The following is a 114,199-nucleotide window of genomic DNA, read 5'->3' as shown; positions in this document are numbered from 1 at the left end:
GCGGCGGGTGCCCTTCCCCCCGTACAGCGCCTTGCTGCCGTCGGAGGGCTTCGTCTGGGCAGCCGAAAGCTGCGTCATGGCAACGGCTCCTTCGTCATCTCGAGGCGCCCTGACGGCGTCCCCGGACCACCTCCATGGTGGCACCTCGTGCCACGCGCGGCCAGAGCGGGGCACGGGACATCGCTCACGCCTCGAGCGACGTAGGCCTGAGGTCCTAGGGCTGTTCTTAAGGTCTCCGTAAAAGATTCCGATACGAGACGGTGCCGTATCGAAAAGGGGCTACGCTCGACCCCATGACTTCTCCTGCCGACCCGGCCCTCGCCGGCCCCCGTATCCCGGAAGCCGTGCACCGGCGCCGCTGGGCGATCCTCGGCGTGCTGATGCTCAGCCTGCTGATCGTGGTGCTCGACAACTCGATCCTGAACGTCGCGATCAAGACGATCTCCACCCCCGCCCCGACCGGTCTGGGCGCCACCCAGAGCGAGCTGGAGTGGGCGATCAACTCCTACACGCTCGTCTTCGCGGGACTGCTCTTCAGCGCCGGGCTCCTCGGCGACCGGCTCGGGCGCAAGAAGGTGCTGCTCGGCGGGCTCGTCCTGTTCGGCATCGGCTCCGCCCTCGCCGCCAGCGCCGGATCGCCGACCGAGCTGATCGCGTTCCGTGCGGTGATGGGATTCGGCGCGGCCTTCGTGATGCCCGCCACCCTCGCCGTGCTGATGAACGTCTTCGAGCGCGAGGAGCAGCCCAAGGCCATCGGCATCTGGGCCGGCGGCGTCGGACTCGCCATCGCCATAGGCCCGATCACCGGAGGCGTGCTCCTCGACCACTTCTGGTGGGGGTCCGTCTTCCTCATCAACGTCCCGATCGTGCTGCTCGCCCTCGCCCTGATGCTGTGGCTGGTCCCGGACTCGCGCGACCCGAACCCCGGCCGCGTCGACCCGATCGGTGTCGTGCTGTCCGTCGTCGGCCTGGTCCTGCTGGTCTACGGCATCATCAAGGGCGGCCAGCTCGCCGACTTCACGGACGCCACCGTGCTCTCCACGATCGGCGCCGGTCTCGCCGTGCTCGTCGCCTTCGTCGTCTTCGAGAAGCGCACCGACCACCCCTCGATCGACGTCACCTACTTCCAGAACAAGGTGTTCTCCGCCGCGATCGCCGCCATCGCGCTGGTCTTCTTCGCGCTGATGGGCGTGACGTTCTTCTCCGTCTTCTACACCCAGAGCGTGCGCGGGTACTCGCCGCTGGAGACGGGTCTGCTGATGCTGCCGCTGGCCGCCGCGCAGATGGTGTTCGCGCCCCGGGCCCGGCTCGTCGTCGACCGGTTCGGCAACAAGGCCACCACCACCGCCGGACTGCTCGTCATCGCCGCGACCCTCGCCGCGTTCGCCGGGTTCGAGGCGGACACCCCGATCTGGATCCTCGAGGTCGTCTTCTTCCTCATGGGTGCCGGCATGGCGCACATCATGACCCCGGTCAGCGTCGTCATCATGCAGGCCCTGCCCCGCGAGAAGGCCGGCTCCGCCTCCGCGCTCAGCAACACCTTCCGCCAGGTCGGCGGCGCCCTCGGCATCGCCGTGCTCGGCTCGGTGCTGTCCACGGCCTACCGCAACGGCATCGAGGACAAGCTCGGCACGCTGCCGCAGAACCTGCGCCACACCGCGGGCGAGTCCATCGAGGCCACCCTCGGCGTCGCCGCGAAGCTCGGCCCCGACGGCCGCGCGCTCGTCGGCCCCGCCCACGACGCGTTCCTGCACGCCATGCACGTCACCGCGCTGTGGGGAGCGGGCGTCGCGGTCGTCGGCGCCGTCGTGGTGGCGCTGTTCCTGCCGGGCAAGCCGCCGGCCGTCCAGAAGGACGAGGAGGGACGGAAGTTGGTCGCGGCGGAGTAGAGGCGGCCTGCGGGTGGGACCGCGCCCGGGGGACAATCGTCCGAGGAGACAGAAGGGATCCAGCGACGTGAGCAGCCTCGCCGAAGGCCACCCCCGGCAAGCGGCCCCCGTGCGGGGCCGCCCCCGCAGCGAGGCCGTGGAGCGCGCCATCGTCGAGGGCGTGCTGAAGCTCCTGGAGGAGGGCGTGCCGCTCGCGGAGCTGTCCATCGAGCGCATCGCCCGGACCGCGGGCGTCGGCAAGGCCACCATCTACCGGCGCTGGAGCGGCAAGGAGGAACTCTTCGTCGACGTCGTCCGCGCCACCGAGCCGCCCGACCCCGACCTCCCGGGCACCTCCATGCGCGACGACCTCGTCGCGATCCTGGAGCAGTTGCGCCAACGCGGCCTGATGACCCGGTCGTCGGCGCTGCTGCGCAGTGTCTTCGCCCAGATGAAGAGCAGCCCCAAGCTCTGGGAGGCCTACCACGCGATCGTCGTCACCCCGCGCCGGCAGAAGCAGTACGCCATCCTGCGCCGCGGTCAGGTCAACGGCGAACTCCGCACCGACCTCGACGTCGAACTCCTCAACGACCTGCTGGTCGGGCCCATGCTGTTCCGCACGATCATGCAGCCCGACGCCGACCTGCCCGAGGGGCTCTCCGAACTGGTCGTCGACAGCGTGCTCCAGGGGCTACGGCCCGTCAGCTCACCGTCCGTCAGTTCGCCCACGCCGTAGCGGCCGTGTGCGCGTTTCGTCACAGAGGGCGCTTTCTGCACCCGACGCCGGAACTGCGGGCGCCGACTTGTTCGTGCTCGTAGGGGTACGGCCGTCATGGGACGGCGGGATCGGAACCGATCATCCCCTAGGGTCTTGTGCGGGGGGACGGACGGATGCACGGCAGGCAGTGAGGCGATCGCGGTATGGCGCAGCAGGCGTACATGGAGGAGACGGACAACGGCGGCTCGGACCCCGAGCGTCGGGGCTCCAGGCTCCGGCGCCTGATCGACCGGGTCGTCGGCGGCTGGCGGGGCGACGCGAGAATCTGGCGCCGCGGTCTCGTCCTCGCGGCGCTGGCGGGGCTCCTGGCGCTGGTGATGCTGGTCCACTCGCGCATCCCCAACCGCATCGGCAACCTCGGCAGTCTCACCGAGACCTTCCTGCCCTGGCTGGGCGTGGCCGTGCCGGTGCTGCTGGTCCTCGCCGTCGTACGCAAGTCGGCGACCGCCCTGATCGCCGTGGTGCTCCCGGCGGTCGTGTGGCTCAACCTCTTCGGCGGGCTGGTCACCGACAAGACCGGCTCCGGCGGTGACCTCACGGTGGCCACGCACAACGTCAACGCCGACAACCCCGACCCGGCCGGCACCGCCCGGGACGTGGCCGCGTCCGGGGCGGACGTGGTGGCGCTGGAGGAGCTGACCTCGGCGGCGGTGCCGACGTACGAGAAGGCGCTGGCGGGGACGTACCGGTACCACTCGGTGCAGGGCACCGTCGGGCTGTGGAGCAGGTACCCGCTGTCCGGCGTGCAGCCCGTCGACATCAAGCTGGGCTGGACGCGTGCGATGCGGGCCACCGTGGCGACGCCGGAGGGGCAGGTCGCGGTCTACGTCGCCCACCTGCCCTCGGTGCGGGTCAAGATGAAGGCCGGGTTCACCGCCCGGCAGCGCGACAAGAGCGCCGACGCGCTCGGCGAGGCCATCGCCGACGAGTCGCTGTCGCGGGTGGTGCTGCTCGGCGACCTCAACGGCACGATGAACGACCGCGCGCTCAACGCCGTGACCGCGCAGATGCGCTCCACGCAGGGGGCGGCGGGCAGCGGGTTCGGGTTCAGCTGGCCGGCGTCGTTCCCGATGGCGCGGATCGATCAGATCCTGGTGAAGGGGATCGAGCCGGAGAGCTCGTGGACCCTGCCGGAGACGGGGAGCGACCACCTTCCGGTGGCGGCCCGTGTGAAGGTCGACACGTCGTCCTGACCGGATGGAATACGGGGCCCGATGGGCTTTGTTCCGCAGATGAACATATGCTGTGGAACCCGCTCTGGAAAGGCCCCTTTTTCATGCCCCTGGCCCTGCTGGCGCTCGCCGTCGGCGCCTTCGGTATCGGCACCACCGAGTTCGTGATGATGGGGCTGCTGCCCGATGTCGCGGACGACCTGCACGTCTCGATACCCACCGCCGGTCACCTGGTCTCCGCGTACGCCCTGGGCGTCGTCATCGGCGCCCCGCTGCTCGCCGCCGTCACCGCCCGCATGTCCCGCCGGACCGTTCTGATCGGACTGATGGCACTGTTCGTCGCGGGCAACGCGGCCTCCGCCTTCGCGCCCGACTACGACTGGCTGCTGGCGGCCCGCTTCGTGAGCGGTCTGCCGCACGGCGCGTTCTTCGGGGTCGGCGCGGTCGTCGCCACCGGCATGGTCGCGCCGGAGCGCAGGGCCCGCTCGGTCTCCCTGATGTTCCTCGGACTGACCGTCGCCAACATCGCGGGGGTGCCGGTCGCCACGCTCATGGGACAGCAGTGGGGGTGGCGGGCGACCTTCCTCGGCGTCAGCGCGATCGGCCTCGCCGCGATCGGGTCCCTCGCGTCGCTGATTCCGCACGACAAGGCGGCGGCGGCTTCCGGCGGCGGTCTGCGCGGTGAGCTGGCGGCCCTGAGGTCCCTTCCCGTCTGGCTCGCCCTCGGCACGACCGTCGCCGGGTTCGGCGCGCTCTTCGCCGCGTACAGCTACATCACGCCGATGCTGACGGACTCCGCCGGTTTCGCCGGGGGGAGTGTGACGCTGCTGCTCGCGCTGTTCGGCGTCGGCGCGACGATCGGCAACCTGCTGGGCGGACGGCTGGCCGACCACGCGATGCGCGGCACGCTGTTCGCGGGACTGGCCTCGCTGGCCCTGGTCCTGGCCCTGTTCCCGGTGCTCATGACGACGGCGTGGAGCGCGGCCCTGGCGGTCGTCCTGCTCGGCACGGCCGCCTTCGTCACGGGCTCCCCGCTCCAGCTGATGGTCATGGAGAAGGCGTCCAGCGCCCCCTCCCTCGCCTCCTCCGCCAACCAGGCCGCCTTCAACCTGGCCAACGCCGGCGGCGCCTGGATCGGCGGCCTGACCCTGGCCGCGGGCTTCGGCGCCACGTCCCCGGCCCTGGCGGGCGCGGCCCTGGCCGTCCTCGGCCTGGGCGTCGCGGCGACGGCGTACGCCGTGGACCGACGCGGGCCCGCGCGAGGGTCTGGCGGCGGACGGCTGGTCGCGGTGCACAGCCCGCGGGTCGCGGAGAGGGTGGAGCACTGAGGGGAGCGGGGCGGGCCGGTGCGCCGGTCTGGCGGTGGACGGGCGATGGCCTGCGCTACCGCCCGTCCGCGCGCCCCTAGCCCGAGGGTGAGGCACCCCGGCCCCCCGAGGGCCGTCCACCGAGCCCTCGGTAGCGTAGGCCGCCGCCATTCCGCCCCCTCGCCCGAAGGTGAGGCACCCCGGCCCCCGAGGCCCAGGCGGAACCCCCAGCAGGGGCAGGCCCCGCGCGCTCAGTCGAACCGTTCGAGATCCCGTAGCCACGCTGCCGCCGAGCTGTCCGACGGGGCCCGCCAGTCGCCCCGTGGGGACAGGGAACCGCCCGCCGACACCTTCGGCCCGTTCGGCATGGCCGATCGCTTGAACTGCGCGAACGCGAAGAAGCGGCGGCAGAACACCTCCAGCCACCGCCGGATCTCCGGCAGGTCGTAGGTCACCCGCTTGGCCTCGGGGAAGTTCGGCGGCCAGTCGCCGGACTTCTCGTCGTGCCAGGCGTGCCAGGCCAGGAAGGCGATCTTCGAGGGCCGGAAGCCGTAGCGCAGGACGTGGAAGAGCGTGAAGTCGTGCAGCGCGTACGGGCCGATCTTCGACTCGGTGGACTGCATCTCCTCGCCCGGTACGAGTTCCGGGCTGATCTCGGTGTCGAGGATCGCGGCGAGGATGTCACCGGTCTCCTCGTCGAACTGCTCGCTGCTGATGACCCACCGGATCAGGTGCTGCATCAGCGTCTTCGGCACGCCCGAGTTGACGTTGTAGTGGCTCATCTGGTCGCCCACGCCGTACGTGGACCAGCCGAGCGCCAGCTCGGAGAGGTCACCGGTGCCGAGCACGATGCCGCCGCGCTGGTTGGCGAGGCGGAACAGGTAGTCGGTGCGCAGGCCTGCCTGGACGTTCTCGAAGGTGACGTCGTAGACCGGCTCGCCGGAGGCGAAGGGGTGGCCCATCTCCTTCAGCATCAGCCGGGCGGTCGGGGTGATGTCCAGCTCGGCCGCGGTGACGCCGAGGGCCCGCATCAGGCGGTGGGCGTTGTCCTTGGTGTGGTCGCTGGTGGCGAAGCCGGGCAGCGTCCAGGCGAGGATGTCGCTGCGCGGACGCCCCGCCCGGTCCATCGCGCGGGCGGCCACGATCAGCGCGTGGGTGGAGTCCAGACCGCCGGAGACGCCGATGACCACCTTCGGGCCGCCGATCGCCGCGAGCCGCTGCTGGAGGCCGGCGACCTGGATGTTGTAGGCCTCGTAGCAGTCCTGGGCGAGCCGGTCGGCGTCGGCCGGGACGAACGGGAAGCGCTCCAGACGGCGCCTCAGGCCCAGGTCGCCCGCGGGCGGGTCGAGTTCGAACGACACCGTCCGGAAGTCCCCGGCCCGCGTCCGATGGGTGCGCCGGTTCTCGTCGAACGAGCCCATCCGCATCCGCTCCTGCCGCAGCAGGTCCAGGTCCACGTCGGCCACCGCGTACTCGTCGCCCAGCGGGAACCGCTCGGTCTCGGCCAGCAGCACACCGTTCTCGTAGACCATGGCCTGGCCGTCCCAGGACAGGTCGGTCGTCGACTCACCGAGTCCGGCCGCCGCGTACACGTACGCGGCGAGGCAGCGGGAGGACGCCGAGCGGCACAGCAGCTTGCGGTCCTCGGCCCGGCCGACCGTGATGGGGCTGCCGGAGAGGTTGACCAGGACGGTGGCTCCGGCGAGAGCGGCCTCCGCGCTGGGTGGCACCGGCACCCACATGTCCTCGCAGATCTCCGCGTGCAGCACCAGACCGGGGACGTCGGCGGCCTCGAACAGCAGGTCCACGCCGAACGGGACGACCGAACCGCCCAGGCGGATCGACCCGCCGCGCTCGTCGGCGCCGTCGCCGATCTGCCGACGCTCGTAGAACTCCCGGTAGTTGGGCGGGTACGACTTCGGCACGACCCCGAGGACCCGGCCGCGGTGCACGATCACCGCGCAGTTGTAGACCCGGTTGCGGTAGCGCAGCGGGGCGCCGACGACCAGCACCGGGAGCAGGTCGGCCGACCCGGCGACCACCTCCGCGAGCGCCGTGTCGACCTCGTCGAGCAGCGCGTCCTGGAGGAGCAGGTCCTCGATGGAGTAGCCGCACAGCCCCAACTCGGGGAAGACGGCGACCGCGACCCCCTCCTCGGAGCACCGGCGCGCGTGTCGCAGTACCGCTTCGGCGTTGGCGGGCGGGTCCGCGAGGACGGTGTGCCCCGTGCACGCGGCGACGCGTGCGAACCCGTGCTGATAGATGGACCAGAAGTTCGAGGCAGTCACGGGATCAGTGTAATCGTCAGAGCGACGCGATGGGCTGGGGGTGGACGGGGCTCTTACCCTCGCCCCTTACTCCCGCCCTCTACCCTCCCCCTGGACGAGCGCCATGAGCGGCATGAGCGCCACGACCGGGGGCGGGGCGAGCGGCATGAGCGATGACGGTCCGAGCCGTACGGCGGGATGGGGCTGGTTCCTGGCCTGGCTCCTCGTGGGAGCGTGCGCCGGCGTCGGTCTCGCGGCGATCCTGACGGTGGGCGCGGCCTTCGTCGTACTCGCCGCGTCGGCCGCGGTGGCTCTGCTGCGCACCGGGCCCGCACGCGCTGTCGTGGGCGCCGTCTCGGGGCTGTCCCTGCCGCTGTTCCACCTCGCCCACCTGAACCGGGGCGGCCCGGGAGAGGTGTGCCACGCGCTGCCGGGCGGGCAGAGCTGCACCGAGGAGTACGCGCCGCTGCCGTTCCTCGTCGCCGGGGTTGTGCTGCTGGTCGCGGGTGTCGTGAGCCACGTGATGATCGGCCGCCGTGAGCGGACGGATCCCGGGTCGCGACGGTAGGCGGGGCGTGCGTGAGGGCCCGGTCCCGAAGGTGCTCGCCTTCGGGACCGGGCCCTCACGGACGTACGTCGTCCGGGTCAGTGCCGCCTGAACGACTGCACGTAACCGTTCGCGGGCGTACCCACGCCGGTGACGTCGTCGTAGCCCTTGACCGCGGACAGCGAGCTGTCCTTGCCGAGGCTGCGGACCGAGGTGCTCAGCCCGTCGCCGGCGTCGAAGCCGTTGGTGTAGTCGACGCGCGCCACCGCGAGTCCGGAGCCCGTCGGGTTGTCCGTGACGTCGTGGAAGGCCTTCGAGCCGTACTTCGCGTAGATCGACGGGTTCGCGAACCCGATCGCCTTGCCGCCCCGCGCCTGCTGGGCGAGCGCCTGCACGGCCGCGATCACCGGCGAGGCCAGCGAGGTGCCGCCGATGCGGTACTCGCTGTACCGCTGCGAGCCGTCCGGGAAGGTCTGCGTCTGGCCCACCAGGAAACCGGTGTTCGGGTCGGCGACCGCCGCGATGTCCGGCACGACACGGTTGCCGGCGGCGTTGTTGGCCGTCGCGAGCGCGTCCGGGACGACCCCCTTCTGGTAGAAGGGCTCGGCGACCGTCTTGCTGGTGCCGCCGCCCGCGCCCGAGGTGAACGCGCCGGGGAAGTCGGTCCAGCTCTTGCCGTCCGCGGACAGCGTGGCCTTCTCGGTGCCCCAGCCGGTCTCCCACTGGTACTTGTCGCCCTTGCCGACGGCGAGGGAGGTACCGCCGACCGCCGTCACCCACGCCGAGTTGGCCGGGGTGTCGACCTGCTTCGTCCCGGTGTTGGCGACCTCGTCACCGTTGTCGCCGGAGGAGAAGTAGAAGCCGATGCCCTCGACCGCGCCGAACTGGAAGACCTGGTCGTAGGCGGCCGCGAGGTCCGGCGTCTGGTTGGCCTCGATGTCGCCCCAGGAGTTGGAGACGATGTCGGCCAGGTGGTCGTCGACGACCTTGCTGAGCGAGTCGAGCAGGTCGTCGTCGTAGCAGGACGCGGCACCCACGTACGTGATGTTCGCGTCCGGCGCGACCGCGTGCACGGCCTCGACGTCGAGGGTCTCCTCGCCGTACCAGCCGGCCGCCCCGCACTCCTCGGTCCTGGTGTAGTTCTTCGGCAGGACCTGCTTGAGCTGGCTGCTCTTGTAGGCCGCGTCGCCGTTCTTCTTCGCGTAGGTGGCCGCGTCGAAGGCGATGGTCGGGGAGGCGTAGGCGTCGGTGATGGCGACGCGAACCCCCTTGCCGGTGTACGTGCCCGCGCCGTAGGCGGCGCGCAGCTGCTTGCCCGTGTAGCCCTTGACGGCGTACGGGATCTTCGAGCCGTAGGCCTCGGGCAGGGTGCTCGCGATCTTCGAGCCGTAGTACGAGGAGAACGGCCCGGCGTTCTTGAACACGGCGTCCGGCGGCGGCAGTTGGTCCTTGCTGCTCGCCTTGTGCGGCGCGTTGTCCAGGCCGGTGACGGTCAGGACGGCACCGTTCAGGCTCCCCGGCGCGGAGGCCGCCTTCGCGGGCGCGCGGTAAGTCTTCGATCCCTTGGCGTAGTTGTGCAGCTGGGTCCCGAACGCCTTCTCGGCGGCGGCCACGTCACCGGAGACGGAGACGTAGTGCCGCGTGACGCCGGTGACCTTCAGACCCGCCGACGTCAGCCAGGACCTCACCGCCGCCACCTGGGCCTTCGTCGCGCCGAAGCGGGCCTGCGCCTGCCGCGCGCTCAGGTGCTTGCCGTACGACGCCGAGGACGGGTCGGAGACGGCCTTCGCGTACGCGGCGAGGCCGGCCGCGTCCCGGCCGGCGAGATAGACCCGGGCGGAGACCTGGGAGGTGTCCGCCGTGGCGCCCTTGTCGGCCTTGGCCGTGGCCCACGCGGGCCTGGTCCCGGCCAGCGTGTCCCGGGCGGGGCCGTCCGCGGCGTGCGCCGCGGGTATGCCGAGCGCGAGCGCGCCGACGATCATGGGCAGTGTCGCTGCCATGCTCACACCGGCGCGCGTCGCGACACGGTTGGATCTCATGGAACCCCCTGGGTGCGGTTCGTCTCGAGTGGATCACTCGACGGTGGTCACTCTTTCGACGAACCGTTCATGTCAGGGGAATACGAGCCCCAAGAGGAGCCCAATTAACCTAATGACCACGCCATTTGAGGGTTGGGACACGGCTCGGACCGAGGGTTAACCCTCTATGGGCGGGCCTTCGCGCCCCGCTCCCGGAGCATGTCCGCCATCAACTGGATCTCCGATTCCTGCCCGTTGACCATGCCCTGCGCGATCTGCTTCTCCACCTTCACCGTGCAGCGCTCGACACAGGCCTCGGCCATGTGGATACCGCCCTTGTGATGGTCGGTCATCAACTGGAGATAGAAGACCTCGGCCTGCTTGCCGCTGAGCTTGCGCAGCTTCGCCATCTCGGTGTTGGTCGCCATCCCCGGCATCAGCGCGCCGTCCTCGCCGGAGGCCATGCCGCCCATGTCCATCCAGGTCATCGGCGGGTCCGAGGACACCTTCGGCAACTCCCACAGGTCCAGCCAGCCCAGCAGCATGCCGCGCTGGTTGGCCTGGGTCTGCGCGATGTCGTACGCGAGCAGCCGCACGTCCTCGTTCTTCGTGCGGTCGCGGACGATGAACGACATCTCCACCGCCTGCTGGTGGTGCACCGCCATGTCGCGGGCGAACCCGGCGTCCGCGGAGTCCGCGGTCGGGGTGTCGCCGGAGCCGCCGTCCTCGGCGACGGCGTAGGTGATCCCGCCGGCCGCGACGAGTACCGCCGCCGCGGCCGAGGCGATCCAGCCGGCCTTGCGCACTACGACAGACCGCCCGTGCACGCCGCACCCTTCTCCGGTGTCTGCTCACCCTGGACGAACTTCTCGAAGAACTTCGCCATGTTCGGGTCGTCGGCGCTCGTCACCGTCCGCTGGTGGCCCCACGCCGTCAGCATGATCGGGGCCGCCTGCTTCTCGTACGGGCTCATCAGCGTGTACGGCGTCTTCTTCACCTTCGCCGCCAGCGCGTCCACGTCGGCCTTCTTGGCCTTGGAGGTGTACGTCACCCAGACCGAGCCGTGCTCCAGCGAGTGCACGGCGTTCATGTCGTTGAGTTCCTTGGTGTAGACGTCGCCGTTGCAGTTCATCCAGCGGGCGTCGTGGTCACCGCCGGCCGGGGGCGTCATCGGGTACTTCACGGTCTTGGTGACATGGGTCTGGCTGAGCTTCGCCGACCAGGTCTTCACGCCGTCCTTGCCCGTGGTCCAGTGCCCCGGGTTGCTGGAGTCGGCCACCGAGCCGCCGTCGTCGTCCTGCGACTGCACGAGCACGACACCGCCCACGACGAGACCGGTGACGACGACCACGCTCGCCGCGATCGTCAGGAGCCGGTTGCGGCGCTCGCGGGCCTGTTCGGCACGCCGCATCTCCGCTATTCGCGCCTTGCGCTCGGCGGAGTTCTTGTTCTTGGCGGAGCCCATGGGAGGTGTCCTTCTGGGTAAGGAGGGCCGATCGGGTCCGCTGATGGTAATGGGGAAGGGGGTGCTCTTAGAAAGGGAGGGCGCAGAATGGCCGAAGAGCCGGTGATCACCGCGCGGCAGGTTCCGGCCCGTCCGGCATTACGGATGGGGGTGCGAGCAGGCAAGATGGGCGGCGGAACAGTACACCTGCCGTACGTGGGGCGTTCGCTCAGGGGTCGGCCCGCCGATCATGGTCCGCAACACGGATGAAATGGTGTTGTGGTGGGATGCTCAGGTGTCCGGTCCGTCTCGCACGGGACCCGAGACAGGCGGCCTGACCAGCAAGGATGGGGAAGCTAGATGGACAAGCAGCAGGAGTTCGTGCTCCGTACGTTGGAGGAGCGGGACATCCGGTTCGTACGCCTGTGGTTCACGGACGTGCTGGGCTTCCTCAAATCCGTCGCCGTGGCGCCGGCCGAGCTGGAACAGGCTTTCGACGAGGGCATCGGCTTCGACGGCTCCGCGATCGAGGGCTTCGCCCGGGTCTACGAGTCCGACATGATCGCCAAGCCGGACCCCTCGACCTTCCAGGTCCTGCCGTGGCGCGCGGAGGCTCCCGGCACCGCCCGGATGTTCTGCGACATCCTGATGCCGGACGGCTCCCCGTCCTTCGCCGACCCGCGGTACGTGCTCAAGCGCGCCCTGGCCCGCACCTCCGACCTGGGCTTCACCTTCTACACCCACCCGGAGATCGAGTTCTTCCTGCTGAAGGACCGCCCGCTGGACGGCTCGCGCCCCACCCCGGCCGACAACTCCGGCTACTTCGACCACACCCCGCAGAACATCGGCATGGACTTCCGCCGCCAGGCGATCACCATGCTGGAGTCGATGGGCATCTCGGTCGAGTTCTCCCACCACGAGGGCGCCCCCGGCCAGCAGGAGATCGACCTGCGCTACGCCGACGCGCTCTCCACGGCCGACAACATCATGACGTTCCGCCTGGTGATGAAGCAGGTGGCGCTGGAGCAGGGCGTCCAGGCGACCTTCATGCCGAAGCCGTTCTCGGAGCACCCCGGCTCGGGCATGCACACCCACCTCTCCCTCTTCGAGGGCGACCGCAACGCGTTCTACGAGTCGGGCTCGGAGTACCAGCTCTCCAAGGTCGGCCGCTCCTTCATCGCGGGCCTGCTCAAGCACGCGGCGGAGATCTCCGCGGTCACCAACCAGTGGGTCAACTCCTACAAGCGCATCTGGGGCGGCACCGAGCGCACCGCCGGCGCCGGCGGCGAGGCCCCCTCCTACATCTGCTGGGGCCACAACAACCGCTCGGCCCTGGTCCGCGTCCCGATGTACAAGCCCGGCAAGACCGGCTCGGCCCGCATCGAGGTCCGCTCCCTCGACTCCGGCGCCAACCCGTACCTCGCCTACGCCCTCCTGCTGGCCGCCGGTCTCAAGGGCGTCGAGGAGGGCTACGAGCTTCCGCCGGGCGCCGAGGACGACGTCTGGGCCCTGTCGAACGCCGAGCGCCGCGCCATGGGCATCGAGCCCCTGCCCCAGAACCTGGGCGAGGCCCTGACCCTGATGGAGCGCAGCGACCTGGTCGCCGAGACGCTGGGCGAGCACGTCTTCGACTTCTTCCTGCGCAACAAGCGGCAGGAGTGGGAGGAGTACCGGTCCGAGGTGACCGCGTTCGAGCTGCGGAAGAACCTGCCGGTGCTGTAGCGCGCGCGGTACGAAGGGGCCGGCGGTCGTGGACCGCCGGCCCCTTCGGCGTACGGGGGGAGCCCGCGGACTACTGGCCCGCCGGCCTGGCCAGCACCTGGTGCAGCGGTTCCGTCAGCCGGCGCTTGTACTCCTGGATCGCCCAGCCGTTGCCGTCCGGGTCCCGGAAGTACATGAACGTGGCGCCGTCGTCGGGGGTGTACTGGACCGGCTCGGACACCTCCAGACCGCGCTCGGTGAGCTCCGCGTGCGCCGCCTTGATGTCGCTCACGCACAGTTGCAGGCCCTGATAGGAGCCGGGGGCCGGGCGGGGGCCGTCCATGGTCTCCCAGATGCTGTCACCGAGCGCGATCGAACAGCCCGAGCCCGGGGGCGTGAGCTGGACGATCCGCATGCCCGGCATGACCTCCTGGTCGATGTCGACGTGGAAGCCGACCTTGTCCCGGTAGAAGTCCCGAGCCCGGTCGATGTCGCTCACGGGCAGCGGAATCACTTCGAGCGTGAAGTCCATCGCTAGTCCTCCTGGAGAATCGCCGCGGGTCTGGCCGAACGGCTCCCCTTACCGAAGCCGAAAACGGTGCGCGGCGCCACCGAGAACACGAAAGCACCCCGTACGGCGGTCCCGCCGGCCATGGACGCCCGAGCGCTCCGGCGCCCCGTACAGAGCCGCGTTCACCGGCCGCTGGACGATCGAGGCTCGCGGTGCCGGTGCCGGTGCCGGTGCCGGTGCCTGTGGCGTGGCGCGGACCCGTCACCCCGCTCCCTCCGCCCCGGCGCTTCTCACCCCCTGTCCGGTTAGGCTCGGGCAGGTACGACCTTGATCGGAGGAGGCCGAGGATGACGGCGCCGGGGCGCAGGAGCAGTACCTTCAGCCGGCTGCTGCGGCACGGGTTCACCGATCCCTCGGCGGCCGAGCGGCTGCTGGAGAGCGGGGAGCTGTCCGCCGTACGCAACGACCCGGTGCTGCTGGAGGCCCTCGGGGCCACCGCCGACCCCGACCTCGCGCTGCACGGTCTCGTACGGCTCCTGGAGGCCCAGCCCGACCGTGAGCTGCTGGACACGGTGATAGCGGCCAAGCCCCTGCGGGACCGGCTGCTGGGAGTGCTGGGCGCGTCCTCCGCGCTCGCCGAGCATCTGGCCCGGCACGCGGGCGACTGGCAGGCGCTGGTGATGTACGAGCCGCGCGATCTGCACCCGGGGGTGGAGGAGTTCGAGCGGGGACTGGCCGAGGCCACGGACCCCGTCGCCCTGCGGGTCGCCTACCGGCGCTGTCTGCTGTCCATCGCCGCCCGTGACGTGTGCGGCACCACCGACGTCGCCCAGACCGCCGCCGAGCTCGCCGACCTCGCCACCGCGACCCTGCGCGCCGCCCTCGCCATCGCCCGCGCCGCCGCCCCCGAGGACGCCGCGCTGTGCCGGCTCGCGGTCGTCGCCATGGGCAAGTGCGGTGGCCACGAACTGAATTACGTCTCCGACGTGGACGTCATCTTCGTCGGCGAGGCGGTGGAGGGCGCCGACGAGGGCAAGGCCCTGCGCTCCGCCACCAAGCTCGCCTCGCACATGATGCGGATCTGCTCCGAGACCACCGTGGAGGGGTCGATCTGGCCGGTCGACGCCAACCTCCGCCCCGAGGGCCGCAACGGCCCTCTCGTGCGCACGCTCGCCAGTCACCTCGCCTACTACCAGCGCTGGGCCAAGACCTGGGAGTTCCAGGCCCTTCTCAAGGCCCGCCCGGTCGCCGGTGACATCGAACTCGGCGAGCAGTACGTCGCCGCCCTCGAACCCCTGGTCTGGAAGGCCGCCGAGCGCGAGAACTTCGTCGCCGACGTGCAGAAGATGCGGCGCCGGGTCGTCGAGAACATCCCCCTGGCGGAGGTCGACCGCGAGCTGAAGCTCGGGCCCGGCGGCCTCAGGGACGTCGAATTCGCCGTACAGCTCCTGCAGTTGGTGCACGGCCGCGCCGACGCCTCGCTGCGCAGCGGCACCACCCTCGACGCGCTCCAGGCGCTCGCCGCCGGCGGCTATGTCGGTCGCGACGACGCCGTCCAGCTCGACGACGCCTACCGCTTCCTGCGCACCATGGAGCACCGCATCCAGCTCTACCGGCTGCGCCGCACCCACCTCGTCCCCGAGGACGAGGCCGACCAGCGCCGCATCGGCCGCTCCCTCGGCCTGCGCACCGACCCGGTCGCCGAGCTGAACCGCGAGTGGAAGCGGCACAGCAGTGTCGTACGACGGCTGCACGAGAAGCTCTTCTACCGGCCGCTGCTCGACGCCGTCGCCCAACTCGCCCCCGGCGAGTCCCGGTTGAGCCCGGAAGCGGCCCGGGAACGGCTCGTCGCCCTCGGGTACGGTGACCCGGCCGCGGCCCTGCGCCACCTGGAGGCCCTCGCCTCCGGCGTCACCCGCAAGGCGGCCATCCAGCGCACCCTCCTGCCCGTCCTGCTGGGCTGGTTCGCCGACTCCGCCGACCCGGACGCCGGTCTGCTCAACTTCCGCAAGGTGTCGGACGCGTTGGGCAAGACACCCTGGTACCTGCGGTTGCTGCGCGACGAGGGCGCCGCCGCCGAGAACCTCGCCCGGGTCCTGTCCGCCGGGCGCCTCGCCCCCGACCTGCTGATGCGCGCCCCGGAAGCGGTGGCGCTGCTCGGCGACAGCGACGGCACCGGCGGCGGGCTCGCCCCGCGTGGCCGGGCCGCCCTCGAACAGGAGATCCTCGCCGCGGTCCGGCGCGCGGACGGCGCCGAGCAGGCGGTCACCGCGGCCCGCGGAGTACGCCGCCGCGAGCTGTTCCGTACCGCGGCCGCGGACATCGTCGGCTCCTACGGCACCGAGACCCGGCCCGTCGAGGCCGACCAGGGCGCCCTGGTGGACCGGGTCGGCGCCGCCGTCTCCGACCTCACCGCGGCCACCCTCGCGGGCACCCTGCGCGCGGTCGTGCGGGACACCTGGGGCGACACCCTGCCGACCCGGTTCGCCGTCATCGGCATGGGCCGCTTCGGCGGCCACGAACTCGGCTACGGCTCCGACGCGGACGTCCTGTTCGTCCACGAGCCCCGCAACGGCGTACCCGAGCGGTCCGCGTCCGACGCGGCCAACAAGGTCGTCTCCGAGATGCGCCGCCTGCTCCAGATCCCGAGCGCCGACCCGCCGCTGCTGATCGACGCCGACCTGCGCCCGGAGGGCAAGTCCGGGCCGCTGGTCAGGACGTTGAAGTCGTACGAGGCGTACTACCGCCGGTGGTCCCTGGGTTGGGAGTCCCAGGCGCTGCTGCGCGCCGAAGTCGTCGCGGGCGACGAGGATCTGGGCCGCCGCTTCATCGAGCTGATCGATCCGCTGCGGTACCCGGAGCGAGGGCTCGGGGAGGACGCCGTACGGGAGATCCGGCGGCTGAAGGCACGCATGGAGTCCGAGCGGCTGCCTCGCGGCGCCGACCCCAAGCTGCACACCAAGCTCGGGCCGGGCGGGCTGTCCGACGTCGAATGGGTCGTGCAGCTCATGCAGTTGCGGCACGCGCACTCCGAGCCCGGCCTGCGCACCACCCGCACCCGGGAGGGGCTCGCGGCGGCCCGCGCGGCCGGACTCGTCTCCGGGGAGGACGCCGAGACCCTCGACGAGGCGTGGGTGCTGGCCACGCGGGTGCGCAACGCGGTGATGCTGGTGCGCGGGCGGGCCGGGGACACCTTCCCCTCCGACCCGCGTGAACTGGCCGCGGTGGGGCGGTACTTGGGGTACGGCCCCGGGCATGTGGGCGACATGCTGGACGACTACCGGCGCACCACGCGCAAGGCGCGGGGGGTCGTGGAGACGTTGTTCTACGGGGCGTAGGCCTTCTTCGGCCCCGGCACCGGCACCGCCGCGGTGGCCCGCGCGGCGGTGACCGCGGGCTCGATACGGCCCGGCGCCGCCGTGGTGGCCTGCGCGGCGGTGGCTGCGGACCCGGCACGGCCCGGCGCTGCCGTGGTGGCCGCGGGCTCGATTCGGCCCGGCGCCGCCGTGGTGGCCTGCGCGGTGGTGGCTGCGGACTCGGCACGGCCCGGCGCTGCCGTGGTGGCCCGCGCGGCGGTGGTCACGGGCTCGATACGGCCCGGCGTCGCCGTGGTCGCCTGCGCGGCGTTGGCCGCGGACTAGGCACGCCCCGGCGCCGCCGCACTGGCCCGCGCGGCGCTGGCCGCGGACCCGGCACGGCCCCGCGCCGCCCCGCTGGCCCCCGCCGCGCTGGCCGCGGACCCCGCACCGCCCCGCGTCGCCCTGGGGCGCGTCATGGCGACGCCCGTCAGGACGATCGCCATGCCTGCCAGCACCCGGACCCCGACCTGCTCACCCAGGACCAGCGCGCCCAGGGCCACCGAGACCACCGGCAGGAGGTAGCCGACCGTCGCCGCCGACGTCGGGCCCTCGTCGGCGATCAGGCGGTAGTTGAGGTAGAAGGTCACGCCGGTGCCCAGGACGCCCAGGGCGGCGACCGCGAGGAGCGCGGTGAGGTCCGCCTCGACCGGGCCGGCGACCGGCAGGGACAGGGTGGTCCAGCCGGTCGCGACCATCAGCTGGGCGGCGGACATCGCCATCGGGGCCCGCTTGTCGGTGAGCTTGCGGGCCATGTACGCGAACGCCACGGCGTAGCTCGCGGCCGCGCCCAGGAGGGCCAGCGCGCTCCAGCTCAGCAGGCCGGAGCGCTGCCACGGGGCGAAGATCAGCACCGTGCCGGCGAAGCCGAGGAGCAGCCCGGCCAGGCGCAGGGGGCGCAGCCCGCGGTCGGTGCCCAGCAGGACGCCGATCAGCAGCGACCACAGGGGGGTCGTGGCGTTGAGGACCCCCGCGATGCCCGAGTCCAGGCGCTGCTCACCCACCGCGAACAGGGCGAACGGGATCGCGTTGCAGAACAGCGCGGCCACGACCAGGTGGCCCCAGGTGGCCCGGGAGCGGGGCAGCCGCTGACCGGCCGCGCGGGCCAGCGCCAGCAGGGTCGCGGTGCCCAGCGCGCACCGGACGATGGTGATCTGTGCGGGGGACAGGCCGTGGTCGAGAGCGAGCTTGATCCAGAGGAACCCCGAGCCCCACAGGAGGGCGAGGACGGCCATGCGGAGCGTGGAGGCGGGAGACATGGCTCTACCGTCCGCGACAGAACGCGTGAGGACAAGTGAAGAGTTCTGGATGAGTCGTTAAGCTGTCCTACATGTTGGATGTGCGTCGGATGCAGATGCTGCGGGCCGTGGTGAGCAGCGGGTCGGTGACGGGGGCGGCGACGCTGCTCGGCTACACGCCCTCGGCGGTGAGCCAGCAGATCGCCGCGCTGGAGAAGGAGACCGGCACGGACCTGCTGGAACGGGTCGGGCGCGGGGTACGCCCCACGGCCGCGGGGCTGCTCCTGACCGAGTACGCGGACACCATCAGCCGCCAGGTCGCCGAGGCGGAGACGGCCCTCGCCGATCTGCTGGCGGGGCGCACGGGCCGGCTGTCGGTGCGGTACTTCGCCACGGCGGGCGCCTCACTGGTCGCCCCCGCGGTGGCCCGGCTGCGGACGGAACACCCCGGCGTCCAGATCGAGCTGAAGCTGATCGACCCCGACGACCCGCTGCCGGACGTCCGGGAGGGCCGCGCGGATCTCGCGCTGGTGGTGGGCCCGCGGACCTCGGCTCCCGACGGCGTGCGCCTGCTGCACCTGCTGGATGACCCGTACCTCGCGGTGCTGCCCGAGGGGCACCGCCTTGCGGACGCCTCCGTGCTGGAGATGTCCGACCTCGCCGAGGAGGCCTGGGTCGGCAGCGAGTGGCCCGGCCCCTGCCTCGACGCCCAGCTCACCGCCTGCGAGGCGGCCGGCTTCCGCCCCCGGTTCGTGGTCGACAGCGAGGACTACGTCACCGCGCAGGGCTTCGTCGCGGCCGGGCTGGGCGTGAGCATGATCCCCAGACTGGGGCTCGGCGTGGGCCTCCGGCCGGGTGTGGTCGTACGACAGCTGCGGGGGCCGCGGCCGACGCGCTCGATCCACGCGGCCGTGCGGGAGACGGCACCGCCGCAGCCGGCGCTGCGGGCGTTCATCGCGGCCATGCGGGAGGCGGCCGGAGCGGAGCCGGTCGGCCCCTCCGGGCGGCAGGACGGCCGGTAGGCTCCCGCTCATGGGTGCGTTACTGCCGTTTCTGTTCCTGCTCGGCGGCCTGGCCGCGGTCCTGGGCCTGCTCACCTGGCTCGCGGCGCGCATCCGCCGCCGGGGGCTGGCGGGCGGGGCCGTGAGCGCGGCCCTGGCCTCCTACGAGGAGGCGTTCCGCGTCACCGCGCACGAGTCGCATGTGGAGATCCGCGCGCAGGCGGAGCGCAAGGCGCCGCTGCTGTCGCCGGACGACCACTGGCAGCGCGACCCCGGTGCCGCGGCCGCGACGGGACCCCGGCGGCCGGTGCGGTCGGGGCCGCGGCGGGCCCGACGCAGGCTCGGGCGCTGGGTGGGGCGCCTGCGGTCCGGACGCTGAAGCCCGGGCGCGTGAAGCCCGGACGCTGAGGCTTGGCGCCCCGCTAGGAGCGGGAGCCCGCCCGTGAGGCCGGCACGCGCCTCGTCGGTACCAGTCGCGGCAGGGAGTACGGCAGGGCCCCGTACCAGAGGCGGGCCACCGTGAAGCCGAAGGCGAGGCAGAGAGCGCCGCCGACCGCGTCGAGCCAGAAGTGGTTGGCGGTGGCGACGATGACGACCAGGGTGGCCGCCGGGTAGAGCAGGCCCAGGACCTTCACCCACGGCACCGACGCCAGCGCGAAGAGGGTCAGGCCGCACCACAGGGACCAGCCGATGTGCATGGACGGCATCGCGGCGTACTGGTTCGACATGTTCTTCAGGTCGCCGGACGCCATCGACCCCCAGGTCTGGTGCACCACGACCGTGTCGACGAAGTCGCCGCCGTTCATCAGCCGGGGCGGGGCCAGCGGGTACAGGTAGTAACCGACGAGGGCCACGCCGGTCGTCGCGAACAGCACCGTGCGCGTCGCCGCGTAACGGCCGGGGTGACCGCGGAAGAGCCACACCAGCACACCCAGCGTCACCACGAAGTGCAGCGTCGCGTAGTAGTAGTTCATGCCCACGATCAGCCAAGTCACCGAGTTCACGGCGTGGTTGACCGACTGCTCGACCGCGATCCCCTGGTCGTGCTCGACCCGCCAGATCCAGTCGGCGTTGCGCAGCGCCTCGGCCTTCTGCTCCGGGACCGCGTTGCGGATCAGTGAGTACGTCCAGTAACTCACCGCGATCAGCAGGATCTCGAACCAGAGGCGGGGGCGGCGCGGGGTGCGCAGCCGGTGCCGGAAGCCCGGCCTCGTGTCGGCCGCGACAGGCTGGGACACGGCCTCTTCGCGGCCTTCCAGTGTCGTCACGGTCGAATCACCCATGGACACAGAGTCTGCCAGAAAAGCCCTTGCCCCCAGATCATCCCCCGGTCGGGTCCAGGACGCATGTCCTACGGCGAGACGAGCCCTCGAGCTCCTCCCCGCGGATGCCCCCGCAACCCCGGTTCCTCCGCCCTAAGGACGATTCCGGTCCCCAGGAGCCGAAGCGGTCGAACCGCGCACCACCAGCTCCGGCATGAACACGAACTCGCTGTGCGGCGCGGGCGTTCCGCCGATCTCCTCGAGCAGCGTGCGCACCGCGGCCTGACCCATCGCGGGCACCGGCTTGCGGACCGTGGTGAGCGGCGGGTCGGTGAAGGCGATCAGCGGGGAGTCGTCGAAGCCGACCACCGAGATGTCCTTCGGCACGTCCAGGCCGAGCTGCCGGGCGGTCCGTATCGCCCCCAGCGCCATCATGTCGCTCGCGCAGACCACCGCCGTGCAGTCGCGGGCGATCAGCGCCGCGGCGGCCGCCTGGCCGCCCTCCAGGGTGTAGAGCGAGTGCTGGACCAGCTCCGTCTCGATCGTCTGCGCGGGCAGCCCCAGCTGGTCCTGCATCGCGCGCACGAAGCCCTCGATCTTGCGCTGCACGGGCACGAACCGCTTCGGCCCCAGCGCCAGGCCGATCCTGGTGTGCCCGAGCGAGGCCAGGTGCGTCACCGCCAGCGTCATCGCCGCCCGGTCGTCGGGGGAGATGAACGGCGCCTGCACCTTCGGCGAGAAACCGTCCACGAGCACGAACGGCACGCCCTGGCCGCGCAACTGCTCGTAGCGCTGCATGTCGGCGGAGGTGTCCGCGTGCAGCCCGGAGACGAAGATGATGCCGGCCACGCCCCGGTCGACGAGCATCTCGGTGAGCTCGTCCTCGGTGGAGCCGCCCGGGGTCTGGGTGGCGAGGACCGGTGTGTAGCCCTGCCGCGTCAGCGCCTGCCCGATGACCTGGGCCAGCGCCGGGAATATGGGGTTCTCCAGCTCCGGGGTTATCAGGCCCACCAGGCCCTCGCTGCGCTGGCGCAGCCGCACGGGACGTTCGTAGCCGAGCACGTCCAGTGCGGCCAGCACGGACTGGCGGGTGGTGGCGGCGACGCCCGGCTTCCCGTTGAGGACCCGGCTGACCGTCGCTTCGCTCACCCCCGCTTGCGCGGCGATGTCCGCAAGCCGTGTGGTCACAGGGGTGGACTGTACCGGCCGGGTCTGCCCTTGCCCACCAATGGGGCGCCGCGGCCGACCTGTTGGCCGGGTGGCTCCGGGTTGCTGCGTCATCGCGCTCCCTCATGAAAGTGATGGCAAGAGCTTGCAGAGTCTTGCACAACCCGTCGTGTGCCGCCCCACCGTTGGAAACAAGGGTCTCACGGCAGTTGCCCCCAGGTCACGTGCGGATAACTTCGCCGACGTCTTGCACTTTTTTGCTGCAAGGTCTTTCGCAACGCTTGCAGCGCTGTTACGTTCGGCCACGCCCGGCGGCGGCAACGGCGCAGTCGGCACGACGGCAGGGAGAGCGGTCGGGACCGCACCCCCTGCACCAGCAGGGACGGCAGACGGGGCCACCCCTGCACCACACGGGCTTTCACCCTCAAGGAGAACTCATGCGGCGTGGCATAGCGGCCACCGCACTGGTGGCGTCCCTCGCCCTCGCGGCGACGGCCTGCAACGGCGACAGCGACAGTGGCGGCGACTCGAGCGGTCCGGTGACCATCACCTGGTGGGACACCTCCAACGCCACCAATGAGGCACCGACGTACAAGGCCCTCATCAAGGACTTCGAGGCCGCCAACAAGGACGTCAAGGTCAAGTACGTCAACGTCCCCTTCGACCAGGCGCAGAACAAGTTCGACACCGCCGCCGGCGCCTCGGGCGCCCCGGACGTGCTGCGCTCCGAGGTCGGCTGGACCCCGGCCTTCGCCAAGAAGGGCTACCTCCTGCCGCTGGACGGCACCGAGGCCCTCGCCGACCAGGGCAAGTTCAAGCCGAACCTGATCGAGCAGGCCAAGTACGAGGGCAAGACCTACGGTGTCCCGCTGGTCACCGACACCCTCGCCCTCGTCTACAACAAGGCCCTCCTGAAGAAGGCCGGCGTCGAGGCCCCCAAGACCTGGGACGACCTGAAGAAGGCCGCCGCCACGATCAAGGACAAGACCGGCGTCGACGGCTACTGGGGCTCCACCCAGGCCTACTACGCCCAGTCCTTCCTCTACGGCGAGGGCACCGACACCGTCGACGCCGACGCCCAGAAGGTCACGGTGAACTCCGCCGCCGCGAAGAAGGCGTACGGCACCTGGCTGAGCCTGTTCTCCGGCAAGGGCCTGCACAAGGCCGACACCACCGCCGACGCCTACGCCCACATCCAGGACGCGTTCGTCAACGGCAAGGTCGCCGCGATCATCCAGGGCCCGTGGGAGATCACCAACTTCTACAAGGGCGCCGCGTTCAAGGACAGGGACAACCTCGGCATCGCCACCGTCCCGGCCGGCTCCACCGGCAAGGCGGGCGCCCCGACCGGCGGTCACAACCTGTCCGTCTACGCCGGCTCCGACGAGGCCCACCAGAAGGCCGCGCTGAAGTTCGTCAACTTCATGACCTCCGCGAAGTCCCAGTCGGCCATCGCGCTGAAGAACTCCACGCTGCCCACCCGTGACGACGCCTACACCACCGAGGTCAAGGCCGACCCGGGCATCGCCGGCTACGGCACGGTCCTGTCCGCCGCCCAGCCGCGCCCGGCGCTGCCCGAGTACAGCTCCCTGTGGGGCCCGCTGGACACCGAGCTGCCCAAGATCGCCGGTGGCAAGGAGTCCCTGGACAAGGGGCTGAGCAACGCCGAGACCGCGATCGCCAAGCTGGTCCCGGACTTCAGCAAGTAAGCCCCGAGCGGCCGCCGGATCCCCGGACCACGGGGGAGGGATCCGGCGGCCATCGGCCTGTGAGCCGTACACCCCTTGAACTCCCAGAAGGTGTCGAACCATGACAGTCGCCATCGACCGCGCGACCGGCAAGCGCCGCGGTGACCGCGGGCCGGGCCCCGGGCTGGGCCAGCGCCTGAAGAACCGCTACCACAAGCACTGGTACGCGTACGCGATGATCGCCCCCGTGGTGGTCGTGCTCGGCGTCCTCGTGCTGTACCCGCTGGTGTACGGCCTCTACCTGACGCTCACCGACGCCAACAGCCTGAACACCGCGCGGACGATCGGCGTCAACCACATCGACGCCACCTACAAGTTCATCGGCCTGGACAACTACGCCGACATCCTGTGGGGCGACACCGCCTACGACCGCTTCTGGTCGCACTTCATCTGGACGATCGTGTGGACGGCCGCCTGTGTGGCCCTGCACTACGGCATCGGACTCGCCCTCGCCCTGCTGCTCAACCAGAAGCTGCGCGGCCGCGTCTTCTACCGGCTGATCCTGGTCCTGCCGTGGGCCGTGCCGACCTTCGTCACCGTCTTCGGCTGGCGGTTCATGCTCGCCGACGGCGGCATCGTCAACAGCTTCCTGGAGACCCTCCACCTGCCCACCCCGCTGTGGCTGGAGGACACCTTCTGGCAGCGGTTCGCCGCGATCATGGTCAACACCTGGTGCGGTGTGCCGTTCATGATGGTCTCGCTGCTCGGCGGACTGCAGTCCATCGACGCCTCGCTGTACGAGGCCGCCGAGATGGACGGCGCCAGTGCCTGGCAGCGGTTCCGCTACGTCACCCTGCCGGGGCTCAGGTCCGTCAGCTCCACCGTGGTCCTGCTCGGCATCATCTGGACCTTCAACCAGTTCGCCATCATCTTCCTGCTGTTCGGCGACACCGCCCCCGACGCCCAGATCCTGGTCACCTGGGCGTACTACCTCGGCTTCGGACAGCAGCCGCGTGACTTCGCCCAGTCGGCCGCCTACGGCATGCTGCTGCTGGCCATCCTGATCGTCTTCACCTCCTTCTACCGCCGCTGGCTGAACCGCAATGACCAGCAGCTCGCGATCTGAGGCAGGAGCCCACATGAGTACGACCACAGTCGAGACCTCCGCCGCGGTGTCCAAGGCCGGCCCCGCACCGGCCCCCCGCCGGATCCGCCGCGGTGAGCAGAGCCGCGCCGGCTCCCTCGTCTCGCACGGCATCCTGATCGTCGCGAGCCTCGTCGCGCTCTTCCCGATCGCCTGGCTGGTCTTCCTGTCCCTCGGCCCGGACAAGGACGACTACCTCCACCCGGGCGGCATCTGGAAGAAGATGACGTTCGACAACTACTCGTTCGTCCTCCAGCACACCGAGTTCTTCAGCTGGCTCAAGAGCTCGCTGATCGTCTCGCTGGGCACCACGGTGATCGGTGTGCTGCTGGCCGCGACCACCGGGTACGCCGTGTCCCGGATGCGCTTTCCGGGCTACCGCAAGTTCATGTGGGTGCTCCTGGTCACGCAGATGTTCCCGGTGGCCGTTCTCATGGTGCCGATGTACCAGATGCTCTCGGACCTCCAGCTCATCAACAGCTACCTCGGGCTCGTCCTCGTGTACTGCACCACGGCGGTGCCGTACTGCGCCTGGCTGCTCAAGGGGTACTTCGACACCATCCCGTTCGAGATCGACGAGGCCGGACGCGTCGACGGGCTGACCCCCTTCGGGACGTTCGCGCGGCTGATCCTGCCGCTCGCCAAGCCCGGACTCGCGGTCGCCGCGTTCTACAGCTTCCTCACCGCCTTCGGCGAGGTCGCGTTCGCCTCGACGTTCATGCTGTCCGACACCAAGTACACGTTCGCCGTCGGCCTGCAGAGCTTTGTGAGCGAGCACGACGCCCAGCGGAACCTGATGGCCGCGACGGCCGTGCTGATCGCGATACCGGTCTCGGCGTTCTTCTACCTCGTGCAGAAGAACCTCGTCACGGGCCTGACCGCGGGCGGTACCAAGGGCTGAGCGCCCTCCCGTTGCCCGGGGCGGCCGTGGTCCCCATCCGACCCCGCTGTGACCACGGTCGCCCCGTCACCCTCCTGCCTTTGACCTGATGAACCCGTTACCCACCAAGGACGCCATGAGCCAGCAGCACTCCGCCCTCGCCCCGGCCCCCCACCCCGCCGAAGCCAAGCGCGGCGACTGGTGGCGGGACGCGGTGATCTACCAGGTGTATCCGCGCAGCTTCGCCGACAGCAACGGCGACGGCATGGGCGACCTGGAAGGCGTACGCTCCCGACTCCCGTACCTGCGCGACCTCGGCGTGGACGCCGTGTGGCTCAGCCCCTTCTACGCCTCCCCGCAGGCCGACGCCGGCTACGACGTCGCCGACTACCGTGCCGTGGACCCGATGTTCGGCAATCTGCTCGACGCCGACGCACTGATCCGCGACGCGCACGAACTGGGCCTGCGGATCATCGTCGACCTGGTCCCGAACCACTCCTCGGACCAGCACGAGTGGTTCAAGCGGGCGCTGCGCGAGGGTCCCGGCTCGCCCCTGCGGGACCGCTACCACTTCCGCCCCGGCAAGGGCGCCGACGGTGAACTCCCGCCCAACGACTGGGAGTCGATCTTCGGCGGCCCGGCGTGGACGCGGGTGACGGAACCGGACGGCACCCCGGGCGAGTGGTACCTGCACCTCTTCGCCCCGGAGCAGCCGGACCTCAACTGGGAACACCCGGCCGTCGGCGACGAGTTCCGCTCCATCCTGCGCTTCTGGCTGGACATGGGCGTCGACGGGTTCCGGATCGACGTGGCCCACGGCATGGTGAAGGCGGAGGGCCTGCCGGACATCGGCGGCGCCGGCGATCAGCTGAAACTGCTGGGCAACGATGTCATGCCGTTCTTCGACCAGGACGGCGTGCACGAGATCTACCGCCAGTGGCGCGTCATCCTCGACGAGTACCCCGGCGAGCGCATCTTCGTCGCCGAGGCCTGGACCCCTACGGTCGAGCGCACCGCGAACTACGTCCGTCCCGACGAACTGCACCAGGCCTTCAACTTCCAGTACCTGAGCACGGCCTGGGAGGCGGTGGAGCTGCGCCAGGTGATCGACCGCACGCTGGAGGCGATGCGCCCGGTGGGGGCTCCGGCCACGTGGGTGCTGTCCAACCACGACGTCACCCGCCACGCGACCCGTTTCGCCAACCCGCCCGGCCTCGGCACCCAGATCCGTGAGGCCGGCGACCGGGAGCTGGGTCTGCGCCGCGCCCGGGCGGCCACGCTCCTGATGCTGGCCCTGCCCGGCTCGGCCTACGTCTACCAGGGCGAGGAGCTGGGTCTGCCGGACGTCGTCGACCTCCCCGACGAGGTCCGCCAGGACCCGGCCTACTTCCGCGGCGAGGGCCAGGACGGCTTCCGCGACGGCTGCCGGGTGCCGATCCCGTGGACCCGCGAGGGCTCCTCGTACGGCTTCGGCTCGGGCGGCAGCTGGCTGCCCCAGCCGGCGAGCTGGGCGGAGCTGAGCGTGGAGGCCCAGACGGGCACCCCGGGCTCGACGCTGGAGCTGTACCGCACCGCACTGGAGATCCGCCGCACCCAGCCGGACCTCGGCGCCGGCGACGCGGTGGAGTGGCTGCGCGCACCCGAGGGCGTCCTCGCCTTCCGCCGCGGCGAGTTCGTGTGCGTGGCGAACACCAGCGGCGAGTCGGTGGCGACCCCCTCGTACGGCCGCGTCCTGCTGACGAACGGTGAGCTCACGGAGGCGGACGGCGAGACGAAGGTGCCCTCGGACACCACGGTGTGGTGGACGACGGCCTGACCGACCCGCGGCCTCCCAGGGCCCGTCGCCCCGACAGGCGGCGGGCCCTGGCCTGTTGCCGCCCGGATGCCTTCACGTAACCTCGCCGACCGTGGAGATCGCACGGATGATCCGGGGCCGCTCGCGGGAGTCGGCCGCCGTGGACCGCCTCGTCGGGCTCTGGCAGGACGGCGCGTACGAGGAGCTGGAGGCCGGAGCGAGGGAGCTTCAGGCGCAGGCGGGACGGCTGCGCGGGCGCGAACGGCGCCTCGTGTGGGAGCAGTGTGCCAGGGCCATGGCGACCGGGGCCGCGTGCGCCCTGGGGCGGGGCGCGCGGGTGCTCCCCGAACTGGAGTCCCTCGCCGCGGAGTTGCGCGAGACGCCCGGGACGTCGGCGCAGCAGCTGTTGCTGATGGTGCGGAGCAACCGCATGGTGGTCCTCGCGGAGGCGGGGCGCCACGCCGAGGCCGAGGCGGAAGGCCTGGACATCCTGCGCGGCGTGACCCGGCTCAAGCATCTGGCCTCGGTGTGGGACATCGAGCTGTCCGTGCTGGACAACCTGGTCGCCGTGCTGTGCGGACAGGGCCGCCACGAGGAGGCCGAGGCCATCGCCCGCGGGAACCTGCCCCGGGCCGAGGGCACCTCCCTCGCCGCCCTCCACTGCGGCCTGGTGCGCAGCCTGAGCGGTCAGGGACGGTACGAGGAGGCCCTGGCCGAGGCCCGCCGGTACACCCCGCCCCGGGTACGGGCCCACAGCGGGGGCCTGGACCTGGCCACGGCCGAGGCCCTGCACGGTCTGGGCCGGCGGGGCGAGGCGGAGACGGCCGCGCGGCGGGCGCTGGGCGACTGCGAGCGGTTCCTGCACCCGGAGCATCCCCGGATCCGCAGGGCCCGCGCCCTGCTGGCGGAGATCACCGGGGAGGACCCGGAGAGTCCGTGAAAGTTCTTGCCATCGGTTTCAAGCCTCTTGCTGTAAACCTTTCGTCGGCGGTACGTTCACGCCGACGTCGGGCAAGGGTGCCCGCCCGTCCGCAAGGAGCCCCCCGTGATATCGAGATGGTCCGCCAGCGCCTCCCTGACCGCGCTCGCCGCAGCCGCGGCCCTCCTCACCCCCGCCGGGACCGCCCACGCCTCCCCGCCCGGCACCAAGGATGTCACCGCGGTGATGTTCGAGTGGAACTTCGCCTCCGTCGCCAGGGAGTGCACCCGCACCCTCGGCCCCGCCGGTTACGGCTACGTCCAGGTCTCCCCGCCCGCCGAGCACATCCAGGGCTCGCAGTGGTGGACGTCGTACCAGCCCGTCAGTTACCGCATCGCCGGGCGCCTCGGCGACGCCACCGCCTTCAAGAGCATGGTGGACACGTGTCACGCGGCCGGTGTGAAGGTCGTCGTCGACACCGTGATCAACCACATGTCCGCGGGCAGCGGCACCGGCACCGGCGGCTCGTCGTACACCAAGTACGCCTACCCGGGCCTGTACTCCTCCTACGACTTCGACGACTGCACGTCCACCATCACCGACTACACCAACCGCGCCAACGTCCAGAACTGCGAACTCGTCGGCCTCGCCGACCTGGACACCGGCGAGCAGTACGTCCGCGCCACCATCGCCGGATACCTGAACTCCCTGCTCGGCTACGGGGTGGACGGCTTCCGTATCGACGCGGCCAAGCACATCCCGGCGGCCGACCTCGCCAACATCAGGTCGCGGCTGTCCAACACCTCCGTGTACTGGAAGCAGGAGGCCATCTTCGGCAGCGGAGAGGCCGTCCAGCCCACCGAGTACACGGGCAACGGCGATGTGCAGGAGTTCCGTTACGCCTTCGACCTCAAGCGTGTCTTCACCAACGAGAACCTCGCCTATCTGAAGAACTACGGCGAGGGCTGGGGGTACATGAGCAGCTCGGTCGCCGGTGTCTTCGTCGACAACCACGACACCGAGCGCAACGGCTCCACCCTGACCTACAAGGACGGCGCCACCTACACGCTGGCCAACGTCTTCATGCTCGCCCACCCGTACGGGGCCCCGGACGTCAACTCCGGTTACGAGTGGTCCTCCACCGACGCCGGGCCGCCCAACAACGGCTCGGTCAACGCCTGTTGGCAGGACGGCTGGAAGTGCCAGCACGCCTGGCCGGAGATCCTGCGCATGGTCGCCTTCCGCAACGCCACCCGCGGCCAGGCCGTCACCGACTGGTGGGACAACGGGGGCGACGCCATCGCCTTCGGACGCGGCAGCAAGGGGTACGTGGCGATCAACCACGAGTCGGGCAGCCTGAGCCGCACCTACCAGACCTCCCTCGCCGCCGGTACGTACTGCAACGTGCAGAACAACACCACGGTCAGCGTGAACGCCGCCGGCCAGTTCACCGCGACGCTGGGCGCCCACACCGCCCTCGCGATCTACGCCGGCAAGTCCAGCTGCTGAGCCGCTCCCTGAAAGTTCTTACCGTTGCTTTCAAGACTCTTGCTGTAAGCGTTGCGGCGGCGATACGGTCGCGCGGGGTCGGACCCACGTAGAGCCGCCGCAATCGCAAGGAGTCCATCCGTGATACCGAGATGGCCGACGCCGTCGAGGCGCCGCACCGCCCACGCCGGACGGATCGCCGCGGTCACCGTCACCGCGCTGGCCGCAGCGCTCGTCCAACCCCTCGCGGCGCGGGCCGACACCCCGCCTCCGCCACCGTCCGACGCCAAGCTCGCCGCCGAGCCCGCCCGGCACGACGCCACCCGCGAGCAGTTCTACTTCGTCCTGCCGGACCGTTTCGCCAACGGCGACACCCGCAACGACAAGGGCGGCCTGACCGGCACCCGCCTCACCACCGGCTACGACCCCACCGACAAGGGCTTCTACCAGGGCGGCGACCTCAAGGGCCTGACGCGGAAGCTCGACTACATCAAGGGCCTGGGCACCACCGCCATCTGGATGGCCCCCCTCTTCAAGAACCAGCCCGTCCAGGGGACCGGCAGCGACGCCTCCGCCGGCTACCACGGCTACTGGATCACCGACTTCACCCAGGTCGACCCGCACTTCGGGACGAACCAGGACCTGGAGAACCTGATCTCCAAGGCCCACGCCAAGGGCATGAAGGTCTTCTTCGACGTCATCACCAACCACACCGCCGACGTCGTCGACTACGAGGAGAAGTCCTACAACTACCTCTCCAAGGGCGCCTTCCCGTACCTGACCGAGGACGGCGAGCCCTTCGACGACTCCGACTACGCGGACGGCGAGCGGGACTTCCCCGACGTCGGCACCGACTCCTTCCCGCGCACGCCGACCGTCGCCGCCGCGAGAAAGAACGTCAAGGTGCCGTCGTGGCTCAACGACCCCACGATGTACCACAACCGCGGCGACTCCACCTTCGCCGGTGAGAGCTCCGACCAGGGCGACTTCTCCGGCCTCGACGACCTGTGGACCGAGCGTCCCGAGGTCGTCAGCGGCATGGAGAAGATCTACGAGAAGTGGGTGCGGGACTTCCGGGTCGACGGCTTCCGGATCGACACCGTGAAGCACGTCAACACCGAGTTCTGGACCCAGTGGGCCACCGCCCTCGACGCCTACGCCGCCAAGAGGGGGCGCGAGGACTTCTTCATGTTCGGCGAGGTCTACTCCGCCGACACGAGCGTCACCTCGCCCTACGTCACCCAGGGCCGCCTCGACGCCACGCTCGACTTCCCCTTCCAGGAGGCGGCCCGGCAGTACGCCTCCCAGGGCGGCAGCGCCCAGCGGCTGGCCGCGGTCTTCGGCGACGACTACAAGTACACGACCGACAAGGCCAACGCGTACGAGCAGGTCACCTTCCTCGGCAACCACGACATGGGCCGCATCGGGGCCTTCCTGAAACAGGACAACCCCAAGGCGACCGACGCCGAGCTGCTCGCCAAGGACAGGCTCGCCAACGAGCTGATGTTCCTCAGCCGCGGCAACCCGGTCGTCTACTACGGCGACGAGCAGGGCTTCACGGGCGCCGGCGGCGACAAGGACGCCCGCCAGACGATGTTCGCCTCGAAGACCGCCGACTACCTCGACGACGACGAGATCGGCACCGACCGCACCCACGCGAGCGACGCGTACGACACGGGCACGCCGCTCTACCGGCAGATCGCCGCACTCGCCGAGCTGCGCAGGGCCAACCCGGCCCTCACCGACGGCGTCCAGACCGAGCGCTACGCGGCCGACGGCCCCGGCGTCTACGCCGTCTCCCGCACCGACGCGAAGAACGGCACCGAGTACGTCGTCGCCTTCAACAACGCCGGTGAGACCAGGTCGGCGACCTTCGCGACCGGTTCGGCCGGGATGGCGTTCAAGGGGATCTACGGCGGTGACGCCTCCCTCAGGAGCGGCGCCGACAAGAAGATCACCGTGACCGTCCCCGCCGGCTCCGCGATCGTCCTCAAGGCGGCCGGCAGGCCTGCCAGGCCCGCCACCGCGCCGACGCTCACCCTCAAGGCCCCGGCCGCCGGCGCCACCGGCACGGTGGAGATCTCCGCCGACGTCGATGGCGGCGGGCTCAACCGGGTCGTCTTCGCCGCGCAGGTCGCGGGCGGCAAGTGGAGGACGCTCGGCTCCGCCGACCATGCCCCGTACAAGGTCACGCAGGTCCTCGGGAAGGACGTGCCGGCCGGAACGCCGCTGCGCTACAAGGCCGTTGTCATCGACTCGGCAGGCCGCACCGCGAGCGCCACGGCGGCCTCCACCACCGGCACCCCGCCCGCCGAGGAGACCCCCACCGCCTCCTCCCGCGACTACGCGATCGTGCACTACAAGCGCACCGACGGCGACTACGCGAACTGGGGCCTGTACGCCTGGGGCGACATCGCCGACGGCGAGGCCACGAACTGGCCGGACAGCCATCCCTTCATCGGCCGTGACGCCTACGGGGCCTTCGCCTACGTCAAGTTGAAGCCGGGCGCCTCCAGCGTCGGTTTCCTCGTCATCGACAAGGACGGCAACAAGGACGTCTCCGCCGACCGTACGATCGACGTCACCAGGACCGGCGAGGTCTGGATCGAGCAGGGCAAGGCGGACGTCGTCACCGAAAGGCCCGACTACCCCGCGCAGGACAGGACCAAGGCGGTCCTGCACTACCACCGGGCCGACGGGAACTACGACGGCTGGGGACTGCACGTCTGGACGGGCGCCGCGAACCCCACGGACTGGTCGAAGCCCCTCGAGCCGGTGAAGACTGACGCCTATGGCGCGGTCTACGAGGTACCGCTCACCGAGGGTGCCACCAGTGTCAGTTACATCCTCCACAAGGGCGACGAGAAGGACCTGCCCAGCGACCAGTCGCTGGACCTCACGGCGAACGGCCATGAGGTGTGGCTGGTGAACGGTCAGGAGAAGTACCTGCTCCCGCAGCCCGCGGGCGCCGCGGCCGCCCTCGACCTGACCACCGCCAAGGCGGTCTGGATCAACCGTGACACGGTCGCCTGGAACGGCGGCGAGACGGCCGCCTCCACCCAGCTGCTCTACAGCCGCAGCGGCTCGATCGCGGCCCGGGGCGGCGCACTGACCAGCGACGACGAGCGCTGGCTGCGACTGTCGAAGACCAGTCTCACCGACGCCCAGAAGAAGAGGTTCCCGCACCTGAAGGGCTACACCGCCTGGACGGTCGACCCGCGTGACCGCGACCGGGTGCGCGAGGCACTGAGGGGCCAGGTCGTCGCCTCCCAGCGGGCCGTGAACGGCGCCGTGCTCGCGGCGACCGGGGTGCAGCTCGCGGGCGTGCTCGACGATCTGTACCCGGGCGCGGCCAAGGCGGAGTTGGGCCCGACGTTCGACAGGAGCGGCCGTCCGAGGCTGGCCGTCTGGGCGCCGACCGCGCAGAACGTCGGCCTGGAACTCGACGGCTCCACGGTCAAGATGAAGCGCGACGCCGCCACCGGCGTCTGGTCCGTCACCGGCCCCAAGTCCTGGAAGGGCAAGGCCTACCGGTACGTGGTGAAGGTCTGGGCGCCCAGCGTCCGCAAGGTCGTCACCAACAAGGTCACCGACCCCTACTCGGTCGCCCTGACCACCGACTCCGAGCGCAGCCTCGTCGTCGACCTGGACGACAAGTCCCTCGCCCCGCGCGGCTGGTCGACGTACACCAAGCCGAAGGCCGTCCCGCTCAAGGACGCCCAGATCCAGGAGCTGCACGTCCGGGACTTCTCCGTCGCGGACAGGACGGCCGGTGACCCGGGTACGTACCTCGCCTTCACCGACAAGGACAGCGACGGCTCCAAGCACCTGAAGGCGCTCGCGAGGTCGGGCACCTCCTACGTCCATCTCCTCCCGGTCTTCGACATCGCCACCATCCCCGAGCGCCGCGCGGACCAGGCGACCCCGGACTGCGACCTGGCCTCCTACGCGGCCGACTCCGACAAGCAGCAGGAGTGCGTGGCGAAGGCGGCGGCCAAGGACGCCTACAACTGGGGCTACGACCCGTACCACTACACGGTCCCCGAGGGCTCCTACGCCACCGATCCCGAAGGCACCGCCCGTACCGTCGAGTTCCGCGAGATGGTCAAGTCCCTGAACGAGGGCGGCCTGCGGGTCGTCATGGACGTCGTCTACAACCACACCGCCGCCAGTGGCCAGGCCGACACCAGCGTCCTCGACAAGGTCGTCCCCGGCTACTACCAGCGACTGCTCGCCGACGGTTCGGTCGCCAACAGCACCTGCTGCTCCAACACGGCCACCGAGAACGCCATGATGGGCAAGCTGGTCGTCGACTCGATCGTCACCTGGGCCAAGGAGTACAAGGTCGACGGCTTCCGCTTCGACCTGATGGGCCACCACCCGAAGGCCAACGTCCTGGCGGTCCGCAAGGCCCTGGACGCGCTGACCCTCGCCAAGGACGGCGTCGACGGCAAGAAGATCATCCTGTACGGCGAGGGCTGGAACTTCGGCGAGGTCGCCGACGACGCCCGCTTCGTCCAGGCCACCCAGAAGAACATGGCCGGAACCGGCATCGCCACCTTCTCCGACCGGGCCCGCGACGCGGTGCGCGGCGGCGGCCCCTTCGACGAGGACCCGGGTGTCCAGGGCTTCGCCTCCGGCCTGTACACCGACCCCAACTCCTCCACCGGCAACGGCACCTCGGCCGAGCAGCGGTCCCGCCTGCTGCACTACCAGGACCTCATCAAGGTCGGCCTCTCCGGCAACCTGAGCGCGTACACCTTCACCGACACCAGCGGCAAGGAGGTCAAGGGCTCCGAGGTCGACTACAACGGCGCCCCCGCCGGTTACGCGGACGCACCCGGCGACGCCCTCGCCTACGCCGACGCGCACGACAACGAGTCACTGTTCGACGCGCTGACGTACAAACTGCCCGCCACCACCAGCGCCGACGACCGCGCCCGGATGCAGGTCCTCGCCATGGCGACCGTGACCCTCTCGCAGGGCCCGTCGCTCTCCCAGGCGGGCACCGACCTGCTGCGCTCCAAGTCCCTGGACCGCAACTCCTACGACAGCGGCGACTGGTTCAACGCCATCCACTGGAACTGCCAGGACGGCAACGGCTTCGGACGCGGACTGCCGATGGCGGCCGACAACGCGTCCAAGTGGACCTACGCCAAGCCCCTGTTGGGCTCGGTCAAGGTCGGCTGCCCGCAGATCGAGGGCGCCTCGGCGGCGTACCAGGACCTGCTGCGGATCCGTGCGACGGAGAGCCTGTTCTCCCTCGGCACCGCCGCGCAGGTGCAGTCGAAGCTCTCCTTCCCGCTCTCGGGGAAGGAGGAGACGCCGGGTGTGATCACCATGGCACTCGGCGACCGCAGTGATCTGGTCGTGGTGTTCAACGCGACGCCGCGAGCGCAGGAGCAGCGGGTGGCCGCGCTGGCCGGTACGGGGTACGCGCTGCACGAGGTGCAGGCGGCGGGCACGGACTCCACCGTCAAGAGGTCGTCCTACGAACGGGTTTCGGGCACCTTCGCCGTTCCCGGGCGGACCGTGGCCGTATTCTCCCGCGATTCCTGACCAGGGCATTACCGTGGTGGGGCAGGCCCGTCCGGGTCTGCCCCACCGTGTTGTCCAAGGGCTGAACACATGGACGTCAAAGGAAACCCGACCGGCACGACCGTGATGCTCGTGGACGACGCGGAGGCGAGCCGGCACGCCCTGGGCACCCTGCTGAGCCGGGCGGGCCACCGGGTCGTCCCGGTCGCCACCGGCGCCGAGGCGCTCGCCGAACTCGACGCACGGCTGCGCAAGGGCACCCTGCCCGACGTGGCCCTCGTCGACGTGGGCCTGCCGGACATGAGCGGCTTCGACCTGTGCCGCCTCTTCAGACAGCGGCCCCACACGGCCGCACTGCCCGTCGTGCACTTCTCGGCCGCCCCGGTGGCCCCGGTCAACTACTGCGAGGGCCTCGGCGCGGGATTCGAGGCGTATCTGAAGGTGCCCGCCGATCCTCTGGAGATCGAGGCCGTGGTCCGAGCCGCCGTGCGCCACGCACAGGTGCGGGCCGGCGACCGGGCCCTCGTACGGCGGCTGACCCAGCTGTCGGAGACGATCGTCACCATTCAGGCGGCACGCTCCCTGCCGGAACTCGCCGACGCGGCGGCCGAGGGCACCGCCCGGCTCACGGGCACCCCCGCCGCCGCCTTCGTCCTGGACCAGGGCGACCGCCTGTACCGCGGCCTGTCCCGGGACCGCATCCCCGTCGCCCTTCCCGACGACGCGGCCAACCGGGCGGTGGCCACCCTGCTCCAGCGGCTCGTCCGGGGGCAGTCCGCCATGCAGCTCACGACGGTGCCCGCGCCGATGTGGCCGGCCGGGTACTTCCGGCCCGGCGTGGAGCACGACGCCCGGCTGGCACTCGTCCCCACCCAGGACGGCAGGGCGGCGGTGTGCCTGGCGGCTCCCGCCCGCGGGATGCGCCGCATGGGCGGCGAGAGCGACACCCTGCTGGCCCGACTGGCCCAGGCCACCGCGTTCGCCGCCCATCCGCTGCTCATGTACCAGGTGGAGCGGCATGTCGCCCTCACGCTCCAGCACAGCTTCCTGCCCCAGCCGCACCGGCTGCCGGAGCTGCCGGGCGTGGACGTCGTGGTCCGCTATGTGCCCGCGTCCCAGGAGACCGAGATCGGCGGCGACTTCTACGCGGTGCTGCGGACCGACGAGGGCGTGCTCACCGCGGTCGGCGACGTCGTCGGGCACTCGCTGGACGCGGCCACCGTCATGGTGGAGATCCGGCACGCGCTGCGCGCCTACGCCGTCGAGGACAGCGACCCGGCCGCGCTCGCCGAGCGCCTCGACCGGATGCTCCGGCGCTACCACCCCGACCTCACGGCCACCGTCTGCCTGGCCCTGATCGACCCCGGCACCGGGCGGACGCGCCTGGCCAACGCGGGCCACATCCCGCCGCTGATCGTCCGGGACACCGGCGACGCCGACTACGTCAAGGCGGCCGGCCCGCTGCTCGGCATCGGCCTGCCCCATCCGCCGGCCACCGAGTTCTTCCTCGAACCCACCGACCGGCTCCTCATGGTCACCGACGGCCTGATCGAGACCCGCGGCATCGACCTCTCGGCCTCGATGGAGCACCTCCGCGCGGCCGCGGCCGGCTCCCTGCCGGGCCTGGACGCCCTGTGCGACACCCTCCTGGCCTCCTTCGGCCATGACCGGGAGGACGACATCGCGATGCTCGCGCTGCGCCTGGGATGAGACGGCCCTGCCGGGCCCGCACGGGGCGGTTAGGGTGACCTGGTTGACCTAGAACAGGAGTGCCCATGCCGCAGATCACGGTCGAACGTTCGGCGTATCTCGACCACGTCGACTGGGAGGAGTTCGCCCTCGCGCTGCACCCGGTGGTCGTCGAGACGGCGGCCGCGAAGCTGGAGGCGTGCAAGACCCGGGTGCTGCGCGCCGAGGACGAGGCGGTCGGCGGCGAGAAGGACGGCCACGCCATCGTGAACGTCACGCTCGCCCTGCTCGCCGGACGGACCGAGGAGACCAAGGCGAAGCTCACCGAGGCCGTGGTGGAGCTGCTGCGCAAGCACGTCGGGCCCCAGGACGGCGTCACCGTGCACCTCTCCGCGGAGGTGCGCGACCTGGACGCCTCCTACACCAAGGCCGTCCTGTAGGACCTGGTGCGGTCCTAGGAGGCCAGCGCGATCAGCCGGGCCGCCAGGTCGGTGAACGGCCCGTCGCCCGGCTCGTCCCGCAGTATCCGGGACAGCAGCGCGCGCATCTCGTCGTCGTGGGCCGCGCTCACCGCGGCCAGCGCGGCGAAGTCCTGCACGAGCTGCTTCTCCAGCTCGGCGCGCGGGATGCGCCGGCCGTCCAGCCAGATCAGCGCTGTCGACTCGGCGAGGGAGATCCAGGAGCGGATGACCAGCTCCAGCCGCGGCGGCGGATCCTCCACCCGCAGATGCGAAAGGATCTGGTCATAGGCGGCCTGCCGTACGGCGTCGATGAGCGCGTTCGTCGCCGAGGAACCGACCGCCGGGCCGCCCCGCATCAGCGCCGAGAAACCGGGTCCGTGGTCGTCGACGAAGTCGAAGTAGCGCCGCATCACCCGCAGCAGACGGGAGCCCAGAGGCCCTTGCCGCGGCTCGACGAACCGGCTCGACAAATCGTCCGCCGCACGCTTCAACGCGGCCTCGTACAGGCTGAGTTTGCCGGGAAAGTAGTGGTAGACCAGCGGGCGCGAGATGCCGGCCGCGGTCGCTATCTCGTCGATGGAGACGTCGTCGGGCGAGCGTTGGCTGAACAGTTCGAGGGCGACGCCGATCAGCTGCTGCCGCCGCTCCTCGACTCCCATTCTTCGCCGTACCCCGGTAGTCATGCGAACACCTTACCGATCGGATCCGGCCCGGAACGGCCCGGTCCGGTCACGTGTGTTCACAGAACCAGCACAAGCCGATCACTTCGCGGGGACCGGCGACGGGGCGGCCGGACTACCGGAGCCCGTTGATCGTCCGCCCGTCCTCCAGCGTCCCCTTCAGCCCGGCCCGCGCGCCCTCCTTGGTCCTCACGGCCAGCAGGTTCCCCCGCGCGGAGCCGCTGACCGCACCCGTCGTACGGATCGACGCCGTGTTCGCGCTGCCCGCGGCCAGCAGGTACCAGGACCCCGTCTGCGACTTCCACAGCACACCCGCCAGCACATGCGGGTCCCGCGGCCCGCACGCCGGGACGTTCTCGCCCTGTGCCGCGACCGCCCCGTAGGCCCCGCCCGGGGTGTGGAACTGCGCCAGCGCCCGGGTGCCGCCACCGCGCCACGTCTCGGCGCGCGTGCACACCCAGTCCGCCGCCCCGCCCGCGTCGGGCAGCGGCTGCTCGGCGTACGCCCACGCGTTCACCGTCCGCACCCCCGCCGAGCGCATCGCCGACAGGGAACAGGCGAACGGCGCCCAGGTGCGCAGCGCCTGGGCGCCCGAGGCCTCGTGGAGCGCGCCCGGGCGGCCGGTGGTGAGCCGGGCCGGGACCAGTTCGCCGAGGTCGGTCAGGAGCCGGGTGCCGTCGCGGTCCGTCAGCTGCAGGACGTTCCAGGACGTGCAGCCGCCGTTGCTCTGGGCCGGGCCGGACAGCGGCGAGGTCACCCCGTCGGTGAGCGGCAGGGCCATCGCGCCCGAGGAGGGCTTCAGCAGATCCCGCTCGGCGGCTTTCTTCACCCAAGGGGCCATCAGATAGCGGACGTTGCCGTCCGACCGGCCCAGCACGACCGCGCTCGCCTCGGCGGAGGTCGCGCCGTCGACCCGGGCGAAGTCGAGGGCCGCGCCCCGGGTGCCGTCCTTCGGCTCGGCGTAGCGGGCGATGCGCAGACCGTCGTAGAGGATCACCACGCGCGCGTTGTCGACGGTGCCCGCGTACAGGAGCTGGGGCGGTCCGGCGGGGCCGCCGGACGGGGTGCCGGGGGTCGCGGAGACGTGGACGGTCTCGCCGGGGCGGGCCCACACCGCGAGGGCGCGGCGCAGGAGCGCGGAGTCGTCGGTGAGGTCGCCGCGGGCGGGCCAGACGGAGAAGTCGTTGCGGGAGGCGGCCTGCCAGGCGAGGGCCGGGACGCGGACCAGCCGGCCCGGGTCGAGGGCGGCCTGCGCGGCGGGGTTCTGCGCGTACGACGGCGCGGCGGCACCGTCCGGCGCCCAGCCGTCGCCCGGCAGCCCGAGCAGGGCCCCGCACACGGCGAGCGCGGCGGCGGTGGCGAGCCCGGCCTTCATGTGCTGGCGCCGCCGCATGAGGTCGGTGGGCCGGGCCTGGAGGGAGCAGGGGTCGAACTCGGGGGAGTCGAGGAGCGGGTACCGCTCGGCCGGGACGGTGTCGGCCTCCTCCAGCGCCGCGTCCGTCCGCGTCACCCCGGCCGCGGTGAGCACCCGCCGCACGTCTCCGTCGGGGAGCCGCTCCAGGCCGCGCAGGACGTAGGCGGCACGGCCCGGGGCCGACAGCGTGGACAGCTTCTGGTCCAGGGCGAGTTCGTCGGCGCCGCCCGAGCGCGGGAAGAGCCGCAGGCCCCACACCTGGGGGAGCAGCGGCGGCAGCTGGGAGCGCTTCGGCCACGCCTTGCGGCTCAGCGGCCGGCCCGCCTCCAGCGCCGTACGCAGCACCTGGAGGCGGACGAACGCGTACCCCGGGTCGCCGTCGCGGCCGGTCGACTGGGCCGGGATGACCGGTGTCTCGGCCCGGCCGCGGGGCAGGGCGCGCTGGGTGAGGGCGTGCGCCGTCAGGACCCGCCGGTTGCGGCCGAGGCTCGGCGGCAGCACCAGATAGGCGAGCCGGACGAGCCGGGGGTAGTGCTCGACGAGCGCGGCCTCGGCCTGTTCGACGTCGACGAACGGCTCGTGGGCGGGTGCGGGGCGCGGGGCGACATCCTGTGACTGCACGTTCAGCAGAACGAGCGAATCGTGGGTTGGTCACCGCCGCCCGGGTGAGTCAGGCCTCCGGCTCCACCAGAGCACGCGCGTAGTTGGCCATCGACCGCTGGTAGCGCGGCAGATGGGGGGCCAGCGCGCCGAGGACGAGCGAGAGGCCCTCACGGTCCCGGCCCAGGCTGGACAGACACAGCGCGAGTGTCGCTCGTACGGCGTCGTCCAACTCGTCGGAGGGGGCGTCCAGTTCGGGCGTCAGCAGCTTGACGCCCTCCTCGGCCTGCCCGATGTTCCGCAGCGAACTGGACATTTGGATCTTGGCTCGGCGGCCCTTGTAGCCGGCCAGGCCCAGCGCCAGAGCCTCCCGGTACAGCGGGACGGCTTGGTCGGAGTGGCCGGTGGAGTCCCAGGCGCAGGCCCGCTCGAAGGGTGCGTCCGGACTGCCGTCGGGGAGTTCGGCGACGAGGGCGTCGATCACCGCGCGGAAGTCGGCCGCTCGGTCCTCGGGGTAGTCGTCGAAAGTGGCCCAGGCGGCCGTGACCCGCTTTTCCCAGTCGTCGTTCACCGGCACACTCTCGCACGGGTGTGCGCACCGGGACAGCGAATTTGAGCAGACCCGGGCCGGTGGCCGTATGGAAGGGGACGGGCGCCCAGGCCCACGGGAAGGTTCCGGAGGAACAGATGAGGTTGACCCGACCGATGCTCGCGGCCGCCGCGGCGGCCCTCGTGCTGAGCGGCTGCGGATCCGGCGGCGACGACGACACGGCCGCCGTGCCGCGGACGGCCACCGGCAGCCTGGAGCATCTGGCCGCCGAGGTGGGCTGCGAGCCGACGATCCAGATCGACGCCGACGAGATCCGCCAGGGCTCCTGCCGCAAGAGCGACGCCGACGGCAAGTTCATCCTCGCCACCTTCGCCACCGACCGCGGCCAGCGCGAGTGGATCAACGGGGCCAAGGACTACGGCGGTCACTACCTGGTCGGCCGCAAGTGGATCGCCGTCGGCGGGACGAAGACCGTGACCGCGCTGCGCGCCACGCTCGGCGGTGACATCGAGGAGGGCCAGGACCACTCGGCCCACACGGGAAGCCACTTGGGCGGTCACTGAGCATCGGGGCATACGAGAACCGGCGGTGGGAGATCCCACCGCCGGTTCTCTGTGGGGCTAGCCCCGGGTCACTGGCACTTCTGGCCGGTGTTGATGCACTTGACCATCTTGTTCATCGTGTTCGCCGAGAAGAAGTTGATGAAGTCGTTGTGGTCGGTGATCGGCTTGTGCAGGTTCTCCGGGAAGGTGTCCACCGCGTAGGGCTTCACGACCTGTCCGTTCTGGATGGTCGGGGCCGGAACGTTGTAGACCAGCCGGACCTGCAGCTGCGGGATCGCCTTGAAGCCGTTGGCGCAGGTGCCGTCGGCCTGGACGAACGCCACGTGGGTGCGGTGGTTGGCGCTGTCGATGTTCTTGCCGTCCCAGCAGCTCTGGAAGTTGGTCGTACGGACCACCTGGCTGCCCTGCGGGCAGATCGGGTACTTGTCCTTGAGCTGGACCTTGTTCTCGAAGCCCGTGCAGCTCCAGTTCACGTTGGCGTTGGCGTTGCCGTTGACGAAGGCCTTGGCGTCACCGGTGATGATGCGCAGCGCGGTCGGCATGGCGACGACGTTGCCCCGCTTGTTGCCGACGAACTTCAGCTGCGCCTGGGCGGGCTGGAGGATCTTGCCCACGTTGCCCTCGGTGCCACCGCCGGCCGCGTTCTGGTCGAAGTCCTGCGAACCGTCCTGCAAGCGCAGCACCGGCCAGAAGTACGACGACTTGTCGCCCTGGTTCTGGCAGGTGGTCTGGGCCCCCGCCAGCTCCTGGTCGCTCGCGAACGCGTCGTTGCTCTGGTTGCCGACGTAGTCGTGCAGGTGGTGGGCGCCGTTGGAGACACCCGGGGCGACGATCACGTTGTCCGTGTTGTGGTTGTCGTTCCCGTTGGTGCCGCACTTGGTGGTGAAGGTGCCTCGCGAACCCGAACGGCCGTTGGCCGGCAGTCCGTTGGCGCCGACACCGAGCTGGGCGTTGGCCTGGACCTTCGTGATGTCCACGAAGTCGGCGGCCGTCGGACCGTTGCCGCCCTGGCCGTTCTGCTGACCGCCCTGCTGCTGGCCGCCGCCCTGTTGACCACCTTGCTGCTGGCCGCCGCCCTGCTGACCGCCTTGCTGCTGGCCGCCGTTCTGCTGCTGGCCGCCGTTCTGGCCGGCCGCGCCGTCGTTGGTCTGCGGCTGCTCGGCCGGGACACCCGTGCATCCGGCGAGCTGACCCAGGTTGGCCACCTGTCCGCCCGCCCGCTGGATGTTGATCCGGATCCGGTCCAGGGCGGCGGCCCGCTTGTCCTTCAGCGGGCCGAGGATGGCGTTCTGCACGAACCCCGCGTCCTTCGTCTGCGCCTGGCGGGTGGAGGCGAGCCGTGCGTAGGCCTCGGTGATCTGCTTGTCCAGATTCGCCAGCTCCGTACTCACGCCGTTCCGGGCGCCGTTCGGGACGTTCGTCAGCTTCTGGCCGACGTCCGGGCACTGGATCGTGGCGATCTGCGCCCCGGCGGCCTTCACCTGGTTCCGTCCCGCGTTCGACTCATGAGCCGATGCGTAGAAGTTCGCCCAGACAAGCCCGCCCCCACCGAGCGCTAGGGCTGCCGACCCCGCCACGACCTTGGTGGTCATCGACGTACGGCGTTTGCGATTGTTGCGTCCCATGGAACTCCTCTGACTTCCTTGCGGGGGCTATCGAGGCGCCCGACAGGAGTGAAGCGGCGCACTTCCATACGGACGCCGTCCCAGGGGTGTTCAGCCGTCCCACAAACAAATCAGAGGATTACTCGGCCAGCTGGCCCCAACAGTGGCCTGAGCAGCGGAGGTTACGCAGAATCAGTGACCTGTCACCGGCCCCGGTCCAGATAGGCGAGGACCGCCAGAACGCGTCGATTGTCGTCGTCCGACACCTCGAGGCCCAGTTTGGTGAAGATGTTGGAGGTGTGCTTGGCAATGGCCCGTTCTGTGACGACGAGCTGGTCCGCGATCGCCGCGTTGGTACGGCCCTGCGCCATCAGCTCCAGCACCTCCAGCTCCCGGGGGGTCAGCCGCCCGAGCGGCTGGTCGGCGGCCGCCCGCCGGGTCAGCAGCTGCTGGATCACCTGCGGGTCCATGGCCGTCCCGCCCGCCGCCACCCGGCGCACCGCGTCCACGAACTGCGCCGCGTCGAACACCCGGTCCTTCAGCAGGTACCCCACCCCGCCGGTGCCGTCCGCCAGCAGCTCCCGCGCGTACAGCTGCTCCACGTGCTGCGACAGCACCAGCACCGGCAGCCCGGGCCGCGCCCGCCGTGCCTGGAGCGCGCACTGGAGGCCCTCGTCGGTGTGCGTGGGCGGCAGCCGTACGTCGACCACGGCGACGTCCGGCTCCAGCTCGGCCAGCGCGCGGGCGAGCTCCGGGCCGGACTCGACGGCCGCGGCGATCTCGAAGTCGTGGGCCTGAAGCAGCCGGACCAGTCCGTCCCGCAGCAGGAACAGGTCTTCGGCTAGGACAACGCGCAAGGGATCTCCATGGTGACCATGGTGGGACCGCCCGCGGGAGAGCTGACGGCCAGGACGCCGTCGAATGTACCCAGCCGGCGCTCGACCCCGGCCAGCCCCGACCCCGCCGCGATCGCCGCGCCGCCCCTGCCGTCGTCGGTGACGGTGATCCGCAGCATGCCCTCGGTGTGGTGCAGGTCCACCCACAGCCGGTCGGCGCCCGAGTGCTTCACGGCGTTGGTGAGCACCTCGCTGACCGCGAAGTACGCCGCCGCCTCCACCGGCTCCTCGACCCGCCCGGGCAGTTCCACCGTCACCTCGGAGGGCAGCGGCAGCCGCAGCGCCAACGCCCGTACGGCGTCCCCGAGTCCGCGCTCGGCGAGCACCGGCGGATGGATGCCGCGCACCAGGTCGCGCAGCTCGGCGAGGGCGTCCACGGACGACCTGCGGGCCTGCGCGAGCAACTCCCTGGCTTTCTCCGGGTCCTTGTCCAGGAGCATCTCGATGGTGCCCAGGTCCATGCCCATCGCGACCAGCCGGGCCTGCGCCCCGTCGTGCAGATCCCGTTCGATGCGCCGCAGTTCGGCGGCGGAGGTGTCCACCGCGTCACGGCGTGTCTCGGTCAGCACCCGTACCCGCTCGGCGAGTTCACCCTGGCCGGCGCCGAGGACGGCCCGGGTGAGCCGGAAGTGGGCCTGGAGCGCCCGGGGCGTGAAGAAGTGGGCGAAGAGGAGGATCACGAGCCCGAGGGCGCCGGCGAGCAGCGCCGTACCCTGCCCGGTGACCGGCACGAATCCGTACCAGTACCCGTCGGGGAACACCCGCCACAGCCCCGCCGCCACCGCGAGCCCCTCCAGCGGATAGAGCACGAGCACGGCCGGGAGCAGCGCGGTGAGGAACCCCGCCGTCATGTCGACCGGCAGCCACCGCAGGTCCCGCCGGGTCGCCGGGTCACGCAGCATGCCGAAGGTGCGGGCCCAGGGGTTGGCGTCCGCGGGGATCGGCCGGTACGCCGACGGGATCCGCACCCCGCCCCACTCGGCGGCCAGCACCCGCCGCCAGTCGGCGAACGCCCGCACCCCGGTGAGCACCCACGGTGTGGTGACGATCCCGACGCCGATCGGGATGAGCGCGACGGACAGCACCGACAGCGTGAAACAGAGCACGGCCCCCGGCAGCGCCACCAGCGCCAGCCCCAACCCCCGAACCGCCGCCCGCGCCATGCCCTTTGGCCCCGTTCGGCCGCTGCCGTCCCGCGTCTCGATGTCCATGGCAGCAGTCTCGCCGAGGACAGTGGGCGGTGGCACGGGGCCTGGCCACCGGGTCGGGGGGTGGTGCCAGGTACACCCCCGGGGACGCGATGCCCCCGGTCACGCCCCGTCCAGGCCCAGCACCTTCGCCTCCAGCGCCGGGTCCAGCCCCACCGCGGGCCGGTCGGGCCGCCGCGGCGCGCTGCCGCCGATCTCCCGCAGCCAGTCCCAGGTGTCGGCCACCGTCTCCGCGACCGGCCGGCAGCGCAGCCCCGCCCCGATCGCCCGTGACACGTCCGCCCCGTGCAGCGCGTCATGCAGGTCGCTGCCCGGCGGCACCCACACCGGCAGCTGGGTCCACGGCTCGATCCCGGCGCCCAGCACCACCTCCGGGTCGGTCCACCGCAGCGCGGCGGCGCCCCCGGTCACCCGCGCGCAGGCGTCGAGGAGGGCGCCCATGGTGGTGTGCCCCCGCTCGCTCATCAGGTTGTACGGTCCGCTCAGCTCCCGCTCCACCCCGTCCAGCACCCACGCGGCGAGGTCCCGTACGTCGACGTACTGGAGCGGCAGTTCGCGCGGCCCCGGCGCCAGGACCGGGCCGCCCCGCGCCATCCGGTCCAGCCACCACGGCAGCCGCCCGATGTTCTCGTACGGTCCGATCAGCAGCCCCGACCGGACGAGCAGCGAGCGGTCCGCGCCGAAGGCCTCGGCAGCGGCCAGCTCGCCGCCCCGCTTGTCACGGGCGTAGTCGCTCTGCCCGGCGTCGGCACGGGCGCCCTCCACCAGGGGAGCGTCCTCGGTGTACCCGGCGGGCGGTGCCCAGGCGTACACCGAGCAGCTCGACACGTACACGTACCGCCCGGCGCGCTCCCGCAGCAGTCGGGCCGCGTCCCGCACCGCGGACGGCGCCGCCGACCAGGTGTCGACCACGGCGTCCCAGGTGTCCTCGGTCCCGGTGAGCGCGGCGAGCCCGTCGGGCGCGGTGCGGTCGCCGCGCAGGGCCCGCACACCGGCCACGGGAGCGTGCCGTCCCCGGTGGAGGACGGTCACGTCCCAGCCCCGCCCGAGGGCCGCCTCGACGACGGCCCGTCCCGCGAACTCCGTACCACCCAGCACCAGAAGTCTCATGACACGGACTCTGTACGGTCGCACGGCCGAAGGGAACGCCTGTCTGCCCTCAGCAGACGGGCCCGGTCACCGCCCGGCCGGTGGGGCGTACTTGTAGCCCACCCGGCGGATCGTCTGGATGACCTGCCGGTGCTCGGCGCCCAGCTTGCGGCGCAGCCGGGCGATGTGGACGTCGACGGTACGGCCGTCGCCCACGTGTCCGTACCCCCACACCGTGGTGACCAGCTGGTCGCGGGTGTGCACCCGGTGCGGGTTGGCCACGAGATGGGCGAGGAGCTCGAACTCCAGGTAGGTGAGGTCGAGTTCGGCGCCGTTCACCGTGGCGGTGCGCTGCACGGTGTCGATGCGGACGAGCGGGTCGGCACCGGCCGCGCCGACCGCCTCCGCGGCCACGGGCGGCTGCTGGTCGGCCGGGACGAGCACCAGGTAGCCGATCATCGGCGGCCGGCCCGGCAGGACGGGCAGGGTGTGCGGGGGAGCGGGCAGCAGGGTGGCACCCGGCGGCAGGTGGTCCGCGAGGTCGGGGACGTCGTCGGGGCCCACGGCCCGGAGCCGGTGCCGCGTGCCGCTCTCGGCGGGGGCGGGCAGGGCGGCGGTCAGGGAACGGGAACGAGTGGTCGCCATGAGAGGTCAGCTCTTTTCGCGCGAGAAGGTGCGTCGGTGGACGTACGTCGACTGCGCGCAGGCCGAAGGCCGAAGGGGTGTACGGCGTTAGAGGGCCGGCGCGTTCATCGCGCGGCAACACACCCGGTCGAAGTCATGGTGCTGACGGGAAGGCCAGAACGGCTCGAGGTCATGGCGACCTGTCGCGCGGGGGTTCTGGAAGCCGGTCATGCGCTCATTGAAGCAGACGAAGTCCCGTGACAGCAGCCTCCTCTCACAGCTTGGACGCTCCCTCGACCCGAGCGGGCGCCTTGCACGCCGCAGGGGCGCCCACCGGGAAGGTGGACGCCCCCGAAGGACCCGGCGCACGGCTCAGACCTGGCCGGCCTTCTCCAGCGCGGAGCAGCAGGTGTCGACGAGCAGCCGCGTCACGACGTACGGGTCGACGTTGGCGTTCGGGCGACGGTCCTCGATGTAGCCCTTGCCGTCCTTCTCGACCTGCCACGGGATACGGACCGAGGCGCCGCGGTTGGAGACGCCGTAGGAGTACTCGTTCCACGGGGCGGTCTCGTGCAGGCCGGTCAGGCGGTCGTCGATGCCGGCGCCGTAGTTCTTGACGTGGTCGAGCGGCTTGGAGCCCTCGCCCAGCGACTCGGCGGCGGTGATGATCGCGTCGTAGCCCTCGCGCATCGCCTTGGTGGAGAAGTTGGTGTGCGCGCCCGCGCCGTTCCAGTCGCCCTTGACCGGCTTCGGGTCCAGGGTCGCGGCGACGCCGAAGTCCTCGGCGGTGCGGTAGAGCAGCCAGCGCGCGACCCACAGGTGGTCGGAGACCTCCAGCGGGGCGACCGGGCCGACCTGGAACTCCCACTGGCCCGGCATGACCTCGGCGTTGATGCCGGAGATCGCCAGGCCCGCCTTGAGGCAGTTGTCCAGGTGCGCCTCGACGACGTCACGGCCGAAGATCTCGTCCGCGCCGACACCGCAGTAGTAGCCGCCCTGGGGGGCCGGGAAGCCGCCCTTGGGGAAGCCGAGCGGGTAGCCGTCCTTGAAGAAGGTGTACTCCTGCTCGATGCCGAAGATCGGCTCCTGCGCGGCGAACTTCTCGGCGACCTCGGCCAGCGCGGCGCGGGTGTTGGAGGAGTGCGGCGTGAAGTCGATGTTGAGGACCTCGCACAGGACCAGGATGTCGTCGCCGCCGCGGATCGGGTCCGGGCAGGAGAAGACCGGCTTCAGCACACGGTCGGAGGAGTGACCTTCGGCCTGGTTCGTGGAGGACCCGTCGAAGCCCCAGATCGGCAGCTCGTCACCCTTGGCGGAGTCGGCCAGTATCTTGGTCTTCGAACGAAGCTTGGCCGTCGGCTCGGTGCCGTCGATCCAGATGTACTCAGCCTTGAAGGTCACGGGCCACATCCTTCGGGGGTGGGTCTCTAGGCGCTTGTGCGGGTGCTGCGGCGCTGCGGCACTGAAACGCCGCGCTTGCTGCCCGGCAGCCTGTCAACAGGCGATTTCCCGATCATTGCTCGAATGTGAACCCCGTGTTACCGGGCGATTCTGTCGCCGGTGCCACGGCGTGAGGCCGCCCGACGTGCGCGGACGGCTCGTATGCGATGCGGCCGACGCGGGCGTACGCCGGTCACTCCCCGTCGGCCGCGGCCTCCCGCACCCCCTCCAGGAACCCCCGGATCGCCGCCCGCTCTCGCTCGTCGTACCGCTGGAGCAGCTCCACGGCCTGCCCGATCAGCGGCCCGAAGAAGGCCTGCCCGAGCTCGACGGCGCTCTCGCTCACCTCGATCACGACCGTGCGCCGGTCGGTCTCCCCGCGCACCCGCCGCACGTGCCCGGCCCGTTCCAGCCGGTCGGCCAGCGCGGTCGTCCCGGCCGAGTTCAGCCCGAGCCCGGCACCGAGGCGCCCGGCCGTCATCTCCTCGCCCGCGCGGGAGGCGTCCATGAGGGCGATCAGCGCGCGCACGTCGGTGGGGTGCATGCCGTTGCGGCTCGCGAAGCGGGCGCTGTGCAGGCCGAGTTCCACGGTGACCGCGCGCAGGAGGTGGACGATCTCCATCTCGGGACCCTGGGTCGGCATACGGCTCCTCGGCTACTATCTCGCTCATCGAATATCTCGCTCGACGAGATAATACGGGAGGGTCGATGAGCACGTACGACGCCGCCGCTTTCGAGGCGGCCTACGACAAGGTCATGGCCAAGTGGCCCCCGGAACGGGACGAGGTCCGTGTGCCCACGCCGTTCGGCACCACCCACGTCCACCTCTGCGGCCCGGCCGACGCGCCCCCGCTGGTCCTGCTGCCGGGCGGCGGCGCGACCGCCGCGTCCTGGTACGCCCAGGCCGCCGACCTCGCGCGCACCCACCGCGTCCACGCGGCCGACCTGTTCGGGGTCGCCGGCCGCAACACCGAGGACGGCGACCGCCACCCCCGTACGGTCGAGGACCTCGTCGCATGGCTGACCGCGGTCCTCGACGGCCTCGGCATCGAGCGGACGGACCTGGCCGGGCACTCCTACGGAGCCTGGATCGCTGTGCAGTACGCCCTGCACGCGCGCGTGCGGGTCCGCCGCCTCGCTCTGCTCGACCCCACCCGGTGCTTCGCCGGACACCGGCCGGCCTATCTCCTGCGGGCCCTGCCGATGCTGCTGCGCCCCACGCCCCGCCGGGTCCGGGCCTTCCTGGAGTGGGAGACCGGGGGAGCGGACCTCGACCCCGACTGGCTGCGCCTTCAGGAGGCGGCCGCCGGCTTCCCCTCCGTGTCGAAGCCGGTGGCCGGTCCGCGTCCGGCGCCCGAGGCGCTGCGTGGGCTGGACGTGCCGGTCCTGCTGCTCGTGGCCGCGAACAGCAGGACCCATGACACGTACAAGGTGACGTCGAGGGCGGGCGAACTGCTCCCGCGCGTGGAGACGGCCGTGGTCCCGGACGTCTCCCATCACGCGCTGCCGCAGTCCGCACCCGCCGAACTCGGCCGCCGCCTCAGCGAGTTCCTACGCCGTTAGCCTCACCCCACCTTCTCGATCACGGCCCGCCGGATCAGGAACTTCCCGGGCTCGCGGACCTGCTCGAAGGCGGCGTTGTTCAACAGGACACAGCTGCCGGAGACCGAGGTGACCTCCACGGTCGTCGACTTGTTGTTGTCCAGGTTGGTGACCTTCAGCCTCGTCCCCGCCGGGAACTGGTTGCTGGAGGCGGCGGGTGCCCCTCCCTCACCGGAGAGGGTGACGGTCGACCCGTTGCAGACCTGCTGCCCCGAGGCCGCGCCCCCGCCGGCGGCCGGAGCGCCAGGCGCGGCGCTCGGCGCGGCACTCGGCACCGCGCTCGGCGTCGCCGGCCGCCCCGTCTGGGAGTCCTGAGCCGACTCCCCGACGGCGCACCCGGACGCCTGCTGCTGCACCTTGATCTGCGCGATGACCGCCTCACGGTTGGCGATCCGCGCATCGGACTGCGCGTCCGGGTTCGCCCGCTGGCCGTCGATGAACTTCTGGTTGTTGCCCAGGGCGGTGGCGAGCCCCTGACAGACGGCCGAGTCCGCCTTGGTCCTAGCCGCCTGCGCCGACTGCGAGGCGTTCGAGGTGCTCGCCATGACGAAGGCCCCACCGCCCGCCATCGCCGCCGCGCCGACCAGCAGCGCGACCTTCTTGCCCGGACCGAGTGTTCTCCTGCGCGACATGCGCGCCTCCTGAACAGGTAGGGGAGCGTACGCCGCTATGTACGAGATACCGAACGAAGCTGCTCAGTGAGGGACAGGAGTCACTGAAGTAACCTGCGTCACACGGTACTTGGGTCCTCGTACGCGGCCACGTTGTCGTGGGCGTACCGAAGAACGTCCTCGGTCTGCCGGGTGAGCGCGGCCTCCTCGGCCTGCGCCCCGTCCCCCCACTGTCCGTTGGCGAACACCACGGACCGCACGGTCATCGACCGCCGGAACACCCCGGCCGACCCCGGCGGCACGGTCGGCAGCCCCGACCGCGGCGGCGGATCCAGTGACACGACCTGATAGGCCACCGGGTCCATGGAGGCCATCGCGAACACGGTCGAGGCGTCCTCCACCCGCCGGAAGCTCAGCACGGTCACCGTCACCTGGGAGCGGCGCTCGGCGTCGGTGAACAGCGCCGCGGTCAACCGCTCGCAGCCCTGCCCCCGTTCGACCAGCGCGGCCAGCTCCGGTGCCATGCCCGCGGAGCAGTCGGTGGTGGTGGCCAGGTCGACGCGCTCGTACCGGGAACCGTCGTCCAGTCGCACGCTCGTGGCGGGGAAGGCCTGCTCGGGGCGGATCACGGGACGGGAGAGCAGTGAGGGGAGGGAGGAGGGGGCGTCGGAGGGGAGCGCACCGGTGACCGAGGGGGCGGGCGGCGCGGTCGACGACGCGGAGGCGGCCGTCCCGCCCTCGTCCGTGCCGTCGTCACCCGCGTACAGCACCGCCCCCGCGGTGAGCGCCGCGACGAGCACGCCCCCCGCCCCCGCGACCACCGCACGCCGGGTGCGTCGGCGCCGGCGTATCCGCTCCTGCTCGACCACCCACCGGGTGTACGGGTCCGTGGCCCCGTACGGCGTCCCCTGATCACCGAAGCTCATGGCGGCGGAGGGTAACAGCGCCGGGGCCCCGAACTCCCGTCGCCGGACAATCGGTTGACTACCGGGACAGGGCGTCCCGTACCGCCGCGTCGGAGCGGCCGACGACCGCCGTGCCGTCGTCCGCGGTGATGATCGGACGCTGGATCAGCTTCGGGTGCTCGGCCAGCGCCTTGACCCACCGCTCCCGCGTCGAGTCGTCCCGCGCCCACTCCTTCACCCCGAGCTCCTTGGCGGCGGGCTCCTGGGTGCGGGTGATGTCCCACGGTTCGAGGCCGAGACGGTCGAGCACGTCCTTGATCTCGGCCTCGCTCGGCACGTCCTCCAGGTAGCGGCGGACGGTGTACTCGGCGCCCTCGGCGTCGAGCAGGGTGAGGGCGCTGCGGCACTTGGAACAGGCCGGGTTGATCCAGATCTCCATGGCGCCCACGGTACGCGAAAACCCGTTCTCCACCTGCGTCACAGCACCCCCTAAAGCCCTTGTGGCCAGGGGCTTTTGTCAGTGGGGGCGGGTAGAATAGAAGCAGTGTTCGAGGGTGTTGCCGGGGGCGCCGAGGCCTTCGGCGGACGCCCTGTCCGCGACAGGAGGATGCCTGTGCCCGCTGCCGCACTGAAGCCGTTGCCCACCCAGTCGACCGCCCAGCACCCGGTGCTGCTGGACCTGCCGTACACACCCGTGGAGAAGCGCCCGCTGCCGTCGGGACGACCGCGCGAGTGGTACATCACGCACAACCGCCGCCTCAAGGCGATGCGGCTCGCCATCGCCCTGCTCGACTCGGGCGTCTACCTCCCCAACCAGGCACGCGACGAGACCATACGCACCACGGCGGAGACGATCGGCGTCCACCCGCCGTCGGACACGACGTGCCACATGGTGCGCGCGCTGATGCGTTACTCCCGGTGAGCCGCGCCGCCGGGGCGCCCCGTCCGGGGCGCCCCGGCGGTACCCGTGTCCGGGGCGCCGGGTGGCACCCGTATCCCGGGCGCCCGGCGGCACCCCCCGCCAGGCCTCGCCCGGCGTCTCAGACGCGCCGCCCGCTCCGGCACCGCCCTGCCTGTCGCTCTCCGGCCGGCGGTGGCGTGGCTGCCCCCTACCCGGCCAACTCCCGCTCCAGCGGCGTCCGGAAGCGGGGTGTCACGCGGGTCGTCCCCAGCCAGCCCCGTAGCCGGTCGGCCTCGGCCGCGATCATCGCCTGCGCCTCGCGCCCCACGCCGTCCTCCGCCGGCAGGCGCCAGACGATCTCCCCGTCGGCACGCTGGGCCCAACCCCCCACCACCCGCCCGTTCCACCACACCGTCGGCCCCACGTTGCCGCTGCGGTCGAAGAGCGAGGGCCGCAGGTCCGGGGCCAGATACCAGTCCCGCCGGAACCAGCCCATCGCCGTCGGGTCCAGTCCGGGCAGCAGCGCGGCCCAGGGCTCGTCCGGACCGGTCACCGGCTCGGCGTCCCCGGCCACGACCCACGCCCCGCCCTCGTCGACGGTCACCGCCTCCGCCCCGATCGCCGCCAGCGCCCGCCGGACCTCCGTCACCTTCCACCCGGTCCACCACTTGAGGTCGTCCTCGGTGGCCGGCCCGCACGCCGCGAGCCAGCGGCCCAGCAGCGTCGCCTGCGCCCCGGCGACGTCGAGCTCGGGGTGCGCGGGTGCCGGCGCCCAGCGGAACTGCGAGGACGTCCAGGACCCGAGCGGCCGCCCCCGTACGACTTTCCCCTCGGTGCCCAGCACCTTCAGCAACCGGGTGGAGACCGTGTGGACCCCCTCGTAGCTCTTCCCGGCCGCGTACACGAACTGCTCCCGCAACCGGGGCTCGTCCCGGGCGAGTTCGGCCGCCGTCGCCTGCCCGCGCCGGGCGAGCGCGGCGAGCGCCGACGCCTCGACCTCCGCCAGCCACGCGGCGTCCGGCGCCCCGGCCCTCGCCATGTCCTTCAGCAGCGCGGCCCGCTCCCGCGCGGCGACGACGAGCCCGGTGGAGGCGTGCACGACCGCGGTCAGCTCGGTCGGGAACACGAACACCGTCCGCCGCATGCCGTGCATCCGCACCAGCGTGCCGTCCTCGTACAGCGCCCGCTCGGTCTCCGCCACCGCCTTCGCCGCCTCCGCCAGCCGCGCCCCGACGGCCAGGTACACGGTCGCCGGGTCGGTCCCGTGCAACGCCACGAGCGACGCCGCGACGTCCTCGGGCCGTACCGCCCGCGCCGCCCCGGTCAGCCGATGCCGCACGCCGAGCCGGGCCCGCCGCTCCTCCACGCCGACGTGCCGCAGCTTCCCCACGCTCATCCCGCCTCCGTCCGTCCGGCCGTCCGTGGGGGCATCCTCCCCGACGGCACTGACAACCGGGGGCGCCACCGCGGTGCCGTCCGCAGGGCCCGGACCGTCACCCGATCGCCGTACCCCGGCATGCGCGACCCCCCGACCCGGGCTTCCCTGCGATCAGGAGCGGTGGCGGATCAGGGAGGCACGATGTGCGGGCAGGGTGGGGGATGACCACCCCCGGTACCCCCGAGGAGCGCGCAGCCCGTGGCCGCGCGGCCCGCAAGCGGGTCGCCCGTTCCGCGCACGCCGCCTGGATCCCGCCCGTCGACCGCCAGGACCCCGTCGCCGTGCTGGAGCGGCAGGGCAGGGACCGGCTGCCGGAGCTGCTGCCCATCCGCTACGGCCGGATGAGCGCCTCCCCGTTCGCCTTCCTGCGCGGCGCCGCCGCCGTGATGGCGGCCGACCTCGCCACCCAGCCGCACACCGGACTGACCGTCCAGCTGTGCGGTGACGCGCATCTGCTCAACTTCGGGCTCTACGCCTCCCCCGAGCGCTCCCTGCTCTTCGACCTCAACGACTTCGACGAGACGTTCCCCGGCCCGTTCGAGTGGGACGTCAAACGGCTCGCCGCGAGCGTCGTCGTGGCCGCCCGGGAGAACGGCCACAGCGAGACCAAGGCGCACCGCGCCGCCCTGGAGGCGACGGCCGCGTACCGCACCGCCGTCCACCGGCTCGCCGGGCTCGGCGAACTCGCCGTCTGGTACGAGCGCATCGACGCCGACAGCCTGCTGCCACTGGTCCGTTCCGCCCGGCACCGCGGGCGCGTGGAGGCGAGCCTGACCCGGGCCCGCCGCCGGACCAGCCTGCACGCCCTGGGCAAGCTGACGCAGGTCGTCGACGGCCACCGCCGCATCATCCACGACCCACCGCTGCTGGAACCCGCGGGCGCCCCGGACACGGCCGCGCTGCGCAAGATCTTCAGCGACTACCGCTCCACCCTCACCGAGGAGCGCCGCCTGCTGCTCGACCGCTACCGTTTCGTCGACGCGGCCCGCAAGGTCGTCGGCGTCGGCAGCGTCGGCACCCGCTGTTTCATCGTGCTGCTCACCGGACGGGACGCCGACGACCCGCTGTTCCTCCAGATCAAGGAGGCGCGCAAGTCCGTACTGGAGGAACACCTGCCGCACGGGCCGTACCTCCACCCCGGGCACCGGGTGGTGTCCGGGCAGCGGCTGCTCCAGGCGGCCGGCGACATCTTCCTGGGGTGGATGACCGGGCCGCAGGGACGGGCCTTCTACTGGCGCCAGCTGCGCGACATGAAGGGCTCGGCCGACGTCGCCGGCATGACCCCGGGCGAACTCACCGCGTACGCCCGCCTGTGCGGCACCGCCCTGGCCCGCGCCCACGCCCGCTCCGGGGACCGGATCGCCATCGCCGCCTATCTGGGCCACTCCGACACCTTCGACCACGCCGTCGCCGAGTTCGCCCGCGCCTACGCCGCCCGGACCGCCGACGACCACGCCCTGCTGGGCGCCGCGGTCGCGGCGGGCGTGGTGACGGCGACGCCGGGGGTGTGACGGCGCGACGTCGACGAGCCCCCCGCGCGGCGCCGAGCCGGCCGTCAGCAGCCCTCGCCACAGTCCCCGCAGCCGTCAGGCGTACCGCTCCAACAGCCCCTCCACATAAGCCTCCAGGCGCCCGCCCAGCACCTCCGGCGTCAGGTCGGTCCGGCCCAGCTCGCGCCACGGGCCCGCCAGCCTCGCCGCGTCGGGCGCGTAGGCGAGCGAGTCGAGCAGCCGCCAGTACAGGTGCTCCCGCCCGTCGGCGAGCCGGTGCCCGCCGTGGGCCTCGTACCGGTCCCGGAACGCCAGCCCGTGCTCGGGCCCGTGGAGCAGCGCCAGCGCCGTCGAACAGTGCGCGACATCCAGGTCGGCGGGGCCCCAGGAGGTCTCCACCCAGTCGACGACCCCGCTGACCCGCAGATCGTCGTCGTACAGCACGTTCCCGGGGTGGAAGTCCCGGTGCAGGAAGACCCCGTCGTACGGCGGCGGATCGCGCCGGATGACGTCCACGGCCCGCTCCCACAGCGCACCGCGCGGGGGCCGCACCCGCTCGGGGGAGGTCCACGCCTGGTAGGCGCGCGGCCGCTCCCTCGGTACGACCCCGTGGGTCCGCGCCAGTTGCGCCGCCAGCGGGTCCAGACGCCGCCCGAGGCCCTCCTCGTCGACCCGCACCCGCCCCGGCAGCCGGGTCATCAACAGGCCGGGACGGTCGGCGTGTTCGCCGGTCGCGTCCACGGCGACCAGCTCCGGGGCCGGGATGCCGTCCTCCTCGGCGAGCAGGGTGAGGATCGCCGCCTCGCGGTTCAGCAGGCCCGGCGCATGGTGGCGGAAGAAGGGTTTCACGAAGGACCGCAGCACCAGCTCCGTGCCGTCGTCGAGGGTCAGGCCGCGCATCTGCGCGCTCCAACCTCCGGACAGGAAGCGGGTGGTGGCCACCGTACGGCCCGCCGGGAGCCGCTTGGCCAGCCAGGCGCGAGTCGCCGCTCAGCCCTCGGCCAGCAGGGCGTCGACGAACTCCCGCCGGTCCTCGGGGTGATCGCGGAGCCGGAGGCCCAGAAAGTGGTCGGCGTCGGGCAGTTCGAGGCGCGTGAACCGCGACCGCGCGGCCAGCGCGCCCTGCACCGCCTCCGTCACGGCGGCCGGGATCACCGCGTCCCGTCCCGGCACCACCAGCACCGCCCGCCCCTCGTACCCCCGCAGGCCGTCCAGCGCCGGCGAGTCGCGCCAACTGTCCGGCGTACGGAGGATCTCGCTGAACCGGCCCTCGCCGTCCCCGAACGGCAGCTCCCACGCCTCGGCCGCGTACACCCCGGGCGCGCACAGCCCGACCGCCGTCACGCGCTCCCCGTAGTGCCGTACGAGATCCGCCACCGTCTGCCCGCTCATGCTGAACCCGACCAGGATCAGCGGCCGGTCCGCGGGCACCCGGGCGTCGATCACCGCGACGGCCTGCTCGAAGCGGCGGCGCAGGCTCAACTCGCGCAGCTCGCCGGAGGATTCGCCGTGCCCGGAGAAGTCCAGGGCGAGCCCGCCGCGGCCACGGGAGACGAACTCCTCGAGCAGCGGGAGCAGCCGCTCCTTGCTGCCGTTGCCCGCTCCGTGCAGCAGAACGGCGGTGGCCTGGCGTTGTCCGCCGCCGCCGTACACCCCGCTGAGCCGTTCCCCGCCGTGGTCGCACGTGAAGTTGGAGAGCATGCCGTCATTCGATCACGGCGGTGCCCGACCCTGGGGCGCGGGAAAAGGGGATGCACGCCGAGTAACCGGCTCCTTACGCTGGACACGCATAACGGAGTTGCTCCCTACCGCCTACCGCACGACCGGTTTCACCACGCGGACTCGGGGCTACTCTGCTGCTCACCCACACACGTACACGGAGGCCCGTGATGGGCACCATCGTCCTGGCCGGGGCCGCGGTCCTGGTCGTCCTAGGTTTCGGAAACAGCGTCTACTGGCTCGCCGCCGCCGCGGTGCTCTTCCTCTACATGCAGTACGGCAGGGGCCCGTCCTCGCCGTCCTCGTCGCGCGGCGGTTCCTCGTCCGGGGTCGTGCCCGGCGACTACCGCGCGTACCGCGACCGCCGGGACAAGCAGGCCAAGTGGGAGCGCCGGTACCGCCGGGAGCGCCCCTTCGAGTCCCGCCGCCAGGAGCGCGAGAAGAAGGGGCGGTGAGTCCCGCCGGGGTGGTGAGCCCCGCCAGGATGGTGAGTCCCGCCTGGGTGGTGAGCCCCGCCGGGGTGGCCCTCGGTCCTCACAGGCCGGGGGCGCCCCACACCGGGAACCAGCGGCTCAGATCCTGCTCGATCCGCAGTTCGCCCCCGAGGGCCGCCCTGACCCGCAGTTCCAGCGCGTTGTCGCGTCGCTGCCCCGCCCCGGGCAGCGGCGCGAAGGGGAACCAGGTGCCGCGCCTGTAGAGGTGGACCAGCGCGAGCGCCCGGCCCTCGGTGTCGCCGAAGCCCGCCAGCGAGCACAGCAGTTGGGGGCCGAAGCCGTTGACCTCCATCGAGGCGTTCACGGCGTGCAGGTCGTCGACCAGCAGCGGCAGCTCGTCGGGGGTGCGCTCGGACACCAGCCAGGAGTAGCCGTACGCGTCGCGCCGCAGCTGCACCGGCGGACCGTCGCGGTCGGTGTCCGCGTCGAGGAGCGCCTGCACCTCGCGGTGCGTCTGCTCGAACGCGGCACCCCCGACCGTCGCGAAGCACACCGCGCCGCTGCCGGTCGGGACGAACCCCGTGGCCGCCTCCAGGGCCACCGTCGCGGGCGCCAGCGCGAAGAGCTGGTCGAGATCGGGCGCGACCGGCCTGGTCCGCCCGAGCAGGATGTCCAGCAGCCCCATGTCTTCTCAGTCCGCCTTTCCCAGGGCCGCGGGCTCGCCCCACCCGGTCGAGATCCGGCCCAGTTGATCCAGTCGCCGGTCCAGGCCCGGGTGGCCGGCCAGTACGGCGCGCCCAGCATCCCCGCGGCGACTCACCCGACGTACAGCCGTCCGGGCAGGAAGAGCGCGACCGCCATCCGCACGGTCAGCCGCCGATCGCTCCGCAGACGGCTCCGGATCCGCATCACCCCGCGGTCAGGCACTCGCCCCACCGCCAGTGTGCACGCGGCCCCACCATGAAGCGGTCGCGATCACCTCTAGGCCCAGCAAAGGTTCGGGCCGCCGGATCACCGGTGCCGGCGGCCCGTGCCGCCGCGCCCGCGTCCAACCCGTGTCTAGTACGGCGCCCGGAAGTTCGCGTACCCCAGCAGCACGATGACCGCGGCCACGCAGCCGAAGACGAAGGCCGTCGACGTCCAGGGCGACCGAGGCCGGCGCACCCGCTCCGGGTCCGCGCGGAACGGCTGGGCGGGCGGCGGGTTGTCCTTCCAGCGCGCGGCGAGCATCCGGGCCCGCGCCGACGGCTCCTTGTGCTCGGCACCGTCGGCCCACCTGATGTCGAACTCCCGCTCGGAGTCGTCCTGTTCGGTCATCCCCACAACCCCCCGATCGCACGTCTGTTCCCGAAACCATACGACGGCGCCCCCGCCCTGAGAAGCCAGGACGGGGGCGCCGGGACAGCCGGGAGAACCGGCCGCGGTCCGATCACACGTCGAAGTACAGCTCGAACTCGTGCGGGTGCGGACGCAGCTGGAGCGGGGCGATCTCGTTCGTCCGCTTGAAGTCGATCCACGTCTCGATCAGGTCCGGGGTGAACACGTCGCCCTGGAGCAGGAACTCGTGGTCGGCCTCGAGGGAGTCGAGGACGGCCGGCAGCGAGGTCGGGACCTGGGCGACGTTCGCGTGCTCCTCGGGAGCCAGCTCGTACAGGTCCTTGTCGATCGGCTCGGCCGGCTCGATCTTGTTCTTGATGCCGTCGAGGCCCGCGAGCAGCAGGGCCGAGAAGGCCAGGTACGGGTTGCCGGAGGAGTCGGGCGCGCGGAACTCGACGCGCTTGGCCTTCGGGTTGGAGCCCGTGATCGGGATACGCATGGCCGCGGAGCGGTTGCGCTGCGAGTACACCAGGTTGATCGGCGCCTCGAAGCCCGGGACCAGACGGTGGTAGGAGTTCACCGTCGGGTTGGTGAAGGCCAGCAGCGAGGGGGCGTGCTTGAGGATGCCGCCGATGTAGTAGCGGGCGGTGTCCGACAGGCCCGCGTAGCCGGCCTCGTCGTAGAACAGCGGGTCGCCGTTGCTCCACAGCGACTGGTGGACGTGCATGCCCGAGCCGTTGTCACCGAAGATCGGCTTCGGCATGAAGGTCGCGGTCTTGCCGTTCTTCCAGGCCACGTTCTTCACGATGTACTTGAAGAGCTGGAGGTCGTCGGCCGCGGCGAGCAGCGTGTTGAACTTGTAGTTGATCTCGGCCTGGCCGGCGGTGCCCACCTCGTGGTGCTGGCGCTCGACCTGGAGACCGGAGGCGGCCAGCTGCAGGGAGATCTCGGCACGCAGGTCGGCGAAGTGGTCGACCGGCGGGGTCGGGAAGTAGCCGCCCTTGTAGCGGACCTTGTAACCACGGTTGTTCTCGACCGCACCGGTGTTCCAGGCGCCGGCCTCGGAGTCGATGTGGTAGAAGCTCTCGTTCGCCGAGGTCGAGAAGCGGACCGAGTCGAAGACGTAGAACTCCGCCTCGGGGCCGAAGTACGCGGTGTCGGCGATACCGGTCGAGGCGAGGTAGGCCTCGGCCTTCTTGGCCACGTTGCGCGGGTCACGGCTGTACTGCTCGCCGGTGATCGGGTCGTGGATGAAGAAGTTGATGTTGAGCGTCTTGTCGCGGCGGAAGGGGTCGACCCGGGCGGTCGACAGGTCCGCGCGCAGCGCCATGTCGGACTCGTGGATGGCCTGGAAGCCACGGATCGACGAGCCGTCGAACGCCAGCTCCTCGTCCGGGTCGAACGCCTCGACAGGCAGCGTGAAGTGCTGCATGACGCCCGGCAGGTCGCAGAAGCGGACGTCGACGAACTTGACGTCCTCGTCCGCGATGAACTTCTTGGCCTCGTCGGCGTTCTGGAACATCCAGCTCCTCCTACTCCCGACGATTCGATGCCGGGGTGGTAGTTCGTTCGTGCGGCCAGTGCGGTGGCACACGCTGCTCCCGACCCTAGGGACGGGTGGTTTCTCGGGCGTGACCCATTTGTTTCGCACAAGTTAACCGGACTCCGTTCGCCTCACCCCACCTGTCCGTATCCCGAAACGCGCACAGTACGGTGGACGGGTGGACAAGAGGGAAGCAATCGGATCGTGGCTCTCGGGGCCCCGCGCGGCCGCCGAGCAAGCCGGTGTGGACTTCGGTTACCGGGGGCAGCAGCTGGGCCTGCCGGAGGAGGGGCCGGGTTCCATCGCCCGGCCGGGGCGGCGGATCGGGGCGATCGTCGTGGACTGGGCGATGAGCGTGCTGATTGCATCCCAATTGATCACGCAGAGCTACACACAGACGACCTCGAACTGGGCGCTGCTGGTCTTCTTCGTGATGAGCGTGCTCACCGTCGGGACGATCGGCTTCACCCCGGGCAAACGCCTGTTCGGCCTACGCGTCGTCGACCTGGCGACCGGCCGCCCGAGCCCGCTGCGCGGCCTGCTGCGCAGCGCCCTGCTCTGTCTCGCCGTCCCGGCCCTGATCTGGGACCGCGACGGCCGCGGCCTGCACGACAGGCTGGCCCGCACGGTCGAGGTGCGGATCTAGGCCCTGTTCCAGGACCTGTCCTCGTATGGCGAAGGGGGCCCGGAGATCTCTCCGGGCCCCCTTCGCCATACGAGGAGTCGGTCAGCGCGCCTTCGGGCCGCCCTTGGGCATGGGGCCCTTCGGGAGCGGCATGTTCTTCATCAGGTCGCCCATCGCCCGCAGCCGGTCGTTGGTGGCGGTCACCTGCGGGCCGGTCAGCACCCGGGGCAGCTTCAGCATGGTGGTGCGCAGCTTCTTCAGCGGGATCTGGCCCTCGCCCGTGCCGACCATCAGGTCGTGCACCGGTACGTCCGCGACGATCCGGTTCATCTTCTTCTTCTCGGCGGCCAGCAGGCCCTTGGCCCGGTTCGGGTTGCCCTCGGCGACGAGCACGATGCCGGCCTTGCCGACGGCCCGGTGGACCACGTCCTGGCTGCGGTTCATCGCCACCGCGGGGGTCGTCGTCCAGCCCCGGCCGATGTTGTCCAGCACGGCCGCGGCGGCCCCCGGCTGGCCCTCCATCTGCCCGAAGGCGGCCCGCTCGGCCCGGCGTCCGAAGACGATCGCCGTCCCGAGGAAGGCGAGCAGAAGGCCCAGGATGCCCAGGTAGACCGGGTGGCCGATCAGGAAGCCGATCGCGAGAAAGACACCGAGGATGAGGATGAAGACGCCCGCGAGGACAAGGCCGATCGTCTTGTCGGCCTTGCGGGTCATCTTGTACGTCAGGGCGATCTGCTTCAGTCGCCCGGGGTTCGCGGCATCCGCCGCACTGTCACTTCTCGCCATGCCACGAAGTCTACGTGGCCCCTGGAGCGCCGACGACGGCAGTGCCCGGGGACAAACGCCTCAGGGACGGGCGAGGAGCGTCTGCTCCAGCACGCGCTGCGCCTCGACCCTGTCCTTGGCGCGGCGACGGTCCTCCAGGACGGACGTCCAGGCGTTGCGGCGGGCGGTGCGCTGGCCGCTGCTCATGAGCAGCGACTCGACGACACGGAGTGCATCGGTGAACGACGGGATCGCGGTGGCGCGGACGGGCGCGGCCTGCATGATGAGGTCCCCCTCGGGAAAAGGCACCTTGCGAGGGTGCACGGCCTGTACAAACAGGGTCACTGATTGGTGTTACCAGGGCGTGACCGGCCGGTCAAACGCACATGACGCCTCGATGCGCGGCCGGAGAACGCCGACGCGGCCCCGACACCGCCCCCAGCTGCGGGGACGTTCGGGGCCGCGACGATCGGCCACTACCGGGCGGTAGCTGCTTGTGCGCAGATTCACACGCGCCGGATGGCACTGCGTGCCATCAGACGGCCTGGGAGGCCACGTACGCGCCGCGCTTCTCGATGGCCATCTGGTACAGGCGGCCCGCGCGGTACGAGGACCGGACCAGGGGGCCCGACATCACACCGGAGAAGCCGATCTGGTCGGCCTCCTCCTTCAGCTCCACGAACTCCTGCGGCTTGACCCAGCGCTCCACGGGGTGGTGGCGCACGGAGGGCCGCAGATACTGCGTGATGGTGATGAGCTCGCAGCCGGCGTCGTGCAGCTGCTTCAGCGCCTCGCTGACCTCCTCGCGGGTCTCGCCCATGCCGAGGATCAGGTTGGACTTGGTCACCAGGCCGAAGTCACGGGCCTCGGTGATGACCTTCAGGGAGCGCTCGTAACGGAAGCCGGGGCGGATGCGCTTGAAGATCCGCGGCACCGTCTCGACGTTGTGCGCGAAGACCTCGGGGCGGGACTCGAAGACCTCCCGGAGCAGCTCCGGGACGGCGTTGAAGTCGGGAGCCAGCAGCTCGACCTTGGTTCGGCCGGCCTCGCGGCCCGCGGTCTGCTCGTGGATCTGGCGGACCGTCTCGGCGTACAGCCAGGCGCCGCCGTCCTCCAGGTCGTCGCGGGCGACGCCGGTGATGGTGGCGTAGTTCAGGTCCATGGTGACCACGGACTCACCCACCCGGCGCGGCTCGTCGCGGTCGAGGGCCTCGGGCTTGCCGGTGTCGATCTGGCAGAAGTCGCAGCGCCGGGTGCACTGGTCGCCGCCGATGAGGAAGGTCGCCTCGCGGTCCTCCCAGCACTCGTAGATGTTGGGACAGCCGGCTTCCTGGCAGACCGTGTGCAGGCCCTCGCTCTTGACGAGCTTCTGCATCGCGGTGTACTCGGGACCCATTTTCGCCCGCGTCTTGATCCACTCGGGCTTGCGCTCGATGGGGGTCTGGGCGTTCCGGACCTCCAGGCGCAGCATCTTGCGTCCGTCGGGTGTGACTGCGGACACATCGGCTCCCTGTAGCTTCGATTCTTCGGCGTACACCAGGGTACGCCCGTGTTTTGTAGGGCCCTACAGCTGAGGCCAACCGCAAGGCTCCGGGCACCATTCCCGACCCGGCAGAGGCGCGGGGAACTGCCCGACCGACCTCCGACCCGACCCCCACGGCCCGCAGGCGTCCACCGACCGATTACGCCGGAGTCTTCTCGATCTCCCGAGGCTTCAGATCGGCATTTTCGAGGACGTCCTTCAAGTGCCGCTCGACCACCGGCAGCACCTCGGAGATCGTCACGTCCCGCCCGAGTTCGTCCGCCAGGGACGCCACCCCCGCGTCCCGGATGCCGCACGGGATGATCCGGTCGAACCAGCGGTTGTCCGGGTTCACGTTCAGCGCGAAGCCGTGCATGGTGACGCCCTTGGCGACCCGGATGCCGATCGCGGCGATCTTGCGGTCCTCGCGGCGCTGGCCGGCGTTGGACGGCGCGTACTCGGGCCCGTTCAGCCGCGGGTCGAACTCCTCGTCGTGCAGCCGGGGGTCGAGGTCCAGCGAGAGTCCACCGAGCGCCGGACGCCGCTCGACCGGGTCGCCGAGGACCCATACGCCGCTGCGCCCCTCGACGCGCGAGGTCTCCACGCCGAACTCCGCGCAGGTGCGGATCAGCGCCTCCTCCAGGCGTCGTACGTGCGCCACGACGTCCACCGGGCGGGGGAGCTTCTGGATGGGGTAGCCCACCAGCTGGCCCGGGCCGTGCCAGGTGATCTTGCCGCCGCGGTCCACGTCGATGACCGGCGTCCCGTCCAGGGGCCGCTCGCTCTCCGCCGTGCGCCGACCGGCCGTGTACACCGGCGGGTGTTCGAGCAGCAGGACGGTGTCGGGGACCTCGTCCGCGAACCGCGCCGCGTGCACCCGGCGCTGCTCGTCCCACGCCTGCTGGTACTCGACGGCATCCGCACCGAATCCCATGCGGACGAACCGCAACTCACTCACGGCAAGCGCCTCCCTGGAGAGCTGTAAGGCACGCACTGTGCCTACGCCACTGTACGACCGAGCGTCGAGCGTCAGCCGTGCGGTCAATCCTCACACGATCGGATGAACGAACGTCGAAGTGTGCGATGCCCTGCTTACTCTCCGCTACATTCGCGCCGTCCTACAGAAGGCCAAAAGGGCTGCTCACCGGCAATCCGGGCAGGAGACACCACCGCAGATGACGGAACGACCCGCGCAGCGCACCCCCAACCGACAGCTCGCCGCGCTCATCGCAGAAGCGGGGTTCTCCAACGCGGGACTCGCCCGTCGCGTGGACCAGCTCGGACTGGAACACGGGCTTGATCTGAGATACGACAAGACATCGGTCACCCGGTGGCTGCGCGGCCAGCAGCCCCGCGGCACCACCCCCGCCCTCATCGCCGAGGTCTTCACCCGCCGGCTCGGCCGCCGCCTCAGCGCCCAGGACCTGGGACTGGACGCCTGTGCCCCGGTCTACGCGGGCCTGGAGTTCGCGGCCACCCCCGAGGAGGCCGTCGACATCGTCAGCGGGCTGTGGCGCAAGGACTCCGGCAGCCACGCCGAACTGCGCAAGATCGCCTTCACCCCGGCCGGACTCGTCGTGCCCAGCCGTGACTGGCTGATCGGCCGGGCCGACGAGAAGGTGGCCCGCGGCGAGCCACCGGTCCGCGTCCCCCTCCAGGGCCGCCCCGCGGTGCCCCGGCAGCGCGGCGCCGAACGCGCCCCCGGCCAGAAGGTCACCGGCGGCGACATCGCCGCCCTGCGCTCGGTCGGCGAGCTCTTCCGCTCCCTCGACAACATGTACGGCGGCGGCCACGCCCGCCAGGCCCTCGTGCGCTACCTGGAGCACGAGTGCGAGCCGATGCTGCGCGGCACCTACGGCGAGCAGACCGGCCGCCGGCTCTTCGCGGCCGCGGCCGACCTCACCCGGCTCGCCGGCTGGACCTCGTACGACATCGCGGCGCACGGGCTCGCGCAGCGGTACTTCGTGCAGTCGCTGCGGCTCGCGCAGGCGGCGGCGGACCGGGCGTACGGCAGTTACGTGCTGATCACGATGAGCCGCCAGGCGGTCTACCTCGGGCACGGGCGCGAGGCGGTGCAGTTGGCGCGGGTGGCCCAGCAGGGCGTCGGCACCAACGCCCCGCCGGTGGTGCAGGCGCTGCTGCACGCGGTCGAGGCGCGGGGCCACGGGGTGCTGGGGGAGGTGCGGGCCTGCACCGGGGCGCTGGTGCGGGCCGAGCGCGCGCTGGAGGCCGCCCGGCCCGGTGACGAGGTCCCCTACTGGGCGCGGTTCTTCGACGAGGCGCAGCTGGCGGACGAGTTCGGGCACGCGCACCGGGATCTGCAGCAGTTCCGTGCGGCCGCCCAGCACGCCGAGCGGTCCCTGCAGTTGCGGGCGCCCGCGTTCGCCCGGAGCCGGCTCTTCTGCCGGGTGGTGCTGGCCTCCGCCCGGCTGGGGCTGGGGGAGTTGGACCAGGCGTGCGCGTTGGGCGCGGAGGCGGCGGGGGCGGCCCTGGAGATGCGGTCGGTGCGGGCGATCGAGTATGTGCGCGACTTCGAGAAGCGGTTGGAGCCCTACAAGGACGCGGCACCGGTGCGGGGGTATCGCGACAAGGTCGCGGCCATGGGGTGAGGCGGTCGCCAGGGGCCGGGGGGACTGCGCGACACCGTCGTGGCTTGTCGCGCAGTTCCCCGCGCCCCTGGGTGGGTTCAGGCGGCCTGCGTGGTGGGCAGGGGTTCCGCCCGGTGCATCGGGATCGCCGAGCCCAGGTCCGTCAGGATCGCCGTCGACGCGCGGTGGCCCGAGTGCAGGGCGCCCTGGACCGTGCTGGTGTCGCGGTGGTCGCCGCACACGTAGAGGCCGGCCAGGAGCCGCACCGGGCGCCGCAGGTCGTGCGGTGCCCGCATGGCCGGTACCGCCTGCGGCGTGTGGTGGACGGCGAGGGTCTCCCAGCGGTCGGTGGGGGTGCCGTAGAGGCGGGCGAGGTGCATGCGGACGGCCGTGTCGACGTCCGGCGGGGGCGGGCCGAGGACCGTCGAGCTGACCAGGGCGCGGCCCGCCGGAGCGCGGCTCGGGTCCACGCGGCTCACGACCGCCGTGTGGGCCACCGGACCGCCCCGGTCCGCGTCGAGCAGCATCGACGCACCCGTCTGCGGGGGCTCGTCCGTCGTGTGGTGGACCACGGTCACCGGGTGGAAGTCCGGTACCCGCAGGCCCGGGAGCAGGTCCGCCGCCGTACGGGCATCGGTGGCCAGCAGGACCGCGCGGCAGCGGAACTCGCCGTGGTCCGCCGTGCTGACCGAGCTGGTCGACACCGACGTGACCCGGACCCCCGTGTGCACCGTCCCCGGCGGCAACGAGCGCGCCAGCAGCTCCGGCAGCGCCTCCGCGCCGCCCTCCGGCACACACAGCCGCCCGGCGGCGAAGGCGCGCAGCGCGAGGTCGGCACAGCGGCTGGACGTGGTCAGCTCCGGGTCGCACAGCAGCGCGGCGAGCAGCGGGCGCAGGAAGCCGTCGATCGTACGGGCGGGCAGACCGCGGGCGGCGAGGGCCTGACCTGCGGGCGACTCGGGGCGGGACAGCAGGCGTTCGACCGGGGTGTTCGCGATCCGGGTGAGCGCGGCACCGAGGCGGGCCTGGTCCACGGGACTGCCCAGCGGGCTGATCACGGTGGCCGTCGTCGGCCGGGGGGCGCTCGCCAGGGCGCGCACCGCGTGGAGTGCGCCCCGTGCGCCCCGTACGCTGCCGGCGCCGCCCGGGGCGTGGACGCGGTGGTGGCGCCCGTCGCTGTGCAGCAGGACACCCGGCGCGAACGGACGCAGGACGAGTCCGTCGAGCCCCGGCGTCATGTGTAGCTCCGGATACGCCGTGGACAGCAGCTGTCCGATCCGGTCGAGCCGGAAACCGTCGACCTTCTCCGTCGACATACGGCCGCCCACTCCATGGGTGGCCTCCAGCACCGCGGTCGTCACTCCCGCGCTGGTCAACCGATGCGCGGCGGAGAGCCCGGCAACCCCGGCTCCCACGATCACGACGTCCGCCTGGTACGTGGGCTCAAGCACGTGCCCCTCCTCGAGGTTGCGCGGCCGGTGGAGACGTCATGCCCCCAACTGGCTCCGGGGATACCCGAGTTCGGCTTGAGGTTAAGGCGGTGCCCGGTCAGGGACAGTCGCGCATCGACAGGGCACGGTCGCACGCCGGTCGCATAGGGTCACCCGGCGGCTCGGACGGCCCCTTCGATCTCCGGGAACGCGAAGGTGAACCCCGACTCCAACAGCCGCTTCGGCACCACCCGTTGGCTGCCCAGCACATCCGAGGACAGCTCCCCGAGCACCGTCCGCAACACCGGTGCGGGCACCGGGAAGAGCGTCGGCCGGCGCAGCACGCGTCCCATCGCCTCGGTGATCTCCCGGTTGGTCAGGGGGTTCGGGGCGGTCAGGTTGAACGGTCCGGACAGCCCGTCGGTGTCGAGAAGATGCCGGATCGCGGCCACCTCGTCGTGCAGCGAGATGAACGACCAGTACTGCCGCCCGTCGCCCAACCGCCCCCCGAGCCCCGCCTTGAACAGCGGGAACAGCCGCCCCCAGGCCCCGCCCTCGCGGGACACCACCAGCCCGGTCCGCGTGAACACGGTCCGCACCCCCGCCTCCCGCGCCGGAGCCGCCGCCGCCTCCCACTCCACGCACAGCTCGGGCAGGAACCCCTCCCCGGGCGGCGCGCTCTCGTCGACGACCCGGTCGCCGGTCTCGCCGTAGTAGCCCATCGCGCTGCCGTTGACGAAGACCCGCGGCGGCTCGTCCAGCGCGGCGACGGCCTCCGCGAGCGCCGCGGTGCCGTCGACCCGGCTGGACCGGATCCGCGCCTTGTACGCCTGCGTCCAGCGCCGGTCGCCGATCCCGACGCCCGCGAGGTTCACCACGGCGTCGCACCCGGCGAGGCCCGCGGTGTCCACCCGCCTGCCCTCGGGGTCCCAGCGCACCTCGCCGTCGCCTCGGGGTGCCCGGCGCACCAGGCGCACCACCTCGTGTCCGTCGGCCGTCAGGGAGCGGACCAGGGCGCTGCCGATGAGTCCGGACGCGCCGGCCACCGCGATTCGGGAACGATGCATGCCGTCCATTCTGCTCCGTACCCCCACCAGGTCCGGCTCGCGCGCGCCGTAGGGTGGCCGGCATGCACATACGTCACGCCACCTTCGACGACGAGGACGCGCTGGGTCGCCTCGACCGCGCCACCTGGTCCACGCTGCACGCGGTCGCACCGCGCCCCCAGCCGCCGTACGAGCCCTTCTACGGCGAGCGGTTCGGGCCGCGCGACCATCTCGTCGCCGAACTCGACGGTGTGCTCGTCGGCTACCTCAGGCTCGCCTTCCCGACCCCGCTGGCCAGCAACGCGCACGTCCGCCAGATCCAGGGCCTGGTCGTCGCCGCCGAGGCGCGCGGGTCCGGGGTGGGCCGGGGGCTGCTGCGCGCGGCGCAGGAGGAGGCCAGGAGGCTCGGCGCCCGCCGTCTCACCCTGCGCGTCCTCGCCCACAACACACCGGCCCGCAAGCTCTACGAGTCCGAGGGGTTCGTGGTGGAGGGCGTGCTGCCCGAGGAGTTCCTCCTCGACGGCGTCTACGTGGACGACGTCCTCATGGGGCGCGGTCTGTGACCTGAGCGGCGCCTGCGGCTCGGTGGCCGCCCGGCGGACGGCTCAGCGCCCGCCGTCGGTCAACAGCCGCATCCCGCCCGCCAGTTCCCGCAGGCACCGCACCGCCAGTTCCGCCGGGGAGCCGGGGCCGGTGGTGTCCGCGTCCGTCGCCGCCCAGGTCTCCATCGCGACCCGGATCGCGTCCGTGGCGGCCGCCGCCGCGAGCCGCACCGCCAGCGGGTCGGCGTCCGCTCCGGCGAGCTTCGTCACCACCGGGAGCAGCTTCTCCTCGGACTCCTGGTTCACCCGGTACCACACCGCCCGCAGCGCCGGGTCCGCCGTCGCGGCCCGCAGCAGCGCCCGGGTCTGCCGCAGCCCCTCCGCCGCGTGCGCGTCCGGCACCGACAGCGACTCCTCGATCGCCCGCTCCAGCGCCCGCGGCAGCCCGGCGGTGCCCGGCTCGGCCACCGCCAGCAGCTCGCGCCAGCGGTCCGCGGCCCGGGCCAGCAGCGGGCCGACGGCGTCCTGTTTGCTGCGGAAGTACCGGTAGAAGGTGCGCGGCGCGACCCCGGCGCGCTCGGCGATGGCCTCGGCCGTGGTGCCGTCCGGCCCGTGCTCGGTGAACAGTTCGGCGGCGGCGCGTGCGATGTCCAACTGGGTCGCCGCCTTGCGGCGCTCGGTCAGTGAGGAGGGGTGCTTGGTGCTCACCGGGGAAGCGTACGCCGCGGCTGTGACAGTGCCCCGCCGCCGAGCGGGGCGCCCGCCACCGCGCCGCGGACGGCTACGAGGTCGCCAGTTCGCCGGTGTCCACCGGCGCCGTCGCGGCCGCCGCGCGCCGGGCGTCTTCGGCCACCTCGTCGGCGGTCAGGACGTACCCCGTCTCGGCGTCGGAGGTCGAGCGGGCGAAGACGACGCCATAGACCTGCCCGGTCGTGGTGAGCAGCGGGCCGCCGGAGTTGCCGGGGCGGACGGTGGAGCGGATCGAGTAGATCTCGCGGGTGACCGTCTCGTCGTTGTAGATGTTCTGGCCGGTCGCCCGCACCCGGTTGGCCACGGTGGCCGCCTGGAGGTTCAGGTCCCCGTCCTGCGGATAGCCGGCCACGACCGCGGAGTCCCCGCGCGAGGCGTCGTCGTCGAAGCGCAGGACGGGCGCCCGAAGGCCGGGCACGTACAGCACGGCCACGTCCTTGTCCGGGTCGAAGAGCACCACACGCGCCTCGTACGACCGTCCCACCCCGCCGACGCGGACGGTCGGCTCGTCGATGCCGGCCACCACGTGGGCGTTGGTCATGACGTGCTCGCGGGAGTAGACGAAACCGCTGCCCTCGCGGCCCTGGGTGCCGGAGACGCCCTCGATCTTCACGGTGCTGCGCTGGGCGGCCCGGGTGGCGCTCGCGGTGACGCTGTCGCCGGTGGGCTTGGCGACCCGCGCCGTCGACTCGTTCTCGAAGGGGTTGAAGACCTGCGGGAAGCCCGCCTCGGTGAGCGCGGAGGTGGCCCGGGAGAACCAGGCCGGCGTGGTCTCCGGCATGGTGTCCTGGACCGCCCCGAGCAGCCGTGAGTCCTGGATCGCGGTGGTGAGGACGGCGGAGGAGGAGGCGCCCAGCACACTCGCCGCCACCCACGCCACGATCAGCACGGCGACCGAGTTCGCCGCGGCCCCGCCCACCCCGTCGGCGACCCTGAGCGGCCCCCGGTCCAGCTCCCGGCGCAGTCGCAGCGCCAGGCGGCCCGCCAGTTCGTGCCCGAGCACGGCCGGGAGCAGCACCGTGAGCACCGCGGTGACCGTCGCCGTGGTGCTGCCCGGCGTCACCAGGTCCATGATCCACGGCAGTACCCACACGCCGATGACCGCGCCGCCCACGAACCCGGCGAGGGAGACGCAGCCGGCCACGAGGCCGCGCCGGTAGCCGGAGGCCGCGTAGGCCAGGATCACCAGCACCAGCAGGATGTCGAGCAGGTCCACGGAGCCGCCTTTCTCTCGGACCCCTTAGTACGGGCGGGACGACCCCGGTGATCACACATACCCGCGCGGGGTGCCCGGAACCGGCCACGCGTGCGTGCGGGCGTCGTGCGTCGCATCCGGAGAAACGCCCCGGACCAGGACGATGGTTCCACCGGGTGGCACACCACACATCGCGGACGCGGCGGACCCGGCGGACAGTGGGACCATGCGTGTCCGACGAGCCCGGGGGATGCGACGACGGCGGCCGGTCCGCATACGGACCGGGCGACCGCCCCTGCCCGCACCGGCCGGGCGGATACCGGCCCGCGCGCTGCTCGTCCTCGCCTGTCTGCCCGGGCTGACGGCCGTCGCGGCGCTCGTGCTCTGCGCGTACGGCGTCGAACGCGCGGCCGGTGCCGGTGCCGCGCACCGCCTGGCGGCCCGTTCCGCGGGCGCGCACCACGCGGCGAGGCCGCCCATCGTGCCGAGATCGGTCTGGGTCGCCGCCACCGGCGAGGCGAGCACCGCCGCGCTCACCCCGCCCCCGGCCCGCTACGACGACAAGGTCGTCGCCGTCTTCGTCCACCACACCGACTCGCCCAACGGCTACGACTGCGCCGAGGCACCCCGCATCATCCGCCACCTCGCCGCGGGCCAGACCGGCGTCCGGCACTGGGACGACATCGGCTACAACTTCCTCGTCGACCGCTGCGGCACGATCTACGAGGGACGCGCGGGCGGCGCCGACCGCCCCGTCACCGGCGCCCACACCCAGGGCTTCAACCACCGCACGACCGGCATCGCGGCCCTGGGCACCTTCACCGCGGGCGTCTCCGTCCCCCGGGCGATGACGGACGCGATCGCGGCACTGGCGGCCTGGAAGCTGGGCCTCGCGGACATCGACCCGCGCGCACGTGTCCGGCTGACCTCCAGCAACGGCCTGAGCCGCTACGCCGCCGGCACCACCGCGACCCTGCCCGCCGTGGCGGGCCACGCCGAGGGCTACATGACCAGCTGCCCCGGCGCCGCCCTCACCGCCCGCCTCCCGGAGATCAGACAGACCGCGGCACGCCTCCAGGGCAGACTCCCCGCGCCCCCCTGACGGCGACCGTGCTCTGACCCCCTGGACGGGGGACTACGCCATGACGGTCGTCACCGGCTGCCTCCCCGCCGCCCGAGATACGCCCGCACGGCCCGCTGGAGCACCCTGCCCTGACTGCCCACGGGCCGCTCCCACTCACCGAGGTACTCCACGGCACGGCCCCCCGCGCCCGTCTTGAAGCGCAGCCGCCCCAGCAGCCGGTCCTGGCCGAGGGCGGGCGTGACGGACCGCAGGTCGTACGTCTCGACGCCCGCCGACCGCGCGTCGTTCATCATCCGCCACACCAGGGCACTGCTGGGCCGCAGGTGACGCCCCTGCCGCCCGGAGGCGGCGTAGGAGTGCCAGGAGCACGAGCCGACGTTGATCATGAGCGCGGCGGAGAGCACCTCGCCCTGGTACTCGGCGAGATACAGCCGCACCCGGTCGTCGTCCTCGGCGTTCAGGGCCTGCCACAGGCGGCGGAAGTAGTCCGGCGGCCGGGCCCTGAAGCCGTCGCGCGCGGCGGTCGCGGCGTACAGCCGGTAGAAGTCGGGCAGGTCCGCCGCCGTCCCCCAGGAGACCCGCACCCCGGCCCCCTCGGCGGTACGCAGCGACTGCTCCCAGTGACCGGCGAGGCCCGCGCGCAGATCGTCCGCGGTGCGCCCCTCCAGCGGGACGAGGCAGCCGTACCGCGGCTGGCCGAGACCGAAGCCGTTCGCCCCGCCCTCCTCGCACCGCCGCCACCCGAGCCGCCCCAGCCGCTCGGCCGCGTCCAGCGCGTACCCGTCGATGGCCGCCGCGGGCAGCTCGCGCAGATGGCGTACGGCGGGGTCGGCGATCCCCGCCGCGACCGTCGCCGGGTCCCACCGGCGCACGACGACCGGCGGGCCGATCCGCACCGAGAACGCGCCGCGCGCCTCCAGATGGGCGACGAGCGGGTCCAGCGGGCGCTCCAGGCGCGGGTCCCGCCAGTCGATGCCCGGCCCGTCCGGCAGGTAGGCCAGGAAGCGCCGGGTGCCGGGCAGCGGCCGGTACAGGACGAGTGCCGCCGTCACCATCGCCCCGCCCTCGAACCAGCCGACGCTCTCCGCCAGCCAGTCCGGCTTCACACCGGCCCACTCGGGGATCTGGAGATGGCTCGCGTCGGGGTGCAGCCTGAGGTGGGCGAGATGTTCCTCGCGCGTGATCTCCCGCACGGACGGGCTGGTCATGGGCAGGGCGCTCCTGTTCAGGGCCGCACAGCGGCGGGAGCGGCCACGGTACGCCGGGGATCACGCCGCCGGTCAAGGGTGCGGAGGTGAACGTTCCGGACCCACCTCGTGACCTCGGTCACCGCCGTCGCCAGGACGACCCGCGGCCCTGACCGCGGCCCTGACCGCGGCCGTGGCCGTGCTCCTCGGTCCGGCCGCGGTCACGGCGTCCGCCCTGGACCAGGCCAACGCGGCCCCGACGCACCACATGGTGCTGAAGGCCGACCAGACGCAGGCGTACCTCCCGACGGACCCCACCCGCAGGCGCGCGCCGCCGTCTGAGGCTCAGCCGGGACCGTCGCCCGTCAGCCCGAGAAATTGCTCGCCGGACGGATCGAGGTCGACCCCGAGCCCGTTCATGACGCCCGCCAGCATGACGTAGTAGCCGACCGTCGTGACGATCTCGACGACCTGCCGGTCGGTGTGGTGGGCCCGGAGCGCCGCCAGGACGTCCTCGGACAGGGTGTGCCGGGAGACGAGTTCGAAGGCCGCCGCGAGGACCGCCGACTCCGCCGCGTCGAACTCCGGACCGCCGGGGCGCAGTTCGGCGACGGCCGCCAACTGGCCTTCCGTGACCCCTGAGTTGAGGGCGATCGGCCGGTGCTGCACGGCCTCGTACGCGCAGTCCGTGCCGGCGGCCACCGCCATGATCAGCAGCTCTCGCAGCCGCACCGGCAGCGTCGACTCCAGCAGCACGGCGAGGCCCATGTCGATCGCCGTGTCCGTGAGCGGCGGGGCGTGGGAGAGCATGCGGAAGGCGTTCAGCGGCACCGGTAACTTCGCGACGCCGTCGGCGGGACGTTCCGGGTACGGGATGCGAGCCATGGTTCCCCCTGAGGTAGACGTCAGCCCCTGAACCGCTCCCACAGTTTGGGGTACCGCTCCGCCAGCAGCCGCTCGTTCTCCAGGTCCAGCGGTGCGCCCGCCGGCTCCGGGGGCGCCGGCGGGATGCCGAGGTCCGGTGCGACGACACCGGTGAGCTGCTCGTACGCCTCGTCCGCGACGTAGCCGAGCTCCTCGCCGTCGCCGTCGATCTCCTCGTCGAAGTCGTCGAGCAGGTCGGCCAGTGCGTCCGGGTGGTGCACGGCACCCTCGTAGACCTCGCGGCCCTGGCCGATCAGCCAGCAGCGGAAGAAGTCGAAGGTGTCGTCACCGGCCCCGTCGAGCAGCACCCGGGCCGCGCCCCACAGGTCCCAGGTGTACGCGCGGTTGTAGCGGGCCTCGAAGTGACGGGCGAAGTCCAGGACCATGTCGGGGTCCAGTTGCAGGAGCCGGTCGATGAGCAGGTCGGCCTGCTCCTCGGGGTCGCCCTCGGCGGCCTCGCGGGTGGCGTCCACCAGCTCCCAGAACTCCGTCTCGTCCATCACGGGTCCAGCATCGGCCCTGAACGGGTGAGGCGCACGTGGAGTGCGGCGGATTGTTATGTCCCGTACAGAGCGGCCAGACGTCCCGCGTCCGCGGCGAAAAGCGCCCGCAGCCCCGCCGGAGCCAGCACCTCCACCTCCGGCCCCAGCGACAGCAACTGGGTACGGGCGACCTCCTCCGACTCCACGGCGACCGTCACACGCACCCAGCCGTCCTCGTCCGCCGCCCCGGCCCGCTCCAGCGCCTCGGCGGTGGAGACCCGGTCGGCGAGGACGTACGGCAGCCGCCGTGCCCCCTGCGGGGACAGCCGTACGACGACCTCGGCCCGCAGGATCGACCGCGCGAACCGCTCCGCCTGCTCCGCCCAGAAGGCCGGCAGCTCGAAGGCCTCGTCACGGGAGAACCGGTCCACCGAGGGCGTCACGGTCGTGAACCGGTCGACGCGGTAGACCCGGAACGCGCCCGGCTCGGCCACCCGTGCGCACAGGTACCACACCCCGGCCTTCAGCACGAGCCCGTACGGCTCCAGCTCCCGCTCGACCTCCGCCGCGCCCTTGCGGTACCGGGCGGTCACCCGCCGGTCGTCCCACACCGCGTCGGCGACCGCGGGCAGCAGCTCGGGCGTCCTCGGCTCGCTCCACCAGTTCGGGGCGTCCAGGTGGAAGCGCTGGGCAGCAGTCCTCGGGGCGTCCCGCAGCGAGGGGAGCAGCGCCGCGGACACCTTCAGCCGGGCGGCCGAGGCGGCGTCCTCGAGGCCCATCTCGCGCAGGGCCCCCGGGACCCCGCTCAGGAACAGCGCCTCCGCCTCGCCCCGGGCCAGCCCGGTGAGCCGGGTCCGGTACCCGCCGATCAGGCGGTAGCCGCCGGCCCGCCCTCGGTCCGCGTAGACCGGGACCCCCGCCTCCGACAGCGCCTGGGCGTCCCGGGTGATCGTCCGCTCGGACACCTCCAGCTCGCTCGCCAGCTCGGCGGCGGTCATGGAGGGCCGGGACTGGAGCAGCAGAACCATCTTGATGAGGCGGGCGGCACGCATACAGCCCATGATGCGGGGCGCTCCGCGGGGTGGGCGGAGTCGGGTGCGTTTTCGGGTGCGGGCCGGTGGGGGTCTGGTCGCGCGGTTCCCCGCGCCCCTGAAAGACAGGCGTGCCTAGGCCGACCTGCTTTCAGGGGCGCGGGGGAACTTCACGGCCGGCCCCACGCACCCGTGGCCGAACTACAACCCGTACCGCTCCCGCGCTTCCTTCACGGCCGTCGCCTTGACTTCTCCGCGCCGCGCCAGCTGGGCGAGCGCCGCGACCACGACCGACTCGGCGTCGACGCCGAAGTGGCGGCGGGCGCCCTCGCGGGTGTCGGAGAGACCGAAGCCGTCCGCGCCCAGCGACGAGTAGTCCTGCTCGACCCACTGCGCGATCTGGTCCGGGACCTGGCGCATGTAGTCGGAGACCGCCAGCACCGGGCCGTCGGCGCCGTGCAGCGCCTGACGGACGTACGGCACCCGCTCCTCGCCGCGCAGCAGGGCCGCGTCGGCCTCCAGCGCGTCGCGGCGCAGCTCGGTCCAGGAGGTCGCGGACCACACGTCGCCCGCCACGCCCCACTCCTCGGCCAGCATCCGCTGCGCCTCCAGGACCCAGTGGATCGCGGTGCCGGAGCCCAGCAGCTGGATGCGCGGGGCGTTGGCGGCGGCCACGTCCAGGCCCGCCGACTCCGCCGTGTTGAAGCGGTACAGGCCCTTGACGATGCCCTCGTCGATGCCGAGGCCCGAGGGCTTCGCCGGCTGCGGGAGGGGCTCGTTGTAGACCGTGAGGTAGTAGAAGACGTTCGGGTCCTCGCCGGGGGCCGCCTCGCCGTACATCCGGCGCAGACCGTCCTTGACGATGGCCGCGACCTCGTAGGCGAACGCCGGGTCGTAGGTCAGCGCCGCCGGGTTCGTCGCCGCGATGACCGGGGAGTGGCCGTCGGCGTGCTGGAGGCCCTCGCCCGTCAGCGTGGTGCGGCCGGCCGTGGCGCCGATGAGGAAGCCGCGGCCCAGCTGGTCGCCGAGCTGCCACATCTGGTCGGCCGTGCGCTGCCAGCCGAACATCGAGTAGAAGATGTAGAACGGGATCATCGCCTCACCGTGCGTGGAGTACGCGGTGGACGCGGCGATGAAGTCGGCCATCGAACCGGCCTCGGTGATCCCCTCGTTGAGGATCTGGCCGTTCGTGGCCTCCTTGTAGTACATCAGCTGGTCACGGTCGACCGGCTCGTACGTCTGGCCCTTGGGGGAGTAGATGCCCAGGGACGGGAAGAGGCTCTCCATGCCGAAGGTGCGCGCCTCGTCGGGGACGATCGGCACCCAGCGCCTGCCGGTCTCCTTGTCGCGGACCAGGTCCTTGATCAGGCGGACGAAGGCCATGGTGGTCGCCACGTTCTGCGAGCCGGAGCCCTTGTCGAAGGAGGCGAAGGCCTTCTCGGCGGGGGCCGGCAGCGGGGCCACCGGGTGCACGCGGCGGGCCGGGGCGGGACCACCGAGGGCGGCGCGGCGCTCCTGGAGGTAGCGCACCTCGGGGGAGTCGGCGCCGGGGTGGCCGTAGGGCACGACCCCGTCGACGAAGTCGCTGTCCCTGATGGGCAGTTCAAGAAGATCACGCATCGCCTTGAACTCGTCCACCGACAGCTTCTTCATCTGGTGGTTGGCGTTCTTCGACGCGAAGCCCTCGCCGAGGGTGTGGCCCTTGACCGTCTGGGCCAGGATGACCGTGGGCGCGCCCTTGAACTCGACGGCGGCCTTGTAGGCGGCGTAGACCTTGCGGGCCTCGTGGCCACCGCGGGAGAGGTGGAAACACTCGAGGATCTTGTCGTCGCTCAGCAGCTTCGCCATCTCGGCGAGCGCCGGGTCCTTGCCGAAGAAGTCCTCGCGGATGTAGGCGGCGCCACGGGTCTGGTACGTCTGGACCTGCGCGTCCGGTACCTCGCGCAGCCGTCGTACCAGCGCGCCCGTGGTGTCGAGCTGGAACAGCTCGTCCCAGGCGGTGCCCCACAGCGTCTTGACGACGTTCCAGCCGGCGCCGCGGAACTGGGCCTCCAGCTCCTGCACGATCTTGAAGTTGGCGCGGACCGGACCGTCGAGGCGCTGAAGGTTGCAGTTGATGACGAAGGTCAGGTTGTCCAGGCCCTCGCGGGAGGCGAGCGCGAGTGCCGCGGTCGACTCGGGCTCGTCCATCTCACCGTCGCCGAGGAAGGCCCACACGTGGGAGGCGGAGACGTCCTTGATGCCGCGGTTGGTGAGGTACCGGTTGAAGCGCGCCTGGTAGATGGCGGAGAGCGGACCGAGACCCATGGAGACGGTCGGGAACTCCCACAGCCAGGGCAGCCGGCGCGGGTGCGGGTACGACGGCAGGCCGTTGCCCCCCGCCTCGCGGCGGAAGTTGTCGAGGTGGCCCTCGTTCAGCCGGCCGTCGAGGAAGGCGCGGGCGTAGATGCCGGGGGAGGCGTGGCCCTGGATGTAGAGCTGGTCACCCGAACCGTCCGCCTCCTTGCCCTTGAAGAAGTGGTTGAAGCCGGTCTCGTAGAGCCAGGCCGCGGAGGCGAAGGTGGCGATGTGGCCGCCGACGCCGTACTTGGAGCCGCGGGTGACCATCGCGGCCGCGTTCCAGCGGTTCCACGCGGTGATCTTCCGCTCCATCTCCTCGTCGCCGGGCGCGGAGGGCTCGGCGGCGGTGGGGATGGTGTTGACGTAGTCGGTCTCGAGAAGCTTCGGCAGCGCGATGCCGCCCGCCTCCGCCCTCTCCAGCGTGCGGCGCATCAGGTACGCGGCACGGTGCGGGCCGGCAGCCTTCGCGACCGCGTCCAGGGAGGCCTGCCATTCGGCGGTCTCCTCGGGGTCGCGGTCCGGGAGCTGGTCGAGCTCGCTCGGCTGGATGGCGTTGGGGTCGGTCATGTCGCCGCCTTCCTCAGTCGAAGGGGGTTCCCTCATCGGTAAGGGTTCGGGGTCGCCCTAGGTCTTTGGCAGGACAGGGCTGGGGCCTCGGTGGAGGCCCGTCGGCGACTGTAACTCCCTGATCGATGATCGATCAAAGGGTTGCGAGGCAAAACCTCTTGATTTCGAGAAAGTAGGCACGGGGTGCCTCGCCAGGAGACACCGGGTGCCGTCGTTTCCGGTGGTTTCCGCAGGTGGGGATACGCCCGAGGGGTACGTATGAGCGGGGTCGCGCTCAGGGTTCGTGGCGCGGGGCGCAGCCCAGGACATGCGCCTTGACGAGTTCGGCGATACGGGGATCCCGGCGCCGGAAGGCCTGCACCAGCTCCTCGTGCTCCTCCGCGTAGGACTGCTGCACGGTCCCCAGCCAGCGGATCGACAGGGCCGTGAACACCTCGATGCCGAGCCCCTCCCAGGTGTGCAGCAGCACGGAGTTCCCGGCGGCGCGGACCATCTCCCGGTGGAACCCCACGGTGTGCCGCACCTGGCCGGTGCCGTCGGAGGCACGGTCGGCGTCGTAGAGCGCGGCGACATGCGGCTCCAGGGCCGAGCAGTCCGCCGCCAGCCGCTCCGCCGCCAGCTCCGCCGCGATGGCCTCCAGACCGGCCCGGACCGGATAGCTCTCCTCCAGGTCGGCCGCGGTCAGATTCCGCACCCGTACGCCCTTGTTGGGCGCCGACTCGATCAGCCGCAGCGACTCCAGCTCGCGCAGCGCCTCCCGCACCGGCGTCTGGCTGACCTCCAGCTCGGTCGCGATCCGCCGCTCGACGATGCGCTCGCCCGGCTTCCAGCGTCCGCTCACGATCCCCTCCACGATGTGCTCGCGGATCTGTTCGCGCAGCGAGTGGACGACGGGCGCGGTCATGAGTGCTCCTTAGGGAGGGCTTTGACGCTTAGACAATAAGGCCGGTTCGCTCCGTGGGTGGGGCGGGTGGGGGTGCTTATGCGCAGGTGAGACGAGACTTACACGTCCGGCCTGGTCGCGCCGCGGAGCGCCCACGCGGCGAACCGGACCATACAGCTCCGTGTTCGGCGGCCGGCCCCGCCGCAACGGCGACGCCCCGTCCGGAGAAGCTCCGGACGGGGCGCCGTACAGCCTGTGCGCAGGACGGTCAGAGGCCGAGCTCGACCTCGAACTCGCCCGCCTCCAGGATCGCCTTGACCGCGGTCAGGTAACGGGCCGCGTCGGCGCCGTCCACCAGACGGTGGTCGTAGGACAGGGTCAGGTACGTCATGTCGCGGACGCCGATGACCGGGCCGTCCTCGGTCTCGATGACGGCCGGACGCTTGACCGTGGCACCGATGCCGAGGATCGCGACCTGGCCCGGCGGCACGATGATCGTGTCGAAGAGCGCGCCGCGCGAACCGGTGTTGGAGATGGTGAAGGTCGCGCCGGACAGCTCGTCGGGCGTGATCTTGTTCGCGCGGACCTTGCCCGCGAGCTCCGCCGTGGCCTTGGCGATGCCGGCGAGGTTGAGGTCGCCCGCGTGCTTGATGACCGGGGTCATCAGGCCCTTCTCGGAGTCCACCGCGATACCGATGCTCTCGGTGTCGAAGTAGGTGATCGTGCCTTCGCCCTCGTTGATCCTGGCGTTGATCGGCGCGTGCGCCTTCAGCGCCTGGGCCGCCGCCTTGACGAAGAACGGCATCGGGGAGAGCTTGACGCCCTCACGGGCCGCGAACGCGTCCTTGGCCCGGGCGCGCAGCTTCATCAGACGCGTGACGTCGACCTCGACGACCGAGGACAGCTGCGCCTGCTCGTGCAGCGCCTTGACCATGTTGTCGCCGATGACCTTGCGGATGCGCGGCATCTTGACGGTCTGGCCACGGAGGGGGGAGGCCTCCAGGCTCGGCGCCTTCTTGGCGGCGGGGGCGGCCGCGGCGGCGGGGGCCGGAGCGGCGTCGGTCTTCGCGGCCTCGGCGGCGGCGACGACGTCCTGCTTGCGGATACGGCCACCGACACCGGTGCCCTTGACGGCGGCCAGGTCGACACCGTGCTCGGCGGCGAGCTTGCGCACCAGGGGGGTGACGTAGGCGCCGTCGTCACCGGAGGTCGCGGCCGGGGCCGGAGCCGGGGCGGCGGCGGCCGGAGCGGGCGCCGGAGCCGGGGCCGGAGCGGCGGGCGCCGGGTCGGGCGCCGGAGCCGTCTGCTGCTGCGGGGCCGGAGCCGAGGGCGCCTGCGGGGCCGGGGCCGGGGTCGGCGCGGGCGCCGCGGGGGCGGGAGCCGGAGCCGGGGCGGGGGCCTCGGCGGCCGGGGCCGGGGCGGCGGGGGCCGGGGCAGCGGCCGGAGCCGCACCCGGGGCGCCGATGACGGCCAGCTTGGCGCCGACCTCGGCGGTCTCGTCCTCGCCGACCGTGATCTCCAGCAGCACACCGGAGGTGGGTGCCGGGATCTCGGTGTCGACCTTGTCCGTGGAGACCTCGAGCAGCGGCTCGTCGGCCTCGACGGAGTCGCCGACCGACTTCAGCCAGCGGGTGACGGTGCCCTCGGTGACGGACTCGCCGAGCGCGGGCAGGACGACGTCCGTGCCCTCGGCGGAGCCGCCGCCGGAGGCGGCCTCGGCGGTGGGAGCGGGCGCCGGGGCGGCCTGCTCGGTGGACGGGGCGGCAGCGGCCGGCTCCGGAGCCGCGGCGGGCTCGGGCTCGGGCTCGGCGGCCGGGGCCGGTTCGGCGGCGGGCGCGCCCGAGCCGTCGTCGATGACGGCCAGCTCGGCGCCGACCTCGACCGTCTCGTCCTCGGCGACCTTGATGGACGCCAGCACACCGGCGGCGGGGGAGGGGATCTCGGTGTCGACCTTGTCGGTCGACACCTCGAGCAGCGGCTCGTCGGCCTCTACTCGCTCACCCTCGGCCTTCAGCCAGCGGGTGACAGTGCCCTCGGTGACGCTCTCGCCGAGCGCCGGAAGGGTTACGGAAACCGCCATGGTTTCGGTTGCTCCTTACGAATTGCGGAAGTCTGTGTCGTCGCTTCGCGGGTGTTCGACCGAGGGTCAGTCGTGCGCGTGCAGCGGCTTGCCCGCCAGGGCCAGGTGGGCCTCGCCGAGCGCCTCGTTCTGCGTCGGGTGGGCGTGGATGAGCTGGGCGACCTCGGCCGGCAGCGCTTCCCAGTTGTAGATCAGCTGGGCCTCGCCGACCTGCTCGCCCATGCGGTCGCCGACCATGTGGACGCCGACCACGGCACCGTCCTTGACCTGGACGAGCTTGATCTCGCCCGCGGTGTTCAGGATCTTGCTCTTGCCGTTGCCCGCCAGGTTGTACTTCAGAGCGACGACCTTGTCCGCACCGTAGATCTCCTTGGCCTTGGCCTCGGTGATACCGACGGAGGCGACCTCCGGGTGGCAGTAGGTCACGCGGGGGACACCGTCGTAGTCGATCGGGACGGTCTTGAGACCGGCCAGACGCTCCGCCACCAGGATGCCCTCGGCGAAGCCGACGTGCGCGAGCTGGAGGGTCGGGACCAGGTCGCCGACGGCGGAGATGGTGGGGACGTTCGTCCGCATGTACTCGTCGACCAGGACATAGCCGCGGTCCATCGCGACGCCCTGCTCCTCGTACCCGAGACCGGCGGAGACCGGGCCGCGGCCGATGGCCACCAGCAGGACCTCGGCCTCGAACTCCTTGCCGTCGGCCAGGGTGACCTTGACGCCGTCCTGGGTGTACTCGGCCTTCTCGAAGAAGGTGCCGAGGTTAAACTTGATCCCGCGCTTGCGGAACGCGCGCTCCAGGAGCTTGGAGGAGTTCTCGTCCTCGACCGGCACCAGGTGCTTCAGGCCCTCGACGATCGTGACCTCGGTGCCGAAGGACTTCCACGCCGAGGCGAACTCGACGCCGATGACACCGCCGCCGAGGATGATCGCGGACTTGGGCACGCGGTCCAGGACGAGGGCGTGGTCCGAGGAGATGATCCGGTTGCCGTCGATCTCCAGGCCCGGCAGCGACTTCGGCACGGAGCCGGTCGCCAGCAGGACGTGACGGCCCTGGATGCGCTGGCCGTTGACATCGACGGAGGTGGGCGACGACAGCCGGCCCTCACCCTCGATGTAGTGGACCTTCCGGGAGGCGACGAGCCCCTGGAGACCCTTGTACAGACCGGCGATCACGCCGTCCTTGTACTTGTGGACCCCGGCGATGTCGATGCCCTCGAAGGTGGCCTTCACACCGAACTGCTCGCTCTCGCGGGCCTGGTCGGCGATCTCGCCCGCGTGCAGCAGGGCCTTGGTGGGGATGCATCCCCGGTGCAGGCAGGTACCGCCGACCTTGTCCTTCTCGATCAGGGCGACGTCAAGCCCCAGCTGCGCCCCGCGCAGGGCCGCGGCGTAACCGCCACTACCACCGCCGAGGATCACTAGGTCGAAAACGGTGCTGGCGTCGTTCGCCACGTCACGTCCTCCATGCATGTGCGCCGTACGCCGGTCTCCAGTGACCGGGCGGCGGCTGGGTCCGGCCGCTCTTTCTTCGGCCCTGTGGTGGGGGCCCTGTCCTGCCGAGCCCCATCTTCGCACTTGTCCGAGAAGAACGAGACGCCGGGCCGGGGTGTGAGACACCACACGCTCACCTGTGAGCAGGGGGAAAAGGCTCACATCCGAACGGGGGACGCGGTGAGCCACTCAGGGGCGCGGGGAACCGCGCGACCAGCCACAACCGGTCCGCGGTCGCCCACGCCCCGAAGGCATCGGCTCTTAGGCGAACATCACCCCAGGTCACCCGCGGCCGTGAGCTCCGCCAGCCGCACGAGGGTGCGTACAGCGGTACCCGTGCCTCCCTTGGGCGTGTACCCGAACGGCCCACCCTCGTTGAAGGCCGGCCCCGCGATGTCGAGGTGCGCCCAGGTGATCCCCTCGCCCACGAACTCGCGCAGGAAGAGCCCGGCCACCAGACCGCCGCCCATGCGCTCGCCCATGTTCGCGATGTCCGCCGTGGGGGATTCCATCCCCTTGCGCAGGTGCTCCGGCAGCGGCATCGGCCACGCCGGCTCGCCCACCTCCTCGGCGGCCTCGTGGACCGCGGAGCGGAACGCGTCGTCGTTCGCCATGATCCCGAACGTCCGGTTGCCCAGCGCCAGCATCATCGCGCCGGTGAGGGTCGCGACGTCGACGATCGCGTCCGGCTTCTCCGCCGAGGCCGCCCACAGCGCGTCCGCGAGCACCAGCCGGCCCTCGGCGTCGGTGTTGAGCACCTCGACCGTCTTGCCGCTGTACATCCGCAGCACGTCACCCGGCCGCACGGCGGAGCCCGACGGCATGTTCTCGGCCAGCGCCAGCCAGCCGGTGACGTTGACCTCGAGCCCGAGCCGGGCGACCGCGACGATCGCCGCGAACACCGCGGCCGCGCCGCTCATGTCGCACTTCATCGTCTCGTTGTGACCGGCCGGCTTGAGCGAGATGCCGCCCGAGTCGTAGGTGATGCCCTTGCCGACGAACGCGAGGTGCTTCTTGGCCTTGGAGGAGGTGTACGACAGCTTCACCAGCCGCGGCGGCGTCGCCGAGCCGCCGCCGACGCCGAGGATGCCGCCGTAGCCGCCCTTGAGCAGCGCCTTCTCGTCGAGCACCTGCACCTTGATGCCGTGCTCCTTGGCCGCGGCCTGCGCGACGGCGGCGAAGGCCTCCGGGTACAGGTCGTTCGGCGGGGTGTTGACGAGGTCACGGGCCCGGTTGAGCTCCTCGGTGACCGCCAGGGCGCGCTCGACGGCCGCCTTGTACGCCTTGTCACGGGGCTTGCCGCCGAGCAGGACGACCTCGGCGAGCGGCGCCTTGCCGTTCTTCGCGTCGCCCTTCGTGCCGGCGGTGCCCTTGTACGCGTCGAAGGAGTACGCGCCGAGCAGGGCGCCCTCGGCGACCGCCCCGGCGTCCGCGGCGTCGGCCAGGGGCAGGGCGAAGGCGGCCTTCTTGGTGCCGGTCAGGGTGCGGGCGGCGGCGCCGGCGGCGCGGCGCAGGGCCTCGGAGTCGAAGGAGGAGTCCTTCTCGGGCTCCGGGCCGAGTCCCACCGCCACCACGAGCGGGGTCTTGAAGCCGGACGGCGCCGGCAGCTTCGTCACCTCGCCCTCCGCGCCGGCGGCACCCAGGGTCTCCAGGAGGCCGGCGAGCTTGCCGTCGTAGGCCTTGTCCACGGCCTCGGCGCCGGGTGCGACGACCAGGGCCCCGGCCTTGGACGCAGTGCCCTTGGCGACACCGATCACGATCGCGTCGGCCCGCAGGCCGGGCGCCGCGGAGGTGCTGAGAGTGAGAGCAGTCACGGTGGTGAATTCTCGCTTCCGATGTGAAGTTCAGTTGGCGGTGCGGGTGGGACGACCGGGCCCGACGGCCGACCCGGGATCTGTGTGCCGGGGCGGCATCGACCGGGGCCTTCACCCCGTCGATGAACACCCGGCACGAGCCTACGCGCGTGTGGCTGGTTCGCTCATTCCTACGGACGTTCACCTGTGAGTGGCGTCAAGGCCACTTCTCGATCCTCACTCCCGGTGACCTCAGTCACACTCGTCGTGTTCCGGCGAGCGTCTCGCTCGCCGCTTTGCATGATTTCCACTGATCCTCCTCGGGTTTGCCCCAAGGGGATCTTCTGGGGGAGGACACACATAATGGCGCAGAGTGCGCACAGATGGAGGGGCGCGACCGCTGCCCTGACAGCCGCCGGACTGGTGGCGTTGGGACTCGGAGCACCAGGCGCGGCGGCCGCCACGGCGCCGCGCGTCGACCTCAAGGTACTGGTCGTGGACAACGGCGACAGTCCGGTCCAGGCCATCACCGCCCAGCTGAGGAGCACGGGCGTCCCGTACACCACGGTCGACCTGAACGACGCGAACCGCCCGACCATCACGGCCACGTTCCTCAGCGACACCGTCAACGGCACGCCCCGGGCCCGGTACCAGGGTGTGGTGCTGCCCAACGAGGCCCCGTTCGGAGCCGGTTCGGCCGAGCAGAGCGCGCTGGAGGCCTACGAGAAGACCTACGGCATCCCGCAGGTCGACGCCTACACCTGGGCCCACCCGGGGGTCGGCCTGGAGTACAGCAGCTACTCCGGCTCGCTGGACGGGCAGGAGGCGGGCGTCACCGCCGCGGGCAAGTCGGGATTCTTCGGCTATCTCGACGGCGCCCTCGCCTTCGAGGACAACTCCCCGTCGGTGATGGAGAGTTACGGCTACGTCGCGACCCCCGGCAGCGGCTTCACCAGCTACGTCGACACGGCCGTGCCCGGCGCCGCGGGCCGCGGCAGCCTCATCGGCGAGTACGCCCACGACGGGCGCCGCGAGCTCGTGGTGACCTTCGCCTACAACCAGTACCAGCAGCAGTTCCGGGTGCTGGCGCGCGGCATCGTCGAGTGGCTCACCCAGGGCGTCCACCTCGGGCAGGCCCGCAACTACTTCGCCGTCCACGTCGACGACGTCTTCGCCCCCGACAGCCGCTGGGACGCCGCACGCAACTGCACCCCGGGCGACTTCGACTGCGCGGGCGGCGACGGCGAGGGGACCACCCCGATCCGGATGACCGCCGCCGACGCGGCCTACGCCGCCCAGTGGCAGCAGGAGCAGGGCTTCACGCTCGACATGGTCTACAACGCGGGCTCCGGCGAGCAGTGGAAGACCGAGAACGGCGGCACGGACGCCCTCGCCGCCCGACTGCTCGCCGACAAGGCCAAGTACCGCTGGATCAACCACACCTACACGCACCAGTTCCTCGGCTGCGTCCAGGACACCGCCACGGTGCCGTGGAGCTGCGCGAAGAACGCCGACGGCTCGACCCGGTACATGAGCCGGGCCGACATCTCCGCGGAGATCCGCGACAACTACAACTGGGGTGCCGCCAAGGGCCTTCCGATGACCCGCGGCGAGCTGGTCACCGGCGAGCACTCGGGCCTGAAGACCCTGCCGCAGCAGCCGGCCGACAACCCCAACCTCGCCGGCGCCCTCGCCGACAACGCCATCAAATGGACCGCCTCCGACAACTCCCGTGAGCCGGACCAGCGCTCCATCGGCAGCACCAGGACCGTGCCGCGCTACCCGATGAACGTGTACTACAACGTCGGCACCGACGCCGAGATGGTGGACGAGTACAACTGGATCTACACCTCGGCGGCCGACGGCGGCAGCGGCGTCTGCGAGAACAACCCGTCCTCCACCTGCCTGCCCGGGCCGCTCGACCCGGCCACCGGCTACCGGTCCTACATCGTCCCGCTGGAGGCCCGTACCGCGCTCGGCCACGCCATCGCCAACGACCCGCGCCCGCACTACGCCCACCAGTCGAACCTGGCCGAGGACCGGACCCTCTACCCGGTCATGACCAAGGTCCTCACCGACTACCGGGCGCTGTTCGCCGACAACACCCCGGTCCAGAACCTGTCGCAGACCGCGATCGGCACCGAGCTCCAGCGCCGCGCCGCCTGGCAGGCCGCGGTGGCCTCCGGCAAGGTGACGGCGTACCGGATCGGCACGACGGTGACGATCACGGCACCGGGCGGGACCCAGGTCCCGGTGACGGTTCCGGAGGGCACGAAAAAGCAACTCCTGCTCGGCACCAACGTGTTCGGAACCCCGTACGCGGGCAGGCGCTCGGCCTGGACCACGCCGGAAGCGCTGCAGAGTGCAGTCACCCTGAAGCTTCCGTAGAGCAGTAGCGCCCCTCTTTTCAGGGGCGCGGGGAACTGCGCGACAAGCCACGACGCACCCGCAGTCGGCCACCATCGCGCAGTTCCCCCCACAGATTCCGCAAACAGGGGGGAACCGCACGCCCATGCGTACGGGCCGACACGTCACCATGCTCACCGAAGGCACCTATCCGCATGTCCACGGCGGCGTCAGCACCTGGTGCGACCAGCTCGTCAAGGGCATGCCGGAGGTCGACTTCCACATCCTGTCGCTCACCGGGAGCGGTCGCGAACCCGTGACGTGGGAGCTGCCGCCCAACGTCTACCGCCACACCTCGGTGCCCACCTGGGGCCCGCGCCCGGGCCGCGGACACGCCCCGCGCGGCAGGGCCAGGCGCCGCTTCATCGACGCCTACGAGCGCTTCCTGCTGTCCTTCCTGGACCCCGAGACCTCCTGCGACTTCGGTGAGGCCCTGTACGAGCTGGCCCACCTCGCCCGCGACGGACGGCTGTCGGCGGCCCTGCGCACCGAGGCGGCCCTGCGCTCACTGATGTGGATATGGACGATGCCGCACCTGCCGACGGCCGCGGCCCGCCCCACCGTCCACGACGCGCTCACCGCGACCGACCTGCTGGAGCACGCGCTGCGCCCGCTCGGCGTCCGCGTCCCCGAGGACTCGGTCGCCCACGCCGTGAGCAGCGGGCTCGCCACCCTCCCGGCCCTCGCCGCCCACCGGTTGGACGGCGTGCCGTTCCTCCTCACCGAGCACGGCATCTACCTGCGCGAGCGCTATCTCGGCTATCGCTCCGACTCCCAGCGCTGGCCGGTGAAGGCGTTCATGCTCGGCTTCTACCGTGAGCTCAACTCCCTGGGCTACCGCGCGGCCGACCTGATCACCCCCTGCAACCAGTACAACCGCCGCTGGGAGGAGCGCGGCGGCGCCGACAGTGGCAAGATCCGCACGGTCTACAACGGCGTCGACCCCGCCGCCTTCCCGCACGCCGGCCCCGAGCCCGAGGTCCCCACCCTGAGCTGGTGCGGGCGCGTCGACCCCATCAAGGACCTGGAGACCCTGATCCGTTCCTACGCCATGGTCCGCGCGGAGCTGCCCGAGACCAGGCTCAGGCTCTTCGGCCCGGTCCCGCCCGGCGGCGAGGAGTACCGCACCCGCCTGGAGAAGCTCGCCGCCGAACTCGGTGTCACCGACGGCCTCACCTTCGAGGGCCGCATCAGCGAGGTGTGGCGGGCGTACGCGGCCGGGCATGTCGTCATGCTGTCGTCGATCTCCGAAGGGTTCCCCTTCTCGATCATCGAGGCCATGTCCTGCGGCCGTACGACGGTCTCCACGGACGTCGGGGGAGTGCGCGAGGCGGTCGGCGACACCGGACTGGTGGTGCCCCCGCGCGAGCCGGAGAAGCTGGCCGCGGCGGCTCTGACCCTGCTCAGGGACGACGAACGGCGCCTGAGACTGGGCGAGTTGTCACGCCAGCGGGTGATCGACCGCTTCACGCTGCGCCGCTCGGTGGACAACTTCCGGACGATCTACCAGGAACTCGCGGGCCTGCCCGAGGTGTACGAGCCCACCGTCGAGACCGTCGCCGACTGGACCCTGGAACTGCGCGACCCCTGGTACGCCGCCGTCGCCACGGACGGGACCGGCTGGTGAGCGGCTCCGTCTGGCTGCCCCCGGGCGCGCGCCCCGACACCGTGCCCGGCATCCCCCGGCAGCGCACCCCCAGTTGGGCCGAGCCCGACCCGGTCGACGCACTCGCCGAGCGCCTCGACGACTTCGTGGCCGCCGCCGTCCACCCCGACGAGATCGCCGCGCTGCTGGAGTCCGACGGCCTGTCCGACGACCAGATACGCGAGCGGTACGGCGTCAAGAACTCCTTCGCGCTCGCCGAGGAGCTCTACGAGAGGGTCGACCGCCGTTATCCCGAACCGGACGGCCCGTTCCACGACCCCTGGCAGGTGGGCCTGCTGGGCTGCCTCCTGCGCGGCGTGGTCTTCGCCCTCCCCGGCTTCGCCTACGTCCTGGGCGCCCCCCTGCTGACCGGTCCCAAGGACCACGGCCTCCCCGTCGGCACGATCCCCCTGCTGGCCGGCGCCCTGGTCGGCTGGACCTGGAACCAGGGCCTCGCCCACCGCGCGTACTCCTGGCTGGGCCTGGGCGACCGTGAGGCGGCCAGACGCAGCCTGCTTCTGGGAGCGCCGGTGGGCACGGTGCTCGGTGTCCTGGCGGCCCTGCTCGTCGCGAGCCCAGGAGACCTGTCGGGGCCGGCCTTCGCAGCCGGCCAGTCCCTGTACCTGGGCGCCTCCACGGTCCTCCTGGTCCTCGCCCGCGAACGCGCGTTGCTGCTGGCCCTGTTGCCGATGGCGGCGGGCGCGGCCCTGACCCTGCTCCACCCCCTGCCGGCCGCGGCGAGCGTCGTCCTGCTGCTGGGCTCCCTGACGGCGGTGGCGGTCCTGGCGCTACGGGACGTCGTGCCGAGGGGGAGCGGACCGGAGGGGCGCGGGGAACCGCGCGACCGGCCGCGACGAGGCCGCAGACGACGAACGACCATGGGGCCCCGCCTCTCCGCATCCCTCCCGTACGCCCTCTTCGGCCTGGGCAGCGGCGTCCTGGTCCTCTACGCCGCCCTCGGTGACCCCCTCGCCGCCGTCGCCCTGACCCTCAGCATGGGACCCGCCGAATACCTCCTGCACCGTTTCCGCAGCAGCGCCCTCGCGGGCCTGCGCAACACCAGCACCCCGAAGGCCTTCTGGCGCACCACGACCCGGACGGTCGCCGCGTGCCTGACCGTCTACCTGGCCACCCTCCTCGCCCTCAGCCTCGCGATGTCCGCCCTGTGGCCGCAGGCCCCCGGCGTCACCGCCACCCGCCTGACCGCCCTGCTCCTGCTCGGCGTGGTCCTGTGGACCGGGCTGCTGCTCCAGTCCTTCGGCGCCATCCTCCCCGCCACAGCGGTCTGCTGCGCCGCGGCCCTCGCCCAGACCCTCGCCGTGCTGGCCCACGCGGGCGACTGGGCCGCCCTGTCCGTCCACGCCGCGGCCGCGGCGGCCCAGGCCACGCTGGTCTGCGCCCTGCTGGGAAGGGTGACGGCCCACCGATGAGCACGCTCCTGCTCCCGTACTACGAGCACCCGTTGGTCCGCCCCGCCGAATGGGAGGCGGTCATCGCGGCGGCGCCCCGCCTGTACGCGGTCGTCCTCAACCCGGCCAGCGGCCCCGGCGACCGGCCCGACGAGGCCTTCGCCGAGGTCTCCGGGCGGCTGCGTGGAGCGGGCGTCCGGGTGTTGGGGTACGCCGACACCGACTACGCCCGCCGGCCCCCCGCCGACGTCGCCCGCGATCTCGCGCGCCACCGCGACTGGTACGGCACGGACGGCGCCTTCCTGGACCAGGTCGCCTCGGGCCCCGAGGAGTTCGCCTACTACCGGCGGCTCGCCACCGCCGTCCGCGGCACCCTCGTCCTGAACCACGGCACCACACCGCACTCCTCGTACGCCCGCGTCGCCGACGTCCTGGTCACCTTCGAGGGCACCTGGGCGACGTACCGCCGGCAGCCCCCGCGGCCCTGGCCCGGCGGCACGGGCGTCCGGCTGTGCCACCTGGTGTACGGCGTCCCGGACGGGGTCGACCTGGCGGCGGTACGAGGGGTGGACCTGTACTGCGCGGTGCCGGGGATGGGGGATCATCCCTGGGGTACGTTGCCTTCCACTCTGGAGCCCGCTCGGTGAGACGCGTTTTCTGGCTGGTCCCCCTGCTCCTGCTGGCCGCCTGCACGACCAGCCCCGACGCGAAACCCGGCACGCGCTGGCAGCCGACGCCGGGCCTGGACTGGCAGTGGCAGTTGAGCGGCCGGACGATCGACACCTCCGTCGACGTGCCCGTCTACGACATCGACGGCTTCGACCAGCCCCGCTCGACGGTCACCGCCCTGCACCGCGAGGGCCGCAAGGTGATCTGCTACCTGTCCACCGGCGCCTGGGAGGACTGGCGGCCCGACGCGGAGAAGTTCCCCGAGTCGGTGCTGGGGCGCGGCAACGGCTGGGAGGGCGAGCGCTGGCTCGACATCCGCGCGACCGACGTGCTGGAACCGCTGATGGCGGACCGCCTGGACATGTGCCGCGAGAAGGGCTTCGACGCGGTGGAGCCCGACAACATGGACGGCTACGACAACCGCACCGGCTTCCCCCTGAAGGCAGCCGACCAGCTCCGCTACAACCGCCTGATCGCGAAGCTGGCCCACGACCGGGGTATGGCGGTCGGCCTGAAGAACGACCTGGCCCAGATCCCGGACCTGGTCGGCGACTTCGACTTCGCGGTCAACGAACAGTGCGCCCAGTACGGCGAGTGCGAGGCCAACACCCCCTTCGTCAAGGCGGGCAAGGCCGTCTTCCACGTGGAGTACGAACTCCCCACGCGCCGCTTCTGCGCCACCTCCCGGAAGCTCAAGCTGAGTTCGATGCTGAAGAAGTACGACCTGGGCGTGTGGCGCCGGGCCTGCTAGTGCCGAGGCACTAGGCCCCCAGCGAGAGCACCACGAACGCGGTTGTCGCCGCCGTCTCCGCGAGCCCGCCGAACACGTCGCCGGTGATCCCGCCGAAGCGGCGGGTGCAGTGCCGCAGCAGGAGTTCCGCGACGGCGAGCGCGGCGAGGACCGCGGCGCCCGCGCGGACGGCGTCGTAGGTCCCGAGCAATGCCCCCGCCCCCGCGGCCGCGAGCACCACCGCCGCGGTGGCGACGACCGCGCCCGTCGCCGGGACCACTCCGGCGACCGCCGCTCCCAGCCCCTCCGGCCGGGCGGGCGGCACCCCCGCGCGGGCCGCCAGGGTGAGCGCGAGCCGGGCCGTCGTCGCCGAGACGACGGCGGCCAGGGTGCCGTGGGCCCACGACGCGTCGTACGCCTGGGTCAGCGCGGCCACCTGCGCGAGGAGTACGAGGACCAGCGTGATGACCCCGAACGGCCCGATGTCGGACTGTTTCATGATCCGCAGCGCGTCCTCGGCGGGCTTGCCGCTGCCGAGGCCGTCGGCGGTGTCCGCGAGGCCGTCGAGATGCAGACCCCGGGTCAGGGCCGCGGGCACCGCGGCGGTGCCGACCGCGGCGAGCGGCGGATGCGCGCCCAGGGCGAGCAGCGCGACGCCGACCAGCGCCGCGAGGGCACCCACCACCAGTCCCGCCAGCGGGGCGCACAGCATCCCCCCGCGGGCCGCCTCGCGATCCCAGCGGGTCACCTTCACCGGCAGCACGGTGAGGGTGCCGAAGGCGAAGCGGAGGCCGTCGGGCCAGGGAGTGGAAGAGGGCGCGGGCATCCGGCGAGGTTACCCGGCGGTCAGGAACGCGTCGGAGCCAGCCCTGGATAAAGTGCGCTTATGGGACATTGGTTGCAGCGGAACATCATCGAGCCGGGCAAGCTGCCGCTGCTCCTCGCCTTGACCGCGTTCGTCGTCACCTTCCTGGTCACCCGGCTCGTCACCCGCCTCATCCGCGCGGGCAAGGGGCCCTTCGGCAACATCAGTTCCGGCGGGGTGCACATCCATCACGTGGTCCCCGGGGTCGTCCTGAGCGTCGTCGGCGGCTTCGGTGCCGTCGCCAGCGGGCGGCACGGGTTCGGGGCGGGCGTGTGCGCGGTGCTGTTCGGTGTCGGCGCGGGCCTGGTGCTGGACGAGTTCGCGCTGATCCTGCACCTCGACGACGTCTACTGGACGGAGGAGGGCCGCAAGAGCGTGGAGGTGGTCGTCCTCACCGCGGCCCTGGTCGGGCTGGTGCTGTCGGGCTTCTCCCCGTTCGGCGTCAACGACCTGAGCGAGGAGGAGCTCCAGGGCCGCGCCAACGTGCTCTCGACCGTGCTGGTCAACTTCCTGTTCGCCCTGGTCGTCCTGGTCAAGGGCAAGGCCCGGATGGCGATCTTCAGCGTGATCGTGCCGCTCGTCGGCCTGATCGGCTTCGTTCGCCTGGCCCGCCCGGGCTCGCCCTGGGCCCGCCGCTTCTACCGGCGCCGGCCGCGGGCCCGCGCCAGGGCCACCCTGCGCGCCTACCACCACGACCGCCGTTGGGCGGGCCCCCGTCGCAGGCTTCAGGACCTGATCGGGGGCAAGCCCGACGCGGTGGCGGCGCGGCGGTGACGCAGTCCGGAGATCCCGCACAGCACCAGCACCGCCGCGATCGCCGCCAGGTGCTCCTTGCCCGCGAGATTGTCCTTGAGCAGAACCTCGACGACCATCGCGACGATCACGACCCCCGCGGTGGCGTACGCCCGACAGCGCCAGGCGACGAACACCGCCAGCCCCACGACGGCCGCCGAGGGCCCGGTGTCCACCACCCGCGCGTCCGAGGCCGGCAGGCCGATCGGGCTGTCGGGGCCCAGCCAGATGCCGAGGCGGGCGTAGAGCGTGCCGGCGAGGGTGGCGGCGTAGGCGAGGGTGAGCGCGCGCCACCAGCCCAGGCAGATCTCCGCGACGCCGAACACGATCAGGATCTGCGCCAACGCGCCCCACACCGGCAGGTCCGGCGCCGGTACGAACAGCGACAGGGGCGTGCGCAGCAGCGCGAGCCACAGCGGGTCCTCCGCGCGCACCGCCCCGACGTCCTGCACGAACCGGTAGCCCCACGGCTGGTTCTGCGTGAACTGGAGCGCCGCCGTCAGGCACACCGCCCCGATCGCCATCGGCACCGCCCGCCACCGCCGCCGCAGCAGCGGCCCGCGCACGGTGGCGTACAGCGGCCCCCATTCGGCACGGGCCCAGCGGGCGATCCAGGTCATCGGCGCGTCTCCAGGTGCTCTCCACCGGGGAAGACCGATCCGCAGACCGTGGAGTTGAGCGCCGCCCGAGTGACCTGGATCTCCCGGTATCGGGTGATGAATCGGGCATGTCCCATGCGTCGCGATCATAGGGGCGCCCGGGGCGGACCGGCCGGAGCTACTCCTCCTTCTCCGGCTCCTCGACGCCCACCTCGACGGCCGGCGCCCGCTCGGGCAGCTCGGCGGCCAGTGCCGCCGCGGCCTGCACCAACGGCAGCGCCAGCAGTCCGCCCGCTCCCTCCCCGACCGTCACCCCGTGCTGCAACAGCGGCTCCAGGGCCATCCGGTCCAGCGCCTTGGCCTGGCCCGGCTCGCCGCTGTCGTGCGCGGCCAGCCACCAGTCCGGCGCCCGGAAGGCGATCCGCTGCCCGACCAGCGCACAGGCGGCGACCACGACCCCGTCCAGCACGACCGGCAGCTTGCGCACCGCGCTCTGCAGCAGGAACCCGGTGATCGCCGCGAGATCCGCCCCGCCCACCGTGGCCAGCAGCTGCAACTGGTCCCCGAGGACCGGCCGGGCCCGGCGCAGCGCGTCGCGGATCGCCGCGCACTTGCGCATCCAGGCGAGGTCGTCGATGGCCAGTCCGCCACGCCCGGTCACCACCGAGGCGTCGGTCCCGCACAGCGCGGCGACCAGCACGCCCGCGGCCGTCGTCCCGCCGACGCTCACATCGCCGAGCACCACCAGATCCGTACCGGAGTCGGCCTCCTCGTCGGCCACCGCGACCCCGGCCCGGAACGCGGCCTCCGCCTCCTGAAGGGTCAGCGCGTCCTCGACGTCGATACGGCCGCTGCCGCGCCGCACCCGGTGCCGCGCGACCTCGCCGGGCAGCGAAGCCGGGTCGCAGTCCAGCGCCATGTCGACGACCCGCACCGGCACGCCGAGCCGCCGTGCGAGCACCGACACCGGCCGCCCGCCCTCGAGGACCTCGCGCACCAACTCCCCGGCGCTGCCCGCCGGTCGGGCCGAGACACCCAGCTCCGCCACGCCGTGGTCGCCCGCGAAGAGCACCACCCGGGGGCGTTCGATCGGCCGCACCGGCACCGCGGACTGCGCCGCCGACAGCCACTCACCCAGGTCGTCCAGGCGGCCCAGCGACCCGGGCGGCACGATCTGGCGCTCCCGGCGCGCCTCGGCGTCGCGGCGCACCCCGCCGTCGGGGCGCTCGATCAGATCGGTGAAGTCGTCGAGATTAAGCGAGCTCATTCGCCGAACAGTACCGGCACCGATCGAACAGAACGGCGTCCCCTGGCCACCACGCGCCCCGGACGTCGTTGCTCCCGGGAGGGAGATCCCATACGTTCCGTTTTGAAGCGAATTGTCGTACGTCTCAGGGAGCCCCCATGCACCGCCTGCGCACCCTTCTCCGCGACCTCGACGAAAGACGACGGCACCGCTCCACGGCCCGCGCGGTCCAGCGGATCGACCCCGAGCCGGAGAGCTGGCTGGACGTGGGCACCGGCGAGGCCCGCTTCCCGGCGGCGGCCAAGGAGCTCTTCCCCTACACGTCCTTCGACGGCCTCGACCCCACCCCCCGCGTCCTGCCGGCCTGGGACGCCGAACGGATCGACGAGGCGTACGTCGGCGACCTCACGGACCCGCACCTCACCCGGGTCCTGGCCGCGCGCTACGACGTGGTCAGCATGCGGCACTCCACCGACGGCCTCGACGCCGCCCTGACCCTGCTGCGCCCCGGCGGCCACCTGCTCCTGGAGACCACCGCGGCCGCGGCGGACGCCCTGCACGCGGAACTCGCCGCCCTGCACTGCGCGATCGTCCCGAACCGCCGCCACCCGCTCCTCGACCGGCTGTCCGGGACGACCCGCCTCATCGCGCGCCGGGCACCCTCACCCGCGTAGCACCACCGCCTGACCGGCCACCACCAGCACCACCTGCTCGCACTCGTCGGCGAACGCCGCGTTCAGGCGCCCGAGTTCGTCCCGGTAACGGCGCCCGGAGGCGCTGGCCGGCACGATCCCCGACCCCACCTCGTTCGACACGGCGACCACGGTCCGCCGGGTCGCCCGCACCGCCCGCGTCAACTCCCGTACGCGCTCCCGGAGCGCCCGCTCCCCACCGCCGGCCCACTCCGCGTCGTCCCACGCCCCGACGGCGTCCATGGCGTCCGTCAGCCACAACGACAGACAGTCGACCAGCAGCGGCGGCCCGTCGTCGGCGAGCAACGGCACGAGGTCGCAGGTCTCGGTCGTACGCCAGGAACCGGGCCGCCGGTCCCGGTGCGCGCTCACGCGCGCGGCCCACTCGCCGTCTCCGTCGCGGGTGCCGCCGGTGGCCACGTACAGCACGTCCGCGAAGGCCTCCAGACGCCGCTCCGCCTCCACCGACTTCCCCGACCGCGCCCCGCCCAGCACCAGCGTCCGCCGCGGCACGTCGGGTACGTCCTCGAAGACGCCCACGGTCAGGGTCGTCCCGTCCGGCACGGCCCGGGCGCCCGCCGCTGCGAGCCGGCGCCGCGACTCGGCGCCGGGCGGCACGTCGTGGTCGAGATGCACGGCGACGACGTCGGTGGTCGGCCCCAGCGCGCCGACCGCCCGCAGCTTGGCGAGCGCGTCCGGCCGCCCCACCACGTCGGCGAGGACCATGTCGTAGCCGTCCCCGGCGTTCTCCTCCAGGCCCGCCGGAGCGCCCCCGGGCGGCAGATAGAGCAGCCGCTGCCCGTCCGGGCCGGTCACCGCGTACCCGGTGCCGGGCGCGTCCATCGCCACCGCCCGCACCCGATGCCCCGTCAGCAGCGCCAACTCCCGCCCGTCCGGCACCCGTCCCGGCTGCGGCAGCCCCGCGGGCACCTCCACGGCCGGCCCGTCGTGCGGATGCGACAGCAGCACCTGCCGCACCTGCCCCAGCGAATGCCCGGCACGCGCCGCCGCGAACGCCACCCCGGGCGTCAGATCGAGCAGCAGCGCCCCGTCGACGAGCAGCGCGGTGGCCGCCCGGGCGTCGGGTCCGAGAGCGACAGCGCAGGCGGCGCAGGGACAGTCGGGGCGGGGGAGCCCCGAGGGAGCACCGGTGCCAAGGAGAGTCAGTTCCACGGCTCGATTTTCACCGGTCGCCGCTGATCTTGCGCGCGCTGGGGTACCCCGGGGGCGCGGGGAACCCCGCGATCGGCCGCACGCGACCCGCACCCGACCGACTACCGTATGTTGATCACGGCCTGACCCAGCGGAGCGAGGAGGCGTACATGGCGGCATGGACGTGGCGGTTCGAGAAGGCCGACGGGACGGAGGTCCAGCCCGCGGTGCAGCCCGAGGAGTTCACCACGCAGGGGGATGCCGAGTCCTGGATCGGTGAGTACTGGAAGGACCTCGCCGAGGGCGGCGCCGACCAGGTGCACCTGTTCGAGGACAGCGCGAAGATCTACGGGCCGATGAGCCTGCACCCCGAAGAGGCGTAGGCCTCTTGAGCGACGGGGGCGGCCATGGCTGTGGCCGCCCCTTCGTCGTCCCTACTGCTCGCCCAAGGTCACGTCCGCCGTCCGCTTCGCACCGTCGCGCGTGTACGTCACCGTCACCTTGTCGCCCGGCCTCTTCGCCGCCAGCGCCTCGGACAGGGACGTGATCGTCGTGATGTCCGTGCCACCGAGCCCGGTGATGACGTCCCCGGCCTCGATGCCCGCCCGGTCGGCGGCGTCCCCGCTCCTCACCTCGACGACCGCGACCCCGGCGGCCCGGTAGCCGTCGTCCACGACCGTCCGGGCGGTGATCCCGAGCGCGGCCCGGCCCGAGTCGGTGACCTTGCCGTCCTTGACGATCTGGTCGGCGACGCCAGCACGATCTGCCCGACCTCGACCTTCGAGGAGTCCGCGAAGGTGGCCGCCCGCAGCCCGTCCGGCACCTTGTCCAGCTTGATGACGGCGAGATCCTGCTCCGGATAGGAGTACACGAGCTTGGCCGACAGGGTGTCCTCGCTGTTCGCGGTCGTCACCCGGAACGTCTTCTCGTCGCCGACGACATGCGCGTTGGTGACGATGTGCCCCTTGTCGTCGTGAACCACCCCGGAGCCCAGGTCGCCGGAGGCCTGGATCTGCACGACCGACGGCAGGACGTCCCTGATGACCTTCAGATAGGCGGCCTGCAGATCGCCGTCCGCGGCGGGCGCGGCGGCCTGCGTGGTCGAGGCCTCGGCGCGCGAGGACCCCGACGCCTTCGACGGGGAGTCGGAGCATCCGGCGACGAGCGCCAGTCCGCACGCGAGCGAGGTGACAGGCACGGCGAGACGGAGGGCACGGGTACGGGAGGCGTCCATGCCCCGAGTCTCCCTACGGGGTGACGGTCCGGCTTGTGCTGCTCACCCGAACGAGCGCACCCTCAGCCCCGCACCCCGCACAGATGCAGCAGCGCCGCTACCCGGCGGTACGGCTCCGTCCGCCCGGCCCGCTCCTCGGCCGCCAGCAACGACTCCAGGTCGGCCGGGATCCGCGTCCCGTCCACCACCGTGTCCGTGAACACCCGCACCCCGTACCAGGCGCGCAGCGGTGCCCCGATCCCGGCGAGCGTCGCGGTGAGCGTCTCCAGCCGGTCCGCGCGGACGTCTAGGCCGAGCCGATTGGTGTACGCGACGGTGTCGAAGGCGCCGAGCGCGCCCGCCCAGTCCCCCGACAGCCCCGGCCGCATCGCCAGCGCGTCGCCGTTGCGCACGAGCAGGGACAGCAGCCCGCCCGGCGCCAGCATCCGCGCCAGCCCCGCCAGCAGCGGATCCGGCTCCTCGACGTACATGAGCACGCCGTGGCACAGCACGACGTCGAAACTGCCCGGCAGGAAGTGGACGCCGGTGTCCCGGCCGTCCCCCTCGATGATCCGCATCCGCTCCCGGATGCCCTCCGGCTCGACGCACAGGGCCTGCCTGGCCGCCGCGACCATCGTGGCGTCCTTCTCCAGCCCGGTCACCTGGTGCCCGGCCCGGGCCAGCCGCAGCGCCTGCGTGCCCTGCCCCATCCCCACGTCGAGCACGCGCAGCCGCTGCCCGACCGGGTACCGGCCCACTATCTGCTCGTCGAGCTGCCGGGCCACCAGCTCCTGTCGTACGACATCCCGCAGCTCGCCCAGCCTGCTCAGCCAGGCCTCCGCGCCCCCGGTGAACGGCGTTGTGCTCAGGGCCGCTCTCCGCGCTTGACCTGCGGCTTGGGCAGCCGGAGCCGGCGCATCTGGAGGGAGCGCATCAGGGCGTAGGCGACCGCGCCCTTGCGGGACTGGTCGGGGAAGCGCTCGGCCAGCTTCTTCTTCAGCCGGAAGACCGTCAGGACCGAGTCGAGCACGATCATGACGATCACGACGAGCCACAGCAGCAGCGCGATGTTCTGCAGCGAGGCCACCCGCACCATGCTCAGCACCAGGATGACCACGGCCATCGGCAGGAAGAACTCCGCCACGTTGAACCGCGCGTCGATGAAGTCGCGGGCGAACTTGCGCACCGGGCCCTTGTCACGCGCGGGCAGATACCGCTCGTCACCGCCGGCCAGCGCCTGGCGCTGCTTCTCCAACGCGGCACGGCGCTCCTCGCGCTGCCGCTTGGCGGCGTCCTTGCGCGTCGTCGACGTGTTGGCCACGCTGCGGCGCTGCGACTGGGCCTCGCTCCGCTTGGGAGTCGGGCGCCCCTTCTTGGCCTCGGGGTGGCGGGTCTGCGTGGAGTCGGTCACCGGCGCCTTGTCGGCGGGGGCCTTCTCGTCCTTGGTGGTGCGGCTACGGAACACAAAACCCAAGGGTACGGGGTGCCCGGGGTTGGACCCCAGCCCGGTGGGGAACGATCCGGCAACACCAGTCGTCATGTAGGGGGACAGAGGGGACGTCCGGTGACCGAATGCTCACCCTGAAGGTCACCTACTCCTTACGCCGGAGCAAGGCCTTGGTCGGTCGTCCTTGGGGATGAGCGCATCCGTCCCCGAACAGTGCGTCAATGGATGCAGGGCCCGTACTGTGGGTTCTGTCGCAGAGCTGAGCTGGAAGTCCGTCAGAAGGGGGCGCGCGAAGCCCATGAGCGGTGTCATGAAGCGTATGGGGATGATCTTCCGCGCGAAGGCGAACAAGGCCCTTGACCGGGCCGAGGACCCGCGCGAAACCCTCGACTACTCGTACCAGAAGCAGCTGGAGCTGCTCCAGAAGGTGCGCCGCGGCGTGGCCGACGTGGCCACGTCCCGCAAGCGTCTGGAACTCCAGCTGAATCAGCTGCAGTCGCAGTCGTCCAAGCTGGAGGACCAGGGCCGCAAGGCGCTCGCGCTGGGCCGTGAGGACCTGGCCCGCGAGGCGCTCTCCCGGCGCGCCGCCCTCCAGCAGCAGGTGACGGACCTCGAGACCCAGCACGCGACGCTCCAGGGTGAGGAGGAGAAGCTCACCCTGGCGGCCCAGCGGCTCCAGGCCAAGGTCGACGCCTTCCGCACCAAGAAGGAGACCATCAAGGCCACCTACACCGCGGCCCAGGCGCAGACCCGCATCGGTGAGGCGTTCTCCGGCATCTCCGAGGAGATGGGCGACGTCGGCATGGCCATCCAGCGTGCCGAGGACAAGACCGCCCAGCTCCAGGCGAGGGCCGGCGCGATCGACGAGCTGCTCGCCTCCGGCGCCCTCGACGACCAGTCCGGCATGCGCAAGGACGACATCCAGGCCGAGCTGGACCGGCTCTCCGGTGGTACGGATGTAGAGCTGGAACTGCAGCGCATGAAGGCCGAGCTCGCCGGAGGGTCGTCCCAGCAGGCGATCGAGGGCGGCACCGGCCAGCAGCGGTCCCCGCAGCAGCCGCAGGACACCCCGCGCTTCGACAAGCAGTAGGGCCCACGCCTTAGGAGGGCGACATGATCGTCAGGATCATGGGGGAGGGGCAGGTGAGACTGGCCGACGGCCACCTCGCCGAGCTGAACAAGCTGGACGACGAACTGCTGGCCGAGATGGACAACGGCGACGGCCCCGGCTTCCGCCGCACCTTCGAGGCCCTGCTGTCCAAGGTCCGGGAGCTGGGCGAACCGCTGCCCGACGACGCCCTCGAACCCTCGGACCTCATCCTCCCGTCCCCGGACGCCACCCTCCAGGAGGTCCGGGACCTGCTCAGCGACGACGGACTGATCCCGGGGTAGTCGCCACGCTTCTCGACGCCGGTCGATCTCTCAGACCGCCCGGCGTCCGAGGACCAGGCCTCTCAAGGGCCGAGCGGGGTTCTGGGGGCGTCAGCCCCCAGCGAGAGGCGCGCTCCGACGGCAGCCGAAGAACACGGCACACCTACAGCTGACCCCCGTTCCACGCCCCGCAGGGCCCCCGTACCGTTGCAGACGTGAGCACCCTCGAGCGTGTCCGGCAGCAGCTGAAGGCGCACCCCATGGCGCTGGACGCGATCCTCGCGGCCGGCGTCCTCGCCTGCATGGTGGCCGGCTCCTTCGTGGACCCGCGCGGCCCGGACGGCGTCACCTGGGGCTTGCGCACACCGGCCCCGCTGAGTCTGGTCCTCATCGGCCTGAGCGCCGCCGCCCTCGTCCTGCGCCGCCGCGCCCCGATGACGGTCCTCGCCCTCACCGGCGCCTTCTCGGTCGCCGAGTGCGTCACCGGCGACCCCCGCGCCCCGGTCGCCATGTCCGCGGTGATCGCCCTCTACACCGTCGCCTCCGCCACCGACCGCCCCACCACCTGGCGGGTCGGCCTGCTCACGATGACCGTCCTGACCGCCGCCGCCATGCTCGGCGGCCCCCTGCCGTGGTACGCCCAGGAGAACCTCGGCATCTTCGCCTGGACCGGCATCGGCGCCACCGCCGGGGACGCCGTCCGCAGCCGCCGCGCCTTCGTGCAGGCCATCCGGGAACGCGCCGAGAAGGCCGAACGCACCCGCGAGGAGGAGGCCCGTCGCCGGGTCGCCGAGGAACGCCTGCGCATCGCCCGCGACCTGCACGACGTCGTCGCCCACCACATCGCCCTGGTCAACGTGCAGGCAGGCGTCGCCGCACACGTCATGGACAAGCGCCCCGACCAGGCCAAGGAGGCCCTGGCCCACGTCCGCGAGGCCAGCCGCTCGGCGCTCAACGAACTCCGCGCCACGGTCGGCCTGCTCCGACAGTCCGGCGACCCCGAGGCCCCCACCGAGCCCGCCCCCGGCCTGGACCGGCTCGAGGAGCTCGTCGGCACCTTCCGCAGCGCCGGACTGCGTGTCGAGGTCGCCCGCGCCGACGGCGACACCCGGCTCCCCGCCGCCGTGGGCCTGGCCGCCTACCGCGTCATCCAGGAAGCCCTCACCAACATCCAGAAGCACGCCGGTACGGCGGCGAAGGCCGAGGTCAGCGTCGTCCGGGTGGGCCCGAACATCGAGATCACCGTCGTCGACGACGGCGCCGGCCACGACGAGGACCCGTCGAGCGGCGGCGGCCACGGCCTGCTCGGCATGCGCGAACGCGTCACCGCCCTGCGCGGCACCCTCACCACCGGCCCCCGGTACGGCGGCGGCTTCCGCGTCCATGCGATCCTGCCGGTCAGGACCCGCGGCCGCGCCGCCGACGACGCCGAATGACCGGCTCGGGGAACTCCGGCGCACCCCGCGGAAGTTGTCGTGACACCGGCCCGTCGGCGCCGGCCCGTCAACACCAGCCGTCGGCACCCGGCCACCGACACCAACCCGCCGGCACCGCCCGCCGTCCGCCGGTACCGAGACCATCTGCAGCTGAGGACCCCGTATGACCATCCGCGTCCTGCTCGCCGACGACCAGGCTCTGCTGCGCAGCGCCTTCCGGGTGCTCGTCGACTCCGAGCCGGACATGGAGGTCGTCGGCGAGGCCTCCGACGGCGCCGAGGCGGTGCGGCTGGCCAGGCAGGAGCGGGCCGACGTCGTCCTGATGGACATCCGGATGCCGGGCACGGACGGCCTCGCCGCCACCCGCATGATCAGCGAGGACCCGTCGCTCGCTCAGGTCCGGGTGGTGATCCTGACGACCTTCGAGGTGGACGACTACGTGGTGCAGTCGCTGCGGGCCGGCGCCTCCGGCTTCCTCGGCAAGGGCAGCGAGCCCGAGGAACTGCTCAGCGCCATCCGCATCGCGGCCGGCGGCGAGGCCCTGCTCTCCCCGGCCGCCACCAAGGGCCTGATCGCCCGGTTCCTCGCCCAGGGCGACGGCGCCGACGAGGACGCCGACCCCGCCCGGGCCGCACGGCTCGACGCCCTCACCGTCCGCGAGCGCGAGGTCCTGGTCCAGGTCGCCGGCGGTCACTCCAACGACGAGATCGCCGAGCGGCTGGAGGTGAGCCCGCTGACGGTGAAGACACACGTCAACCGGGCCATGGCCAAGCTCGGCGCCCGCGACCGGGCCCAGCTCGTGGTGATCGCCTACGAGTCCGGGCTGGTACGTCCAAGGGTGGACTGACCTCCACCCCGTCTACTGCGGGCGGAGTATGCGCGGGATAAGGAAATGGACCTGGGGGCTACGAAACACCCGCCCCGAAGGCCACAGGGTGGAGGAGCCGCTTCTGCCGCTCACAGAATTGAGATCCCTGACCCATGTCCTGGCTGTCGAGATTCAGCCTCGCGCAACGTGCCCTCATCGGCCTGATGTCGATCATCGCGCTCGCCTTCGGGGCGATCGCGATCCCCCAGCTCAAGCAGCAGCTGCTGCCCTCCATCGAACTGCCCATGGTGTCCGTGCTCGCCCCCTACCAGGGCGCCTCCCCGGACGTCGTCGAGAAGCAGGTCGTGGAGCCCATCGAGAGCAGCCTCGAAGCCGTCGACGGCATCGAGAGCGTCACCTCCACGGCCAGTGAGGGCAACGCCGTGATCATGGCGTCCTTCGACTACGGCCCCGACACCAAGCAGCTCGTCGCCGACGTCCAGCAGGCCGTCAACCGGGCCCGCGCCCAGCTCCCGGACGACGTCGACCCGCAGGTCGTGGCCGGCTCCACGGACGACATGCCGACCGTCGTCCTCGCCGTCACCTCCGAGGCGGACCAGCAGGCCCTCGCCGACCGGCTCGACCGGACCGTCGTACCGGACCTGAAGGCCATCGACGGCGTCGGCCAGGTCACCGTGGACGGCGTCCGCGACCTCCAGGTCACCGTCACCCCCGACGAGGCGAAGCTCGCCAAGGCGGGCCTCACCTCGGCCTTGCTCGCCCAGGCCCTCCAGGCGGGCGGCGCGACCGTCCCGGCCGGCTCCTTCGACGAGGACGGCGCCAACCGCACCGTCCAGGTCGGCGGCGGCTTCACCTCGGTCGGCCAGATCGAGAACCTGATGGTCACCGGTGCGGCCGGGAAGAAGCCCGTACGCCTCGGCGACGTGGCCACGGTCCGGCAGGAGCAGGCCGCGGCCGACTCCCTCACCCGCACCGACGGCAAGCCGAGCCTCGCGGTCATGGTCACCATGGACCACGACGGCAGCGCGGTCTCCATCTCGAACGCGGTCGAGGACAAGCTGCCCGCCCTGCGCGAGGACCTCGGCGCCGGTGCCGACATCACCGTCGTCAGCGACCAGGGCCCCGCGGTCGCGAAGGCCATCGACGGCCTGACCACCGAGGGCGCGCTCGGCCTGCTCTTCGCGGTCCTCGTCATCCTGGTCTTCCTGGCGTCGATCCGCTCGACGCTGGTCACCGCGGTCTCCATCCCGCTGTCGGTGGTCCTCGCCCTGATCGTGCTGTGGACCCGCGACCTCTCGCTCAACATGCTGACGCTGGGCGCGCTGACCATCGCCATCGGCCGGGTCGTCGACGACTCGATCGTGGTCCTGGAGAACATCAAGCGGCACCTCGGCTACGGCGAGGAGCGCCAGGAGGCCATCCTCAAGGCGGTCCGCGAGGTCGCCGGAGCGGTCACCTCCTCCACCCTCACCACGGTCGCCGTCTTCCTGCCGATCGGCCTGGTCGGCGGCATGGTGGGCGAGCTGTTCGGCTCCTTCAGCCTGACGGTCACGGCGGCGCTGCTGGCGTCCCTGCTGGTCTCCCTGACGGTCGTCCCGGTCCTGTCGTACTGGTTCCTGCGCGCCCCGAAGGGCACCCCCGAGGACGCCGAGGAGGCGCGCCGCCTCGCGGAGGAGAAGGAGGCCAGGAGCAGGCTCCAGCGGCTCTACGTCCCCGTGCTGCGGTTCGCCACCCGGCGCCGTCTGACCAGCGTGCTGATCGCGGTCGTGATCCTCGTCGGCACGTTCGGCATGTCCGGACTGCTGAAGACCAACTTCTTCGACCAGGGCGAGCAGGAAGTCCTCACCGTCAAGCAGGAGTTGAAGCCCGGCACCAGTCTGGCGGCCACCGACGAGCAGGCCCGGAAGGTCGAGGGGCTGCTCGCCCGCACCAAGGGCGTCAAGGACTACCAGGTCACCGTCGGCTCGTCCGGCTTCATGGCGGCCTTCGGCGGCGGCACCGACACCAACCAGGCCTCGTACCAGGTGATGCTGGACGACTCGGCCTCCTACGACGACGTCCAAGGCCGCATCGAGGCGGGCCTGAAGAAGCTCGACGGCATCGGTACGACGACCATCACGGCCGGCGACGGCTTCGGCGCCCAGGACCTCAGCGTGGTGGTGAAGGCGGCCGACGCCGACGTGCTGCGCGAGGCGTCGGAGGAGGTCCGCAGGACGGTCGCCGGACTGGACGACGTCACGGACGTCACCAGCGACCTGGCGGTGAGCGTGCCGCGCGTCACGGTGAAGGCCAACTCCAAGGCCGCCGCGGCCGGTTTCGACGACCGGACCCTCGGCGCGGCCGTCGCCCAGGCGGTCCGGGGCACCACCGCCGCCCAGGCGATCCTGGACGACACCGAGCGCGACGTCGTCATCAGGTCGGCGAAGCCGGCGCGGACCCTCGCGGAGCTCAGGAACCTGAGGCTCGGCCCGGTGAAGCTGGGTGACATCGCCACGGTCGAGCTGGCGGACGGCCCGGTCTCGATGACCCGCATCGACGGTCAGCGCGCGGCCACCATCACCGCCAAGCCGACCGGCGACAACACGGGCGCGGTGAGCCAGGACCTCACCTCCAAGCTGGACGCCCTGAAGCTCCCGGCGGGCGCCACGGCCGAGATCGGCGGTGTCACCTCGGACCAGGACTCGGCGTTCAAGAACCTGGGTCTGGCGATGCTGGCGGCGATCGCGATCGTCTTCATGCTGCTGGTGGCGACGTTCCGTTCGCTGGCCCAGCCGCTGATCCTGCTGGTCTCGATCCCGTTCGCCGCGACGGGCGCGATCGGCCTGCTGATCCTCACGGACACCCCGATGGGCGTCCCCGCGATGATCGGCATGCTGATGCTCATCGGCATCGTGGTGACCAACGCGATCGTGCTGATCGACCTGATCAACCAGTACCGCAGGCAGGGGTACTCCACGGTCGACGCGGTCATCGAGGGCGGCCGCCACCGGCTGCGCCCGATCCTCATGACGGCCCTGGCGACGATCTTCGCCCTGCTCCCGATGGCCCTCGGGGTCACCGGCGAGGGCGGCTTCATCGCCCAGCCGCTCGCGGTGGTCGTGATCGGCGGCCTGATCACCTCGACCCTGCTCACCCTGCTCCTGGTCCCGACCCTCTACACGATGCTGGAGCTCCGCAAGGAGCGCCGCGCGAAGAAGCGGGCGGCCAGGCGGGAGAAGAAGGCCGAGGTCCCGGCCCAGCCGGAACCCGCCGGGGTGTAGGACCAACAAGACCAACAAGACCAACAAGACCAACAAGACCAACAAGACGAACAAGACGAACAAGACGAACGGCCGGGTACGGAGCAGCTCCGTACCCGGCCGTTCACGTCCGCCGCTCGGCAGAGCTACGGCAGCGCCAGCATCCGCTCCAGCGCCAGCTTCGCGAACGCCTCGGTCTCCTTGTCGACCTCGATGCGGTTGACGAGCTTGCCCTCGGCGAGGGACTCCAGCGTCCACACCAGGTGGGGGAGGTCGATGCGGTTCATCGTCGAGCAGAAGCAGACCGTCTTGTCCAGGAAGACGATCTCCTTGCCCTCGGGCGCGAAACGGTTCGCCAGCCGCCGGACCAGGTTCAGCTCGGTCCCGATGGCCCACTTGGAGCCGGCCGGAGCCGCCTCCAGCGCCTTGATGATGTACTCGGTCGAGCCGACGTAGTCCGCCGCGGCCACGACCTCGTGCTTGCACTCGGGGTGCACCAGCACGTTCACGCCGGGGATCCGCTCGCGCACGTCGCGGACCGACTCCAGGCTGAAGCGGCCGTGCACCGAGCAGTGGCCGCGCCACAGGATCATCCTGGCGTCCCGCAGCTGCTCGGCGGTCAGCCCGCCGTTCGGCTTGTGCGGGTTGTAGACGACGCAGTCCTCCAGCGTCATCCCCATGTCCCGCACGGCGGTGTTCCGGCCGAGGTGCTGGTCGGGGAGGAAGAGAACCTTCTCACCCTGCTCGAAGGCCCACTCAAGAGCCTTCTTGGCGTTCGACGAGGTGCAGATCGTGCCCCCGTGCCGGCCCGTGAACGCCTTGATGTCCGCGGACGAGTTCATGTACGAGACGGGCACGACCTGCTCGGCTATCCCGGCCTCGGTCAGCACGTCCCAGCACTCGGCGACCTGCTCGGCGGTGGCCATGTCGGCCATCGAGCAGCCGGCGGCGAGGTCGGGCAGGACCACCTTCTGGTCGTCCGAGGTCAGGATGTCCGCCGACTCCGCCATGAAGTGCACACCGCAGAACACGATGTACTCGGCCTCCGGGCGCGCGGCCGCGTCCCGGGCCAGCTTGAAGGAGTCACCCGTGACGTCCGCGAACTGGATGACCTCGTCGCGCTGGTAGTGGTGGCCGAGCACGAAGACCTTGCCGCCGAGCTTCTCCTTGGCCGCGCGGGCGCGCTCCACGAGGTCGGGGTCGGACGGTGAGGGCAGGTCGCCGGGGCACTCGACACCCCGCTCGCTCTTCGGATCGGCCTCCCTGCCGAGGAGCAGCAGGGCGAGCGGAGTCGGCTGTACGTCGAGCTCCTGGGTCTGGGCGGTGGTCACGACACGCACCCTTTCTGTTCTGCGGCTCGCCGGTCCGTGGGCCGGACCGGCGGTAGTTTTCGTCGAATTGACGTTATCTATCATAACCGCTTCACGTCACTTTGACGATGGCCATAGTGTCGGTGTGACATGAATCCCGGTGCCGCACCGGCGGATCGGCTCGGCGGTCGCTGTTCGCTTCGTCGGCGGTGTGCGAGCATGAAAGGACAGGCGGAAAGACAAGTCGCTCGGCCCGGAATGAATCCGCGGCCCCGACGGTTGCAACCGTCGGTAAGCAGTCTCCGTACAACCCGGGAGAGATGTAGATGTCCGTATCGGACGAGACCGGCACCGTCACCGACGGCATCATCCTGTCCGACGCCGCCGCGGCGAAGGTCAAGGCCCTGCTCGACCAGGAAGGCCGTGACGACCTGGCCCTGCGCGTCGCCGTCCAGCCCGGTGGCTGCTCGGGCCTGCGCTACCAGCTGTTCTTCGACGAGCGGTCCCTCGACGGTGACGTCGTCAAGGACTTCGACGGCGTCAAGGTCGTCACCGACCGCATGAGCGCTCCGTACCTCGGTGGCGCCTCCATCGACTTCGTCGACACCATCGAGAAGCAGGGCTTCACGATCGACAACCCCAACGCCACGGGCTCCTGCGCCTGCGGCGACTCGTTCAGCTAGATCCGGCTGGACCGGCTGAACAACAGAACACACGCGAAGGCGGCGGCCCCCTCCGACAGGGCCGCCGCCTTCGCGCGTTCAGCGCGGGGAAGGGGGATCAGCGCGCCCCGGACGTCCCCGGGAGCCGGGCCCCCGCCTTCTCCAGCGGGACTTCCTTGCCGTCCGAGCCCACGACCTCGCGGTCGCCCAGCGGCGCCTTGAGCCGCAGTGTCTCGTGGTAGACCTTCGCGATCAGGATGCAGACCTTGTCCGGCAACGGCGTCTCGGTCACCCGGACCGTCACCTTGCCGGAGCCCTCCACCACCGAGGCCTTGTAGTCGGCGCAGACCCCGCCGGTGTAGCTCACGGTCAGCTCGTCGCCCTCGGCGGTGTAGCCGCCCACCGTCACGTCACGGGTGGCCGGCGCCGCGGTCGGCTGGTCGGGGTCGGGCCCGGTCGGCCGGGGGCTCGGCCGCTCGGTCGGCCCCGCGGAGGGCGTGTCCGAGGCCAGGTACGTCGGGTCGATCGCCGGATACGTCACCGTGAAGCCGTCCTGCGCGCCCTGTGCCCGCACCTGGAACAGCCAGGACGGCACCAGCGCCTGCCGCCCGTCCACATAGTGCGAGGCCAGCCCGAAGACCGCCTTCTCGACCGTGATCGTCTCCTGCTTCGGCGTGCTCGCCGACGCCTGCGACCCGCACGGCGCCTCCAGCCGGTCCTTCAGCGGTACGGCGGTGGCGCAGCCCCCGATGCCCATCCGGTGCCCGTCCGCCGGCCGCGCGTTCAGCAGCTCCAGCGCCTTCGCGGCGTCCACGACGGGATACGTGTCGCTCTTGGCCGGTGCCTTCAGCTGACCGCTGCCGCCGACGACCTCGCCCCGCGCGTTCACGGTGACCCCGGTCGTCCAGCCGTGCGTCGGCAGTCCCCCGATCACCGGATCGGCGTTCACCACCCGCTGGGCGCCCATGACCTGGCCCGCGTCGACCTTGGCGTCGTCCTGCCCGACCGCCTTCAGGACCGGCGCCGCCGCCTTCTTCGCGGCGTCCTCGCTCACCGGGTCGCCGGCCGGTGCGGCGGGGTCGCTCGCGCACAGGGTCCCGCCGCCGCAGTCATTGGTGCCGGGCGCGTACCGGTGGAACGTCCACGCCCCCGGCGCCTGCTGGTTCACCTGCAGACTCGGCCCGGCCGCCTCCTGCGCGCCGACCTTCCAGGCCTGCCCCTCCAGGACCGGCGTCCCCGTCACCCCGAGTGCCTTCGCCAGCCGTGCCACCTCGTCCGCGGTGACCTTGCCGGCCGCCCGGTAGACGGGGGCCTCGTCGGGACCGTCCGCGAGCGTGCCCCCGGCCCGGTAGGTGACGCCGTACGGATTCGGCTCACCCGGCGCGATCCCGGCCGTGCCCTCGTCGCCCCCGGTGTATCCGTCGAGCCGGAGCGGCGGGGGAGTGCCGTCGCCGCGCGCCCCGGTCGTCGTACCCCCGCCCGACCCACCGGACGCGGACGCGGCGAGATACGCCCCACCGCCCCCGACGAGCAGTACGGCGGCGGCGACGGAGGCGACGAGCACGGGGGTACGGGGCCGACCGGAACGCGGCGCCTCGGGCTCACCGTCCCGGGGCACCTCGTCCTCGGCGGGCTCGGTCTCGGCGGGCTGGGGCGCGGCGGGCTGGGCCTGCTCGGGGGCTTCGGGGCGCTCGGCGGGCTCGGGCGCGGCGGACTGGGCCCGCTCGGAGGCCTCGGCGGGCTCGGCGGGCTCAGTGGGCCGGTCGGGTTCGGGCGCCTCGGCAGCCTCGGCGGGGCCGGAAGCGGCACCCGAAGGCTCGGCGGTCTCGACCGTCCCGGCCGCCTCCACAGGCTCGGGGGCCTCGGGGGGAGTGTCCTCGCGGGACGCCTGGGCCCCCTCCGTCGCCGTACCGCCCTCGTCCTCGGCGATACCGGCAGCACCCTCATCGGCGTCCGTGGTCCTGCCGACCTCGGTGTCGTCGTCGTTCTCGGGTCGCTCGGTGTTCACCGCATCGCTCCTTCAACCGCGCCATGTCCCAGTGACCCTGACCCGACCACGTCAAAACGGCCGGGCGGTGGGTCGTATCCCACGTCCCCTTTACGGGGGACAGCGATGGGACGCGGCGGGGGAGCGCGCGGTTCCCTTCAGAGCGCTGGTTTCAGTCGCCGTAGTCCGACATCGCGTCCAGCAGGCGCGCGGACCTCGTCGGAACGGTCACACCGTGGATGAGGGAGGGCGAGACGGGGCGGGCGATGACGCGGTCGGGAGCCGCCCAGTGCGGGACCATCCGGGCGCAGTCGCCGCGCAGCGACGCCAGATCGCCGTCCAGATCGGCCGGAACGGGGGCGTGGACCTCGAGGTTCTTCATGACGGCACCGTAGGCACGTCCGGGCCCGCGAAGAAAGATCTACTATCGGGTAGTTTCGGCGGCTGCCGAGGTCCGCGGCGACCGGGTAGCGTGAACCGTCAACCCAGTTTCTCCCCACAGGAGAGTCCACGCCGTGCGCATCGCAGTCACCGGCTCCATCGCCACCGACCACCTCATGACCTTCCCCGGCCGCTTCGCCGACCAGCTCGTAGCGGACCAGTTGCACACGGTCTCGCTCTCCTTCCTGGTCGACAACCTGGACGTACGCCGGGGCGGAGTGGGCGCGAACATCGCCTTCGGTATGGGCCAGCTCGGCACCTCGCCGATCCTGGTCGGGGCCGCGGGCTTCGACTTCGACGAGTACCGGGCCTGGCTGGACCGGCACGGCGTCGACACCGCGTCCGTGCGTATCTCGGAGACGCTGCACACCGCCCGCTTCGTGTGCACCACCGACGCCGACCACAACCAGATCGGCTCCTTCTACACCGGCGCGATGAGCGAGGCCCGCCTCATCGAGCTCAAGACCGTCGCCGACCGCGTGGGCGGTCTCGACCTGGTCCTCATCGGCGCCGACGACCCCGAGGGGATGCTGCGCCACACGGAGGAGTGCCGCTCGCGCGCCATCCCGTTCGCCGCGGACTTCTCCCAGCAGATCGCCCGGATGAACGGCGACGAGATCCGGATACTGCTGGATGGCGCCACCTACCTCTTCTCCAACGAGTACGAGAAGGGGCTCATCGAGTCCAAGACCGGCTGGACGGACGAGGAGATCCTCACCAAGGTCGGTCACCGCGTCACCACGCTCGGCGCGCAGGGCGTGCGCATCGAGCGCGTCGGCGAGGAGCCGATCGTCGTCGGCTGCCCGGACGAGGAGCGCAAGGCGGACCCGACGGGCGTCGGCGACGCGTTCCGCGCGGGGTTCCTGTCGGGACTGGCGTGGGGGGTGTCGCTGGAGCGCGCGGCCCAGGTGGGCTGCATGCTGGCGACCCTCGTCATCGAGACGGTGGGCACGCAGGAGTACCAGCTGCGCCGGGGCCACTTCATGGAGCGGTTCACGAAGGCGTACGGGGACGAGGCCGCGGCCGAGGTGCAGAAGCACCTGGTCTGAGCCGACCGGACCGACAGCGCCTAGACGAGCCGGCGGACGAGATAGGCCGTCCCCTTCTCCGCCGGCTCCTCACCCACGTACTCCTGCTCCCGCATCTCGCACCAGGCGGGGATGTCCAGGCGGGCCGCCTCGTCGTCCGACAGGACGCGGATCAGCCCGCCCACGGGCACGTCCCCGACCACCTTCGCCAGCTCGATCACCGGGATCGGGCAGCGCTTGCCGAGGGCGTCCACGACCAGCTCGTCCGCCCGTACGACGGCCGACGGCGTCGGCGCGCCCAGCTTCTCCCGCACCCCCGCCACCGCACCCGGCAGCACGGCGAGAAACCTCTCCACGTCCTCCTCGGCCGCCCCGAACGGCAACGAGATCCGCACATTCCCCTCACTCAGCACCCCCATCGCCTTGAGCACATGGCTCGGCGTCAGCGTGCTGCTGGTGCAGGACGAGCCGGACGAAACGGAGAAACCCTCCCGGTCCAGTTCGTGCAGCAGGGTCTCCCCGTCGACATAGAGACAGGAGAAGGTGACGATCCCGGGCAGCCGCCGCTCCGGGTCCCCCACCACCTCCACGTCCGGCACCAGCCGCGGCACCCGGTCCCGGATCCGCCGCGTCAGCTCCCGCAGCCGTACCGCCTCCTGGGCCGCCTCGGCCCGTACCGCCCGCAGGGAAGCCGCGGCGGCGACGATCGCGGGCAGGTTCTCGAACCCGTATCCCCGTTCGTCCATCGGCCCCTGAGCGGCGAACCGCACGCCCTTCCGCACGACAAGCAGTCCGACCCCGGCAGGTCCACCCCATTTGTGCGCACTGCCCGCCAGCAGTGACCAGCCCCCTTCGGCCGGCCCCCACCCGAGGGACTGCGCCGCATCCACCATCAGCGGCACCCCGGCCGCCCGGCACACCTCGGCGACCTCGGCCACCGGCTGCTCGGTGCCCACTTCGTGGTTGGCCGACTGAAGACAGGCGAGCGCGGTGTCCTGGCGCAGCGCGGCGGCGTAGGCCGAAGGGTCCACCCTGCCCGATCGCTCAACACTCACTCGAGTGACCGAACCGCCCTCCTTCTCCAGCGCTTCGGCCGAATGGAGCACGGAGGAATGTTCCACCGCTGACACGATCAGGTGACGCCCGACGCGCCGCCGCCCGCCCAACGCCCCCGCGACACCGGCGTGCACAGCCGCGGTGCCGGACGGGGTGAACCTGAGTTCGTCCACCCGACACCCCACGGCCTCGGCGGCGGCTTCCCGTGCGGCATCGAGCAGCATCCGGGCTCTGCGACCTTCGCGGTAGAGACGGGAGGGATCAGCCCACCCTTCATCCAGCGAGGCCAACAGAGCCTGACGAGCGACGGGATGGAGAGGCGCACTGGATGCAGCGTCAAAGTAGGACACGCGCCAACGCTAACCCCGCCAGGGACGCGAGGCTGTGTCCCTGTGCGGCTCCGCCGCGGGGCGCGATCGGCCACAAACCACCCGCAGCCGCCATTCCAGCGAACCGCCCCGCTCAGTAGGCACCCCTCCCCGCGAACCCCCGGAGGGGGTGGGCTAGGGTTTGGTCCGCATAAACATCCAAACCCCTGCCCGACGCAGGGCGGCGACCGACCACCGAGTTAGGCCAGGCCGCAGCCGATACGCGCGGGCGAGACTCTCGGGAAGGCGCTACGTGAGTCCCAACGGCTCCGACCGCTCGCCGCGGCGCCCGATGCGGCGGAAGCTGCTGCAGGCAATGACCGCGGGCCTGGTCCTGGCGACCGCGACCGGTTGCACATACAAGGACTTCCCCCGCCTTGGTATGCCCACCCCCACCACCGAAGAGGCTCCGCGGATCCTCTCCCTGTGGCAGGGCTCGTGGGCGGCCGCGCTCGCCACCGGCGTGCTGGTCTGGGGCTTGATCCTGTGGAGCGCCATGTTCCACCGGCGCAGCCGCACCAAGGTCGAGGTTCCTCCGCAGACCCGGTACAACATGCCCATCGAGGCGCTGTACACGGTGGTCCCCCTCATCATCGTCTCGGTGTTGTTCTACTTCACGGCTCGTGACGAGTCGAAGCTCCTGAGCCTCGAGAAGAAGCCCGACGTCACGGTCAACGTGGTCGGCTTCCAGTGGAGCTGGGGCTTCAACTACGTCGAGAGCGTGGACGGTTCCACCGGCGACGCGAAGACCGACGAGAACCTGGCCGCCATTCCGGACCGGTTCAAGAAGGACTTCCCCGCCAACGCCGGCGGTGTCTACGACGTCGGCACGCCCGGCACGCGGAACCCGCAGACCAACAACCCGGGTCCGACCCTCTGGCTCCCCAAGGGCAAGACGGTCCGCTTCGTCCTCACCTCGCGTGACGTCATCCACTCCTTCTGGGTGGTGCCGTTCCTGATGAAGCAGGACGTCATTCCGGGGCACACCAACTCCTTCCAGGTGACCCCCAACAAGGAGGGCACCTTCCTGGGCAAGTGTGCGGAGCTCTGCGGGGTCGACCACTCCCGCATGCTGTTCAACGTGAAGGTCGTCTCTCCCGAGCGCTACGAGCAGCACCTCAAGGAACTCGCCGAGAAGGGGCAGACCGGTTACATTCCCGCGGGCATCGAGCAGACCGCCCATGAGAAGAACCGGGAGACGAACAACCTGTGAGCATCCTCAACGAACCTCAGGGTGCCGCGGCAGAGTCCCACTACGAGGACGAACTGCCGGTCCGGCGCAAGCAGCCCGGCAACGTCGTGGTCAAGTGGCTCACCACCACTGACCACAAGACGATCGGGACGCTGTATCTGGTCACGTCCTTCGCGTTCTTCTGCATCGGTGGTCTGCTGGCGCTGTTCATGCGCGCCGA

At 71.8% G+C, this 114,199-nt stretch carries 97 protein-coding genes and 4 pseudogenes (1 of these 101 cut by a window edge); 44 read left to right on the top strand and 57 right to left on the bottom strand.

Translation table 11 applies throughout. The features are described 5' to 3' along the window. A protein-coding gene (gene panB / locus ACZ56U_RS21140; protein WP_391229667.1) for a 3-methyl-2-oxobutanoate hydroxymethyltransferase crosses the window boundary here: on the bottom strand, positions 1-78 show its start. The gene continues 789 nt to the left of window position 1, outside the view; 78 of the gene's 867 nt are visible here — the first part of the coding sequence; its start codon is at positions 76-78; the stop codon falls past the left edge of the window. 215 nt (positions 79-293) lie between these two features. Between panB and ACZ56U_RS21135 the strand changes: the two genes are divergently transcribed. The 4 genes from ACZ56U_RS21135 to ACZ56U_RS21120 all read left to right on the top strand — a co-directional run bounded on the left by ACZ56U_RS21135 (position 294) and on the right by ACZ56U_RS21120 (position 5,146). Continuing rightward, positions 294-1,889, top strand: coding sequence for an MFS transporter (locus ACZ56U_RS21135; RefSeq protein ID WP_469085535.1), 1,596 nt, complete (start codon positions 294-296; stop codon positions 1,887-1,889). Positions 1,890-1,956: 67 nt separating this feature from the next. Beyond that, complete coding sequence (locus ACZ56U_RS21130; protein ID WP_469085534.1) at positions 1,957-2,604, top strand: TetR/AcrR family transcriptional regulator; 648 nt, start codon at positions 1,957-1,959, stop codon at positions 2,602-2,604. 185 nt (positions 2,605-2,789) lie between these two features. After that, a complete protein-coding gene (locus tag ACZ56U_RS21125; RefSeq protein ID WP_469085533.1) occupies positions 2,790-3,839 on the top strand; it encodes an endonuclease/exonuclease/phosphatase family protein in 1,050 nt (349 codons plus the stop codon). A gap of 83 nt (positions 3,840-3,922) precedes the next feature. Then, positions 3,923-5,146, top strand: a complete 1,224-nt coding sequence (locus tag ACZ56U_RS21120) for an MFS transporter (protein ID WP_469085532.1) — start codon at positions 3,923-3,925, stop codon at positions 5,144-5,146. A gap of 230 nt (positions 5,147-5,376) precedes the next feature. Here ACZ56U_RS21120 and ACZ56U_RS21115 read toward each other — a convergent pair whose 3' ends face one another. Then, entirely contained in the window at positions 5,377-7,413 is a 2,037-nt protein-coding gene (locus ACZ56U_RS21115) for an NAD(+) synthase (RefSeq protein ID WP_469085531.1), read from the bottom strand. Between the two features lie 112 nt (positions 7,414-7,525). Between ACZ56U_RS21115 and ACZ56U_RS21110 the strand changes: the two genes are divergently transcribed. After that, entirely contained in the window at positions 7,526-7,960 is a 435-nt protein-coding gene (locus tag ACZ56U_RS21110) for a hypothetical protein (protein WP_469085530.1), read from the top strand. 77 nt (positions 7,961-8,037) lie between these two features. On the opposite strand, the gene ACZ56U_RS21105 is transcribed toward ACZ56U_RS21110, so the two are convergent. The 3 genes from ACZ56U_RS21105 to ACZ56U_RS21095 all read right to left on the bottom strand — a co-directional run bounded on the left by ACZ56U_RS21105 (position 8,038) and on the right by ACZ56U_RS21095 (position 11,422). Further along, entirely contained in the window at positions 8,038-9,939 is a 1,902-nt protein-coding gene (locus ACZ56U_RS21105) for a S53 family peptidase (RefSeq protein WP_469085529.1), read from the bottom strand. A 203-nt stretch (positions 9,940-10,142) separates the two neighbouring features. Continuing rightward, entirely contained in the window at positions 10,143-10,784 is a 642-nt protein-coding gene (locus tag ACZ56U_RS21100; protein ID WP_469085528.1) for a DUF305 domain-containing protein, read from the bottom strand. Beyond that, positions 10,763-11,422 carry a DUF3105 domain-containing protein gene (locus tag ACZ56U_RS21095; RefSeq protein ID WP_469085527.1) on the bottom strand — a complete coding sequence of 220 codons (660 nt, stop codon included), beginning with the start codon at positions 11,420-11,422 and terminating at the stop codon, positions 10,763-10,765. The genes ACZ56U_RS21100 and ACZ56U_RS21095 overlap by 22 nt, the downstream gene beginning before the upstream one ends. 339 nt (positions 11,423-11,761) lie before the next feature. Here ACZ56U_RS21095 and glnA (ACZ56U_RS21090) point away from each other — a divergent pair, with 339 nt between their 5' ends. After that, entirely contained in the window at positions 11,762-13,123 is a 1,362-nt protein-coding gene (gene glnA, locus ACZ56U_RS21090) for a type I glutamate--ammonia ligase (RefSeq protein ID WP_391229689.1), read from the top strand. 70 nt (positions 13,124-13,193) lie between these two features. On the opposite strand, the gene ACZ56U_RS21085 is transcribed toward glnA (ACZ56U_RS21090), so the two are convergent. Continuing rightward, positions 13,194-13,634 carry a VOC family protein gene (locus ACZ56U_RS21085; protein WP_391229692.1) on the bottom strand — a complete coding sequence of 147 codons (441 nt, stop codon included), beginning with the start codon at positions 13,632-13,634 and terminating at the stop codon, positions 13,194-13,196. A gap of 326 nt (positions 13,635-13,960) precedes the next feature. Between ACZ56U_RS21085 and ACZ56U_RS21080 the strand changes: the two genes are divergently transcribed. Then, entirely contained in the window at positions 13,961-16,951 is a 2,991-nt protein-coding gene (locus tag ACZ56U_RS21080; protein ID WP_469085526.1) for a bifunctional [glutamine synthetase] adenylyltransferase/[glutamine synthetase]-adenylyl-L-tyrosine phosphorylase, read from the top strand. On the opposite strand, the gene ACZ56U_RS21075 is transcribed toward ACZ56U_RS21080, so the two are convergent. Further along, positions 16,939-17,196 carry a hypothetical protein gene (locus ACZ56U_RS21075; protein ID WP_469085525.1) on the bottom strand — a complete coding sequence of 86 codons (258 nt, stop codon included), beginning with the start codon at positions 17,194-17,196 and terminating at the stop codon, positions 16,939-16,941. The genes ACZ56U_RS21080 and ACZ56U_RS21075 overlap by 13 nt on opposite strands. Before the next feature lie 54 nt (positions 17,197-17,250). Continuing rightward, positions 17,251-18,228 (bottom strand): DMT family transporter, encoded by a 978-nt coding sequence (locus ACZ56U_RS21070; RefSeq protein ID WP_469085524.1) that lies wholly within the window; start codon positions 18,226-18,228, stop codon positions 17,251-17,253. Between the two features lie 71 nt (positions 18,229-18,299). Here ACZ56U_RS21070 and ACZ56U_RS21065 point away from each other — a divergent pair, with 71 nt between their 5' ends. Both ACZ56U_RS21065 and ACZ56U_RS21060 read left to right on the top strand, forming a co-directional pair. Next, complete coding sequence (locus ACZ56U_RS21065; protein ID WP_469085523.1) at positions 18,300-19,229, top strand: LysR substrate-binding domain-containing protein; 930 nt, start codon at positions 18,300-18,302, stop codon at positions 19,227-19,229. Between the two features lie 10 nt (positions 19,230-19,239). Beyond that, a complete protein-coding gene (locus ACZ56U_RS21060; RefSeq protein ID WP_469085522.1) occupies positions 19,240-19,587 on the top strand; it encodes a hypothetical protein in 348 nt (115 codons plus the stop codon). A 43-nt stretch (positions 19,588-19,630) separates the two neighbouring features. On the opposite strand, the gene ACZ56U_RS21055 is transcribed toward ACZ56U_RS21060, so the two are convergent. Further along, positions 19,631-20,491: a phosphatase PAP2 family protein gene (locus ACZ56U_RS21055; protein ID WP_469085521.1), complete on the bottom strand. Its 861-nt coding sequence runs from the start codon at positions 20,489-20,491 to the stop codon at positions 19,631-19,633. 132 nt (positions 20,492-20,623) lie between these two features. Continuing rightward, a complete protein-coding gene (locus ACZ56U_RS21050) occupies positions 20,624-21,658 on the bottom strand; it encodes a LacI family DNA-binding transcriptional regulator (RefSeq protein WP_469085520.1) in 1,035 nt (344 codons plus the stop codon). Positions 21,659-22,074: 416 nt separating this feature from the next. On the opposite strand from ACZ56U_RS21050, the gene ACZ56U_RS21045 reads away from it, so the two are divergent. From ACZ56U_RS21045 to ACZ56U_RS21005, 9 genes are all read left to right on the top strand, one after another. Beyond that, positions 22,075-23,346, top strand: coding sequence for an extracellular solute-binding protein (locus ACZ56U_RS21045; RefSeq protein ID WP_469085519.1), 1,272 nt, complete (start codon positions 22,075-22,077; stop codon positions 23,344-23,346). A gap of 100 nt (positions 23,347-23,446) precedes the next feature. Then, positions 23,447-24,451 carry a carbohydrate ABC transporter permease gene (locus tag ACZ56U_RS21040; protein ID WP_469085518.1) on the top strand — a complete coding sequence of 335 codons (1,005 nt, stop codon included), beginning with the start codon at positions 23,447-23,449 and terminating at the stop codon, positions 24,449-24,451. Positions 24,452-24,464: 13 nt separating this feature from the next. Continuing rightward, positions 24,465-25,370 (top strand): sugar ABC transporter permease, encoded by a 906-nt coding sequence (locus ACZ56U_RS21035; RefSeq protein WP_469085517.1) that lies wholly within the window; start codon positions 24,465-24,467, stop codon positions 25,368-25,370. Positions 25,371-25,485: 115 nt separating this feature from the next. Continuing rightward, a complete protein-coding gene (locus tag ACZ56U_RS21030) occupies positions 25,486-27,165 on the top strand; it encodes a glycoside hydrolase family 13 protein (protein ID WP_469085829.1) in 1,680 nt (559 codons plus the stop codon). Between the two features lie 91 nt (positions 27,166-27,256). Beyond that, positions 27,257-28,084, top strand: a complete 828-nt coding sequence (locus ACZ56U_RS21025; protein ID WP_469085516.1) for a tetratricopeptide repeat protein — start codon at positions 27,257-27,259, stop codon at positions 28,082-28,084. A 105-nt stretch (positions 28,085-28,189) separates the two neighbouring features. After that, positions 28,190-29,572 (top strand): alpha-amylase, encoded by a 1,383-nt coding sequence (locus tag ACZ56U_RS21020; protein ID WP_469085515.1) that lies wholly within the window; start codon positions 28,190-28,192, stop codon positions 29,570-29,572. A 120-nt stretch (positions 29,573-29,692) separates the two neighbouring features. Beyond that, the gene (gene pulA, locus ACZ56U_RS21015) at positions 29,693-35,110 is read left to right on the top strand and encodes a pullulanase-type alpha-1,6-glucosidase (protein ID WP_469085514.1); all 5,418 of its coding nucleotides are present in this window, start codon (positions 29,693-29,695) and stop codon (positions 35,108-35,110) included. A gap of 69 nt (positions 35,111-35,179) precedes the next feature. Further along, positions 35,180-36,799, top strand: coding sequence for a SpoIIE family protein phosphatase (locus tag ACZ56U_RS21010; protein ID WP_469085513.1), 1,620 nt, complete (start codon positions 35,180-35,182; stop codon positions 36,797-36,799). 65 nt (positions 36,800-36,864) lie between these two features. Continuing rightward, positions 36,865-37,218: a 5-carboxymethyl-2-hydroxymuconate Delta-isomerase gene (locus ACZ56U_RS21005; protein WP_469085512.1), complete on the top strand. Its 354-nt coding sequence runs from the start codon at positions 36,865-36,867 to the stop codon at positions 37,216-37,218. A gap of 14 nt (positions 37,219-37,232) precedes the next feature. On the opposite strand, the gene ACZ56U_RS21000 is transcribed toward ACZ56U_RS21005, so the two are convergent. The 3 genes from ACZ56U_RS21000 to ACZ56U_RS20990 all read right to left on the bottom strand — a co-directional run bounded on the left by ACZ56U_RS21000 (position 37,233) and on the right by ACZ56U_RS20990 (position 40,504). Next, positions 37,233-37,922, bottom strand: a complete 690-nt coding sequence (locus ACZ56U_RS21000; RefSeq protein ID WP_469085511.1) for a TetR/AcrR family transcriptional regulator — start codon at positions 37,920-37,922, stop codon at positions 37,233-37,235. 112 nt (positions 37,923-38,034) lie between these two features. After that, complete coding sequence (locus ACZ56U_RS20995) at positions 38,035-39,954, bottom strand: hypothetical protein (RefSeq protein WP_469085510.1); 1,920 nt, start codon at positions 39,952-39,954, stop codon at positions 38,035-38,037. Between the two features lie 49 nt (positions 39,955-40,003). After that, positions 40,004-40,504: a tetratricopeptide repeat protein gene (locus ACZ56U_RS20990; protein ID WP_469085509.1), complete on the bottom strand. Its 501-nt coding sequence runs from the start codon at positions 40,502-40,504 to the stop codon at positions 40,004-40,006. Positions 40,505-40,620: 116 nt separating this feature from the next. Here ACZ56U_RS20990 and ACZ56U_RS20985 point away from each other — a divergent pair, with 116 nt between their 5' ends. Beyond that, the gene (locus tag ACZ56U_RS20985) at positions 40,621-41,046 is read left to right on the top strand and encodes a hypothetical protein (RefSeq protein ID WP_469085508.1); all 426 of its coding nucleotides are present in this window, start codon (positions 40,621-40,623) and stop codon (positions 41,044-41,046) included. Positions 41,047-41,114: 68 nt separating this feature from the next. Here ACZ56U_RS20985 and ACZ56U_RS20980 read toward each other — a convergent pair whose 3' ends face one another. The 7 genes from ACZ56U_RS20980 to ACZ56U_RS20950 all read right to left on the bottom strand — a co-directional run bounded on the left by ACZ56U_RS20980 (position 41,115) and on the right by ACZ56U_RS20950 (position 48,550). Beyond that, positions 41,115-42,671: a DUF1996 domain-containing protein gene (locus tag ACZ56U_RS20980; protein WP_469085507.1), complete on the bottom strand. Its 1,557-nt coding sequence runs from the start codon at positions 42,669-42,671 to the stop codon at positions 41,115-41,117. Between the two features lie 182 nt (positions 42,672-42,853). Further along, positions 42,854-43,507, bottom strand: a complete 654-nt coding sequence (locus ACZ56U_RS20975; protein WP_469085506.1) for a LuxR C-terminal-related transcriptional regulator — start codon at positions 43,505-43,507, stop codon at positions 42,854-42,856. Further along, entirely contained in the window at positions 43,492-44,757 is a 1,266-nt protein-coding gene (locus tag ACZ56U_RS20970; RefSeq protein ID WP_469085505.1) for a sensor histidine kinase, read from the bottom strand. Before ACZ56U_RS20970 ends, ACZ56U_RS20975 begins: the two co-directional genes overlap by 16 nt. Positions 44,758-44,856: 99 nt before the next feature. Then, positions 44,857-45,864: an SDR family oxidoreductase gene (locus tag ACZ56U_RS20965; RefSeq protein ID WP_469085504.1), complete on the bottom strand. Its 1,008-nt coding sequence runs from the start codon at positions 45,862-45,864 to the stop codon at positions 44,857-44,859. Between the two features lie 66 nt (positions 45,865-45,930). Further along, positions 45,931-46,488 carry a winged helix-turn-helix domain-containing protein gene (locus ACZ56U_RS20960; RefSeq protein WP_469085503.1) on the bottom strand — a complete coding sequence of 186 codons (558 nt, stop codon included), beginning with the start codon at positions 46,486-46,488 and terminating at the stop codon, positions 45,931-45,933. A 351-nt stretch (positions 46,489-46,839) separates the two neighbouring features. Then, positions 46,840-47,868 (bottom strand): glutamine synthetase, encoded by a 1,029-nt coding sequence (glnII, locus tag ACZ56U_RS20955; RefSeq protein WP_469085502.1) that lies wholly within the window; start codon positions 47,866-47,868, stop codon positions 46,840-46,842. A 232-nt stretch (positions 47,869-48,100) separates the two neighbouring features. Next, a complete protein-coding gene (locus tag ACZ56U_RS20950) occupies positions 48,101-48,550 on the bottom strand; it encodes a MarR family winged helix-turn-helix transcriptional regulator (RefSeq protein ID WP_469085501.1) in 450 nt (149 codons plus the stop codon). Between the two features lie 65 nt (positions 48,551-48,615). Here ACZ56U_RS20950 and ACZ56U_RS20945 point away from each other — a divergent pair, with 65 nt between their 5' ends. Next, positions 48,616-49,470 carry an alpha/beta fold hydrolase gene (locus ACZ56U_RS20945; protein WP_469085500.1) on the top strand — a complete coding sequence of 285 codons (855 nt, stop codon included), beginning with the start codon at positions 48,616-48,618 and terminating at the stop codon, positions 49,468-49,470. Positions 49,471-49,472: 2 nt separating this feature from the next. Here ACZ56U_RS20945 and ACZ56U_RS20940 read toward each other — a convergent pair whose 3' ends face one another. The 3 genes from ACZ56U_RS20940 to ACZ56U_RS20930 form a co-directional block, all read right to left on the bottom strand. Continuing rightward, the gene (locus ACZ56U_RS20940; RefSeq protein WP_469085499.1) at positions 49,473-50,141 is read right to left on the bottom strand and encodes an RlpA-like double-psi beta-barrel domain-containing protein; all 669 of its coding nucleotides are present in this window, start codon (positions 50,139-50,141) and stop codon (positions 49,473-49,475) included. A gap of 98 nt (positions 50,142-50,239) precedes the next feature. Next, positions 50,240-51,046: a hypothetical protein gene (locus tag ACZ56U_RS20935; RefSeq protein ID WP_469085498.1), complete on the bottom strand. Its 807-nt coding sequence runs from the start codon at positions 51,044-51,046 to the stop codon at positions 50,240-50,242. A 58-nt stretch (positions 51,047-51,104) separates the two neighbouring features. Beyond that, a complete protein-coding gene (locus tag ACZ56U_RS20930; RefSeq protein WP_469085497.1) occupies positions 51,105-51,464 on the bottom strand; it encodes an arsenate reductase family protein in 360 nt (119 codons plus the stop codon). Between the two features lie 174 nt (positions 51,465-51,638). Between ACZ56U_RS20930 and ACZ56U_RS20925 the strand changes: the two genes are divergently transcribed. Beyond that, positions 51,639-51,947 (top strand): hypothetical protein, encoded by a 309-nt coding sequence (locus ACZ56U_RS20925; RefSeq protein ID WP_469085496.1) that lies wholly within the window; start codon positions 51,639-51,641, stop codon positions 51,945-51,947. Positions 51,948-52,134: 187 nt separating this feature from the next. Here the strand turns inward: ACZ56U_RS20925 and ACZ56U_RS20920 are convergent, their stop codons facing one another. Next, positions 52,135-53,322: a winged helix DNA-binding domain-containing protein gene (locus ACZ56U_RS20920; protein ID WP_469085495.1), complete on the bottom strand. Its 1,188-nt coding sequence runs from the start codon at positions 53,320-53,322 to the stop codon at positions 52,135-52,137. Between the two features lie 203 nt (positions 53,323-53,525). On the opposite strand from ACZ56U_RS20920, the gene ACZ56U_RS20915 reads away from it, so the two are divergent. Beyond that, the gene (locus ACZ56U_RS20915) at positions 53,526-54,875 is read left to right on the top strand and encodes a DUF2252 domain-containing protein (RefSeq protein ID WP_469085494.1); all 1,350 of its coding nucleotides are present in this window, start codon (positions 53,526-53,528) and stop codon (positions 54,873-54,875) included. 75 nt (positions 54,876-54,950) lie between these two features. Here the strand turns inward: ACZ56U_RS20915 and ACZ56U_RS20910 are convergent. Further along, a pseudogene (locus ACZ56U_RS20910) lies at positions 54,951-56,555 on the bottom strand (alpha/beta fold hydrolase). A 188-nt stretch (positions 56,556-56,743) separates the two neighbouring features. Between ACZ56U_RS20910 and ACZ56U_RS20905 the strand changes: the two are divergent. After that, positions 56,744-57,028: a hypothetical protein gene (locus ACZ56U_RS20905; RefSeq protein WP_469085493.1), complete on the top strand. Its 285-nt coding sequence runs from the start codon at positions 56,744-56,746 to the stop codon at positions 57,026-57,028. A gap of 79 nt (positions 57,029-57,107) precedes the next feature. Here the strand turns inward: ACZ56U_RS20905 and pspAB are convergent, their stop codons facing one another. The 4 genes and pseudogenes from pspAB to glnA (ACZ56U_RS20885) all read right to left on the bottom strand — a co-directional run bounded on the left by pspAB (position 57,108) and on the right by glnA (ACZ56U_RS20885) (position 59,846). Then, the gene (pspAB, locus tag ACZ56U_RS20900; RefSeq protein ID WP_469085492.1) at positions 57,108-57,692 is read right to left on the bottom strand and encodes a PspA-associated protein PspAB; all 585 of its coding nucleotides are present in this window, start codon (positions 57,690-57,692) and stop codon (positions 57,108-57,110) included. A 134-nt stretch (positions 57,693-57,826) separates the two neighbouring features. Continuing rightward, positions 57,827-57,934 (bottom strand): annotated as a pseudogene (locus ACZ56U_RS20895) (zinc metalloprotease HtpX); the annotation flags it as partial. Positions 57,935-58,066: 132 nt separating this feature from the next. Continuing rightward, positions 58,067-58,324, bottom strand: a complete 258-nt coding sequence (locus ACZ56U_RS20890) for an SCO2583/SCO2584 N-terminal domain-containing protein (RefSeq protein WP_469085491.1) — start codon at positions 58,322-58,324, stop codon at positions 58,067-58,069. Positions 58,325-58,436: 112 nt separating this feature from the next. Further along, on the bottom strand, positions 58,437-59,846 hold the full coding sequence (gene glnA, locus ACZ56U_RS20885; protein WP_391229755.1) for a type I glutamate--ammonia ligase: 1,410 nt from the start codon (positions 59,844-59,846) through the stop codon (positions 58,437-58,439). 199 nt (positions 59,847-60,045) lie between these two features. On the opposite strand from glnA (ACZ56U_RS20885), the gene ACZ56U_RS20880 reads away from it, so the two are divergent. After that, on the top strand, positions 60,046-60,513 hold the full coding sequence (locus tag ACZ56U_RS20880; protein WP_391229756.1) for an RDD family protein: 468 nt from the start codon (positions 60,046-60,048) through the stop codon (positions 60,511-60,513). Between the two features lie 81 nt (positions 60,514-60,594). Here ACZ56U_RS20880 and ACZ56U_RS20875 read toward each other — a convergent pair whose 3' ends face one another. The 4 genes from ACZ56U_RS20875 to lipB form a co-directional block, all read right to left on the bottom strand. Continuing rightward, on the bottom strand, positions 60,595-61,278 hold the full coding sequence (locus ACZ56U_RS20875) for a DUF4191 domain-containing protein (RefSeq protein WP_469085490.1): 684 nt from the start codon (positions 61,276-61,278) through the stop codon (positions 60,595-60,597). 60 nt (positions 61,279-61,338) lie between these two features. Continuing rightward, positions 61,339-61,539 carry an SCO2195 family GlnR-regulated protein gene (locus tag ACZ56U_RS20870; protein ID WP_469085828.1) on the bottom strand — a complete coding sequence of 67 codons (201 nt, stop codon included), beginning with the start codon at positions 61,537-61,539 and terminating at the stop codon, positions 61,339-61,341. A 253-nt stretch (positions 61,540-61,792) separates the two neighbouring features. Continuing rightward, positions 61,793-62,758 (bottom strand): lipoyl synthase, encoded by a 966-nt coding sequence (gene lipA / locus ACZ56U_RS20865; RefSeq protein WP_391229761.1) that lies wholly within the window; start codon positions 62,756-62,758, stop codon positions 61,793-61,795. A 181-nt stretch (positions 62,759-62,939) separates the two neighbouring features. Next, positions 62,940-63,737 (bottom strand): lipoyl(octanoyl) transferase LipB, encoded by a 798-nt coding sequence (lipB, locus tag ACZ56U_RS20860; protein WP_469085489.1) that lies wholly within the window; start codon positions 63,735-63,737, stop codon positions 62,940-62,942. Between the two features lie 217 nt (positions 63,738-63,954). Between lipB and ACZ56U_RS20855 the strand changes: the two genes are divergently transcribed. Next, positions 63,955-65,388 carry a regulator gene (locus ACZ56U_RS20855; RefSeq protein WP_469085488.1) on the top strand — a complete coding sequence of 478 codons (1,434 nt, stop codon included), beginning with the start codon at positions 63,955-63,957 and terminating at the stop codon, positions 65,386-65,388. A 77-nt stretch (positions 65,389-65,465) separates the two neighbouring features. On the opposite strand, the gene ACZ56U_RS20850 is transcribed toward ACZ56U_RS20855, so the two are convergent. Together ACZ56U_RS20850 and ACZ56U_RS20845 are read right to left on the bottom strand one after the other, a co-directional pair. After that, complete coding sequence (locus ACZ56U_RS20850; RefSeq protein ID WP_469085487.1) at positions 65,466-66,818, bottom strand: NAD(P)/FAD-dependent oxidoreductase; 1,353 nt, start codon at positions 66,816-66,818, stop codon at positions 65,466-65,468. Between the two features lie 149 nt (positions 66,819-66,967). Further along, positions 66,968-67,864, bottom strand: coding sequence for a TIGR01777 family oxidoreductase (locus tag ACZ56U_RS20845; RefSeq protein ID WP_469085486.1), 897 nt, complete (start codon positions 67,862-67,864; stop codon positions 66,968-66,970). Positions 67,865-67,926: 62 nt separating this feature from the next. Here ACZ56U_RS20845 and ACZ56U_RS20840 point away from each other — a divergent pair, with 62 nt between their 5' ends. Then, the gene (locus ACZ56U_RS20840) at positions 67,927-68,406 is read left to right on the top strand and encodes a GNAT family N-acetyltransferase (RefSeq protein ID WP_469085485.1); all 480 of its coding nucleotides are present in this window, start codon (positions 67,927-67,929) and stop codon (positions 68,404-68,406) included. Between the two features lie 42 nt (positions 68,407-68,448). Here ACZ56U_RS20840 and ACZ56U_RS20835 read toward each other — a convergent pair whose 3' ends face one another. Further along, positions 68,449-69,093 (bottom strand): TetR/AcrR family transcriptional regulator, encoded by a 645-nt coding sequence (locus ACZ56U_RS20835; protein ID WP_469085484.1) that lies wholly within the window; start codon positions 69,091-69,093, stop codon positions 68,449-68,451. Between the two features lie 73 nt (positions 69,094-69,166). After that, positions 69,167-70,351, bottom strand: coding sequence for a MarP family serine protease (locus tag ACZ56U_RS20830; protein WP_469085483.1), 1,185 nt, complete (start codon positions 70,349-70,351; stop codon positions 69,167-69,169). Positions 70,352-70,556: 205 nt separating this feature from the next. On the opposite strand from ACZ56U_RS20830, the gene ACZ56U_RS20825 reads away from it, so the two are divergent. Beyond that, positions 70,557-71,432 (top strand): peptidoglycan recognition protein family protein, encoded by an 876-nt coding sequence (locus tag ACZ56U_RS20825; protein WP_469085482.1) that lies wholly within the window; start codon positions 70,557-70,559, stop codon positions 71,430-71,432. Between the two features lie 50 nt (positions 71,433-71,482). Here ACZ56U_RS20825 and ACZ56U_RS20820 read toward each other — a convergent pair whose 3' ends face one another. The 9 genes from ACZ56U_RS20820 to ACZ56U_RS20780 form a co-directional block, all read right to left on the bottom strand. Then, complete coding sequence (locus ACZ56U_RS20820) at positions 71,483-72,622, bottom strand: lipid II:glycine glycyltransferase FemX (protein ID WP_469085481.1); 1,140 nt, start codon at positions 72,620-72,622, stop codon at positions 71,483-71,485. Between the two features lie 324 nt (positions 72,623-72,946). Beyond that, positions 72,947-73,486: a carboxymuconolactone decarboxylase family protein gene (locus tag ACZ56U_RS20815; protein WP_469085480.1), complete on the bottom strand. Its 540-nt coding sequence runs from the start codon at positions 73,484-73,486 to the stop codon at positions 72,947-72,949. Between the two features lie 20 nt (positions 73,487-73,506). Continuing rightward, positions 73,507-74,025: a DUF4240 domain-containing protein gene (locus ACZ56U_RS20810; RefSeq protein ID WP_469085827.1), complete on the bottom strand. Its 519-nt coding sequence runs from the start codon at positions 74,023-74,025 to the stop codon at positions 73,507-73,509. A 56-nt stretch (positions 74,026-74,081) separates the two neighbouring features. Further along, complete coding sequence (locus tag ACZ56U_RS20805) at positions 74,082-75,059, bottom strand: helix-turn-helix transcriptional regulator (RefSeq protein ID WP_469085479.1); 978 nt, start codon at positions 75,057-75,059, stop codon at positions 74,082-74,084. 180 nt (positions 75,060-75,239) lie between these two features. Next, entirely contained in the window at positions 75,240-77,945 is a 2,706-nt protein-coding gene (aceE, locus tag ACZ56U_RS20800; RefSeq protein WP_469085478.1) for a pyruvate dehydrogenase (acetyl-transferring), homodimeric type, read from the bottom strand. Positions 77,946-78,219: 274 nt separating this feature from the next. Beyond that, positions 78,220-78,849 carry a GntR family transcriptional regulator gene (locus ACZ56U_RS20795; RefSeq protein ID WP_469085477.1) on the bottom strand — a complete coding sequence of 210 codons (630 nt, stop codon included), beginning with the start codon at positions 78,847-78,849 and terminating at the stop codon, positions 78,220-78,222. A gap of 247 nt (positions 78,850-79,096) precedes the next feature. After that, positions 79,097-80,908 carry a 2-oxoglutarate dehydrogenase, E2 component, dihydrolipoamide succinyltransferase gene (gene sucB, locus ACZ56U_RS20790; protein WP_469085476.1) on the bottom strand — a complete coding sequence of 604 codons (1,812 nt, stop codon included), beginning with the start codon at positions 80,906-80,908 and terminating at the stop codon, positions 79,097-79,099. A gap of 66 nt (positions 80,909-80,974) precedes the next feature. Further along, complete coding sequence (gene lpdA / locus ACZ56U_RS20785) at positions 80,975-82,363, bottom strand: dihydrolipoyl dehydrogenase (protein ID WP_391229797.1); 1,389 nt, start codon at positions 82,361-82,363, stop codon at positions 80,975-80,977. 311 nt (positions 82,364-82,674) lie between these two features. After that, positions 82,675-84,216, bottom strand: a complete 1,542-nt coding sequence (locus ACZ56U_RS20780) for a leucyl aminopeptidase (protein ID WP_469085475.1) — start codon at positions 84,214-84,216, stop codon at positions 82,675-82,677. Positions 84,217-84,558: 342 nt separating this feature from the next. Between ACZ56U_RS20780 and ACZ56U_RS20775 the strand changes: the two genes are divergently transcribed. From ACZ56U_RS20775 to ACZ56U_RS20755, 5 genes are all read left to right on the top strand, one after another. Next, positions 84,559-86,583: a hypothetical protein gene (locus ACZ56U_RS20775; protein WP_469085474.1), complete on the top strand. Its 2,025-nt coding sequence runs from the start codon at positions 84,559-84,561 to the stop codon at positions 86,581-86,583. A 124-nt stretch (positions 86,584-86,707) separates the two neighbouring features. Then, positions 86,708-88,228, top strand: coding sequence for a GT4 family glycosyltransferase PelF (gene pelF / locus ACZ56U_RS20770; RefSeq protein ID WP_469085473.1), 1,521 nt, complete (start codon positions 86,708-86,710; stop codon positions 88,226-88,228). Next, positions 88,225-89,676: a hypothetical protein gene (locus ACZ56U_RS20765; protein WP_469085472.1), complete on the top strand. Its 1,452-nt coding sequence runs from the start codon at positions 88,225-88,227 to the stop codon at positions 89,674-89,676. The genes pelF and ACZ56U_RS20765 overlap by 4 nt, the downstream gene beginning before the upstream one ends. Further along, positions 89,673-90,302: a spherulation-specific family 4 protein gene (locus ACZ56U_RS20760; RefSeq protein ID WP_469085471.1), complete on the top strand. Its 630-nt coding sequence runs from the start codon at positions 89,673-89,675 to the stop codon at positions 90,300-90,302. The genes ACZ56U_RS20765 and ACZ56U_RS20760 overlap by 4 nt, the downstream gene beginning before the upstream one ends. Further along, the gene (locus ACZ56U_RS20755) at positions 90,299-91,075 is read left to right on the top strand and encodes an endo alpha-1,4 polygalactosaminidase (protein ID WP_469085470.1); all 777 of its coding nucleotides are present in this window, start codon (positions 90,299-90,301) and stop codon (positions 91,073-91,075) included. The genes ACZ56U_RS20760 and ACZ56U_RS20755 overlap by 4 nt, the downstream gene beginning before the upstream one ends. Before the next feature lie 10 nt (positions 91,076-91,085). Here the strand turns inward: ACZ56U_RS20755 and ACZ56U_RS20750 are convergent, their stop codons facing one another. After that, complete coding sequence (locus tag ACZ56U_RS20750; RefSeq protein ID WP_469085469.1) at positions 91,086-91,880, bottom strand: adenosylcobinamide-GDP ribazoletransferase; 795 nt, start codon at positions 91,878-91,880, stop codon at positions 91,086-91,088. Positions 91,881-91,940: 60 nt separating this feature from the next. Between ACZ56U_RS20750 and ACZ56U_RS20745 the strand changes: the two genes are divergently transcribed. Continuing rightward, positions 91,941-92,693 carry a hypothetical protein gene (locus ACZ56U_RS20745; RefSeq protein ID WP_469085468.1) on the top strand — a complete coding sequence of 251 codons (753 nt, stop codon included), beginning with the start codon at positions 91,941-91,943 and terminating at the stop codon, positions 92,691-92,693. On the opposite strand, the gene ACZ56U_RS20740 is transcribed toward ACZ56U_RS20745, so the two are convergent. Next, a complete protein-coding gene (locus ACZ56U_RS20740) occupies positions 92,645-93,331 on the bottom strand; it encodes a hypothetical protein (RefSeq protein WP_469085467.1) in 687 nt (228 codons plus the stop codon). The two genes, ACZ56U_RS20745 and ACZ56U_RS20740, sit on opposite strands and share 49 nt — an antisense overlap. Before the next feature lie 157 nt (positions 93,332-93,488). Beyond that, on the bottom strand, positions 93,489-94,577 hold the full coding sequence (gene cobT / locus ACZ56U_RS20735; protein WP_469085466.1) for a nicotinate-nucleotide--dimethylbenzimidazole phosphoribosyltransferase: 1,089 nt from the start codon (positions 94,575-94,577) through the stop codon (positions 93,489-93,491). 137 nt (positions 94,578-94,714) lie between these two features. Here cobT and ACZ56U_RS20730 point away from each other — a divergent pair, with 137 nt between their 5' ends. After that, positions 94,715-95,230, top strand: coding sequence for a methyltransferase domain-containing protein (locus tag ACZ56U_RS20730; RefSeq protein ID WP_469085465.1), 516 nt, complete (start codon positions 94,715-94,717; stop codon positions 95,228-95,230). Here ACZ56U_RS20730 and ACZ56U_RS20725 read toward each other — a convergent pair. After that, positions 95,219-96,421 (bottom strand): bifunctional adenosylcobinamide kinase/adenosylcobinamide-phosphate guanylyltransferase, encoded by a 1,203-nt coding sequence (locus ACZ56U_RS20725; protein WP_469085464.1) that lies wholly within the window; start codon positions 96,419-96,421, stop codon positions 95,219-95,221. The genes ACZ56U_RS20730 and ACZ56U_RS20725 overlap by 12 nt on opposite strands. 149 nt (positions 96,422-96,570) lie before the next feature. Between ACZ56U_RS20725 and ACZ56U_RS20720 the strand changes: the two genes are divergently transcribed. After that, entirely contained in the window at positions 96,571-96,783 is a 213-nt protein-coding gene (locus tag ACZ56U_RS20720) for a hypothetical protein (protein ID WP_391229821.1), read from the top strand. A 51-nt stretch (positions 96,784-96,834) separates the two neighbouring features. Here the strand turns inward: ACZ56U_RS20720 and ACZ56U_RS20715 are convergent. From ACZ56U_RS20715 to ACZ56U_RS20705, 3 genes and pseudogenes are all read right to left on the bottom strand, one after another. Beyond that, a pseudogene (locus ACZ56U_RS20715) lies at positions 96,835-97,634 on the bottom strand (S1C family serine protease). A 62-nt stretch (positions 97,635-97,696) separates the two neighbouring features. After that, positions 97,697-98,398, bottom strand: coding sequence for a methyltransferase domain-containing protein (locus ACZ56U_RS20710; RefSeq protein ID WP_469085463.1), 702 nt, complete (start codon positions 98,396-98,398; stop codon positions 97,697-97,699). Positions 98,399-98,478: 80 nt separating this feature from the next. Further along, positions 98,479-99,153 carry a DUF3043 domain-containing protein gene (locus ACZ56U_RS20705; RefSeq protein WP_391229826.1) on the bottom strand — a complete coding sequence of 225 codons (675 nt, stop codon included), beginning with the start codon at positions 99,151-99,153 and terminating at the stop codon, positions 98,479-98,481. Positions 99,154-99,385: 232 nt separating this feature from the next. On the opposite strand from ACZ56U_RS20705, the gene ACZ56U_RS20700 reads away from it, so the two are divergent. From ACZ56U_RS20700 to ACZ56U_RS20680, 5 genes are all read left to right on the top strand, one after another. Then, a complete protein-coding gene (locus ACZ56U_RS20700) occupies positions 99,386-100,150 on the top strand; it encodes a PspA/IM30 family protein (protein WP_469085826.1) in 765 nt (254 codons plus the stop codon). 23 nt (positions 100,151-100,173) lie between these two features. After that, complete coding sequence (gene pspAA, locus ACZ56U_RS20695; RefSeq protein WP_469085462.1) at positions 100,174-100,452, top strand: PspA-associated protein PspAA; 279 nt, start codon at positions 100,174-100,176, stop codon at positions 100,450-100,452. A gap of 194 nt (positions 100,453-100,646) precedes the next feature. Beyond that, positions 100,647-101,867 carry a sensor histidine kinase gene (locus ACZ56U_RS20690; protein ID WP_469085461.1) on the top strand — a complete coding sequence of 407 codons (1,221 nt, stop codon included), beginning with the start codon at positions 100,647-100,649 and terminating at the stop codon, positions 101,865-101,867. Between the two features lie 163 nt (positions 101,868-102,030). Beyond that, entirely contained in the window at positions 102,031-102,714 is a 684-nt protein-coding gene (locus tag ACZ56U_RS20685; RefSeq protein ID WP_469085460.1) for a response regulator, read from the top strand. A 134-nt stretch (positions 102,715-102,848) separates the two neighbouring features. After that, positions 102,849-105,956 (top strand): efflux RND transporter permease subunit, encoded by a 3,108-nt coding sequence (locus ACZ56U_RS20680; RefSeq protein WP_469085459.1) that lies wholly within the window; start codon positions 102,849-102,851, stop codon positions 105,954-105,956. A gap of 125 nt (positions 105,957-106,081) precedes the next feature. Here ACZ56U_RS20680 and nadA read toward each other — a convergent pair whose 3' ends face one another. Then, a complete protein-coding gene (gene nadA, locus ACZ56U_RS20675; RefSeq protein ID WP_469085458.1) occupies positions 106,082-107,266 on the bottom strand; it encodes a quinolinate synthase NadA in 1,185 nt (394 codons plus the stop codon). Between the two features lie 305 nt (positions 107,267-107,571). Between nadA and ACZ56U_RS20670 the strand changes: the two genes are divergently transcribed. Then, positions 107,572-107,928, top strand: coding sequence for a HesB/IscA family protein (locus tag ACZ56U_RS20670; RefSeq protein WP_007381494.1), 357 nt, complete (start codon positions 107,572-107,574; stop codon positions 107,926-107,928). A 97-nt stretch (positions 107,929-108,025) separates the two neighbouring features. Here ACZ56U_RS20670 and ACZ56U_RS20665 read toward each other — a convergent pair whose 3' ends face one another. Beyond that, positions 108,026-109,915: a hypothetical protein gene (locus ACZ56U_RS20665; RefSeq protein WP_469085457.1), complete on the bottom strand. Its 1,890-nt coding sequence runs from the start codon at positions 109,913-109,915 to the stop codon at positions 108,026-108,028. Positions 109,916-110,066: 151 nt separating this feature from the next. Next, entirely contained in the window at positions 110,067-110,276 is a 210-nt protein-coding gene (locus ACZ56U_RS20660) for a hypothetical protein (protein WP_469085456.1), read from the bottom strand. Positions 110,277-110,409: 133 nt separating this feature from the next. Here ACZ56U_RS20660 and ACZ56U_RS20655 point away from each other — a divergent pair, with 133 nt between their 5' ends. After that, entirely contained in the window at positions 110,410-111,384 is a 975-nt protein-coding gene (locus ACZ56U_RS20655; protein WP_469085455.1) for a carbohydrate kinase family protein, read from the top strand. A gap of 20 nt (positions 111,385-111,404) precedes the next feature. Here the strand turns inward: ACZ56U_RS20655 and ACZ56U_RS20650 are convergent, their stop codons facing one another. Further along, positions 111,405-112,769 carry an aminotransferase class V-fold PLP-dependent enzyme gene (locus tag ACZ56U_RS20650; protein WP_469085454.1) on the bottom strand — a complete coding sequence of 455 codons (1,365 nt, stop codon included), beginning with the start codon at positions 112,767-112,769 and terminating at the stop codon, positions 111,405-111,407. A 271-nt stretch (positions 112,770-113,040) separates the two neighbouring features. On the opposite strand from ACZ56U_RS20650, the gene ctaC reads away from it, so the two are divergent. Both ctaC and ACZ56U_RS20640 read left to right on the top strand, forming a co-directional pair. Continuing rightward, complete coding sequence (gene ctaC, locus ACZ56U_RS20645; protein WP_469085453.1) at positions 113,041-114,000, top strand: aa3-type cytochrome oxidase subunit II; 960 nt, start codon at positions 113,041-113,043, stop codon at positions 113,998-114,000. After that, positions 113,997-114,199 (top strand): annotated as a pseudogene (locus ACZ56U_RS20640) (aa3-type cytochrome oxidase subunit I); the annotation flags it as partial. The gene ctaC and the pseudogene ACZ56U_RS20640, both read left to right, overlap by 4 nt.

The sequence above is a fragment of the Streptomyces sp. NPDC034103 genome (assembly GCF_055575395.1).
Note: the sequence above shows the minus strand (reverse complement) of the source record. Positions and strands in the feature narration are given on the sequence as shown.

What these genes read in the sequence shown, in the direction of transcription:
- ACZ56U_RS20845 (WP_469085486.1), bottom strand. Translation starts at nt 67,864, where the DNA reads ATGCATCGTTCCCGAATCGCGGTGGCCGGCGCGTCCGGACTCATCGGC.
- ACZ56U_RS20730 (WP_469085465.1), top strand. Translation starts at nt 94,715, where the DNA reads ATGCACCGCCTGCGCACCCTTCTCCGCGACCTCGACGAAAGACGACGG.
- ACZ56U_RS20970 (WP_469085505.1), bottom strand. Translation starts at nt 44,757, where the DNA reads ATGGACATCGAGACGCGGGACGGCAGCGGCCGAACGGGGCCAAAGGGC.
- pspAB (WP_469085492.1), bottom strand. Translation starts at nt 57,692, where the DNA reads ATGGGGCTGCTGGACATCCTGCTCGGGCGGACCAGGCCGGTCGCGCCC.
- glnA (WP_391229689.1), top strand. Translation starts at nt 11,762, where the DNA reads ATGGACAAGCAGCAGGAGTTCGTGCTCCGTACGTTGGAGGAGCGGGAC.
- ACZ56U_RS21010 (WP_469085513.1), top strand. Translation starts at nt 35,180, where the DNA reads ATGGACGTCAAAGGAAACCCGACCGGCACGACCGTGATGCTCGTGGAC.
- ACZ56U_RS20965 (WP_469085504.1), bottom strand. Translation starts at nt 45,864, where the DNA reads ATGAGACTTCTGGTGCTGGGTGGTACGGAGTTCGCGGGACGGGCCGTC.
- ACZ56U_RS21045 (WP_469085519.1), top strand. Translation starts at nt 22,075, where the DNA reads ATGCGGCGTGGCATAGCGGCCACCGCACTGGTGGCGTCCCTCGCCCTC.
- ACZ56U_RS20700 (WP_469085826.1), top strand. Translation starts at nt 99,386, where the DNA reads ATGATCTTCCGCGCGAAGGCGAACAAGGCCCTTGACCGGGCCGAGGAC.
- glnA (WP_391229755.1), bottom strand. Translation starts at nt 59,846, where the DNA reads ATGTTCCAGAACGCCGACGAGGCCAAGAAGTTCATCGCGGACGAGGAC.
- cobT (WP_469085466.1), bottom strand. Translation starts at nt 94,577, where the DNA reads ATGAGCTCGCTTAATCTCGACGACTTCACCGATCTGATCGAGCGCCCC.
- ACZ56U_RS21030 (WP_469085829.1), top strand. Translation starts at nt 25,486, where the DNA reads ATGAGCCAGCAGCACTCCGCCCTCGCCCCGGCCCCCCACCCCGCCGAA.
- ACZ56U_RS20775 (WP_469085474.1), top strand. Translation starts at nt 84,559, where the DNA reads ATGGCGCAGAGTGCGCACAGATGGAGGGGCGCGACCGCTGCCCTGACA.
- ACZ56U_RS20915 (WP_469085494.1), top strand. Translation starts at nt 53,526, where the DNA reads ATGACCACCCCCGGTACCCCCGAGGAGCGCGCAGCCCGTGGCCGCGCG.
- ACZ56U_RS20940 (WP_469085499.1), bottom strand. Translation starts at nt 50,141, where the DNA reads ATGTCGCGCAGGAGAACACTCGGTCCGGGCAAGAAGGTCGCGCTGCTG.
- ACZ56U_RS21135 (WP_469085535.1), top strand. Translation starts at nt 294, where the DNA reads ATGACTTCTCCTGCCGACCCGGCCCTCGCCGGCCCCCGTATCCCGGAA.
- ACZ56U_RS20820 (WP_469085481.1), bottom strand. Translation starts at nt 72,622, where the DNA reads ATGACCAGCCCGTCCGTGCGGGAGATCACGCGCGAGGAACATCTCGCC.
- ACZ56U_RS21105 (WP_469085529.1), bottom strand. Translation starts at nt 9,939, where the DNA reads ATGGCAGCGACACTGCCCATGATCGTCGGCGCGCTCGCGCTCGGCATA.
- ACZ56U_RS21110 (WP_469085530.1), top strand. Translation starts at nt 7,526, where the DNA reads ATGAGCGCCACGACCGGGGGCGGGGCGAGCGGCATGAGCGATGACGGT.
- ACZ56U_RS20705 (WP_391229826.1), bottom strand. Translation starts at nt 99,153, where the DNA reads ATGACGACTGGTGTTGCCGGATCGTTCCCCACCGGGCTGGGGTCCAAC.
- ACZ56U_RS21005 (WP_469085512.1), top strand. Translation starts at nt 36,865, where the DNA reads ATGCCGCAGATCACGGTCGAACGTTCGGCGTATCTCGACCACGTCGAC.
- ACZ56U_RS20905 (WP_469085493.1), top strand. Translation starts at nt 56,744, where the DNA reads ATGGGCACCATCGTCCTGGCCGGGGCCGCGGTCCTGGTCGTCCTAGGT.
- ACZ56U_RS20920 (WP_469085495.1), bottom strand. Translation starts at nt 53,322, where the DNA reads ATGAGCGTGGGGAAGCTGCGGCACGTCGGCGTGGAGGAGCGGCGGGCC.
- sucB (WP_469085476.1), bottom strand. Translation starts at nt 80,908, where the DNA reads ATGGCGGTTTCCGTAACCCTTCCGGCGCTCGGCGAGAGCGTCACCGAG.
- ACZ56U_RS20670 (WP_007381494.1), top strand. Translation starts at nt 107,572, where the DNA reads ATGTCCGTATCGGACGAGACCGGCACCGTCACCGACGGCATCATCCTG.
- ACZ56U_RS21095 (WP_469085527.1), bottom strand. Translation starts at nt 11,422, where the DNA reads ATGGGCTCCGCCAAGAACAAGAACTCCGCCGAGCGCAAGGCGCGAATA.
- aceE (WP_469085478.1), bottom strand. Translation starts at nt 77,945, where the DNA reads ATGACCGACCCCAACGCCATCCAGCCGAGCGAGCTCGACCAGCTCCCG.
- ACZ56U_RS21035 (WP_469085517.1), top strand. Translation starts at nt 24,465, where the DNA reads ATGAGTACGACCACAGTCGAGACCTCCGCCGCGGTGTCCAAGGCCGGC.
- ACZ56U_RS20875 (WP_469085490.1), bottom strand. Translation starts at nt 61,278, where the DNA reads ATGGCGAGAAGTGACAGTGCGGCGGATGCCGCGAACCCCGGGCGACTG.
- ACZ56U_RS20825 (WP_469085482.1), top strand. Translation starts at nt 70,557, where the DNA reads ATGCGTGTCCGACGAGCCCGGGGGATGCGACGACGGCGGCCGGTCCGC.
- ACZ56U_RS20935 (WP_469085498.1), bottom strand. Translation starts at nt 51,046, where the DNA reads ATGAGCTTCGGTGATCAGGGGACGCCGTACGGGGCCACGGACCCGTAC.
- ACZ56U_RS20685 (WP_469085460.1), top strand. Translation starts at nt 102,031, where the DNA reads ATGACCATCCGCGTCCTGCTCGCCGACGACCAGGCTCTGCTGCGCAGC.
- ACZ56U_RS20805 (WP_469085479.1), bottom strand. Translation starts at nt 75,059, where the DNA reads ATGCGTGCCGCCCGCCTCATCAAGATGGTTCTGCTGCTCCAGTCCCGG.
- ACZ56U_RS20660 (WP_469085456.1), bottom strand. Translation starts at nt 110,276, where the DNA reads ATGAAGAACCTCGAGGTCCACGCCCCCGTTCCGGCCGATCTGGACGGC.
- ACZ56U_RS20980 (WP_469085507.1), bottom strand. Translation starts at nt 42,671, where the DNA reads ATGGGACGCAACAATCGCAAACGCCGTACGTCGATGACCACCAAGGTC.
- ACZ56U_RS21080 (WP_469085526.1), top strand. Translation starts at nt 13,961, where the DNA reads ATGACGGCGCCGGGGCGCAGGAGCAGTACCTTCAGCCGGCTGCTGCGG.
- ACZ56U_RS20810 (WP_469085827.1), bottom strand. Translation starts at nt 74,025, where the DNA reads ATGGACGAGACGGAGTTCTGGGAGCTGGTGGACGCCACCCGCGAGGCC.
- ACZ56U_RS20745 (WP_469085468.1), top strand. Translation starts at nt 91,941, where the DNA reads ATGGGACATTGGTTGCAGCGGAACATCATCGAGCCGGGCAAGCTGCCG.
- ACZ56U_RS20720 (WP_391229821.1), top strand. Translation starts at nt 96,571, where the DNA reads ATGGCGGCATGGACGTGGCGGTTCGAGAAGGCCGACGGGACGGAGGTC.
- ACZ56U_RS20750 (WP_469085469.1), bottom strand. Translation starts at nt 91,880, where the DNA reads ATGCCCGCGCCCTCTTCCACTCCCTGGCCCGACGGCCTCCGCTTCGCC.
- ACZ56U_RS20950 (WP_469085501.1), bottom strand. Translation starts at nt 48,550, where the DNA reads ATGCCGACCCAGGGTCCCGAGATGGAGATCGTCCACCTCCTGCGCGCG.
- ACZ56U_RS20795 (WP_469085477.1), bottom strand. Translation starts at nt 78,849, where the DNA reads ATGACCGCGCCCGTCGTCCACTCGCTGCGCGAACAGATCCGCGAGCAC.
- ACZ56U_RS20840 (WP_469085485.1), top strand. Translation starts at nt 67,927, where the DNA reads ATGCACATACGTCACGCCACCTTCGACGACGAGGACGCGCTGGGTCGC.
- ACZ56U_RS20740 (WP_469085467.1), bottom strand. Translation starts at nt 93,331, where the DNA reads ATGACCTGGATCGCCCGCTGGGCCCGTGCCGAATGGGGGCCGCTGTAC.
- ACZ56U_RS20680 (WP_469085459.1), top strand. Translation starts at nt 102,849, where the DNA reads ATGTCCTGGCTGTCGAGATTCAGCCTCGCGCAACGTGCCCTCATCGGC.
- ACZ56U_RS20985 (WP_469085508.1), top strand. Translation starts at nt 40,621, where the DNA reads ATGAGGTTGACCCGACCGATGCTCGCGGCCGCCGCGGCGGCCCTCGTG.
- ACZ56U_RS21120 (WP_469085532.1), top strand. Translation starts at nt 3,923, where the DNA reads ATGCCCCTGGCCCTGCTGGCGCTCGCCGTCGGCGCCTTCGGTATCGGC.
- ACZ56U_RS20890 (WP_469085491.1), bottom strand. Translation starts at nt 58,324, where the DNA reads ATGACCGAACAGGACGACTCCGAGCGGGAGTTCGACATCAGGTGGGCC.
- ACZ56U_RS21000 (WP_469085511.1), bottom strand. Translation starts at nt 37,922, where the DNA reads ATGACTACCGGGGTACGGCGAAGAATGGGAGTCGAGGAGCGGCGGCAG.
- ACZ56U_RS20945 (WP_469085500.1), top strand. Translation starts at nt 48,616, where the DNA reads ATGAGCACGTACGACGCCGCCGCTTTCGAGGCGGCCTACGACAAGGTC.
- ACZ56U_RS21065 (WP_469085523.1), top strand. Translation starts at nt 18,300, where the DNA reads ATGTTGGATGTGCGTCGGATGCAGATGCTGCGGGCCGTGGTGAGCAGC.
- ACZ56U_RS21060 (WP_469085522.1), top strand. Translation starts at nt 19,240, where the DNA reads ATGGGTGCGTTACTGCCGTTTCTGTTCCTGCTCGGCGGCCTGGCCGCG.
- pspAA (WP_469085462.1), top strand. Translation starts at nt 100,174, where the DNA reads ATGATCGTCAGGATCATGGGGGAGGGGCAGGTGAGACTGGCCGACGGC.
- pelF (WP_469085473.1), top strand. Translation starts at nt 86,708, where the DNA reads ATGCGTACGGGCCGACACGTCACCATGCTCACCGAAGGCACCTATCCG.
- ACZ56U_RS20930 (WP_469085497.1), bottom strand. Translation starts at nt 51,464, where the DNA reads ATGGAGATCTGGATCAACCCGGCCTGTTCCAAGTGCCGCAGCGCCCTC.
- ACZ56U_RS20760 (WP_469085471.1), top strand. Translation starts at nt 89,673, where the DNA reads ATGAGCACGCTCCTGCTCCCGTACTACGAGCACCCGTTGGTCCGCCCC.
- ACZ56U_RS21125 (WP_469085533.1), top strand. Translation starts at nt 2,790, where the DNA reads ATGGCGCAGCAGGCGTACATGGAGGAGACGGACAACGGCGGCTCGGAC.
- ACZ56U_RS21040 (WP_469085518.1), top strand. Translation starts at nt 23,447, where the DNA reads ATGACAGTCGCCATCGACCGCGCGACCGGCAAGCGCCGCGGTGACCGC.
- ACZ56U_RS21085 (WP_391229692.1), bottom strand. Translation starts at nt 13,634, where the DNA reads ATGGACTTCACGCTCGAAGTGATTCCGCTGCCCGTGAGCGACATCGAC.
- ACZ56U_RS20870 (WP_469085828.1), bottom strand. Translation starts at nt 61,539, where the DNA reads ATGCAGGCCGCGCCCGTCCGCGCCACCGCGATCCCGTCGTTCACCGAT.
- ACZ56U_RS21070 (WP_469085524.1), bottom strand. Translation starts at nt 18,228, where the DNA reads ATGTCTCCCGCCTCCACGCTCCGCATGGCCGTCCTCGCCCTCCTGTGG.
- ACZ56U_RS21055 (WP_469085521.1), bottom strand. Translation starts at nt 20,491, where the DNA reads ATGGGTGATTCGACCGTGACGACACTGGAAGGCCGCGAAGAGGCCGTG.
- ACZ56U_RS20815 (WP_469085480.1), bottom strand. Translation starts at nt 73,486, where the DNA reads ATGGCTCGCATCCCGTACCCGGAACGTCCCGCCGACGGCGTCGCGAAG.
- ACZ56U_RS20960 (WP_469085503.1), bottom strand. Translation starts at nt 46,488, where the DNA reads ATGGCGACCACTCGTTCCCGTTCCCTGACCGCCGCCCTGCCCGCCCCC.
- ACZ56U_RS20855 (WP_469085488.1), top strand. Translation starts at nt 63,955, where the DNA reads ATGACGGAACGACCCGCGCAGCGCACCCCCAACCGACAGCTCGCCGCG.